Here is a 114,893-nt window from a genome sequence, read left to right as displayed (position 1 = left end):
TTGTCTGGGGAAAGGAGGACCGGATCGTGCGGATCGGCCAGGGGAAGCGGCTCGCGGAAGAGATGCCGGATGCCCGGCTCGCGGTGATCGATGGCTGCGGCCACAACCCCCACGAAGAGCGTCCCCGCGAGACCCTTGCGGCGATTATGGAGTTTCTGGGGAACGGAGAGGAGCGGGAGGAAGGGAGTGGCCGGTTCTGGCGTGAAGCTCGTCGATGAAATGCCGGTAGGCCATTTCGCCGGCGATGAACTTCGTGATCATGACCCCCATGCCGCTCTTCTTCACGAGATGGATCATTTGAGGAGGGACCTTCTTGGTCCAGCGGACCATCCCCTCCAGGAAAACCGGCTCCTCGTCGGGGAGGGTCAGTTCGATCTGGATGCGGGTGCCCGGCGGGCAGAGGTTGGTGGTTTTAATGAAGAGACCGTGGGCCGAAACATCTTCGGTGTAGGCGAGGCGTGTGGGAGTAGTCGTGCCGAACCGCAGCGACAGCCGCTTCTTGTGCCTGGTGATGTCCCGTTTTTCCGCCATGGGCCCCTTACCTTTCGACAACTTTCATTAATGGGCGGATAGTAGCACACCTTACCCCCCGAAATGCAAGGAAAAGTGCCACCGTGACGGCCCATTTCACCTTTCGCAGCCACGCCGTTCCTACTGGAGGACCACATGCCCCCCCTGTTCCACCCGACCCCCGTGAACGGCCCCTTCGATGACCCCGGCGTTTACGTGGATTTCCTCTTCGAGCGCCGGGCCATCCTCTTCGACCTGGGAGACATCACTCCCCTCCCCCCCCGGAAGGTTCTCCGCATCTCGGACATCTTCGTTTCCCACACCCACGTGGACCACTTCATCGGTTTCGACCGGGTGGTGCGCCTCTGCCTGGGGCGGGAGAAGCGGCTCCGCCTCTACGGCCCCCCCGGCTTCACGGACCAGGTGGCCCACCGACTGGCCGGCTACACCTGGAACCTGGTGGAGAGCTATCCCACCGACTTCACGGTGGAGGCCACGGAACTGGCTCCGGGCGGCGGGGTAAGGACGGTGGAATTCCACTGCCGGCGCGAGTTCGTGCCGGAAAACGAGAGCTGGGAGCAAATCTCCAACGGTGTCATCCTCGACGAAGAAACCTTCCGGGTGCGGGCCGCTTTTCTGGATCACGGCACCCCCTGCCTCGCCTTTGCCCTGGAGGAAAAGCTCCACGTGAACGTCCGCAAGAACCGCCTGGAGGAGATGGGACTCCCCACGGGGGAGTGGCTTCGGGAACTGAAGAACGCGATCCTTCGGGGAGAGCGGGACGATCTTCCCTTCAGGGTCTGGTGGCGTGAGGGGGGCCAGGTGCGGGAGAAGATCCATCCCCTGGGAGAACTGCGGGAGCGCTTGGTGGGGATAGTGCCGGGACAACGGGTTGTCTACGTGACCGACGCAGGGCTCACCCCGGAGAACGGTTCGCGGATCGTGGAACTGGCCCGGGAAGCCGACTACCTCTTCATCGAGACGACGTTTCTCCATGCGGAGGAGGAGCGGGCCCGCGAGCGGAGCCACCTGACCGCCCGGCAGGCGGGTGAGCTGGCCCGAGAGGCGGGAGTGGCACGGGTGGTGCCGTTTCACTTTTCACCCAAATATAGGGGGATGGAGGAGATGCTCCGGACGGAGTTGGAGGAGGCGTTTTTTAGCGAAAAAACACCTGGAACACGGAGCAACCGTGTTCTCAGTCAACAAATTAGTGCAGAAGTGGAGTGAATTTCGAGTGATCCCACTTCTGGTTGTTTTTCACCATGGCATTGAGGATGGTGAGTAGTTTTCGCATGCAAGCGGTGATCGCGACTTTGTGAAGTTTTCCGGCGCTTGTAAGGCGTTGATAGAAGGCTTTTATAACCGGGTTAAACCTGGCGGCACACAATGTTGCCATGTACAGGACAGAACGCACGGTTGCTCTGCCACCGGAGATTGCGCGCTTTCCACGGAATTTGCCACTGTCCCGATTATAGGGGCATACTCCGACCAGAGCGCCAAGCTGCTGTCGGGAAATGGTCCCCAACTCCGGAAGTGCTGCCAGTATGGTGGCCGCAGTCACAGGGCCGATGCCCTTGACACTGGTAAGGATTTCTTCTTTTGCCTTCCAGGATTCGCTGGACTGAATAAGAGTTGAGATGTCTTTATCAACGTCATCGATCTGCTGTGTCAGCCAGGCAATATGGGTCATGATGCCTTTGCGGACCGTAGGTGCAGCGGAAATCACGCGATTTTTTTCCGCCACAAGCATCTCGACCAACTGCCGGCGGCGGGCCAGCAGTGCTGCTAGATTTTGGCTTGTCTCGTCCTTGAGCGGCCTGATTTCAGGCTTGATGGCTTGGGCAAATCGGGCAATGATCTTGGCATCAAGAATATCGGTCTTCGCCAGCAGCCCGCATGCTTTGGCAAAGTTTCTGACCTGCCGAGGATTAACCACGACCACTGGCAGACCCGCTGCTGATAAGGTGCTGACAGCTAGCATCTCCAAGCCGCCGGTGGCTTCGAGAACAATCCGACAAGGGGCGTTCGTAATGAGCCACGTCGTCAGCTCAGCACAACCGGCATCATCGTTAGTCACCCTTTTCTGGTCACCAGTTGGCATGAGGTAGACATCAAGATGCTCTTTACTAACGTCGACTCCAACAACTGCATCATTGGGTTCCATATTCTCTCCAGTCCCTTTCTTGCGAAAATTCGGGCTCGTTTCGGCCCAAGCAACCGTTCGGGTTGAGGAAAGATGGACACGACGCATTACGCTCTGTGACGGGCTCAATTGGCCCAAGCAACGACCAAGCTGTCGTGTCCAATTCTGGAGAACATATAACCGGTTACTGAAACATACAAGCAACTGAGCAACGGAGTAAAACAAGAGCGAATCACCTGCCACAAGCAACCAGCTATATTCCTGCCTGATAGCCCTTTTTTCTGCTTTTGATTTCTCCGTGTGCTCCGTTGCTCCGTGTTATTCAAAGGTTTTCAGGGGCACGGTATCCCCTACTTACCGCAGCACTTCTTGTATTTCTGGCCGCTGCCGCAGGTGCACGGATCGTTTCGCCCCACCTTGACGCTGGTGGCCGGGGCGGCCTTCACGCCGACGCCGTCGGTGAAGTACCAGGCTCCGTCCAGCTTCTTGAACTCGGCCAGCTCGTGGTGGGTCCGTCGCACATCCTTGTCGCGGTAGCGGGCGATGAACTCCACCTTCCCTTCCGTATCGTCGGCCCCGCCGGCCAGGGTCGAGACAATCTCAAGCCCCTCCCAGCGGGAACTCTCGGCCCACTCGCGGGTCCCCTTCTCGTCAAAGTCTCCCCGGTGTTCCGGATGGGTGGTATCGTGGATGTAGCCGATCTCCACCTTCGTGTAGGCGGAGTAGCGGGAGCGCATGAGCTCCTCGGCGGTAAGGGGGGCTCGTTTCCCCGTGATGAACGGCTCGCAGCAGTCGGCGAAGGGACGGCCGGTGCCGCAGGGACAGGAATCTGACATGGGATGCTCCTTGAAACGGTGTAATTGGTGGTCCGGTTCGGACCGGGTTATTGATACCGTCCCCTGCCGGCCGTGTCAACCGTTAAGCTTTTTTGCCGGTCCCTGGTCCCCGATCCCCGGTCCCGGATTTTACCGAAACGCCACCAGAAAGAGGGCATCGAGGAAGGGGCGCGCCCGTTCACGCTCTTCCGGGGCAAGGGAAGCCACCGGGACAGGGGAGATGAAACGGCGCAGGAAGCGTTTTTCGGCAAAGCCGAGGGGGGAGTTGGGCCGGCCAAGCCGCGGAGGTATCACGATCGGAGCCAGTCGCAAGGGTCCTACCGCCGTGCGGAGGGCCGGGTTGAGCATGAGGCGGGCATCAGGGGAAAGGCCGCACTCTCCGAGAGGCTGACGTCCCAGGTAGAGGATGAAGTTCGGTGTCTCCTCCCCTTCCCGCTCAAGGCGCCGCAGCCGCGCCATCTCCTCGGACATAGAAGGGAGGGCACTGTCATGGGCGAGCATGAGGGGGGTAAGCCCCGTCTCCGCCACCAGCGCCATGAGCTCGTCGATGCGGTAGGTGCGGGTCCGGGGATGGAGGAAGGCGTCAGCAATGCCGGCATCAAAGGCTGCCTCGCTGGAAGCGTCCACGTATCGCCGGAAGCGGGACCCTGCTGGCGCCCGCCTGATGAGGCGTTTCACCGTTGCCACATCTCCTATCTTCAGGATCCGCAGGGCCGTGCGGATCGATTCAGCCTCCCGCCGGCCCCCCCGGCTGTAGACCATGAGCCGCAGAATCCCCCCCGGCGCCAGACGCCGCTCCAGGGCGCGCAGACCTTCCAGGGGGTCCGGCAGGTGGTGGATAACCCCGAAGGAGTCGATGAAGCCGTATTCCCCCGAAGCTGCTGCAGGGTCAAGGATGTCCCCCCGCTCGAAGTCGACGCCGAACCGGCCGTGGACCAGGCAATGGAGCCGGGCCCGCCGCAGGTTCGCGGCCGACAGGTCAAGGGCGGTGATGGGGACGCCGGGGTTGGCCAGGGAGGTGGGGTACGGTGAAAAGCTCCCGCACCCGGCCAGGAGGATGCGTCGGGCATGGCTGCTGGGGAGCGCGCCGTTGAAGCGGGCATGGAGGGTGTCCAGGTTCAGGGCATAGGTGTCCCAGGGGCGAACCGAGGCAAGGAGGGGATAGCGGGGGTAGACCCACCGCTCGTAGTGGCGGCGAAGCTCGTCGTTCATGCCGATCACACCCTGCGTGCCCGATACTTCTTCACCAGTTCATCCGGATGGTAGGAGAGCTTCGCCGCCCGCAGCCCCGGTTCCCCCAGGTCCTGCTCGCGGTTCGTCCAGGTGCAGTCGGTGAAGAGGAGCCGGTTGAACTCCCGGTCCACCAGTTGGGAAACCCCTTCCATGAACGGATCGTTCTTCTCGAAATGGCAGACCGACGTGTCGCGATTGAGCCGCTCCCCCAGGGCGAAGGCAGCCACCCCTCCCTCCACGAGCACCACCACCCCTTCGAGGCCGAGGCGGTCCGCGAGCATGAGGGCCTCCGCCCCTGCCTTCGTCTCCAGTTCCAGGGAAGGGCTGTCGATACCGTTGCGGACCCGGCGCCACTCGTCGAGGAGCGCCAGGCAGCCATCGCGGTGGGCCTCGCCGTAAAGAACCACGCTGAAGGAATGCCGAGCGGTGAAATAGTTGATCCGGTTTTTCTTTTTGTGGAAGCGGTTGCCGGGGAGTTCCGCCAGTGCCTGCCGGAGGTGGAGGTAGTCAAAGGCATCCCGGTCTTCCTCCACGGCCACCCCCCCGACGGCCAGGTACCGGGACACAAAGGGCTCGTCGGCCCCGTAGAGGGTCATCCCTGCATCAAGGAGCACCCGGAGGGCACCAGCCACATCTCCACCGAGGGGAGGGAGGAAGTACTCCTCGCCGTCGTACCCCTTTCCGAGCACCACGGGGGAGTCACCCACCCGGGTGAGCCGATAGTCATGGGCCTCCCGGAAGAGGTAGAGATTGGCAAAGGTAAGCTCCGAGACCCGGGGCTGGAGTTCGGCAAAAACGGCGGCGAAGAAGGGCTTGTCGGCGAGGAAAAGGGGGCGCGCCGCCGGAAAGCCGGGGATGTCGGTCATGGGGTCCATGGGGAAAGAGTATAGCAGACGCGGAGAGGAGAGCGGCGGACAAATTTCCCCTGAGGCGGTGAGGCAAGAAATCAGCTCGGGCCGACCCCGACCCGGATATTGCCGTTGGAGACGCTGGCACTGAGACGAAAATATATTTTGCGGGGGACGGTGGTAGCCGTCCCCCGCGCTCTTTCAGTCCATACTGGGCTGCATGATCAGCTTGACGATGGCTGCCTTCTGCTCGGCGGTTATGGACGTGGTGCCGTTGGTGGTGGCGGCAATGTTATTCTTGATGGAGGCCAGGTTTTGCTCGAATGCAAGCTTTGCGGCAGCTTCTTCCGCTCCGGTCGGGTTTGCCCCCGCCCCCTGCCAGATGCTCATCCGTTCAAAATCAATGATATTGATGTCTTCCTGCAAGGCGAGCAGATCGCGGAATGCACCCATCTGGGCCGGCATTGACGAGTAGTCGGTGCGAGCGGTGGTCCAGGTCCCTCCAGCGATACCACACGTGTCCTGCATTTGTCCCATCACGACGCATTTGCCACTGGCTGCGTCGTAGTACGATCCGCCCTGGCAGGCACTCGCCCCTAGCGCGTCGGTGCTCACCAGGCAACTGCTTCCCGACCAAAAAAGATTAGAGCGTTGTTCGCAGGTTAGCTGGTCAGGTATGGGCGTCACGCAGTTGTTTCCGCCCCAAGTCATGCCAAAACTCGCACACGCCGTAGCCAGATCAGCGGCCTTGGTGCAACTTCCCATCCACGTTACCCAGTTGGGAATGGGGGTATCGTCCCGGTTGTTCAGGTAGCTGAACGTCCCACCCCCCCCCATCAGGTCTCCCAGCCATGAAACCATGACCGTCTGGGGAATGGGCCAGTTGATGCTCTGACTTTCCGAGTTCATGAATTTCCCGAAATCAGACGGCAACTGGCCCGGTGAAAAACCGAAGCCGGCAACCACCTTCGCCTTCATGGCGGTTATGTCATCATCGGTGGAAGCCATGGCCGTCATGAAATTGTTCCAGACAGTCTGGTATGCGGCGTCTATGTCCGCCTGCGCCGCGGCAATACGCGCATTTGCATCTCCCGCCCCGGGGTAATTGGCATCCGCATAGGCCTGAGGGTCCACATAGAAGCCGGCATATTGTGATTCCACCGCTCCCATGGCCGTTGCCACGTCATTAACGGCGGCAAGGAACCTGTCTCTTTCGGCACCGGAAGCATTCAGGGCGGCGAGGGCCTTGCTATACTCGCCGGACACCTTGACGATGGCAATCCTCTTGTGGAAGGTGGACATGGCCTGCTCAATGGCAATTTGAACCGCCGAACTCAGGCCGGTCATGATGGGAGTGCCGGGAGGATCCTCAATCGCCTCGGCGGCGTCTCCCGCCGCATTGTGGGCCGCATTGATGAGCCCCAGGTCGATATTGGCGCATTTGGCCGCATCCATGAACATCTCGGCCATGAACCCGCCGGCCTTCTGCATCTCTTGGTCGGCAGCGGCATCGCTGGACGCCGCGTTGGCATTGTAAAAGCTTTCGGTGAAGTCACGGAGAGTTTTGGCCCCCTCGGTTTCGTTGTATACCAGGCACTCTTTGAGCTTCGCCAATCCCTCGGTGCTCACGTTCCCCTTGGCCGGGTCCGTGAGGAACGCCTCGAATCCCCCAATGATTGCCCCCTTGCCCAGCTTGCCAATGATGGTGGTGTCATCCGCCGTCGCATTGGGAGAACGGAGCAGCGTCAGGGCATAGGCCATCATGATCGGGTCGTCACTGCCGGCTTCGGCAGCCGCGGCCAGGAGCGCCTTCGTCTGGACTGTGGAGAGGTTGTTGATGCCAAGAAGGTTAGGGTCGTTTTCCGGGGGAGCCGGCGCGATTCCCTGCCGGACGGTACTGTTGGTATCCTTCACCTCGAAGACAATGAAATTGGTATCGGGCCTGGTGGGCATTGTGGTGAAGTTGAAGGTGAGTTTGCCATCGGCATCGGTGGTGGCGTTAGCCGAATCAACCAGCGTCGTAGAGCCGTCGCTGTTCATCTTTTTGACCAAAACGGCATACTGAGTGTTGGCTGCCAACGGGTCGGCTGGCGCGGCCGAGGCTGGCCCGACCAGGGCAGTAGCAAGGGCGGCGGCACCAATGGACGTCATGAGATTTCTTTTCACTGTTTTTTCCCTCCTTGTGCGCGACGTTACTTGGCAGTCCCTGAAATCGTTCCCGTCGTTCCGCCGCCCGAGCCGCCACTACTGCCACCACACCCGGCTATAAGAGCGCAGGCCATGACAACCATGCTGATCATAACCAACCATTTCTTGTTCATCGTTCCGTACCTCCTCTTTCGCTATTGAACTGCAACTGTTGTCTTCGTTCCAAGTTGATGACTGTAGATTTTGATTCGGCATATATTGGCAAAACTTTAGAAAAAAATTGTTACAAACACACACAACAGCTCCAGTTAACGCACTTGTCGCCGTACAAAACCAGAAACGAAATAACCAACCGCAATCAGGAGTTACCAAACGTTATCAAGCCGCACAAAAAACAAAACACCGTTCACTGCTTAATGAATAGCGCCAGACTGCACTGACCCTGTGCATTCAAAACAAAAGGCCCCCCAGCGGATGCCGGATGGGCCGTAAAATAAACGGAGCGGATAGAGATCGCTGCCGTAGAATAACCAACGCCACCCCGCCAACGATGACCGACAGGTTGCATGCGGCGGATCATGGAAAACTCCCGGCGCATGAGGTGATCCTTGGGGCGCTTGTTGGCAAGGGCAAGGGGGCGCGACACCGGGAGGCCGAGAGTGTCGGCCGTGGAGTCCATGAGGTGATAAGGAAAAATCAGATCGGACCGACCCCGACCCTGATTTTGCCGTTGGAGACGCTGACCGTACAGGCGACACGGGAAATGGGGAGGGAAAACTGGCGCGGCGCCGGGAGGAGGCTCCAGTCGATCCGGTCACGGAGGAGGGAGCGGAACTGCTCGTCCTCCGACTCCACCGAAAGGGAGGCGACAGCGCCGTCCTGGAAGGTTACCAGAACGGTACCCCGAACCTCGTCCGGCCGCTGACGCTCTTCGGCGGGAAGGGCCTGCGAGACCATCCCCTTGAGAGCCAGACCCGAAACCCTCCGGTAGTTCCCCAGCTGCGCGACTATGGCCTGGGCATTCATGGTGTTGCGAAACCCTTGGCTGAGAAAGGCGCCGGTCAGGGCAACGGTATTGACAGGGGCGCTCGCCTGCCCGCCGGTTCCAGTTGAGCCGACTGATGGATCGGCCTGGCTGGCGGGAGGGACAGGCGCGGGGGGGGCGTCAGGGGGGAGTTCCGCAGGGGCAGCAGATTCAGGGGGCGGCTGCGACTGCGGTTCATCCTGGGATGGCAGAACTTCCTGGTCCTGAACTGCCGCGCTGTTATCGGGCCCCGCCTGCTCGCTGCGTATGTCCGTAATAACGTCCACAACCCAGTTGGCGGTCTGAACCCTGTGGCGCCTGGCTGTCATGGAATCATACGAGGAAACGGCGGCGAGAATCACCCCGTGGAGCGCCAGAGAAGCTATAATGAAACGCTGAATCGTGTCCATGGTAAAGAAGCGCGGGCGGATCATGCCGCCCGCACCCGCCGGTTGCCTACATGTTCGGTTGCCGCATCAGGGCGATGATCGCCTGCTTCAGCGCCTCGGTGAGAGGGGTTGTGGCGTTGGTCCTGCCGGTTATTTTGCCTGCGAGCGTTGCCAAGCCATCGACAAAGTTCTTTTTGGCCTGCATTTCGTTATATTGTTCTTCTTTCTCGCTCGCTGCTATTGTCTCCCGTTCCGCCTGCCGCTTCATCTCCAGAATCGCGATATCTTCCTGGATCCCCTGGAAGGCATTGAATGCGGCGTTGCCCGATGAGAACGTGTGCCGGGCGCTCCAGGTGCCTACCCCCTCGCACATCCCCTTCTGCGTCATAACTACGCAGGTGCTGGCCTGGGTCCACATGCCGCCATTCATGGTGCAGGCGGCCTGATCCGGCGCGGCTATGGTGCACTCGCCGTCCCAGAACCCCTCGGCGAAAGACTGAAGCGGCGTCGTGTCCCGCGTATAGGCAAAGTCGCCGCCATTGCCAAGAATGCCTGCCAGCCACGTCACCATGACCGTCTGGGGAATGGGCCAGTTGGCGACACAATCCCCTCCCCACGTGCCGCCGGCGGCTTTACACGTCGCCTGGTCCGGGGCGGCAAACATCGTATAGGTCCCGAAGGTATTGGGTAACGTCGACCCTGGCGGCAGCATCGTCAGGACACCCGTTTTCATTGCACTGATATCGGTAGCCTTGGAAGCAATGGCCCCCTGGAAAGTAGTGAATGCTGCCTGGAAGGCATCCTGGAGTTCTGTCTGGACAATGTCCACTGTCGTTCCCTTGGATGCCGCGTAGCTCTCCGGATCCGCGTAGAACCCGGCATACTGGGCGTCAAGGCTCTCGAAGCTTGTCATGAGGCTCCGGCTGGCATTGAGGAAATCGGTTACCTGGCTGCCGGAGGCACCAAGGGCAGTCAGCGCCTTGGAATATTCGCCGGCAAGGTTCGATGCGGAAATCCTCATGTGGAAGGTGGTCATGGCACTTTCCATGGCGCTGGCAAAGCTGGGATTATGGGCCGTTAGGGCTGCCATGCTCTCGTCGTCATAAACGGCCACACCTGCGGCATTGTGGGCGGCAAGAACCAGGTCGGGCTTGATCCCGGCACAGGTGGCGGCATCGATGAATATTTCACCCATCAGCCCCCCGGCCCTCTGCATTTCCTTCTGCTCGTCCGCTGTCATCATGTTGACAGCGTCATAGTACCCTTCCGTGAAGCTCCGGAGGGTTTTTTGGGTCCCATCGCTGTTGTAGATGAGGCAATCCTTGAGAGATTTCAACTGATTGGTGGTTGTGTTTCCACCTGACGGGGATGTCAAAAAACCTTCAAAACCACCGCTACCCAAAATTCCCGCCTTACCCATCTGGGCAATCATGGAGATATCATCATCATTGATATCGGGAGAGCGGAGCATGACCAGAAGGTATGACATCAGGATCGGATCATCGCTCCCTGCCAGGGCTGCCGCTTGCTTCACTACCTGCGCCTGCTTGTCGGACATCTCGTTTATGCCGAGCTTGTTGGTGGCACTCGCCGGCGGTGCCGGAGCGAATCCCTGCCGCACAACCGTTCCGTTGACACCTTTCAACTCGAAGAAGAGAAAATTGGCATCGTTCCTGGTCGGCATGGACGGGAGGGTGAAATCGAGCTTTCCCCCCGTCGCAACGGCAGAATTCGACGACACCGTTGAGAGCGTACCATTGGAATTGAACTTGCTGACCGTGATCGTATAGGTGCCGTCCGCTAATGGCGCTGTTGCCGCAAAGGCCGCCGGGGCAACAGCGGTCGACAGAAGGGCGGCGGCAGATGCAAAAGAGAGCAGTTTCTTTTTCATGTACCTTATCCTTTCCTGTTCCCTACTTGGCCGTCCCGGTAACTGTTCCGGTTGTTACGCCGCCGCCTCCTCCGCCGCCCCCTCCCCCACTGCCGCTACCGCCACCACCACACCCTGCGAGAAGAGCGCAGGTCATGGCAACCATGCCGATCATCACCAACCATTTCCCGTTCATCATTGTGTCCCCTTTTTTCCATGGTTTCTCGATTTCTGGCGGTGTCCGGCAATGGCCATACATAGTGACTTTTTTGGCGCAAGTTCATAACAGCTTAGAAAAACAAAGGTCTCAACAACGCAAATCATTCAACGAAATTATCAATCAAAAACACCACGTAGCGCTATTTTGCAAAATCGGCGCCACAAGAGACACCATTCGTTATCAACGAACAAACAAAAAGCCCCGCCCGGCAGATACCAGGGGGGCTGTGCATAAAAAAGGAATATCCTGAAAATTTGTTACAACAAGATTATAAGCACCACGCCGCCGGCGATGACCGATAGATTACAGACGGCGGAGATGCCGTGGAGTTTGGAGAACTCCCGGCGCATGGGGTGATCCTTGGGGGTGGTTTCGAAGGAAGGAATCTGCTGTTTGATAAGAGCGGCCTTCGGCTCCACATGGAAGGCCTGGAACGCGGTGACTGCCAACATCACGACCAGGAGGACCGCCGCCGGCATCCAGTTCTTTCCCCGCGCGAGCAGAAGCGCCAGGAGGGCCACGGCGCCACAGGCCAGCCCCCAGCGGAAGTAGCCGGGGAAGAGGTAGCCGACGATGCGTCCCGCCACGTCGCGGGTTTCGGTTCTGAAGATGGTGGGGGTGAGCACGAAGGTGAACAGGGCGGCGCCTCCCACCCAGAGGGCGACGGCCAAACGGCAGAGAACTGAAAAAAATGACACGGCAATCCTCCTTAATCTGAATGGTATTATGGGTTTTCCCGGCCCCTGGTCCCCGGTCCCCGGTCCCCGATCGCGAAGCGATCGATGATCCACCGGGCGATGCTCCGCCGGGGGGGGATCGACTCCGGCATGGCGTCAGGGCTGAACCAGCGGGCATCCTCCAACTCGGCATGGTCGACGCATATCTCGCCCCCGGCGTACTCGGCCACGAACCCCGCCATGAGCTGGCTCGGAAAGGGCCAGCACTGGCTCCCCACGTAGCGGATGGCGCCGATCTCCAGCCCGGTTTCCTCCCGCACCTCGCGACGGGCGCACTCCTCCAGGGATTCGCCGAAATCGAGAAATCCCGCCACGAGCCCGTAGCGCCCCGGAGCCCAGTCGGGCTTGCGTGTGAGGAGGAACTCGTCCCCCCGCTTCACGAGGACGATGGCGCAGGGGTGGATGTGGGGAAAATGCTCGACGCCGCATGGAGGGCAGCGCTTGCCCCAGGTGCCCGGCAAGCGCTCCTGGGGAGCGCCGCAGCGGGCGCAGAAGCGGCTGTCGCGTTCCCAATGGAGGATCTGCTGGGCCATGCCGCCGATGGTGAGAGTCGCGTCATCAAGACGCTCACCCGTTGCGTTGAAGGGTTCGGCCACGAACGGGGAGGGAAGCGGGTCCTGCGCCGACATCCGGGCGACCCTGAGGGGACGACCGTGCCAGCGGCCGATAGTGATTGTCTCCCGCCCGGCGGAAAGCCATTGCGGCCGCTCACCCTCGGGAAGCGCGAGGGTTCCCCTCCGCTCTTCCACCACAAGTGAGTTTCCGCGGAGAACGGCCCAGACGCCCGGCCCGGCACCTCCCCCCGAATCGGGAGGTTCGGGAGTGAAACCGTCAGCGATGACCGTCGCGTTAAAGGGGAGATTGGCCGTGTCGGGATAGGGCATGGGAAGACCTCCGGTGAACTCGCTCAAGGATACCTGCCGGCGTGCGGCGACGCAACAACCGATAACCATTTCACCGGCCCGGCGTGAAAAAATCCCTGTTGCGCCCGACAGCGGCATATCTGTATACTCTAGCCGGATTAGCGGTTTCTTTCCGAACAGCGACGCCACCGTTTCAATAAACAACGACGGAATCCATCTTATGACCGAGAAGACAACCGTCCCGTGGCCCAGTGCCGCAATGGCGGCGGCAATCCTCGCCGGACTCTGGATCGCGAGTCGCGGCAACTATCTCCTCTTCCACACGGTGACTGAGATGTTCTCGGTGCTGGTGTCGGGGGGAATTTTCGTCATCGCCTGGAATGCCCGCCGTTTCCCCACCAGCCCCTATCTCCTGTTCATCGGCATAGCCCATATCTGCGTGGGAGGGGTCGACCTCCTCCACGCGATGGCATACAAGGGGATGGGGGTATTCCCCGGCAATGGCCCCAACCTTCCCACCCAGCTCTGGATCGCTGCCCGCTACATCCAAAGCATCTCGCTTTTCATGGCCCCTCTTTTCATCGGACGCACATTTCGTCCCGGGGCCACGCTGGCAGCCTATCTGGCTGTGACGGCGACCTTGATTGCCGCAATTTTCGGAGGAATCTTCCCCCCGTGCTTTGCGGAAGGAACCGGGCTCACCCCCTTCAAGATCGGGAGCGAGTACTTCATTTCGGTAATATTTCTGGCCGCCCTTGCCTTCCTGAGAAGGAAGCGGGAGTTCTTTGACCGGCGCATCGTGAACATTCTCTCCGCCGCCATCGTGCTCATGGCCATGGCCGAACTGGCCTTCACCATTTACGAGGACGTCTATGGCCTCAGCAACCTGGTGGGACATCTCCTCAAGGTTGCGGCGGTTTTCCTGATCTACAAGGGGACGGTGGAGACCAGCCTGACGCGCCCCTATGACCTCCTGTTCCGGGAGTTGAAGGAGAGCGAGGAAAAATTCGCCAAGGCGTTCCATACCGCCCCGACCATCATGGTTATTACCTCTCTTGCCGAGGGGAGGTACCTGGAGGTGAACGAGGCCTTCGAGAATACGCTGGGGTGGCGGCGCGAGGAGGTGCTTGGCCGCGCTTCCCGGGAAATGGGCATCTGGGTCGATCAGGAACAACGGGACGAGATCATGGGGACCTTGGAGAGGGGGGAGAAGGTACTCAATCGGGACGTCACCCTCCGCAAAAAACAAGGAGGAACCATCGAAGGACTCTATTCGGCGGTGGGGATCGAGCTTGACAACAGAAAGTGCCTCCTGGGGATCGTGCGGGACGTTACCGCACGGAGGCGGGCCGAACGCGAGGTGAAACTCCTCAACGCCGAATTGACACAACGGGCCCAAATGCTGGAGGACACCAACGGCGAACTGGAAGTGACGGTGGAACAGCTGGAAGCGGTCAACCAGGAACTGGAAGCTGCCAACAAAGAGTTGGAGGCCTTCAGCTACACGGTGTCCCACGACCTGAGGAGCCCCCTCACCAACATCAACGGCGCCGCCCAGGTCATTCAGGAGCTGTTCGGCCAGGAGTTGGACCCGCAATGCGGGAGACTCGTCGATATCATCCACCGGGAGACGCTCCGCATGAACCGGCTCATCGACACGCTGCTCAGATTCGCCCACATCTCCCGGGGCGAGATCTCCCCCGAGACGGTCGACCTGAGCGCATTGGCGAAGGAGGTGGCCGGGGAGCTTCAGGCACGGCATCCCCAACGGCAGGTGTCATTCGCCATTGCCGGCAACCTGACAACCCACGGCGACCCACGGCTGATGAAAATCATCCTCGACAATCTCTTCGGCAACGCCTGGAAGTACACCGGCACACAGGAAGCGGCCCACATCGAATTCGGTACGATTCTGCAGGACGGCAAACCGGTATTTTTCGTGCGCGACAACGGCGTCGGTTTCAACATGGCCGACGCCCACCGCCTCTTCTTGCCCTTCCAGCGCCTCAACACGGAAGCATCCTTCAAGGGGGAAGGGATCGGCCTTGCCACGGTGGCCCGAATTGTCCAGCGCCACAACGGACGGATCTGGGCGGAAGGAGAGAAGGGAAAAGGGGCCACTTTCTACTTCACTCTCTGATTTACCGCCCTTGTCCAGTCAAAGAAAAGCCCGCGAGATGATTCGCGGGCTTTTCTTGATAGGGCCTTAACACTGTGCCGACGACGGGGCAGCTCCCTCAGGCCGGAACAACGGGTCTTCAGGCAGCCAACGTGAACTGCCCCACCAGAACCTGGAGGTCCTCGGCCAGCCTGGCAAGCTGCTCCGCGGCCTGGGCCGACTCCTCTGCTCCCCGGGCAGTGTGCCCGACAACATCGGTAATCTGCCGGATATTCTCGCTGATTTCGCAAGTGGTGGCGGTCTGCTGTTCGCTGGCCGTGGCAATCTGGCTCACCTGCATGGTAACGCCGCCGATCTGCTCGAGGATCGCCTGGAGTGCCTCACCTGACAAGGAAGCGTCGGTGGTCCCCTTCTCCACCTCCTTCACCCCTTCCTCCATGGATGTTACCGCCCCTTTGGTTTCTCCCTGGATGGCCTTGATCATCTGGGCGATTTCCTTGGTGGCTTTGGTGGTCCGCTCGGCCAGCGCCCGCACCTCGTCGGCGACCACGGCGAAACCGCGGCCCTGCTCGCCGGCCCGAGCCGCTTCAATGGCGGCGTTCAAGGCAAGCAGGTTTGTCTGGTCGGCAATATCCTCGATGGTGCCGACGATTTCTCCGATCTGGTCGCTCCGCGCTCCGAGGCTCCCCACGGCCTGGGACGATGAGCGGACCCGGTCGGCAATCCGGTTCATGACCGTAAGGGTCTCCTGCACCACCGACGAACCTGTTTCCGCCCGCGCGTTGGCGTGGCGGGAGCTCTCGGCGGCCATGGTGCAGTTCTGGGCGATTTCCGCCGATGTGGCGGCCATTTCCTCACTGGCAGTGGCCACAGTTGCGGCTTGCTGGGCAACTTCCTCAGCACCGGTGGACATCTGGATGGCAGTGGCGTGGAGTTGCGTTGCGGCAGCAGTCACCTGGGAAGCATTCTGGGTAACATGTCCGATAATCTCGTTCATTTTCTCCGCCGTTGTGTTCACTTGGCGGGAAAGAATTCCCATTTCATCGCCGGTATCAACTTCGGAGCGGGCGGTAAGGTCTCCGGATGCCACCCGGCTCAAGATGGCGAGCACCGTATTGAGGGGGCGGCTGATGGAGGCGGCAATGGCCCCCCCACCGGCAAGCGCCAGGAGAATGGAGACAATCATGACCACCGACATCTCCACAAGGGCACGCCGATAGGACGCCATATCTTCCGCATACATCGCTTTGCTATCCTTGACATTGGCGTCCACAAGGGAAGCGATGATTTTTGCCGGATTGTCGTAAAGCGGGGCAACACTCCCGGTTGCAAACGCCACGGCTTCGGCGCGGGAAGCGGCGTCTCCGGATGCAGCGGCCGAACGCGCCATCTCTGCGAGTTTGGCCCCACCCGCCACATAGGCATCGTACCCATTCTTGAATTCCGCAATCTGAGCCTTCTCCGCATCGGTTATGCCGGATTTCAGAAACTGGTCAAGGGACTCTTTGATCGAGGCCGCGCTTTTCTTGAACTCGCCTTCCTTCTGCTCAATCTTGTCGGCATCCGTCAGTGCCAGCATATACACCAATGCGAGCCGCATCTGCAGGAAATCACTTTTCATTTCAGAAACTTGGGCAATATGCTCAATACCGGAGCTGATATTCCCCATATGCTTGGACAAGCCTCGCATATTGACAAGACCGAATCCCCCGACCACTATGAGCGAGAGGCACACTCCGCACACCATGATCAGCAGCTTCGCCTTTACTTTGAGATTGTTCCAGAAACTCATACAGGAACCCCTTTCAGCAGTGATATTGTAGAGATGAGAAGAGCTTTAACTCACATTCAATCCTCTCCACTCCGTTCCTTATCGGACAGGATCTCCGCACCTTGAGCGTTAAATGGAAAAAAATTGCAAAACACCGGTTCTACTAATATACAAGATGTCTCAGCGAACAACCCCATGAACCATTGGGCACATGAAATCATCCATTGTATATTCACCCCACTTTTTATAGTATTTCTTGTCTTTACCGGCAACAGCCCCAAAGGAATGAAACATGATCACACGCCTCCCGGCCGAATGGGAAGAGCAGGACGGCGTCCTCCTCGCCTGGCCCCACGCGGAAAGCGACTGGCTCCCCTGGCTTCCCATGGTGGAACTGGTCTTTGCCCAGATAGTCAAAGAAATCGCCCACTTCGAAGCCGTACTCCTTGTCGCTGCCGAAGGGGAACGGACTTCCGCCATTCTCTCCGCAGCAGGAGCATCGATGGAGCGGGTGCGAATAGTGGAAATTCCCACAAATGACACCTGGGCAAGGGATTTCGGCCCGCTCACCGTGGAGCGTGATGGCAATCCCGTGCTCCTTGACTTCGGATTCAACGGCTGGGGGTTGAAGTTCGCCGCAGACCGCGACAACCTCATTACCGGCCGTCTTCACCGGACCGGCGCTTTCGGAAATGCCGCGCTGGAAACCGTAGGCCTCATCCTGGAAGGCGGAAGCATCGAGAGCGACGGTAATGGGACGATCCTAACCACCGCCGAGTGCCTCCTGAACCCCAACCGCAACCCCCACCTGTCGCAGGAGCAGATCGAGATCAGTCTGAAGGAGCAGTTCGGCGCAGATCGTATCCTCTGGCTGGAAAACGGCTGGCTGGCTGGCGACGACACCGACTCCCACATCGATACCCTGGCACGGCTCGCCCCCGACGACACTATCGTCTACGTCCGGTGCGACGACGCCGCCGACGAGCATTATCCGGCCCTCTTCCTCATGGAGAAAGAGTTGAAAGCGATGCGAACGAGTGAGGGAAGCCCCTACCGCCTGATTCCACTCCCCTGGCCACGCCCCTGCCACGACGAGGATGGTGAGCGGCTTCCGGCCACCTACGCCAACTACCTCGTCATAAACGGCGCCGTCCTGGTTCCCACCTACGGCGATCCAGGCGACGATGCCGCCCTGGCGGCCATCGGCCAGGCATTCCCCGGTCGGGAGATCATCGGCATTGATTGCCGCCCCCTCATCCTGCAACATGGCTCGCTCCACTGCGTGACCATGCAGCTGCCGAAGGGGACCCTTGCACCGGAACCACGAAACGTCACCAGAGAGGTATGAAAATGTCAAAGCTTACCGTCGGCCTCGTGCAGCAGAGCTGCACCAGCGATAAAGACCTGAATCTGGCTAAAAGCATCGAGAACATCCGCAAGGCTAGCGCCCTGGGCGCTAAACTCGTGGTGCTGCAGGAGCTCCACTGCGGCCCCTACTTCTGCCAGAACGAGGACACCGGCCACTTCGACCTGGCCGAGGAGATCCCTGGCCCCACCACCGAACTACTGGGGGGCGTTGCCAGGGAGTTCGGCGTGGTGCTTGTCTCTTCCCTCTTCGAGAAACGGGCGTCGGGGATTTACCACAACACCGCCGTGGTCTTCGAGAAAGACGGCTCCATCGCCGGGAAATACCGTAAGATGCACATCCCCGACGATCCCGGCTACTACGAGAAGTTCTACTTCACTCCCGGCGACCTGGGTTTTGAGCCCATACGCACCTCGGTGGGAAAACTCGGCGTCCTCGTCTGCTGGGACCAGTGGTATCCCGAAGCGGCCCGCCTCATGGCCCTTGCCGGAGCCGACCTCCTCATCTACCCCACGGCCATCGGCTGGGACCCGAGGGACGAGGACGAGGAGAAGGTACGCCAGAAAGAGGCCTGGATTACCATCCAGAGGGGGCACGCCGTGGCCAACGGCATACCGGTGGTGAGCGTGAACCGTGTGGGGCTCGAACCCGACCCTTCCGGCGTGCTGCCGGGGAGCCTCTTCTGGGGTTCCAGCTTCGTGGCCGGCCCCCAGGGTGAAATCCTCACCCAGGCCTCCAACGACCGGGAGGAACTCCTCTCTGTCGAGCTTGATCTTGACCGCAGCGAGGCGGTGCGCCGCATCTGGCCGTTCCTGCGGGACCGGCGAATCGACGCCTATCAAGATCTGCTGAAGCGGTACCGGGACTGACCGCCATGGCACTTCAGGACAAGGAACTACTCGAAGCCCTCGCCAGCACCAAGATTCTCACCTCCATGATCACGCCGGCGGTACTCATCTCCGCCGCCGGCACCCTCATCTTCTCCACCTCCAACCGGCTGGGGCGGATCTTCGACCGGGTGAACAGCCTGAAGAGCGAGCTGGAGGCGGTACTGGCAGGGAAACTCTCCCATGCCGAGGAGCGGCTCGCCGTAATCCGCACCCAGGTGGAGATCCAGCACGTCCGGGCCGGTCTCATGCAGAAGGCCCTGTCGGCCCTCTACACGGCCACCGCGTTTTTCATTGCCGCGAGCCTCGCCATCGCCTTCAACGTGGCCTACGGCAGCTTTGCCACCAGTTGGATTCCCACGGCCCTGGCCCTGGCAGGAGGACTCTTCCTCTTCGCCGCCAGCGCGCTGCTCCTCTACGAGAGCCGCTACAACCTCACCTTCATCAACCGGCATATCCGGTTCATCAAATACCTGGAAGACCGCCACGAGGAGGAACGCGGCAAGCACACTTGATCCCACACGAAAACGGGGGAGCGGGCATCGCGCCCACTCCCCCGTCATGTTTTCTATTCCCTACATGTTGAGTGCCACGACATCGTGGACAACTTTTTGTGCCATGACATCGTGGACACTCATCTGAATCACCGCAGTTTGTAATCGAATTCCTCGACCTGATTTTTATCCAGGAAGAGTTTCAGTTTCTGTTCTTTGACATCGATAGTCGCCACCACGTATTCAAGCGCTGTCTCCGGTGGAACCGAGAAGCATTCGCCGAAGATGTTCAGCTTCAGGTCACTGCGGATAAGGCGGACAGCATGATATTTTCCGACTTCTGGCTTCTTCAGGCGATGCCTGGGAGGTTCATCCTCAGTCGGGAACCTCAGTTGCACATGCGAGGTGGCCAGTGCTTTCAGCGGCGTACTCCCCTTTAGCTTGCTGTAGCGATACTTGCTGTTGTGTCGCTGCTCAAAGGTCAGTGAGCCGACTTTCAATTCCTCTTCTGAAGTCATGATGACTTTGCCGAGGAACCGTTGTTGGTACCGGTCGTTGAACTTTTCGATCATGCCGTTTCTCCATGGTTCAGCCATGGGTATGAACCATGGTTCGACATCGTTATGCAGGCAAAGACGAATCAGTGGTCCCATGCCGCGGGGATGTGTCGGGCTGCCGAAGAATGACATGGCATTGTCAACCTGGAGTCGTTCTGGGATGCCTAGTCGTTTCCAGACTTCCCACAAACCGTCAATGACCATCTGACCAGCTTTGGACCGAGATGAGTGCAACCCGCACCTGACGGTTGCTGTATCGACAACATTCAGGCTGTAGAAGCGAATTGGCCCTGTCAGATAGCATGGACCAACGAGATCAGCTTGGTGCGTCTGGTTCGGCAACGCTGACGGCAGAACTGGGTAAAGCGTCCCTTTGGCTTCGTATTTGCCGGTGCGCCGATGTGTCAGTTCATTCCTTGCAAGAATCCGATTGATGGTTCTGGTAGAAGGCAACGGCTTGACACCCAGGTCCTCCAACTCCCACAGGATGGCCTGTGCACCACAGAACAAGCCCTTGTTGTAGAGATTGAGGCGAACCATTTTGACGATTTCTTCAATCTCTGCCGTTGTACGGTTCGGCATGGATTGTGGGCATCGGGATCGCTCGTCACTCCATACAGGGTCATCTCCATTCTGGCGAGCAACCCATTTGTATAGCCAGGAACGAGACTTGCCGAGTGATGTGCAAATTGATTCCGGGGTTTCGCCGTTTCTGAACCGTTGAACGGCCAACACCCGAAGCTGCTTGTTTTTATCTTCCATGAACACCTCCGAGTTTGATGTGGTGTTCACAGAATGCCGTGGCGACTATTCGATTGTCAGAGAACTTTGTCTACGATGTGCTGGCACATTTTTCTGTCCACGATGTCGTGGCACTCAACACCTACAACCTGCTGCAGGATTACCCCTTGCCGTACCGCCGGGCAAATTCCTTCTCGCCCAGGCGCTTGCGGAGGGCCCGACCGTAGAGATCCTCGTACCTGGCTGCCGCATCCTCCCAGGTGAAGCGCTTGGCCATGGCATTGGCGATGAGCCGCTCCATGGCGTCCTTGCGGTGGTACCAGGTGTGGACCGCCCAGCCGACGGTGTCGAAGAGGGCCCCGGCGTCGCGACTCCAGAACTTGAAGCCGGTGCCGACAAGGGTCTTCTCGTCGAAGTTCTCCACGCTGTCATCGAGCCCCCCCGTGGCCCGGACAATGGGAAGGGTGCCGTAGCGGAGCGAATACATCTGGTTGAGGCCGCACGGCTCGAAGGCGCTCGGCATGAGGAAAAAGTCGGCCCCTGCCTCGATCTGGTGGGAGAGGGGGTTGTTGTACCCCACGAAGATATTGAACTTGTCGGGGTAGGCGTTCTTGATATCGCCGAAGTAGAAGTGGGTCCAGGGCTCGCCGGCCCCGAGCATGACAAATTGGACATCGAGAGCGAGGATGCGATGGATCGCCTCGGCCAGGATGTCTACCCCCTTCTGCTTCACGAGCCGCGACACCATGCCGAAGAGGGGAACGTCATCCCGTTCCGGGAGGCCGAAGGTCCGCTGGAGATCCCGCTTGCAGAGCTTCTTCCCCGAGAGGTCGGCGGCCGAATAGCGGGCCGCGATATAGGGGTCCACCTCCGGGTTCCAGTCTTCGTAGTCGACCCCGTTCAGAATGCCGTAGAGGTCGGCCGCCCGCTCCCGCACCACCCCGTCGAGCCCCCAGCCGTATTCGGGGGTCTGCATCTCCCGGGCATACCCCTCGCTCACGGTATTGAGGACCGTGGCGTGGTAAAGCCCCCCCTTGAGGAGGTTCGCCTCGCCGTTGTTTTCCAGCCCCAGGAAGGTGAAGTGCTCCCAGCCGATGCCGAGGACATCCATGAGCCCCTCGTAGAAGTTCCCTTGGTGCTGCATGTTGTGGACGCTGAGGACCGTGGCCTTCCCCCCCACGTAGGGGTCGGCGGCGTAGGTGGTATTGACGAGGACCGGAATGGCCGCCGTGTGCCAGTCGTGGGCGTGGAGGAGGTCCGGCTCGAAACCGATCATCTTCGGCAGCTCCAGGGCCGCCTTGGAGAGGAAGACGAAGCGGTTGTCGTTGTCGAGGAATCCCTCGTTGTTCACCTCGTAGAGACCGTCGCGGTCGTAGTATCCCTCGTGCTCCAGGAAATAGACCGGGACATCACTTCCCGGAATCCGGCCTTCCCAGACGCCACAGTATTGGTTACCGATGACCCCCATGGGGACCACGAGTACGCCGGGAAGCTGCTTCAGACCATAGCGTTCCCGATCCACCCTCTTGTAGCGGGGCATCACCACCCGCACGTCGTGCCCCATGCGGGCCAGGTGCTTCGGCAACACCCCCACCACATCGGCGAGTCCCCCCTCCTTGGCAAAAGGAACGCATTCGGAGGCGGCCATGAGGATCTTCAGTTTTTTCATCGGATGGGAACTCCCTCGTTACACTAGAAATCGATAGCAAACGTGTGAATTGTACCCCGAACCGTTATCCCCAGCCAAGGCAAAACATGGCGCCGATTCATTCTGCCGTTGGTGCGGGAGGCGTTCTGTGGTATCACTCGAAAAAGAACCGAACAAGGAGAACCGATCATGACCGACATCCCCAAATCATCGGGCGAGCGCTTCATCGAACGCATCATGGGGGAGCTGGACCCCACGTCGGAACGCTTCCAGGTCCTGGAGACCGCCAAGCGCTTCAAGTCATCATGGGTGGAACTGGGGGACCGGCTCCTGGCCGTCAGCTCACGGGACCTCTACAAGGAATGGGGCTACGGAAGCTTCGAGGATTACTGCACCAAGGAGATCAGGATCAAGAAGGAGACGGCCCAGAAGCTGACTCTCGCGTACCGCTTCATGGAGAAGAACGAGCCGGAGCTCATGGCGCGCCGCGAAGAGCCCCGCCCCTTCCCCGACTACCGCTCCATCGACCTCCTGCGCCAGGCCCGGGAGGAGAAGGGGTTCTCCGACGAGGAGTACGCGGATCTGCGCAAGAGCGTGGTGGAACAGGAACGGAGCCATCCCACCGTCCTAAAACAGTTCAAGGAAGTGGCCAAGACCCGCGAGGAGCCCGTGAGCGACCCGTCGGTCCCCCTGAAAGCGGCCCTCGGCGCGGCGCGACGCCTCGACACCGCCCTGCGTGGGGTAGAGGAGCTTCCCGGCGACTACCGGGAGATGGTGGAGCGCCTCATTGCATCTCTGGAAGAAGAGCTGGAGGGGCTGCAGGTGGTCGTGGAACACCGCGCATAAGAAAGCCAAGACGGCATAAACGCGAAGAGGCGACGGGAAATCCCGCCGCCTCTTCTGTTTTTCAGGTTTTTCCCGGTCCCGATCCCCGGTCCCGGGTCCCTGCCTTAATGCTTTTGTTCCACCGCACTCTTGGCCGGACCGTTCATCCGGATGGCCGCGGAGAATTCCATCCAGAAGATCAGGTAGATGGAGATCATAAGGGAGAGGCCGATGTTCTGGTTCTCCACGCCAAGGGCCTTGGCCAGAATCGGGGAGGCAAAGCCGGCGCCGAGGTTTCCGGTGAACCGCTCCAGGAAGTAGAAGGCCACGAGGGTCAGGGCCGTGCCGACGAACATGATGGCGAGGCCGCGGCCACGCTTGAACCAGTACTTGGGAGAGAAGCCGAACATCCGCATGAAGATCACCACCCAGATGAGCCAGACCGAGTAGTCGACTGCCGCGTCGGGGAGGGCAAGCTTGCCCTTCACCAGGAAGAGCTCAAGCACGGTCACGGCGCCAAGGAGAATGAACATCCAGGAGAACTTCTCGTTGGCCTGGGTCTGCCACTGGCGGCTGTCGGGAGCGCTCGTTTCCTGGGCGGAATGGGCATGGGTTCCCAGGGCCGAGAAGAGAATCGCGAACCAGATGCCGGCATTATGGAACAGAAGCGATGCGTGGTTGCCTGCCACGTTGGCGATGCGCGACATGGGATCGGTGGCGAAGTCGGCGGTAATACGCATCAGGAAGAGGTTCACGACAATCGAGCAGCAGGTGATGACGGCAAGGGTGAATATCTTACGCGGCAACAGATACGGATCAACCCGGTCAGGGAAGCCAAGGATGAAGGCGAACCAGATCAGGTACATGATGAGGGGGATGCCGTAGCAGATCCCGTAAACCGAGTTGCCGGCAAAATCCCCTGCCTGGGCATAGATCTCGTAGTTGTTGCTCTTGTCGGCGTCGGTGTTTACGGCCTTGACCACATCCTTGGCCATCAGCTTCACATGGGGGAGGAGCCCCATGGCGTACCACCCGTGGTCTCCCTGGGTGGTGTCGACGACCCAGTACTGGTCGCCCATCATCTCGTCGAGTCCCTGGAATATCCTCATGCTGAATGCGGCGCAAAGGGCCACCACAACAAAGAGCAGGATTGCGTTCTTGATTGACATTGGCATGGCTATTCTCCTAGTTCTTATGGGTTGTCCAGAACATGGACACCGCATTCGCCGCGAACAGGCCGTAGAGCCACATGGTGTTCCAGGCCGGTCCGCTCCAGTGGCTCCCGTGTCCGCCCCCCACAACCCCCGAGGCGATGAAGAGACCTATCATGGCAGTGCCGGCCACCATGGCTACCGCACGGAGGATGGCGCTGTTGCGCCAGGTGTGCCGCTCCAGTTGCTCAATTCTAGCCAGCAGTTCAAGCTCTCTTTCGCTCATCTCTCTTCTCCTTTACCAAAGAAATAACCGTTAAGGCCGCCACAATCGTCAGGGCATACAGGATATACGGTCCATCAAGGTGCAGACTCAGGTTGTACAGCATGACTTCCTCCTTTTATTGCTCAACACTTTACCGGTGTAAGTACCTCGTGGGGAAACCGTTCCGACAGCTCCTGGTACTTCATGCACTCGCGGTACCGGCAGCTGCAGAACTTGATGATCATGTTGACGTCGTGGGGTGAGATGTAACCGCACCCCACGTCGCAGATGTCATCGCTTTTGCCGTAGAAGGGGCAGACAATTCCGTCCTTCATGGGAACCTCTATCACTAAACCGTTTCGGTTTTTCTGCCGCGCATGGGAGGAGTGCCGGTTCATCTGGTCGTCACCATCCCCGGCTCCGACCCATGCTTTTCGAAGGAGTAACTGATTTTGGTAAGAGCAACCTGTATACCAAATCGGTGAAAATATTTTTACAAACCAAATATCACAGTAATTACAAACACTTAAAAACAGTATTCAGTTCGCTGTGAACCAAAAGCGAGGAGAGATATCTAACGGTGTTTTTGCAGGCATGCAAGGAGAGAAGTGGCGGCGAGTCGGAGAGAGGCGGCTACGGAGACCGTCAACAGAGCATAACACATTGACATTGCTGTCATTTGCAACATTGCGGCCCTTCCCCTCGCAGGGGTGCGAGGGGGATTCTTCGGGGTTTTGCAAAAATGCAAAGATGAGAGAGGGAGCTGGAGCTATTCTTCGCGGCGCAGGTTGTACTTCTTCATTTTCCGGTAGATGGTGGCCATGTTCATCCCCGCCTCACGGGCGGCTGCCTCCACATTGCCACGGTTTTTCCGCAACAGTCCCCGGATGTAGTCCATCTCGAAGCGGGAAAGGGCCTGGGCGTAGGCACCCTCCTCCCCTTCCGCCTCCACGGCCGGCTCGTCCCGTGGCTCGGGAAGCTCGATGAACTGGGAGAGGACCGACAGCGTAATGTATTCGCCGCTCTCCATGGCTGTGCAGGCCTCGATCACGTTCCTGAGCTGGCGGATGTTGCCGGGCCAGGCATAGCCAACGGCCGCTTCCAGGGAGTCGGGTGACAACCCCTTGATTGCGGTGTCGAATTTCTTGTTCTGCTGGGCAATGAAATGGGCCGCCAGGAGCGGGATATCCCCCTTGCGCTCCCGCAGCGGCGGGAGATGGAGGTTCACCACGTTGAGGCGGTAGTAGAGGTCCTCCCGGAAGGCGCCGCTCTTGACCCCTTCCCGCAGGTCGGCGTTGGTGGCCGAGATGATCCGCACGTCCACCTTGGTGGGGGTGGTGTCGCCAATGCGGAGAAACTCCTGCTCCTGGAGGAAACGGAGAAGCGTCTTCTGCACGTTCATGGGGAGGTTCCCCACCTCGTCCAGAAACAGGGTTCCCCCGTCGGCCGCCTCCAGAAGTCCCTGGCGGTTTTCCTTGGCGCCAGTGAAGGCCCCCTTGCGGTAGCCGAAGAGCTCGCTCTCCAGGAGCGTCTCCGGCAGGGCACCGCAGTTGATGGCAACGAACTTCTTTTCCTTGCGGACCGAGTTGTAGTGGATCGCCTGGGCGATGAGCTCCTTGCCGGTCCCCGACTCGCCGGTGATGAGCACCGACGTGTCCCGGATGGCGATTTTCTCCACCTTCTCCAAAACCCCCTTGAGCCCGTCCGAGGCGCCGATTATGTTGTCGAAGCGGAACTTACCCACCAGCTTCTCGCGCAGCTCCCGGTTCTCTTCCAGAAGCTCGGTGTGCTTGAGGGCGTTTTTCACCCGGTAGAGGAGCTCCTCGGGCTCGAAGGGCTTGGTCAGCATGTCGTAGGCGCCCCGGCGCAGGGCCTGGATCGACATCTCCACCGTGGCGTAGGCGGTGATCATGATGACCGGAATGGCCGGCTCCTTGGCCTTGATCCGCTGGAGCACCTCCAGACCATCCATCCCCGGCATCTTGATGTCCGAGACCACCAGATCCCAGTCGCCGGGCCGAAACTCCTCCACCGCCTCGAAGGAGCGGGTGTACCCCTTCACGCCATAGCCGCTATCCAGAAGCACCGCCTCCATCATCCGGCAGAGCCCCTCCTCGTTGTCGATGAGCATGATGCGCTTGTTTTCGGACACTCTCTACCCCTGTGAAAAAAATTCGTTCCTACCGGCCGTCACAGCTCGTCCCGGTCCACCGGCAGCTTCACAATCACGTCGGACCCCTTCCCCACTTCGCTCAGGATGCTGATCTTGCCATGGTGCATCTCGATGATCTGCTTCGTGATGGCAAGGCCGAGCCCCGTCCCCTTGGCCTTGGTGGTGAAGAAGGGCTCGAAAATTTTTTCGATGTCCTCGGCGGGTATTCCCGCCCCGTTGTCACAGAAGACGATGTTTACGTACCCCTCGCCGTCCAGGAACGATTTCACCGTCAGGGTCCCTTCCCCGGACATGGCGGCTCCGGCGTTCAGGATCAGGTTGATGGCCACCTGCCTGATCTGGTCGCCGTCGACCATGACCCGGGGCAATTCGGGAGAGAAATCCTTCACGACGGTCACGTGGTGCATGTCGGTGTGATTGGCGGCGAAATCGACGATCTGCCCCAGCAGGTCGTTCACGTCGGTCCACTCCAGGGCCGGCTTGGGGGTGCGGGCATAGGAGAGGAGATCCTGGACGATCTTCTTGCACCGCTTGCTCTCCCGCTTGATCTCGTGGATGAACCTGTAGTTGGGATCATCCTCGCTGGTTTTCCCCTCGATGTAGGAGGCGTAGCCAAGGATAACCCCGAGTGGGTTGTTGATCTCGTGGGCCACCCCCGAGGAGAGGACACCGAGGGACGCCATCTTCCCCTGCTGGGCGAGGCTTGCCTCCATCTCCTTGTTCTGGCGGATCATGGCGGTCATCAGGTTAAAGGCCGACGCCATCTCGCCCAGCTCATCCCCCGCATCCACCTCCATCTGCTCGTCGAGCCGCCCTTTCTTCACCCTACGGATCACGTCGATCATGTGCATGATGGGCTGAGTGAAAATCTTGGCCGCCAGGAAGACCAGCCCGGTGGCCACAACACTCGTCACAATGGTCAGCAGCGTCATGGAGGCTGCGATCCGGCCCCGGATCTTGTTGGCCTCCCCGTAGAACTCGTCCTCGTAGGAGCCGACCGCCACAATCCATCCCCACGGTTTGAAGTAGTCGTAGCGGACGATCTTCATCCGCGGGTTCTTTTCCCCGGGGTTGAGCCAGGGATAGCGGATCCAGCCCCGCTTCTTCTCCACCATTTCCTTGATGAACTTGTGGCCGCTGGAATCCACGGCGTTGAGGAAATTCTTCCCCTCCCCGCCGGGGTGAACGGTGAAGTTCCCCTTGTCGTCCATGCAGAAAATGTAGCCGGTATCCCCCACCTTCTTGCTCTTGATCTTATCCTTCAGCTCCTGGAAAGAGCGGCGCTCAAAGGCGAGGTCTTCGTAGGTCTCCTCCAGGTAGCCCCCCGAGGCGATGATCCAGTCCCACTCCCGGAAATAACGGTAGGCAACCACCTTGTTGCGGGGATACTTGTCGCCGAGCACCGGGTTGCGCCAGGGGTAGACGATGTAGAGGACCTCCCCCGGCTTGGACTTCAGGGCGTTCTCGCACATGATCCGGATGAAGGGGCGGCCGTTCTCGTCCTTCTCCTCGTAGACGTTCTCCCCCTCCCGGGCGATGTGCACCTCCAGATCCCCCTTGGTGGACATGGCGTAGATGTAGCCGGTCGTCCCCACGTTGACCCGTTTCAGGGCCTTGCGGGCCTCTTCCTTGGCGGTCCGGAGGTCGACCTTGCCGCTCTTGTACTGGCGATGCTGGGCCTCCACCATGTTGTAGGCAAGGGTGGTGAGGGTGGCCAGCTCCAGGTTGGTGCTCCGCTGCTTGTCCTGCTTGTATACCTGGAACTGCTGGTAGTGGGAATTGAGGAGGTCGATGGTGAAACTGGCCATGTGGGCCAGGTCGTCCTTGCTGGTCTGGGTGATCCCCCGGTACGCCTGTTGGGTTGAAATGTAGCTGATGACCCCACCGACCAGAACGATCGGAACCGTCACGAGGGGGAGCACCAGCACCAGCATCTTCCAGCGCAGCTTCAGGTTGTTCATGAAGGCAAAAAAATAGCGGCGCACGGGATCCCCTGTCCTGAAAGTTAGCGAAGTCAAAGGACATACTATGTATACGTCATAAAAAAATCCAGTATTATTTGCAGAATTGCGAAAGCGTTACGGGGAAATCTGAAACGGGAGACGGCGAACCCCATGGGGGGAACAGCGGGGGGATTTCAGCGGACTTTCAGGTTCTCCTCGACCGCCGCGGGCAGCAGGGGATGGGCGAAGTAAAACCCCTGCACTTCGTCGCACCCCCGCTCCTTGAGCAGCTCAAGTTCATCCTCATGTTCGACCCCCTCGGCCAGGACCCGCAGCCCCAGGCTGTGGGCCATGGCGATAATGGCCTCGACAATGGCCCGGTCGTCCAGGTCCTTGACGATGTCCCGGACAAAGGAGCGGTCGATCTTGAGGCGGTCGAGGGGAAAGTGCTTGAGGTAGCTGAGGGAAGAGTAGCCGGTGCCGAAATCGTCGATGGCCAGGTGGATCCCCCGGACCTTCAGGTCGATGAGGGTCATGATGGATTCCTGGGCTCCGGCCATGAGGGAGCTTTCGGTCAGTTCCAGTTCCAGGAGTTCCGGATCAAGCTCCGTTTCCTCCAGGACCCGGTCGACCATGTCGATGAACCCCGGCTGGTTGAACTGGTGCCCCGACACGTTGACTGCCACCCGTACCGGCGGAAGCCCCGGCTGCTGCCACTGCCGGCACTGGAGACAGGCGGTCCGCAGGACCCACTCGCCGAGCCGCCGGATGAGTCCGGTCTCCTCCGCCACCGGGATGAAACGATTCGGGTAGATAAGCCCGTCTTCGGGATGCTGCCAGCGTACCAGGGCCTCGAAACTGAAGATCCTTCCGCTGCGTAGCTCTATTTGTGGCTGGTACTCCAGGAAGAACTCGTCGTTGGCAAAGGCACGGTGGAGGCTCCCCTCAAGGTGGCGGCGCTCCCGGGCCTCGCGGTTCAATTCCTCGGAGAAGAAGCTGAATGCGTTTCGCCCCTGCTCCTTGGCCGCGTAGAGGGCCATGTCGGCGTGGGTCAGGAGGGTGTCGCCGTCATCGCCATCACCGGGGGAGAGGGCAATACCGATACTCGTCGAGATGAACAACTCCTTGTCGTCGATCTCAAAGGGGGTGTTGAGCAATTCGAGAATGGAATGGGCGAGGCTCCCGACGCTCCTCTTGTCGCGGAGGCCGGTAACCAGAAACACGAACTCGTCGCCGCCGAGCCGCGCAAGAAACTCGGTGGGACGAAGATTGTCGCCAAGCCGGGCGGCAACGGCCAACAGGAGCTGATCGCCGTAGGCATGCCCCAGTGTGTCGTTGATGTCCTTGAACCGGTCCAGGTCGAGGAAGAGAAGGGCGATCATGTCGCCGTCGGTGCGGCTCCGCCGGATGGCCTGGGCGAGTTTGTCCTGAAAGAGGCTGCGGTTGGGGAGCCGGGTAAGGGGGTCGTAGAAAGCCAGCCGGCGGATCTCCTCCTCGGACCGCTTCCGCTCGCTGATGTCATGGGCGATGCAGACAATCCCCACCACCTCGCCGGTGGGGCTTCTCATGACCGCTCCGGAAACGGAAACCGGGATGGCGGCACCATCCCTGGCAAGGTAGATGAGTTCCCGTTCCGGCACCTGCCCCCGCTCGGCCATTTCACGCAGGAGTTCTCTCTCCTCCGCACCGCCGGCGACAATCCGGCCGAAGGGACTCCCCAGGAGTTCGTTCTCGCCATAGCCCAGGATGGTACAGAGGGCCGGATTGACGCTGATGATCGTCCAGTCGGTGGAGAGGATGACGAGGGCGTCGGCCATGGACTGGATCACGTTGTCGAGGAAGTTCCTCGCCGTGACGATCTCGTTCTTGGTGAATTGCAGCTCCCCTGTCATCCGATTGAAGGCGACGGCGAGGGTGCCGATCTCGTTGCGGGCCGTCACCTCGACCCGCGTATCGAGAAGCCCCTGCCCTACCTGTTCGACGCCGTCGCGGAGAAGCGCTATGGGACGGGAAATGGAAGCGGCGACGAGGGACCCGCCGCCGATGGCGAGAACGAGGGCAACCAGCGAGGCCACGGCAATGGTGAACTGTGCTGTTCTGATCGCTTGCCGCACCTCGGCCTTGGCGGCGTCGAGTTCCTCGCTTTTGTGGGCAAAGGCCTGACTGACCGCTGCAAAGAAGGCCCCCTCCTCCCCCCGTGACCGCTCACGAATGCTGCGAAGCTCAGCCTCCGGGGCTTCCGACAGGACCAGCCGCAGATGCACCCTGCTCGTCTCGAGAAGCCTTCGCCCGGCCCGATCCACATCGGCCACCAGAGGGCGCTCTTCGGGGTCGAGGGAGGAACTCAGCGACTGCAGCCGTGCGAGGGCCTCATCAAGGGTCTCGATTCCTGACGAGGCCAATACAATCGAGTCCCCTCGCCGCGCGGCATCGCCCCTCTGTTTCACGATAAGGGTATGCTCGGCGGATGAGGAAACGATCCGAAGACCGGCAAAGCGGAGGTCCTCCAGCGTCCTGAGGAGAGGAAAAACCTCCTCGGCCACCCGGTCGAACTCTCCGCTGATTTTGGTAATGGCACGGCCGCCGAAGTATCCCACCAGCGCGGTGAGCAGGGCGAAAATGAAGCAACCCGCCGTCAACGTGGTCCGTATCCGCATGGTGTCCGACTATCCTTTCCTTGCCCGGTGCGTGTCCATGGGGACAAACAGCTCCTCCCCGAACTTCACCTATACTATTATATCGGCAAAGAATCGAAACTTTTTACTCCCAAAGGGGAAAAGTTTGCCAATGCCCCGATGGTCTGACCATGACGCAAAACGCCCCGGAACCGTCGGAGCATACCGAGGATCCCGGGGCGAGAACCGTGCTGCCTGAATGGGTTCAGCCGTTGATGAGCCGGTCCATCTCCGCGATGAGGTCGTCGGCCTCCTCCAGCCCCACCGAGAGGCGCACGAGCGTGTCGCCGATGCCGCGGGCGGCCCGCTCCTCGGGGGGCATGGCCGCATGGGACATCCTGGCCGGGTAGGAGATGATGCTCTCCACCCCGCCGAGGCTCACGGCGAAGGCGGCCAGCTTCATCCCCTCCAGGAGCCGGCGGGTAACCTCCAGGGAGTCGAGGGCAAAGGAGAGAACCGCGCCGGGACCCGAGCTCTGGCGGGCATGGATTGCATGGCCGGGGTGGCTCGGAAGGCCGGGGTACAGCACCCGGGTCACCCGCTTCTCTCCCGCCAGCCACGAGGCGATGCGGGTCGCGCTCCGCTGGCTCTCCTCCATCCGCACCCGAAGGGTCTTGAGCCCCCGGAGCACGAGCCACGAATCCTGGGGGCCGAGGATGGCGCCGAAGGCATTCTGAATGAAGCGGATCCGCTTCCCCAACTCGGGGTCCTTCACCACGGCAAAGCCGCAGATGACGTCGCTGTGGCCGTTCAGGAACTTGGTCCCGCTGTGGAGGACGATGTCGCACCCCACCTCCAGGGGCCTCTGGAGGTAGGGAGTCATGAAGGTGTTGTCCACCAGCGTTATGGCGCCCCGCTCCCGGGCGATGCGGGCCGCGCCTTCCAGGTCGGTGATCTTGAGAAGCGGGTTCGACGGGCTCTCCAGGAAGAGCCCCTTGGTCTCGGGCCGGAACGCAGCGGCGATGGCGTCCAGATCGGTGGCATCCACGAAGGTGGAGGTGATGCCGAGGCGGCTGAAGAGCTGGGTCAGGACCCGGAACGTCCCCCCGTACACATCCTCGCAGACCACCAGGTGATCCCCCGGCGAGAAGAGAAGCAGCACCGACGAGATGGCCGCCATCCCCGAGGCGTAGGCAAACCCGCGAGTTCCTCCCTCCAGCTGGGCAATGGTCTCCTCCAGGGCCTCCCGAGTGGGATTGTCGGAACGGGCATAGTCATACTTGCCGAAGTGATCCACCGACTCCTGACGAAAGGTAGAGGTCTGGTAGATGGGGATGGAAACCGCCCCGGTGGTGGGGTCGATGTCGTGGCCGGTGTGGATGATGCGGGTGCCGAATTTCATACAATATTCCTTTCGATAAGCGATTTGAAAGCCTTTACCGGTCCCCGGTTCCCGATCCCTGGTCCCCGCCTTCAAACGCCTGGGCCAGGTCGTCGATCAGGTCGTCCGCGTCCTCGATCCCCACGGAGAGGCGCAGGAGCACATCGTTGATCCCAAGCCGCTGCCGCAGTTCGGGCGGAATATCGGCATGGGTCTGGACCTGGGGGAAGGTAATGAGGGTTTCCACCCCGCCGAGGCTCTCGGCGAAGGATATCACTTCCGTCTTCAGAAGCAAACGCTCCACGAGCGCATGCTCGTCCACCTCGAAGGCAATCATGGCACCGAAGCCCCGTGCCTGGCGGGCGAGGAGTTCATGGCCGGGGTGGCCGGGGTGGCCGGAGAGGCCGGGGTAGTAGACCTTCCGCACCCGCGGGTGATTCGAAAGCCACTGGGCGACCCGCCCTGCGTTCTCCTGCTGTCGGTCGAGGCGCACCGAAAGGGTCTTCATCCCCCGGATGGTGAGCCAGGAATCCTGGGGGCCCAGGACCGCACCCACCGAGTTCTGGAGGAAGTAGACCCGCTCGGCCAGCTGCGGGTCCTTCACCGCCACGAGGCCGGAGACCGTGTCGTTGTGGCCGGCCAGGTACTTGGTGGCGCTGTAGACGGTGATGTCGGCCCCATGGTCGAAGGGGCGCAGGAGATAGGGGGTGAGGAAGGTGTTGTCCACGATGTGGAGAAGCCCCCGCTCCCGGCAGAGGGCCGAGAGGGCCGCGATGTCGGCTACCTTGAGGAGCGGGTTGGTGAGGGACTCCACGAAGAGGGCCTTCGTTTCTGGGCGGATGGCGGCACGCACTGCCTTGATGTCGCTCGTGTCCACGTAGGTGAAGGAGAGCTCGTACTGGGTGAAGATCTGGTCGAAGAGACGACAGGTACCGCCGTAGAGATCCTCGGTCACCACCAAGTGGTCCCCCTTCTTGAAGAGGAGGAGGAGATTGGCGATGGCGGCCATGCCCGAGGCGTAGGCGAAGCCCCGGGCGCCTCCCTCCAGGCGGGCGATCCCCTCCTCCAGGGCCTGCCGGGTGGGGTTGCCGGAGCGGGTATAGTCGTAGCCGGTGCTCTGGCCGAGCCCCGGGTGCCGGAAGGTGGCCGTCTGGTAGATGGGGACCGTCACCGCGCCGGTGCGGGTGTCCCACTCAAGTCCGATCTGTGCTGTCTGGGTTGCGATGTTCATGGTGGTTTTGCCTCCTGAATGAAAAAATCCCCTTCCGGGGTGCGGAAGAGGATTTTTCGCCGTTACGGCGGCAACGCTCTTCCTTATCTCCCGGAACGTTGCCGTTCCGCAGGATTTGGCACCGTCCCCTTGCGGGGGGTTGCCGCGACGTCATAGGGCCAGTCCCTCGGTCGCTCGTGATAAGAAATGAATCTATTCAGTTGTCAACCGACTCTATTGTTAAGCTATTTGCTAAAGATACCTGAGAGAAACTCTAGCAAAGGAGTCATATATCGTCAACCTATTTTTTCACATCACTTTACCCGACAATACCGCCAGCATTTCGTCGTGGATAAGGCCGTTGGAAGCCAGAATGCGGTGGTCGTCGATGGCAAAGGGCTCGCCGGCATGGTTCGTCACCCACCCCCCCGCCTCGGTGACCAGGAGCTGGCCGGCGGCCACGTCCCAGGGTTTCAGCTTCACCTCCCAGTAGCCGTCGAGACGGCCCGCAGCCACGTAAGCCAGATCGAGGGCCGCAGCCCCGGCCCGGCGCACGGCCCGGGCGGCAAACTGGAAGCTGAAGAAGTTGGCGAAGTTGTTCTCGTTGTCGCGGGTCCGGTCATAGGGGAAGCCGGTGGCGAGGAGGCACTGCTTGAGTGGCTGGCGGGATGAAACCCGGATGGGCCTGCCGTTCACGAAGGCCCCCTCTCCTTTCACGGCGGTGAAGAGTTCGTCCATGACCGGGTGGTAGATGACGCCAAGCCTTACCTCGCCGTCGATCTCCAGGGCGATGGAGACGCAGAACCAGGGGAAACCGTGGGCGTAGTTGGTGGTGCCGTCGAGGGGGTCCACGATCCAGCGGTGAGGGGACATCCCCGCATCCCGCGTCCCCTCCTCGGCCAGAATGCCGTGGCCCGGATGGGCACCGCGGATGGTGGCGACGATCAGGTCCTCGCACGCCCGGTCCACCTCGGTGACCAGATCGATCTCCCCCTTGAAGCGGATATCGTGCTCCTCCCAGAGCCGCTGCCGCTGGATGGCGCCGGCGCTGCGCGCGGCCCGGATCGCCGTCTCCAGAAATTCCTTCATCATGATTCCCCCGTGCCCTAGAATTTGTCAGTAAGAATAACACGGAGAGAGGGAGAGCACGGAGAAAAACCATATTACGAGAACGGCGGTTCAATACAGACACTGAGACAGAGAAAAAACAAGCCAACGGGAGTAACACCTACCCCTCGACAACACGACAACGTGTGAAGAAAACTCCGTGCTCTCCGTCTCTCCGTGTTATTGGGCTTTTTAAAGGGTTATTCCGCAACGGGAAAGGTCAGGGTGAAGGTGGTCCCCTCTCCCACCACGCTCTTCACGGCGATGGCGCCGCCGATTCCTTCCATGAGCTTGCGGGTGATGAAGAGGCCGAGGCCGGTCCCCTCCCCCGGCTCCTTGGTGGTGAAGAAGGGGGTAAAGATCCGCTCCTGGGCGTCAGGGGGGATGCCGGGACCGGTGTCGGCCACCTGCACCGTAACGGCCGTCTCGCTCTCCTGAACCGTCCGCAGGAAGAGAGTTCCCCCCTCACCCATGGCCTGGAAGGCGTTCATGACCAGGTTGATGATCACCTGTTTCACCCGGTTGGCGTCGGCGGCGATGAAGGGGAGCCGGTGGTCCAGGTCCTCGATGACACCGATGGACCGCTTCCCGGCCTCGAAGCGGAGGAAGGTCATGACCTCGCCGATGACCTGGTTCGCATCCGCCTCGGCCCGCCCCCCACTATCCCGCCGGGCAAAGGAGAGGACCCCCTTGGTCAGCTCGGCCAGGCGGTGGGCCTCCTCGTTGACCCGCTCCACCATCTCGCGGACGAACTCGGGCAGTTCCTCCTCCCGGAGGATCATCTGGGTGGCCGAGACAATGACCGACAGGGGGGTGTTCAGCTCGTGAACCACTCCCGCCGCCATCCTCCCCAGTTCCGCCATCTTCTCGTTGAAGGCAAGCAGTTCCAGAAGTTCCCCTTCCACGTTGCCGTTGTCGGGGAGATATTTCGCCAGTGCATCCGCCATGGGTCCTCTGGTGCAGACCGGTTAAATAGGGTGCCTCATACCTTGTAGGCACGAGGCGTGCCAGAAGCACCATTCGTATTATCAACAAGTTACAAAGCAATCCAAGCAAACAGGGCAAAACATGCACACCATTTAGGCAGCAAAGCGCCCACAATTGAGGCACAAAGAAAGCCGCCCCGATAGAGGCGGCTTCAATGTTGCGAGTGAATCGGCAAAACGCTCAGTTGTAGGCCGACTCGGAATGCTGGGTCTGGTCGAGCCCCATGATCTCGTCTTCCTTTTCCACGCGGAGCCCGATGGTCTTGTGGAGGACAAAGGCAATAACAAGGGTGACGATGAAGGCATAGGCGCCGGCGGCCACGACTGCAATCACCTGGGTTAAGAACTGGGAGACATTGCCGGAGAGGAGCCCCGTGGCGCCGACGGTGGCGAAGATACCGGTGGTGAGGGCGCCGAAGGTCCCCCCCACTCCGTGGACACCGAAGGCGTCGAGGGAGTCGTCGTACTTGAGCTTGGCCTTCAGCAGCACGCCACCATAGCAGACCACGCCCGCCGCAAGTCCCATGAGGATGGCGGCCCCGGGTTGCACGAAACCGGCAGCGGGGGTAATGACGACCAGGCCGGCAACGACACCGGAACCGAAACCGAGGGCGGAAGGTTTGCCCGCGTGAATCCATTCCGCGATCATCCAGGAAAGGCCGCCGGCAGCCGGCGCGATGGTCGTGGTGGCAAAGGCGAGACCGGCCAGCCCCCCCGCCGCGTCGGAGCAGTTGGCCCCGACGATGGCGGAACCGGCGTTGAAGCCGAACCAGCCGAACCAGAGCATGCCGACGCCGAGCATAGTCAGCGGCAGGCTGTGGGGCGCCATCCGCTCGTGGGGAAACCCGTGCCGCTTGCCGAGGAAGATGAGAAACGCCAGGGCCGAGATACCGGAGGAGAGGTGAACAACCGTGCCGCCGGCGAAGTCGAGAGCGCCTTTCTTGAAGAGCCAGCCGTCGCTCATCCAGACCCAGTGGGCCAAGGGGTCGTACACCAGGGTGGTCCAGAGGAGCACGAAGACGCAGTAGGCGGAGAACTTCACCCGCTCGGCCAGGGCGCCGGAGATGAGGGCAACGGTAATCATGGCGAACATGCACTGGAACATGGCGAAGACGTACTCAGGGATGGCCCCCGGTGCGGTCGGCACGTTCTGAAAGAGGGCGTAGACCGGGTTGCCATCCTTGAAGGTGATGAGACCGTTCAGGAGCGCCTTGCTCAGGTTCCCGAGGAGGCCGCCGCCGATGTCAGGGCCGAAGGAGAGGGAGTAGCCAATCACCGCCCATTGCACACCGACGATCCCCATGGCGACAAAGGAGTGCATGATCGTCGAGAGGACGTTCTTGCCCCGGACCATGCCGCCGTAGAAGAAGGCAAGGCCCGGAATCATGAAGAGGACCATGGCGGCGGAGACGAGCATCCAGGCGGTGTCGCCGGTATTGAGAACCGGATCGACGTTTTTCGGTGCGGCAGGGGTGGCCGGAGCAGCGGCGGGCGCCGCGGTGACAGCGGGCGCAAGGGCAGCCGTCTGGGCCGAGGACAGGGCAGCCTGTGCCGGAGCGGCGGTCTTCACCTCCTCTGCCAGGAGGGCGACCGGGAGCGAGAGCGCGACAGTTGCCAGCAATGCGACAAATGATAGTTTAAACTTCATTGGTTACCTCCATGGACTGATCTATTCCTGCCTCTCAGATGGCCTCGGCACCCTTTTCGCCGGTCCTGATCCTGACCGCCTCGTCGAGGGGAAGGATGAATATCTTGCCGTCGCCGATTCTGCCGGTCTTGGCGGTATTTTCTATGGTTTCCACCACCTTGGCCACCACCTCATCGGCAACCGCAATCTCAATCTTAACCTTTGGAATGAAATCGACAACATACTCGGCACCGCGGTAGAGTTCGGTATGCCCCTTCTGGCGACCGAATCCCTTTACTTCGCTCACAGTTATTCCTTCCACGCCGATTTCGGTGAGCGCATCCTTTACCTCGTCCAGCTTGAACGGTTTGATTATCGCTTCGATGAGCTTCATTGCTTACCTCCGAATGTCGTTTAGACCTAAGGGATGTTGATGTCGAGCTGCGTGGTGATGGTATTCTTGCCGCCGGTGTAGGCGTTGTTGTAGATGTCGTAGCCGACGATCAGCGAGACGTTTTTGGAGAAGGCCCAGCAAACACCGAAGTTCAGGGCACCTGCACCGCTGTTGCCGCTCTGGTAATCAACTGCCGCCCACAGCTTGTCGGAAATCTCGCTCATGGTCCGGTCCCAGGAGAGGAGCACGCCGTCATTGGCGGCCTTTCCGTTTTCGTCCACCAGCACCCTGCCGCTGCCGTGGTAGTACCCGGCAGAGATTCTCCCGATGACGGGAAGCGTCTTCGCAGCCAGGGCATACGTGATGTTCTGGGTGGTCACCCCCACTTTCGTACCGAAATTGTAGCCACCGACGGCAAGGGCCGGCGAATAGGGAAACAGGGCATCCTCAGGGGTGCCGATCTTCGCGTTGAAGTAGAAGGGGCTGCTGTCGGTGGCTGAATTGGTACCGGTTTCCATATAGTCGACCCCCACCTCCATCTGCAGCTTCTCGAAGGGGAGAACGCCAACCGTCACGCCGGCATCATAGGTATTGGTAGTGACGCCGTTGTGCTTGGACGTGCGGGTATAGTTATCGAGGCCAAGGTGAACCGTCTTGAATGCCTGGACATCGGTGGACGGAATCCATATCTGGGTGGAGGGGGTTGCCAGAGCGGCGCCGCAGGTGGCGGCCACCAGTGCCAGTGCCAGGGAAAAAGTCTTCAGTGTCTTGTTCATGTCCATACTCCTTTGTAAGTTTTATTGTATTGCATCTGCACTGCACACGATTCATCGGGTCCCGCACACGCCTCCTTTCCACTAAGTAAACAAAAAAGGCGCCTCCGCTTGGTAGCGGAAGGCGCCTTTGCCTTGCTGATCCGTTTGCTTCTCTAGTGCTTTTCCCGGCCAGCGACACAACCTTTGTGCCCCCGGCTTCTGGTAACGAATTAGCATAAGGCATGCCATCACGCCTCATTAAATTCCCGCCAAGTAATTCCGTGAGGTTAGCAAGCATTGGCGTGCCGGACAGAAAAAACAAGGGGGGGCGCATCGCTTACGCCACCTCCATTTGCACATTATATAAGCACTCATTATTTCCAGAGTGCCCCATTCTTCTCATGCCGCCCTGAGGGCGCACCGCCCCGCGGCATGGAGGGCTCGAAGCTCCCCGTCGGAGAGGGGGCGCTTCAGCCGCTGGGCCATGGCCCGCACCCCATCCATCAGAGCACCTGCCTCCTGCCGGGAGAGCTCAATCCCCATCTGCCGGAAACGCTCCACAAGGCCGCTGGTCCCCGAATGCTTCCCCACCACGATGTGTCGGCAAAGCCCCACCTCGGCCGGATCGAACCCCTCGTAGTTGCGGGCATCCTTGATGACCCCGTCGGCGTGAAGCCCCGATTCATGGGAGAATACCCGCTCCCCCACTACCGCCTTCCAGGGGGGGACCGGCCGCTGGGAGGCCCTTCCAACGAAGCGGGAAATCTCGTGGAAGCGGTGGGTGTCGATCCCCGGGTCGATGCCGCAGGCAAGCTTGAGCCCCATCACCACCTCTTCCAGAGCCGCGTTGCCTGCCCGCTCCCCGAGGCCGTTCACCGTGGTGTTCACAAAACGGGCACCAGCCTTGATGCCGGCGAGGGCGTTGGCTGTGGCCATCCCCAGGTCATTGTGGGTGTGGACCTCGATGTCAAGGCCGGGGGCTGCAGCCCGCAGGGCCTTCACCTTCTCGTACATGGTGAACGGGTCGAGAATGCCGAGAGTGTCGCAGAAGCGGAAGCGGTCTCCCCCCATGGAGCAGGTGATCTCCATGAGCTCGGCCAGGAACCCGAGGTCGGCCCGGCTCGCGTCCTCCCCACCGACGGAGACGTAGAGATCATGTTCTTTGGCAAAGCCCAGGGCCCGTTTCAGCTGCTCCATGACCCCATCCCGGCTTGTGCGGAGTTTGTGGGCAATCATCTGGTCAGAGACCGAGAGGGAGATGTCCACCGCCGCAACGCCGCAGGCCAGGGATGCCTCGATGTCGGGGATCACGGCCCGGTTCCAGGTGATGAGTCGGGCGTTGAGCCCCAGGTCCACCAGGGCACGGATCACCTCCCGCTCCTCCTCCCCCATGGCCGGGATGCCGCATTCCAGCTCCTGCACCCCGATGTCGTCCAGCAGCCGGGCGATGGCCAGCTTTTCCCTTTTGCTGAAAACGACGCCAGCGGTCTGCTCGCCGTCGCGCAGAGTGGTGTCGTCGATAATGACTGTGTTCTTTGTCGCGCTTTCCATGGCAGGCTCCTTTCGAAAAAAAAGCCCCGGAACTGATGTTCCGGGGCGCCATTGCCGATTAATCTCGAATTGTACCTGACTTTAAAGCACAAGGCGTGCCACGCCCATGCCCTACCATAGAAACCCCTTACTTCCGGCTTACGAAGCCGATGGGGAAAAAAGCCTGACTGTTTTATAAACAGGTTTATGCCCGGATCATCACCAGCAGCATCTTGAACGGGGTCACCGCCCGCAGGGCGTGGGGCTGATTGGCGGGCATGATGATGAACTGCCCCTCCTTCACCCGGTGGTCGGTGCCGACAATGGTGATGTCGGCCTCGCCGTCCACGATCTCCACGAAGGCATCGTAGGGGGCAGTATGCTCGCTCAGCCCCTGCCCCTTATCGAAGGCGAAGAGGGTGATTGTGCCCACCTTCTTGTCGTTGAGGGTCTTGCTCACAACGGAGCCTTCCTGGTATGCGATAAGTTCCTTCAGATCAATGGCGCGTCCCACCAGGGATTCGGTCGTGCCGCTCATGATTTCCTCCTTGCCGAAGCCGTGCCCCGGCCGATGTGTTTGATGTTCTCCCTCTGGAATAACGATATACCATGGAACCACGGCAGCGTTTGACCCCGGTCAAAAAAACTTTTTCCTGCTAATTTTCAGCTAAGTTTCCCCTGCTACCGTTCTCACCATACGGACCCAACCTATGACGTCGCCGTCGATGCAGCACAAGGGACCGCTCTCGACCGAAATGAGGAAGACTGATCCGCGACAAAAACCGGCAGCCGGGGAGGACAATTTCCCGGCTGGGGAGTAACCATGGAAGCATTGAACCATAGACTGTTTTTTCTGATTAACGCCCCCGCTCATCCTGACGCGCTCATGGTGTCTTTTGCCCGCGGGCTGGCTGATGAGCTCATCTGGCTGGTGCCGCTGCTTCTGATATATGGCTGGCTGTGGGGGAATGAACAACGACGCATCGCGATGCTGGAGGCAACGGTAGCCGGCTTGGCGGGCCTGCTGGCCAACCAGGTCATTGCCCTTGTCTGGCCGCATCCACGCCCGTTCATGGTCAACATGGGGCATACCTTTTTGAGGCATGTGGCGGATTCCTCATTCCCAAGCGACCACCTGACCCTGATCTGGTCCGTTTCATTTTGCCTGATAATGCGGAAGCACTTCCGGCCGGCGGGCATTGCCGTCGCTTTGGCGGGGCTGCCGGTGGCCTGGGCGCGGATCTATCTGGGAGTCCATTTCCCGCTTGATATGGTCGGAGCCGCCCTGGTGGCCGTCATGAGCGCCTGGCTGGTGCTCCGTGGGGAACGGTTGCTGATTGACGTCTGCTACCGGCCGATGTTCGCGGCATACCACCTGCTCGCGAAGCCGTTGATTCGAGGCGGATGGCTCAACGAATAACCCGCTCCATCAACACAACGAGAGGAGATACGTCACATGAATACAACACCCGAACAGACAACCCGGCAACTCCTGATCAAAGTGCCGCAAGTCACCATCATCTTCTGGATCATCAAGATCGCCGCAACAACCCTCGGTGAAACGGGGGGCGACGCCGTATCCATGTCCATGAACCTGGGGTATCTGGTCGGCACGGGCATCTTCGCCGCGATCTTTGCCGTCGCCGTCACCGCGCAGGTACGCGCTGACCGTTTTCACCCCTTCTTATATTGGAGCACCATCATCGCCACGACAACAGTGGGGACCACCCTGGCCGATTTTGCCGACCGGTCCCTGGGTATCGGCTATGCCGGAGGAGCGTCGCTTCTCTTTGCCCTTCTCATGGGATCCCTCCTTGTCTGGTATCGAAGCATGGGCTCCGTCTCCGTCGACACGGTGCGGACAAGGAAGGCAGAGGTGTTTTACTGGGTAACCATCATGTTTTCCCAAACCCTTGGCACCGCCCTGGGAGACTGGACCGCGGATACGGCCGGCCTCGGCTACACAGGGGGAGCGCTCGTTTTCACCATCCTGCTGGCAGGGGTTGTCGCGGCATACTACTGGACCCGCATATCCCGCACGGCTCTTTTCTGGACCGCCTTCATCCTGACGCGCCCCCTCGGGGCGGTGGTCGGCGATCTGCTCGACAAGCCGGTCAGCGCCGGAGGCTTCGGATTGAACCGCTACTCGGCATCGGCGGTCCTTTTCAGCTTTATCCTGCTGGGTCTGTATGCCCTTCCCCAGCGGGCCGCGGAGAGAAACCATTGAGGGATAGCATTTCCCCGTGACAATCTCGGGACGTGGAGTATGGTATATCCGACAACATTGGCGCTGACCGAGCTTGCGTAACGGATGCCAAAGCCGGTTGATGATTCTGTTTGCCCGGCAAGCGTTCCGCACGGAGAGATAATGCGAATTTTGTTGGTTGAAGATGACCGGATGATTGGCGAGGCGGTGGAACAAGCGTTGAAGGATGCCGCCTATGCCGTGGACTGGGTCCGTGACGGCATCAGCGCCTCCGACGCCGTTGAAACCGGCGAATATCAACTGGTGATCCTCGATCTGGGGCTCCCCGGACGGGACGGTCTGGGGGTGCTGGAACGGATGCGCGGCGACGGGAACAACGCCGCCGTTCTCATCGTCACTGCCCGCGATGCCCTCGATGACCGGATTCGTGGCCTCGATCTGGGTGCGGACGACTATCTGGTCAAGCCGTTCGCGGTAGGCGAACTGCTGGCCAGGATCCGGGCCGTAAGCCGCCGCCAGACGGGGAGCGCTGCCCCACTTCTTACGAACGGGGTCGTTACCCTTGACCCGGTTAGCAAGGAAGCCGTCTGCGGCGAACGGCGCTGCCGCCTCACCGCCCGTGAGTTCTCGCTACTGCAGGCTCTGCTCGTGCGCCCCGGCGCAATCCTTTCCCGTGATGAGCTGGAAACCCGCATCTATGGCTGGAATGAGGAAGTGGAGAGCAATGCCGTCGAATTCCTGATCCATTCGGTACGCAAGAAACTGGGGAGCGAGTCAATCAGAAATGTTCGGGGGATGGGATGGATGGTGGATCGCAACCAGTGAACGGCTCCCTGCGACGCCGGCTTTCGCTCTGGATTGCCGGGGTGACCATTGCAAGCGGCCTGGCGGCAGGGTTCTGTTCATACCTCATGGCGTTTCGGGAGGCCCAGGAACTCCAGGATGACCAGCTCCGCCAGATGGCTCTGCTGCTGGGGCGTCACGCGCAAACGTCGGATGCGTGGATGAGCCCCATGGGAAGTATCGACCACAACGATCCCGACGCCAGAATCGTTGTCTCTCCCCTGGGGAACGTTCCCCGCCCCCCGAAGCTGCCCCCTCTTCCCACCACATTGCCCGAAGGATTCCAAACCCTGGACAACCACGGAACCGCCTGGCGCCTCTTCGTCTTCACCCTTCCGTCCGGCATGCGGCTTGCGACGGGACAGATGACGGCGGTGCGCAATGAGATAGCTCGGGACAGTGCCCTTTTCACCCTGATCCCGATACTGCTGCTGGTGCCGACGCTGTCTTTTCTGGCAGCCTGGGTCATCCGGCACACCCTGATGCCAGTCACGCATCTTTCCCATCAACTGGACCGGCGGGATGACACCAACCTGGCGGCGGTCTCGGTGGTCGGCGTACCGTCGGAGATACGCCCCTTTGTTATCGCCATCAACGGCCTGATGCAACGCCTCGCTACAGCCATCGAGCAGCAGCGCCGTTTCATCGCCGACGCAGCCCATGAGCTGCGCTCCCCCCTCACGGCCCTCACCGTTCAGGCGGAAAACCTGGAACACGGCATTTCATCTCCAGAGGGAAAACTGCGGGTTATGCAACTCAAGGCAGGACTGGAGCGGGCCGGGAAATTGCTGGAACAGCTTTTGAGCCTGGCGCGGCACCAATCCTGCGCAGCGCCCCCGGTTGAAGTGCTCTTCAGTCATCTGGTCAGGCAGGTTATCGAGGATTACATGCCGTTCGCCGCCGGCAAACGGATTGATTTCGGCTGTGAGCGGTTCGAGGAGGTTACCCTGATCGCCCCTTCGGAAGACTTGCTGGTGCTGGCGCGTAACGCCGTTGACAATGCGCTGCGCTATACGCCGCCGGGCGGGACGGTTGATGTCAGTCTGTACCGCGACAAGGAAGATGTGGTTTTCCAGGTGGATGATACCGGGCCGGGGATTCCCGAAGGTGAAGAGGAGCGGATGTTTGAACCGTTCTATCGGGTAACGGGAAACAATGAAACCGGCAGCGGTCTCGGACTGGCAATCATACGCAGCATTGCGGACCGGCTTGGAGGCACCGTGACGCTTTGCAACAGGGAAGGCGGGACAGGTGCGCGCTTCCGCTACCGACAACCGCTACCCGCAAGCAACCGGTGACAACATCATCGACACATCAGAACTCACGCCTCGGGAAACTCGTCCAACCCAATGAGAGTCTCCCGCAATTCGTACCGCGCAACGGCGAAGAGCTTCTCCAGGAGCCGCTCCGTGGGGGCCGGGGGATAGAGGGGAAACGAGAGCCGGTAGATGAGGTCCAGGTAGCCGTCGTTCCTGTTCTCCTCAAGGAAAAGGGAGCCGTACGGGTAGATGGGCGCATAGATGAGCGCCTCCTCCATGACGGCGTCGTCATCGCTCCAGAAGGGAAGGATTATCTCCAGGCAGAGACAGAGTCCGAGCCCCGTGGGATCGTCAGCCACGAAGAGGAGCAACTCGTCCTGGGGAGAGCCCCCATGCTCCAGCACCTCGGGGCAGGCCGTCGCGGCAGGGATCACCATGAGCCGCCCGTGCTGGGGGTCGAGGCCGTAGAGCCACCCCCTGCGCTCCAGATGACGCTCGATCCGCTCGTAGGCCTTCACGTGCTGCGGGGCGATACCCTTGAAAAAATCCGCCCGAAGTTCATGGCGCTTCGCGATCAACACCTCGAAAGGGATGCTGGCATCCTCACCGGTGGCGGGACGGCTCCCCCGCAACTCGGGGTTGTTCACCACCAGCCGGAGTTGGGGCCGTTTCCGGTCGTCCTTGTCCTGCGTCATGACGTTATGCTCCCTTTCCTGTGTCGCGTTGCAAATCCCAGCTTGTTTCCGGGGGATTATACCCCGAAACGCCGCCGATGCCTATCCCTGTCAAACCTTTCGGCTCTTGCGAACACAAAAAAGGGAGCCCCCCGAAGGAAGCTCCCTTTTTTCATATCTACCCAGAGATGACCTACTGCGCCGGACGCAGCGCCTCGGCAACCACCTCGGCTATGTCCCGAACCTTGGTCTGGCCGGCCTGCTTATCCTTGAGACCGTCCTCGAACATGGTCATACAGTAGGGGCAGGCAACGCAGATGGTATCGGGACTCTTCGAAAGTGCCTCGGTGACCCGGTTCAGGTTGATCCGGGTGCCGGTCTGCTCTTCCATCCACATCCGGCCGCCGCCGGCGCCGCAGCAGAATGACTCTTCCCGCGCCCGGTCGAACTCGGTCGGTACCGCGCCGGTTACCTTCGCCACCACCTGCCGCGGTGCCTTGTACACGTCGTTGTGACGCCCCAGATAGCAGGAGTCGTGGAGGATGATCTTCCCCAGCTCGCTCACCTGGCGGTTCAGCTTCAGCCGCCCGGCGTCCAGAAGCTGCTGGATCAGCTCGGAATGGTGGATCACTTCCAGCTCGATACCGTACTGGCGGTAGTCGTTCTTGAGGGTGGTGAAACAGTGGGGGCACTGGACGATGACCTTGGTCACCCCCCGCTCCCGGAAGATCTCCACGTTCTCCCGGGCCATCCGGTCAAAGACGTATTCGTTCCCCAGGCGCCGGAGGCTGTCGCCGCAGCACTTCTCGTCCTTGCCGAGAATCCCCCAGGAGATGCCTGCCGCGTCAAGGATCGTTGCCACGTTCACCGTCACCTGCTTGCTCCGGGAGTCGAAGGAGCCGGCGCACCCCACATAGAAGAGGTACTCGGTCTTCCCTGCCTCGAAGGGTTTTACATCCATCTGTGCGGCCCACTTGGCCCGCTCGCTGGGGGCGATCCCCCACGGGTTTGAGCGCTGCTCCATGTTCTCGAAGAGGTTCAGGAGCTCTTCGGGGAATGTTGTCTTCATCTCCACCAGATGCCGACGCATGCTGACCAGCTTCGAGGGGTGCTCGATCATGACGGGACAGGCCTGAAGGCAGGCGCCGCAGGTAGTACAGGCCCAGATGGTCTCCTCGGTGTTGGTCCCCTCCCCTTCCGCTCCGATTAGGGGGACCCGCGGCGGCTCACCCGCCTTCAGGGCCTGCTCGTTGGCCAGCAGGTTTGCCTTCAGACTGTGCACCACCTGCCGGGGGTTGAGGGACTTGCCGGTGGCGTTGGCCGGACAGGCATCCTGACACCGGCCGCACTCGGTACAGGAGAAGGAATCAAACAGGTCCTTCCAGGTGAAGTCGGTGACTTTCTCCACCCCATAGCGGTTGCCGACAGCGAATTCCTCGCGGGGCTGGGTGCTGGTGCTCCCCAGGTTCTGGAAGAAGCAGTTGGGTATGGCGGTGAGGATGTGCATGTGCTTGCTCATGGGGAGGAAACAGATGAAAGCCAGGAGCACCGTGGCGTGCAGCCACCAGAAGAAGCTCCCCAGTGCCGGCAGGCTGGCGCCGCTCCCCGCGAGCATGTTGGCGGCAACGGCGGAAACCGGCATGAAGGAGGCCGGCTCCAGTCCCCCCACAATCTTGACGCCGTTCAGGCCGAAGGAGGCGATCATCAGCAGGGCGATGAACGAGAGGATGAGGAACGCCTCGAAACTTCTGGCGCTTACGTAGGCGCTGTCCAGGTAGGCCGGCTTGAAGATGAGCCGCCGGGCAAAGGAGAGGACGATGGCCGCCAGGGCAAACAGGGAGACGATGTCAAAGGCGAAGACCAGCGGGTGGTAGAGGGCTGTCGGCAAGACGTTCGCCAGGCGGAAGCCGGGGATGAGTCCTTCCAGGATGAAGGCGCCGTTGGCCATGAGGAGCACGACGAAAGCCCAGAAGATGACGAAGTGGTTGAGCCCGAAGGGGCGGGCCACCACCCGCTTCTGGCCGAAGGCGTAGAGCAGCATGTCCCAGAGCCGCAACGACGGATTGTCAAAGCGGTTCTCGGGCCGGCCGAGACGAATGAGGCTCAGTTTCTTGCCGCACTGCCAGATGAAGACGCCGATGGCAATGAGGAACAGTGGAGTGAAAATGGTCATAGCGAACCTTTCGGTGCCAATCTAAGGGCTAGTTTTTGGGCCTGGGGTTAAAGAGAATGGAGCGAACTCCCTTGACCTTTATCCATCAGCCCTTTCTTTTCGATGCTTTCAGTTCCCGCAGTTGGCTGGTGATGGCCGGGACGATTTTGAACAGGTCTCCCACGATGCCATAGGTGGCCACCTGGAAGATGGGGGCCTCCTTGTCGCGGTTTATGGCGATGACCACGTCGGAATCCTGCATTCCGACGAGATGCTGGATGGCGCCGGAGATGCCGCAGGCTATGTAGATCTTTGGGCGCACGGTCTTGCCGGTCTGCCCGACCTGGCGGTCGTGGGGCATCCAGCCGGCGTCCACGGCGCTGCGCGACGCGCCGACCACCCCCCCCAGCTCATCGGCCAACTCCTGGAGCATGGCGAAGTTCTCCGGTCCCATCAGGCCGCGCCCGCCGGAAACGATGAACTCGGCCCCGGCGATGTCGACCCCTACCTTCGTGTCCCTGATGATTTCAATGACCTTGGTGAGGATGTCGGCCTCGTTGAGGGTAATCTGCTCCCGGACGATCGCGCCGGTGGCGCCTTCCATCCGTTCGGGCATCGGCATCACGTGGGGGCGGACCGTGGCCATCTGCGGACGGAACTTGTCGCACATGATGGTGGCCATGATGTTGCCACCGAAGGCGGGGCGGGTCTGGCGGAGGTTCCGCTTGTCGTCCACGTCGAGGCCGGTGCAGTCGGCGGTGAGGCCGGTCTTGACCCGCGTGGCAACGGCCCCGGCAAGGTCGCGCCCCATGCCGGTGGCCCCCATGAGGATAATCTCGGGCTTGTATTTGTCGATCAGGTGGCAGCAGGCGTCGAGGTAGGGCTCGGTGCGGTAGAAGCGGAAGACGTCCTGGTCCATGAGGTACGCCTTGGTGGCGCCGTAGCTGAAGGCCTCGCGGCAAAGGTGCTCCACGCCGTGGCCGATGACGATGGCGCAGAGTTCGGTGCCGATGTCCCGGGCCAGTTGGGCACCGACCCCCATCAGCTCCCAGGAGACCTTGGCGGGCTCCCCTTCGGTCTGCTCCACAAAGACCCAGACCCCCCGGTAAGCGGCGAGCATCTGCGCCAGGGCGGCCTCCTCGGCGTCCTCTTCCTCGACAGCGGGGGCCGCTCCGGCGGCCTGCTGCCTGGCCAGTTCCTCCAGAATCTTCAGTTCCTCGGGGGTGAAGAACATCTCCAGGGCATCGGCGGGGCAGACCTTCACGCATTTAAGGCAGCCGATGCACTTCTCGGAGAGGATGATCGGTTCCCCCGCATCGCTCATCTCTATGGCATCCACGGGGCAGGCGCTCTGGCACCGGGCGCCGCAGGCGATGCACTTTCCCGGGATGGGCCGGGCTGTGCCCCGGGGCTTCTTTATCTTCTTTGGTTCAGTCATGGGTGAATACTCCGTATTCTTGTTCGGGCGCTTCGCGCGTTTGATCACTTCGCTCGTTCGTTTACTTCGTCTCGAACGTTTCGAACGCGGCGCTCGCCGCACGAACGTGCGAAGCACATCAACGAGCGTCAGCGATCGAACATCATCACACCGCCAGCAGATCCTTCGCCAGCAGCTGGTCGATGAGCAGGCGGGCCGTTCCCGTCGGATCGGCCATGCCGTCGCCGATGATCTCCCCCTTGTCCCGCTCGGGGGAGAAGATTCGGCTCACCCAGGTGGGTGACCCCTTGAGGCCAACGCTGTTCACGTCCATCCGCAGCACCTCGTTGGTCCAGACCGTTACCTGGGCATCGGCGGCAGCAAGGCGCATGGGAACGGAGGGGTAGCGGGGGCGGTTCAGCTCCCGCACGGCGGTTATCATGACCGGCAGGGAGGCTTCAACGACCTCGTAGCGTCCTTCCAGCTTGCGCCGGACCTTGATCCGTCGGTTGACCGGGTCCAGTGCCTCGATGCGGTCCACGAGGGTCAGCGGGGTAAAGCCGAGGCGCACGGCAATGCCGGGGCCCACCTGGGCGGTGTCGCCGTCGATAGTCTGTTTGCCGCAGAAGACGATCCCCACCTCTTCCCCGGTCTCCTGGGCGATCCGCTTGATGGCAGCGGCGAGTACATTGCTCGTGGAGAGGGTATCGGCGCCGCCGAAGCAGCGGTCGGAGCAGAGAATGGCATCATCGGCCCCCATGGAGAGGGCCTTGCGAAGAGCGGCCTCGGCGTTGGGTGGACCCATGGAGAGGGCCACGGCCCGGAAGCCGAAGCGGTCCTTGATCCGGAGGCTCTCCTCCAGGGCATGGGTGTCGTACGGGTTGACGATGAACGGGATCCCCTCGCGGACGAGGGTGTTGGTGACTGGATCAATCTTTACCTGGGTAGTGTCCGGCACCTGTTTGATACAGGCAATGGCGAGCATGAAAATCCTCCCGCCCGGTGAAGGGCTCAAAAGTTAGAGACGGAGTCAACGGGTCATTGCCTCCATCTTCAGCAGCAGATAATAATATCAAAAAATCAAATTCGATTTCAAGAATAGTTTGCTCAAATTTTAGGCATATTTTTTATTGTGAATAAAATTTATATTCACCCCACGCTCCCCAATGTGGCAAGGGCGAAAATCTTTTCCGGCTTATAGGCCGGCTCGTCACCCACGCACATGAGGACCGTCCGCCCGCAGGCGGCAAAGCCGGCATGAGCGAGAACAGAGGCGGCGGCACCATTGCGGACCGGCACGTCGAGGAGAACCTGCGCCCCCCCCTGCAGGCGGGAGAGCGCCCGCCCCAGGAGCTCCCCGGCAACGCCCCGCCCCTCTGCCGCCCAAGGGCCCAGCTGGAAGCCGCTTCCGCACGGCTGGGTCACCAGGAAGCCTCCGTTCTCCCGCAGCACTATTCCTCGAGCAGCCACGGCACTCAGGACACACCTGCGGTCATCACCCCATCCGGCACGATCGAGGGGAACCAATTCGTCCGGAGCAACGGGGTCATCGTGCCATTGCGTCCCCCCCGTGGCCGTTCCGCACCAGCGAACCACGCCGTCCATTTCCCGGAACCCCATTTTCTCGTAAAGGGGACGTCCCTGCGCCGACGCGGTGAGCCAGACGGTCCTGGCTCCGGAGTCCAGAAGCTGGTCCATGGCTCGGCCCATGAGGAGGGTTCCGTATCCCCGTCCGCGATACTCCTCCGCCACGATCAGATTGCCGATCCACCCGCTCGCGCCGTAGCGGACCGCGGTGGCGAACGCCACGGGCCGCCCGTTTTCCTCCACGGCGAGGCAACCACAGGGAAAGCTTTCGAGGATGAATGCAAACTCCCACGGGTCGCTGATCCACCCCTCGGCGGCGGCAAGGGCTAGAAACAGGGAAACGTCATCGGGATAAAAGGGCCTGATCCTCATGCCAGCCTCAAACGGCAACGGTAAGCGGAGTGCCAGACTCCGTCACGGTGGCATCCCGGCCGATGAGCCCCACGGCGTCGGCCCGGCACTGGCGGCAGTGCTTGAACTGGCCGATGATCGACTCGTTTCGCTGCCGCACCCGGTCCAGCTCTTCGGGCGGCGGCGGGCTGATATGGGCGAAATCAGCCTGGGGTATGAGCGGCATTATATTCATGACAAAGGCGCCGAGCTCCTTGATTTTTCTTCCGATAAGGGGCACCTGCTCCTCGTTGACCCCGGGGATGTAGACGGTGTTCACCTTCACCGTCATCCCGTATCCCACGGCCCGCCGGATCCCCTCCAGCTGGTTGGCCACCAGGATCTCCGCCGCCTCGACGCCCCGAAAAACCTGGCCTTGATAGCTGATGTGTCCGTAAATCCGCGCCCCCACCGCCGGATCGAGGGCGTTGAGGGTAACGGTGAGGCTGTGGAGGTCCAGTTGGTGGAGCCGCTCGATGGCGTCAGGGAGGAGGAGCCCGTTGGTGCTCATGCACTTCATGAGATGCGGGAACTCTTCCCCCACGAGGCGGAACGTCTCGAAAGTCTCTTCGTTGGCCAAGGGGTCGCCGGGGCCGGCAATGCCGATCACCTTGATGATGGGCCCCATCACCGAGCTCGCCATCACCTCGCGAACCTTGGCGATGGCCTCGGCGGGAGTGATAAGCCGGCTCGTGACGCCGGGGCGGGACTCGTTGGCGCAGTCGTGCCTGCGGGTGCAGTAGCCGCACTTGATGTTGCAGCGGGGCGCCACGGCCAGGTGCATCCGGCCGTTCTTGTGGTGGTTGCCGCCGAAGCAGGGGTGCCCCTGGATCTTCTTCAACTGGTCGCATGATGTGGCCATCTCTGCCTCCGTGCCCGAATGGGCTGCCTGAACGAAAAAAAGCCCGGCGGATTTCTCGCGCCGGGCTCCTGTGCCTGTCTTCCTCTCCACACTTCGTCGTGTGGCCTTTGCTTATCCATTAACATGAAGCGTGCCAGATCGTCCCTAACCGAGGAAGTGACTGTAACGCCTTACATCTAGCGGTTTTTTAGTCATGCTAAAAATTATTTTTCTGCCCGTTTTTTCCACGGTGGATTAAAAAACAGGCAACAACGCGAGCAAGGAGTTACCCCCGCTGCTTCGCCAACCCGCCACCTTGCGCCCACAACACCTCGTTCCACCAAGGCTTGTTTATTGCAGCACCTTCCACCATGCCCCACCTCCTCGATCATCACGATATCCGCTCCCGGGCCCGGGCCGCCTTCATCGGGCTGGCGGTGGGAGACGCCCTCGGCGCGCCGGTGGAATTCATGACGGCCGGGGAGATACGGTCCAAGTACGGCGTCCTGCGGGAGATCGTCGGTGGCGGATGGCTGCGGCTCAAACCGGGCCAGGTGACCGACGACACCGAGATGTCTCTCTGCGTGGCCCGGGCCATCGTTGCCGCTGGCGGATGGTCCCTGCGCGGCATCGCCGAAGAGTTCGCCGGATGGCTCAGGACAAAACCGGTGGATGTGGGGGACACCTGTCGCCGGGGCATCCGGAACTTCATGCTCAAGGGAAGCCTCGAAACCCCCTTCAACCAGTGGGACGCCGGCAATGGCGCCGCCATGCGGATGCTCCCGGCGGCCCTCTACACCCTCGGCGACGATGACCTCCTGCAGCGCTGCGCCCTGGAGCAGGCCCGCATCACCCACAACCACCCCCTTTCCGACGCCGCCTGCATCACCCTCGGGCGCATCGTCCACCTGGCGCTCCGAGGCGCATCCAAGAACCGTCTCCACCGGGAGGCAGACCTCCTCGTCGCCGACCTTCCCGCCTTCACCTTCACCCCTTACCGGGGACTCGCCACCGGCTACGTGGCCGACACCGTACAGACCGTTTTCCACCATTTCTTCCGGGGACGCAGCTTCGAGGAATGCCTCGTGGGAACCGTGAACCAGGGGGGGGATGCCGACACCACCGGTGCCATCTGCGGCATGGTGGCCGGGGCATTCTACGGGATGGAGGGAATTCCCCAAAGGTGGCTAAAGAAAATGGATCGAAAAACCATGGCCGAAATCGCAGAGCTTTCTACTCGCCTAATCGCCCTGTCAACGCCCCTTCGCGAATAAACCGGTATTTTGTAGCCTCCTCCTTGACGATAGGTGCTTTTGCTGTTACACCTTAAGCGTCGATTAATCAACGCAGCATAATCACTACCGGTTTTGGTCAAGGAGGAACCAATCATGAAGCGAACGTCGCGCCTCGCCGCCACTCTCTTCGTCTGTTTCGCCATCATCTGTGCCGCCGTTGCGGCCCAGGCCACCTCGCCCGTCTTCCCCGTGGACCGGGAGTTCTACCCCTACTATCCGTCCCTCATCAAGTGGAACAAGTCGTCCGTCCCCTTCAATGCCCCCGAGGTCTGCGGAGGCTGCCACGAGAAGCAATACAAGGAGTGGAACGGCTCGGTTCACAGCCTCGCCTTCAAGGATCCGGTCTACCAGGGTGAACTCAACAAGGCAGTCAAGGCCGTGGGCCATGACATCGCACGGCAGTGCGAGGGATGCCACACCCCCATCGGCGTGGTCACCGGCGAGGTCAAGGCACCGGGTCTTGCGGGGCTTTCCGCCATCGCCCTTGCCGGCGTTTCCTGCGATGTCTGCCACTCCATCAGCGGTGTGACCCACCAGCAGACACCGGCGCGGGTCGCCGAGAACGGTTCCTTCATCATGACCCCCGGCGTGGAGACAACCAGCGGCCAGGCCCTCATCAAGCGCGGCCCCATCCCCAACCACAAGGAGTGCGGCGGAGGGTTCCACCAGTGCGAAGAATCCCCTCTCCACCTCCAGGCGAACCTCTGCGCCTCCTGCCACCAGGTCTACCACTACGATGACCACTTCCCCATCGAGGCCACGTACAACGAGTGGATTGCCGGCCCCTACGCCCAGAAGGGGATCATGTGCCAGGACTGCCACATGGTCGACGTCCAGACCTTCAAGCGGACCGCCGACCAGTTCGTGAAGCCCGAGCGCAAAGAGTACAAGCACTACTTCAGCGGTGCCAACTACCTCCTCACCTATCTGGCCTCCGGCGCCGCCAAAAAGGCAGGGGACGAGGAACTGGCCAAGAGCATGATGAACCAGTACGAGATGGCCGTGGAGCGGCTGAAATCCGCGGCGGACCTGGAACTATTCCCCATCTATCACAACGGGAAGCTCGACGAACTGAAGGTGCGGGTAAAGAACATCCGGGCCGGACACAACCTCCCCACGTCTCTCACCAACGTGCGTCAGATGTGGCTGGAGATCACCGCCAAGGACGAGAACGGCAAGGTGGTCATGACGAGCGGCACCCTCAACCCCGATGGATCACTTTCCGAAGTCGCCCGCAACTTCGCCTCCGACGGCATGACCAAAGACTTCCACTTCACCGTCGACCCATGGAGTCTTGTCAGTTTCTCCAAACACGACACCATTCCGCCCAAGGGGTACCGGGAGACATACTACGGGTTGCACTTCCCGGCAGGCCTGAAGAAGGTCACCATCGAAGCCAAGCTCCGGTTCCGCCAGGCCGACCAGAAGGTGGCCGAAGCACTCCTGGCCGCCGTGCCCAAGGACATCAACCTGGAGCAGACGTACGGCCTCAAGGCAGTCCCCCCCCTCCCCGTGGTTGATATGGCGGTGAAGCAGGTGACGGTGGATACGAGCTCCGCCTCTTGATGATACAAAGGCCCCGACGCTGCCGAGTCGGGGCCTTTTTTATGCACCCGCCGTCAACGCCGTTGCCCAGCCGGACCACCTGTGGTACCTTTTACGGACCGGAGGCCGCCCATGAAAATCAACGAAGACATTCGTCCCGTCACCTACCTGAAGTCCCGGGCCGCAGACCTGCTGGCCCAGGTCAACGAAACCCATCGTCCAGTCATCATCACCCAGAATGGCGAGGCCCGGGCCGTGCTCCAGGACCCCGAATCCTACGAGCAGATGCGGGCCGCAATCGGCCTGCTTAAACTGGTGGCTCAAGGGGAGGAAGACGTGCGCGCTGGCCGCGTCAGCGAGCAGGATGAAATCTTTGCCCGGCTGGAAAGAAAGCTGAGAAACGGCGCGAAGGGCGATTCCGATGCCCCGTAGATACGCCGTTCACTGGGCAAGGACCGCCGAACAGGACCTTGAGGCGATTATCGACTACATTGCCCAGGACAGCATTGACGCGGCGCTTCGCATCCTAGCGAAGCTGCGCGACGGGGCCGCCACCCTGTCGTCAACGCCGCACCGGGGGAGGGTGGTGCCGGAGCTGCTGGCCCACGGCATCCCGACCTACCGTGAACTGATTATTCCCCCGTGGCGGCTCATGTACCGGATCGGCGAGGGGGAGGTACTCGTGCTGGCCCTCTTCGATTCCCGCCGTAACCTTGAGGATATTCTGCTGGAGAGATTGACGCGGTAACGTTCCGCCTCGGCCACCGACGCCGTTTTTTGTACACAAATCAACAAGGATACCACCCATGCCCTTTCTTGACTGGGTCAACAAGACCCAGGCGGTGAGCAGCACCGCCGACGTTCCCTATCACCTGCTGCAATTCCGGACGGCCCACGGAGACGCGGGGGCCGACAACCTTCTCATTCAGGGAGACAACCTCAAGGCCCTCAAGGCCCTGCTCCCCTTTTACCGGGGACGGGTGAAGTGCATCTATATCGACCCCCCCTACAACACCCAGTCGGCCTTTGCCCACTACGACGACAAGCTGGAGCATTCCCAGTGGCTGTCGATGATGTATCCCCGGTTGGTGCTGCTGCGGGAACTGCTGAAGGAAGATGGTAGTTTATGGATTTCGTGTGATGACAACGAAGCACATTACATCAAGGTCATTGTCGATGAGATTTTTGGAAGACTAAATTTTATAATTGACGTCTCGTGGCAAAAACGAGATGGCCCACCAAACGATCGAAAAATCGGAGCAATCCATGAGCATATTCTTGTTTGGGGCAAGGGGAAAAGCGGTAACAGCAAAAAGACGTTAGCTGAAGAGGCGTTCAACCTTATGCCACGTACGGAAAAAGCAAACTCGCAATATGATGTATTCAAAGAACCCGATGGACCGGATGAGCGAGGACCTTTCCGCAAGATAGACACAACAGCTAACGGCAAGGGTGGACGGTTTGTAACTAGCCTATTTTACCCTATTAAAAACCCTTACACCGCTGAAGAAGTTTGGCCTCGTCAAGGTACATGCTGGCGGCATAGCAAAGAAGAGATGGAACGCCTTCAAGCTGAAAAACGCCTATATTGGGGAGTAAACGGGACCGCCAAGACTCCTATGCGCAAGCTCTTTTTGGATGAAGCAAAGCAGGGGATGACTACCCCCTCTATATGGAGCGATACAGGGTTAAATCAGCATGCTAGCTCTGAAATAGAGAAACTATTTGGTGAAAAGGCAGCTTTTGAAACACCAAAGCCTGAAGCATTGCTTCAACGCATCATACACATCGCCACTAACCCCGGCGACCTCGTCCTCGACTCCTTCCTCGGCTCCGGCACCACCGCCGCCGTGGCCCACAAGATGGGCCGCCGCTGGATCGGTATCGAAATGGGGGAGCACGCCGTGACCCACTGCCTGCCGCGCCTGGAAAAGGTCATCGGCGGAGAGCCAGGGGGAATTTCCAAGGCGGTGGACTGGCAGGGGGGGGGCGGCTTCCGCTTCCACTCCCTCGGGGAGCCGGTGTTCGACGCCGACGGCGGCATCCACCCAGCGGTCCGTTTCCCGGCCCTGGCCGCCTATCTCTGGCATTTCGAGACGGGGGAACCGGCGCGGCAGACCTTCACCACCCCGCTGCTCGGCACCCATGGGGGCACGGCTTGGTATCTCCTCTACAACGGTATCCTCGGCGACCGGCGGCCCCAGGGGGGCAACGTGCTCACCTCGGCCGTGCTGGCCCATCTGGACGAGGCCTATCCCCACCACGGCCCCCGGGTGATCTACGGTGAAACCACCCGGCTGGGGGAAGCCCGGCTGCGCGAGGCAGGCATCACGTTCAAACAAATCCCTTACGATATCAAGGCGCGCTAACCATGTTCAAACTTAAGGATTATCAGGAAAATGCCCTTACGGCCCTTGACGGGTTTTTCCGTCAACTGCGCATGTCGGGCCTGGCCGAGGCGTGGCGGCACTGCGCACCGGTGCAGGAGAAGCAGGGACAAGCACGGCAGGCAGCCTACAACGCCGAAACCCTGGGTGAAACCCCGGCCGTCTGCGTGCGCATCCCTACCGGCGGGGGCAAGACGTTTCTGGCGGCCCACGCGGTGGCGCGAATCGGCAAGACCCTGGCGGATACCGATGCGCCAGTGGCGTTGTGGCTGGTCCCCTCCGACGCCATCCGCAGCCAGACCCTTGCGGCCCTCTCCACGCCGCGCAACCCCTGCCGCGAAGCCCTGACGAGCTATTTCGGCGAACGGGTGCGTGTATGCGCCCTGGACGACCTGGCCACGGTGGGCCCCCAGGAGGTGGGGCAGTCGGCCATTATTGTGGTGGCGACGATCCAGTCCTTCAACGTAAAGGAAAAAACCCAGCGCACCGTTTATTCCTTCGACGAGAATTTCTCCCGCCATTTTCAGGGGCTCACCCCCCGGCAAGAGGCGCGGCTCGACCGGGTGACCGAAGCGGACATTGCCGCCCAGCCCTACCTGACGGCAACGGACCTGGGTCGGGTGAAGGCGTCGCTGGCCAACTGGCTGACCCTCAACCGCCCCATCGTGGTGGTGGACGAGGCCCATAACAACCGGACCGACCAGGCATTCCGCACGCTGAAAAACCTGCACCCGGCCTGCGTCATCGAGCTGACCGCCACCCCCGCCGCAAGCAGCAACGTGCTCTATCACGTGGGGGCGAGCGCCCTGCAGCGGGAAGACATGATAAAGCTCCCCATCGTGCTGATGGAGCACCCGACCGGCTGGAAGGATGCCGTGCGCGACGCCATCCTGACCCGCGACCGGCTGGAGAAGCTGGCAGCCGGGGAGCCGGACTATATCCGCCCGGTGCTGCTGTTCCAGGCCGAGCCGAAGAACGGCGAGGTTACAGTGGAGAGGCTGCTGGAGCACCTGACGAGCCCCGACGGCGAAAAGCTGGACCGCCGGCAGATTGCCGTGGCGACCGGCGACCAGAAGGAGCTGGACGGAATCGTGCTGGCGGACCCCCTCTGCCCGATCCGCTACGTGATTACCGTTGAGGCGCTGAAGGAGGGGTGGGATTGCCCCTTTGCCTATGTGCTGTGCAGCCTACAGGACGCCAGAAGCGCCAAGGATGTGGAGCAGCTTCTGGGCCGCGTGCTGCGGATGCCCCATGCCCGGCCCCGCCACCAGACAGAGCTGGCCAAGGCCTACGCGCACATCGTGGCGCAGGGCTTCGCACGGGTTGCGGATCAACTGGCCGACCGGCTGGTGAACAACATGGGGTTCGAGTCTTACGAAGCTGCCCAAGCCATCGCGCCGGCGCAAGACGTTCTCCCTCTGCCGGAGTCGGGCGAATATACCCGCCCGCGACCGGCGGAAGCGGTTATTTCACTCCCCGCCGCGCCGACGCTGCCGGTGCCCGAGGAGTTGAAGGAGTCCGTTGAAATACGGCCGACAACTTCCGGCGCAACGGCGATTGTGCGGGGTGAACTGTCGGAAGAGGTTGAGGAATTTCTGCTGACGGCCTGCAACGCCCGGCACCGCCAGGGGGTGAAGGACGCCATCGACACCGAGCGGGTGCGGCGGGCGGCCCTGACAGCGCCATCGGCACGTGGGGAGAGGTTCGCCCCGCTGCCGCAGCTCTGCCTTGACTGGGACGGTGAGCTTCAGCCAGTTGAAAAACGGCTCCTCTCCGAATTGGGCGAGTTCGATCTCTTTGCCGAGCCGGTGTGCCTGGCGAGATTTTCCCTCGTGGAGCGGGGCGCGGCCTTTGAGATTGACGTTGATGGCGGGCGGGTGGTGTACGGGGAAACGGACAGCGAACAACTCCACCTGAACGAGGTTGCCCCCCATGCCACCGAAAACGATCTGGTGCGTTGGCTCGACCGCGAATGCCGCCAGATCGACGTGGGACAGCCGACCCTCATCAAATGGCTACTGGCGCTGACTCGTCACCTTCAGGCGGATCGCGGCTTCTCCCTGACCGCGCTGCTCCGGGCCAAGTACCCCCTGGCGGAGGCAATCCGCCGGGAAATCGAGTGGCGCCGGGGAAAGGCCGTCGCCACGGGTTTTCAGCGATCCCTCCCCGGCTTCATGTCTGCTCCGAGACTGGAAGACAGCTTCAAATACGCCTTCACCTTTCACCCGACCCACTATCCGGCCCGCCCCCCCTACTATTCGGGACGCTACCGGTTCAGGAAGCATTACTATCCCGTGATTCACGACCTCCGCGAGAAGCGGGCGGATGGGACGCCATCGGAGGAATTTCTCTGCGCCCGGGCCATTGACCGGCATCCGGCGGTGAAACAGTGGGTGCGCAACGTGGAGAGGGAGGAGCGGTTCTCCTTCTGGCTGCCAACCGCAACTGATTATTTTTACCCGGATTTTGTGTGTGAGCTAACTGATGGCCGCGTGCTGACGGTTGAGTACAAGGGCGAGCCTTACAAGACCAACGATGATTCGCGAGAGAAGGTTCAGATAGGGTACCAGTGGCAGGAATCCAGCAGCGGACGCTGTCTGTTCCTCTTGGCGGTTATGGAGGACGGACAGGGGCGCGGCGTGGAACAGCAGATTGAGGATGTAATCAGCAGGAATTCATAGGGGAGAGCCTTCACTCTCCCCTCCTCACACCGTACACATGACCCTCCGCACCCGGTACTCGCCGCCGATGACCAGGTACTCCCCCTCCCCCTTGAGGATGCTGCCAGGGAGGAGATCGTCGAAGAAAAAGACCTTGGACAAGGGCGCCCGGATCTCCCAGACCGTGGAACCGAACTCCCAGGCCCGCTCCTCATGGGAAGTGAAGGAGACGAGATTGTTGAAGCGGATGATTTTCTCCCGCCTGCCGAGCTCTTCCACCACGTCGTAGTCGTCAGCCGCAAAGGTCCCCCGATAGAGAGTCACCCACAGTTCGCCGGGAAAGCGGCGGGCCAGTTCGTACTGACAGAACTCGTAGAGGATGTCCAGCTGGGAGTTGATGGCGCTGGTCCGCTTGCTGCCGGCGGTGCGGTCCACCACGTAGCCGTAGTAGGATTCGGTGTGGATACCGGTGATGCGGGCTTTGTGGAACGAGGGGACGATCCCCATGCGGCTCTCGACCCACCCCTTGAGGACGGCCCCCTCCACGGAATTTGAATCCATCATCCAGCCCCGGAGATAGCGGAGGTAGCTGTTTTTGAGGCTCTTGCGGGCCGATGGCGTTGCCTGCTCCTGCCAGAGGTGGAGCTGGAATTTCACCGACATGTAGTCGTTGAAGACGGTGCCCCGCTCATCGGGCGAAGCAATGGCGTCAAGCCGCTCGAAGAGGAAGCGGTTGGCGAGGCGGACTCCCTGGACCTCCAGGGGGTGAGGGTTGTCGTTGAAGTGGCGGGAGGCGATGACCCACGGCGGCAGGTTGCAGAGATTGAATCCCGAGTTGTGCATGGGTCATCACCTCGTTGTGAATTCCGCCCCTACAGGACCCTGGCTATCTCCACCAGGGTCGGTTTGATAAGGCCATCGGCCACATAGGCGTCAATACCAAGCCGCTCCATCGCCATCTGGGGAGCCTGGCCGATCTGGGCGCAGACCACGGCCCGGCAGCCGGCAAGGGCGCAGGCAATGGCCTCAAGGATGTGGCTCCGCAGGGGGTGGTCCACATCGTAGGAGCAGTAGCGCTCCACCTTCTTCTCGTCCACCAGCTTCGCGTCGTCTCCCTCCACCTCATAGATGAGGAACCGCTCCGCATGGCCGAAGTGCTGATTGATCTCCCTTCCATCCTTGGATGCTACGGCAATGAGCATGGGAAACCTCCATTTTCCGATCAGATAACTACCGGCTCGAAGCTGAAGCACTTCTTCGAACAGGTCCGCCCGCAGGCCTGGCAGCCGATACAGTTGCCGGGATTCGTGACCTTCATGAACATCTTGGCCGAATCGTCCTCGTCCACCTCCTCGAAGGTGAGCACGTCGTGGGCGCAGACCTTGAAACAGCGGGCGCAGCCGATGCAGGTCTCCTCGTCGACGGAAACGACGAACTGGGGGGTGTACTCGCTCTTGTTTCTTCTCAATCCGGTGATGTAGGCCATGGTGCTTCCTCCATTATGGTTGTGTAGGGGCGCTGCTTGCCGCGCCCATTGATATGACAGGGCGCGGCAAGCAGCGCCCCTACGGTTATTCCTCGAACGAAGTTTCCTCCCCTTTGTTCATGGCCTTGCGCAGCCACGGTGGAGGGTTCCCCTTCAACACCTCCTGAAGCCGGTTGACCGTTTCGGGGAGGCTCACGGGGGAGTTGGTCTTCATGGGATGGATCTTCAGGGCCACGAGCTTGGCAGCCGCCGGCCCGCCGATGGCCATGGTGTAGACGATGGCGCACTCCCTGAGGGCGGCGGCCCGGGCCGCGATCTTGTCCTCCTCGTCATCGCCGTGGGCGCCGATGGTGACCGTCTCCAGAAATGATGAGGCCTCCGGCCCGATCTCCCAGATATGGAAATTCTTGGCCATGCCGAAGTGCTCGTCGATCATCTCGCCGGTGGTACTTGTGAATGCGACTTTCATGGATAACCCCTTTCTTGAAACACAGAGCAACCGTGTTCTCAGTCAACAAATTAGTGCAGAAGTGGAGTGAATTTCGAGTGATCCCACTTCTGGTTGTTTTTCACCATGGCATTGAGGATGGTGAGTAGTTTTCGCATGCAAGCGGTGATCGCGACTTTGTGAAGTTTTCCGGCGCTTGTAAGGCGTTGATAGAAGGCTTTTATAACCGGGTTAAACCTGGCGGCACACAATGTTGCCATGTACAGGACAGAACGCACGGTTGCTCTGCCACCGGAGATTGCGCGCTTTCCACGGAATTTGCCACTGTCCCGATTATAGGGGCATACTCCGACCAGAGCGCCAAGCTGCTGTCGGGAAATGGTCCCCAACTCCGGAAGTGCTGCCAGTATGGTGGCCGCAGTCACAGGGCCGATGCCCTTGACACTGGTAAGGATTTCTTCTTTTGCCTTCCAGGATTCGCTGGACTGAATAAGAGTTGAGATGTCTTTATCAACGTCATCGATCTGCTGTGTCAGCCAGGCAATATGGGTCATGATGCCTTTGCGGACCGTAGGTGCAGCGGAAATCACGCGATTTTTTTCCGCCACAAGCATCTCGACCAACTGCCGGCGGCGGGCCAGCAGTGCTGCTAGATTTTGGCTTGTCTCGTCCTTGAGCGGCCTGATTTCAGGCTTGATGGCTTGGGCAAATCGGGCAATGATCTTGGCATCAAGAATATCGGTCTTCGCCAGCAGCCCGCATGCTTTGGCAAAGTTTCTGACCTGCCGAGGATTAACCACGACCACTGGCAGACCCGCTGCTGATAAGGTGCTGACAGCTAGCATCTCCAAGCCGCCGGTGGCTTCGAGAACAATCCGACAAGGGGCGTTCGTAATGAGCCACGTCGTCAGCTCAGCACAACCGGCATCATCGTTAGTCACCCTTTTCTGGTCACCAGTTGGCATGAGGTAGACATCAAGATGCTCTTTACTAACGTCGACTCCAACAACTGCATCATTGGGTTCCATATTCTCTCCAGTCCCTTTCTTGCGAAAATTCGGGCTCGTTTCGGCCCAAGCAACCGTTCGGGTTGAGGAAAGATGGACACGACGCATTACGCTCTGTGACGGGCTCAATTGGCCCAAGCAACGACCAAGCTGTCGTGTCCAATTCTGGAGAACATATAACCGGTTACTGAAACATACAAGCAACTGAGCAACAGAGAAAAACGCAATTTCCTCCTGAAGACGTCTAAATTCAGTTATTGAGGTTTTCTCCGTTGCTCTGTCGCTCTGTGTTATTACAGCTTTTCAGTTATGCGCCAGCTTCTGCCCCTCTCCCGCGTTGGCCTGGAACAGGTTCGCCGTCTCGAACAGAAGGTTCATGGTCCCCCGGTACCCCACCCACATCTTCTGGTGGGCGCCAAGGCGATCGAAGACCGGAAGCCCCGCCCGCAGGTGGGCCTTGATCCCCAGCTTTGCCGCGGCCTGACGGCCATTGGAGTTGGCCACGATCAGGTCGCTTCCCCTAGCCGCCGTTTCCAGGTCCTCCAGATCCCCCACGAAGATATCCCTAGCCGGCAGCCCGTCGAGCCCCCGGACCCGTGTCGCCGCGATGGCCGCCTGTATCTCGCACCCCATCCCCGCCAGGAAGTTCACCAGCGTTTTCAGGTTGTCTCCCTCCAGGGCCACCGTGACTTTCTTGAGGCCGAACTGGTAGTGGCTGTCCACCATGGCGTCCATGAGGCGGCTCCGCCAGCGGCGGAACTTCTCGGGGATCGGCCGCCCCGCGATGGCCGCGAGGGTCTCCATGAAGCGGTCCACCTGGGCAAGCCCCGTGAGGGAGGTGAAGCCATAGCTGGGCATGCCGCACCGCTCCGTCATGGCCTCGGCAGCCTTGGCCAGGGAATCGCCGATGAAGAGGGTCGCCGCGCTTTGCCCCGCCTGCCTGATCCGGGCCATGGAAACCCCGCCGGTTGAAAGCGGCGACACTGTCTCGTCGATGTGGCCATCCAGGGCGTTGGCGATGTCGGGGACGATGATGGGGTCGAGCCCGAAGGCCTCGCAGAGCTCCCGCACCTCCTCCACGTCGGCCGGGGTCAGGTGGGCACCGGGCAGGACCGTCACCTGGCCCGGGATCGTCTCCCCCGGCTCGGGGACGCTCCTCACGATGGCCTCCACCGTTGCCGCGTACCCCTCCTGCAGCGAGCCGCAGTAGTCAGGGGTCGAAGCCCAAACGACGGGGACCCCGTCGTGCTCGGGGTACTCCTGCCGAAAGTGGACGATGGCGCTCCGGACATCATCCCCCATGGTCTCGGTGAGCCCCGAGGTCATGACCCCCACCACCTCCGGGCTGAACTTCTCGATCACCTTTTTCAGCCCCTTTTTCAGGTTCTCCCACCCGCCGAAGATGGCGGTGTCCTCGCTCATGGCGGTGGAGTTCAGGGCGACGGGCTCCTTGAAATGGCGCGAGAGCTGCAGCCGGATGAAGGTGGAGCATCCCTGGGCGCCATGGAGAAGGGCCAGCATCTGGTCGATGCCGAGATAGGCCAGGGTCGCGCCAAGGGCCGGGGAGTTCTTCTGGGGGTTCACCGTGGCGTTCTTGGCCGGCACCTTCACCGTGGAATCCTTCAGATCCTCATCCAGGCAGGCTCGGGCGTGACCGGCGGCAAGCGCCACCGCGGCCGTCAACTCTTCCTCCGTCTTCTCCCAGGGCGCCTTGGCGTTCAGCACCGGCCAGATGGGGTTGTTGACCGTGAGGTCCAGCTGCTTCGCAAAGGTCACCATCCCCTCGTACCCGGCGTAGGGGTGGGAGCGGCCGTGGTTGATATCCAGGAAGGGGGTCTTGGTCTTAAGGGCCAGGAACTTGGTCTTCCCCCCGGCTACAATGAGATCCGGCATCTTGTCGTACATGACCTGGAGGAGCCCGGCGCTGGAGGTGTCCTCGATGATCCGGGCATCCTGGTGCATGAGGGCCTTCATCCGGTAGAAGTCCTCCAGGGTGGAGTTCTGGGTGCCGGCGGCCAGGATCTCCACCCCCAGCTCCCGCAGGGCGTTCACCATGGACCAGGTCTTGACCCCGCCGGTGAAGAGGACCGACCGCTTCCCCTCCAGCCGCGCCCGATAGGGGGCAAGGCGCTCGCGGCACGTCGCCTCTTCCTCCTCCAGTAGCTTCTCCACCCGGTCCTGCATGATCCGCTTCTCCAGCCCCCCCACGGCGTCGTCCAGCTCCCGGGCGATGTCCCGCAGGGCTTTGGCCGTGTCGGTCATGCCGTAGAAGGACTCCTCCAGATAGGGCATGCCGTAGTTCTTCTGCATCTTCCTGGCGAGGTTGGTGAGGCTCTTGGAGCAGATGATAATATTGAGCTTTGCCCGGTGGGCGTAGCGGAGTTCCTCGAAGGTGGCGTCGCCGCTGAAGCAGGAGAGGACCTGGATGCCGAGGCGCTCAAAGAGCGGCAGCATCCCCCAGAGGTCGCCGGCAATGTTGTACTCGCCAATGAGATTTATCGGATACTCCCCCAGAACCGGCGGCTCGGCGGTGCCGATGACATGCTTGAAGAGCACCTCGCCGGCCAAGCGGTTGCCGATGTTCTTGTCGCCGATGAAACCGGGGGTGTTGACGGGGATGAGGGGGATGGCGACCTTCTTGCCGGCCGCGGCGCAGACCGCCTCCACGTCGTCGCCGGTCATGGCGGTGACGCAGGTGGCGTAGACGAACATGGCCTTCGCCTGGCCTTCGTAGCGCTCGGCCAGCTCCAGGATGGCCCGGTAGAGCTTCTTCTCGCCACCGAAAACCACGTCGTTCTCCAGCATCTCGGTTGTGAAACCCCGGCGGTAGAGCTGGGAGTCCGAGGAGCGGGCCCCCCGGTTGTCCCAGGAATTGCCGGCGCAGGCGATGGGGCCGTGCACCAGATGGATCACATCGGTGATCGGCATGAGCACCACCCGGGCGCCGTCGTAGGCACAGGAGCGCTCGGCCCCCTCCCCCGGCTCCGATTTCTTGCAGAACTTGGGGGCACCTTTTTCGTGGGTTTCGCATTCGGATACGTCGTAGTAGTCTGGTTTGGCCATGGCAACCTCGAATGCACAAAGAAAAAAGGCGCCGCCATTCCGGGGGGGGGAATGGTCGGCGCCTTTGCCTGAAAACCGTCGGGATACATCTTCCGTGTTGAATCACTGTTAGCAGGTGACGTGCCAAGGACGCCATCCTCAGCCAACACCCTGATTTATCTAAAAAATCAGATCCCACCATTCTTTCTTCCGGCCAATTATGCACACATTTTATGCAGCAGTGGCCAGCTCGTAATCGTCCGGGCAGGAGCGCAGAGGGGGTCCACTCTATGCTTTTGACACGGAAAGGAAATGCTGATATTAAAATGTTTCACAGAACGCTACATTATTGCAGACAGGGAGGTATTACATGTCCACAAAGGAAAACCTCGCAAATGCCTTTGCCGGCGAAAGCCAGGCCAACCGCAAGTATCTGGCGTTCGCCAAACAGGCCGAGGTGGACGGCTTCCCCCAGGTGGCGAAACTGTTCCGGGCCGCCGCCCATGCCGAAACCGTCCATGCCCATGCCCACCTGCGCGCCATGGGAGGGATAAGGGAAACCGTGGAAAATCTGAAGGAAGCCATAGAGGGAGAAGGGTTCGAGTTCCAGACCATGTATCCCCCCTACCTGGAAGAGGCCAAGACAGAAGGGAACCGTGTGGCGGAAATCTCCTTCCGCAACGCCCTGGCGGTCGAGGAGGTTCACCACGATCTGTACCAGAAGGCTTTAGCAGCAGTCATGAACGACGGCGACCTGCCGGCCCGCAAGGTTTACGTCTGTGAGATCTGCGGCAACACCGTCTATGACTTTGCACCGGACAAGTGCCCGGTCTGCCAGGTGCCGAAGGACCGCTTCACCCTGATTGACTGATGGAGCATCCGGCCACAGTGCCCGCTCAACAAAACACCATGAAGGAGATCACCAGATGAGCAGCGTCAAGGGAACCAAAACCGAGCAGAACCTCCTGAAATCCTTTGCCGGCGAGAGCCAGGCCCGCAACCGCTACACCTACTTTGCCGCCGCGGCAAAAAAAGAAGGGTATGTGCAGATCGCCGACATCTTCGAGGAGACCGCCAACCAGGAGAAGGAGCACGCCAAGCGCTTCTTCAAGTTCCTGGAAGGGGGCGACCTGGAGATAACCGCCTGCTTCCCGGCCGGCAGAATCGGCACCACGGCCGAGAACCTCCTGGCCGCAGCCACGGGTGAGCACGAGGAGCACACCGTTCTCTATCCGGGCTTCGCCCAGGTGGCCCAGGAGGAAGGGTTCCCCGCCATCGCGGCGGCCTGGCGGGCCATCTCCGTGGCGGAAAAGCAGCACGAGAAGCGCTACCGGGACCTCCTGGCCAACGTCGAGGCCAAGCGGGTCTTCACCCGTGAGGCCGAAGTTGTCTGGCGCTGCCGCAACTGCGGCTACCTCCACACCGCCACCGGCGCCCCGGAGCAGTGCCCTGCCTGCGTCCACCCCAAGGACCACTTCGAGCTCCTGGGGGAGAACTGGTAGCGTGATGAACGTTTCCGTGTAACACGGCAAAAGAGGACATTTCCCCGCAAGGGAGATGTCCTCTTTTGTTGTGACAAACACGACCTTTCCGGCACAGCCGTTGCTTACCCTTTACCAGGTATCTATACTGATTTTGTTACTCCCCCCCTTCAAGGTTTCAACGATAGGACCACTATGCCGTACGACATCTTTCATCCCGACCGCGAAGCGCTCATGGCGATTGTTGAGGCGCTGCCGGTGGCCGCGTTGTACACCGAAGGCGACCACATCTGCTTCAACCGGGCTGCCGAGCGTCTCATCGGTTACGGGATGGACGAGATTAGATCAATCGACGACTGGTTCCAAAAGCTCCACGGCCCGTGCAATAAAAAAATCCGAGAGATTTACGATTCCGACAGGACTGCGGGGTTCCCTGCCCCGCGACGCGTCGCCATCACCACGAAAGACGGATGCCGCCGCCACGTTGAGTTTAGCGCCTCAGGAACAGACCGGATCATCTACATCATGCACGACATCACCGACCTGGTGTCTGCCCAGGAGCAGGTGAAGGAGAATGCCGCGCGGTACCAGATCCTCAACAGCACCTCCATGGACGGTTTCTGGGTGGTTGACCAGAACGGCAAGATCATCGAAATGAACGATGCCTGCTGTGCGATGCTGGGGTATAGCCGCGAAGAACTCCTGGCCATCAACCTCAGGGATATCGAAACCGCCGAAAGCTCGGAAGAGACCGCCAAACACATGCGCGCCCTCATCAACAGCGGCTATGACCGTTTCGAAACCCGTCATCGCCGTAAAGACGGATCTATCATCGACGTGGAAATCAGCACGACGTACGAGCGCACCACGAACTGCTTCTTGGCCTTTCTCCGGGACATCACCGATCACAAACACGCGGATAAGGCCTTGCGGCAAAGCGAGGAGCGCTACCGCCGCTTTTCATCGCTCACCTCTGACTATGTCAATTTCTGCAGCCGTCAAGGAGATTCCCCCTACCGGGTCCGGTGGATGGGTGGCGCGGTGGAGGCGATAACCGGCTATTCAGCGGAGCAGATTCATGAATGGGGCTGTTGGATGAGGTTGGTACACCCCGACGATCGGGACCGGGTGAGCAGCAATGTCATGAAATTGGCGCCGGGTGAAACCTATTCTGACGAATTCCGGATCATTGCAAAGAATGGCACTATCCATTGGATACTCGAGGCATGCCGCTGCGAGGCGGGGGAGGCTCCCGGCGAACTATTCCTTTTCGGCACCTCTCAGGATATAACCGAGCGCAAGCTGGCCGAGGAAGAAATTCGCACGCTGAACGAAACGCTGGAAAGGCGGGTCGAAGAACGGACTGCCCAACTGGAGGCTGCCATCCGGGAGCAGGAGTCTTTCAGCTACTCGGTTTCCCATGACCTGCGGGCTCCGCTGCGCCACATCAACAGTTACAGCGCCATGGTGATAGAGGATTTCGAGAAACAGCTTCCGACAGAGGCCCGTCGCTACCTGGAACGCATCGGCATGGCAAGCGCCCGCATGGGCCAGCTCATCGACGACCTGCTGGAACTGTCGCGGGTCAACCGGGTAGAACTGCACAGGAGCACGATCAATCTCAGCAAAACGGCAGCAATGATTGTCGCCATGTTCAGGGAAACGGAGCCGGACCGGACCGTTGAGTGGGTCATTGCCGACGGCCTCACGGCCCGGGCCGACAAGATTCTCATTCGCCAGGTCCTGCTGAACCTGCTGGGAAATGCATTGAAGTACTCCGCCAAAACGCCTCAAGCCCTCATCGAGTTCGGCACCGCGTACGTGGAAGGAGAACGCGCCTTCTTTGTCAAAGACAATGGGTCAGGTTTCAACATGGCCTACGTGAGCAAGCTCTTCCGCCCCTTCCAGCGGCTCCACGGCAGCGAATTCCAGGGGACCGGCATCGGCCTTGCCACGGTGAAGCGAATCATCGAACGCCACGGGGGCCGGGTCTGGGCCGAGGGGAGCGTCGATGCGGGAGCGACATTCTACTTCACCCTGCCGGAGAGATGACCGTTTAACAGGCCACAAGCATAAAGCAGAATCCGGTGACAGGAGGTGAGCGCAGCAACGGGCACCAGGTAACACGAACGGCCCGCCGAGTTATCCTGGCGGGCCGTTCGTGTTTGGGACGCATCGTCTACTCCGCCCGAGATACTACAACACTACCGGTAATACGAGGGGAATTTTCCGTTATACAGCAATCGCCACCATTCGAACGCTTCAGCGACATTATATTTCAATCGCGCTTCCAGTGCCCTAGCGGCTCGCATGAATGCGGCAGTAAGTTCCGTTTTCACTGTCATGTAATCGGAATGCGCTGAACAAGGGTTCACGCATCCCGACACCCCCATCGGATCCTCGATCGGAGCCATTTCATTGTTGAATAGATATTGAAAGACGCCGTGTACATCCACATCATAAACGACAGACGATGCATGTTCCAAATATTTGGCTACTGCTAACTCCAGATAAAACGAGGAGATCGGCACGCCGCCACAATATTTCCACGCCTTCATGAGCCGCATGAGATTTCTACCCCCCACACCCAGCCGCTGCTCAATTGTTTTTATGTACGCACCATGGGCGTCCGGACTCGTCCTCATCCACCCGCCGGTGTCATCCGGCATGTCATATATTTTTTGTCCGTTCGCCTCCGTGACAAAATCGACCGGGATAACCTTGGTTGTCCCCTGAGCACCAACGGCCACCTCTATTCCTGGATACTGAATTCTCACTTCGGCATCCTGCAGATGAAAATCCAGATAATTTTTTATCTCCGAAACCGTCGCCACGGAATCCGCTTTCAACTTCCCCGTTGGCATCACGGCAAAATAATCGTAGCCGCTCCAGCCATTAATACACGTCCCGTTGCGCAAGGAACCGGTTATGATGAAATCATTCAGTCCATAGCCGATTCTCAAGAAGTCCGCGACGGAACTATGGAGTGTTTTCAGAGATTCCGCCTCTGTGCGCGGGGGAGCGATCCGGTGAAGGAACTCATGGAACCCCTTGTTGACGGTTCTGGTCATTAGATACACCTCGGTGCCCGGATTCCATAATCTGCAGCGCGTACAGCTGTCGATATTTTTCTTGTCATCACATTAACGCCCAACCACCGTCAGCAAACAGAAAAGCCGTCCGGTTCAGCTACACGCTGACCCGAACGGCTTGATCCACCAATTGCGGCCTCGTTTCCGACAAGCATCCATGCCACGAAAAAATCCATCATCAGGGCAAAGGGGAGATCAATCCGATCTACCAAGGTGTTCCCAATCAATGATATACAAGCTACTCCAACAACTGCCGGCCGTCAAGACATCGCGACATCGCACGATAATCGTTGGATACACCCGGAAGTACACCGCCAGGTACACCGAACCATAAATAAAAGGCCAGTGACTCTGTATTCTATAAATTTTCGTCTAGAATATAGCCACTGGCCTTCGTACCGATATTTAATAATTACAGCCGGTTAGCGCATCATCTCAAACTGTCTATCCTCACAAGTCTCGTCGGTGATGTCGATAAATTTGTTGCAGATGGTCGTCACCATGTTGATTACCCCCTGGTAGCCGATGATCGGGTAGCGGTGCAGGTTCACCCGGTCAAGGACAGGGAAGCCGAAGCGGAACAGCGGTATCTTCGCGTCGCGGGCCATGAACTTGCCGTGGGTGTCCCCGATGATGGCGTCCACGGGGTCGGTCATGATGAGACTCCTCATGTGCCAGAGGTCCTTGCCCATGTAAATCTTCCCCTGCTTCCCGTACGGGGACAAATCGAGGAGCGCCTGGATCTCCTTTTCCACCTTCTTGCTCCCCTTGCTGCAGAGAATGTGGTACGGCACCGCCCCCATCTCCAAGAGGAAGCTGACGTAGCCGATGAGCTGGTCCGGGTCGCCGTAGAGGGCGAACTTCTTGCCGTGCATGTACTGGTGGGCGTCGGTCATGGCATCCACCGCCCTCCCCCGTTCGGCCTTGAAGCTCTCGGGTACCGGCTTGCCGGCGACCTCGGCGATCTTCATGAGGAAGGCATCGGTCTTGGCAATCCCCAGCGGCATGGGGAGCGCCGTGTGCTTGCCGGCATAGTTGTCCTTGGCCCAGGCATAGGTCTTGGTGGCCGAATAGGGGCCGAGGCTGATGGTGGCCTTGCCGTTGATGGAGTCGGCAGCATCGTCCAGCCTGGTGCCGCCGGGATAGATGCGGTAGGTGCCGTCCAGAGGCGAATCGAAGACGTCGGAGATGTCGCCGAGGATGGTGTACGGCACGCCGAAAGCCTCGAAGATTCGCTTGTACTCCCTAAAGTTGCCGGTGTTGGCGTCAAAGCCGGGAAGCAGGTTGATCTTGCCGGTGCAGCGCCCCTCCACCTTCTTCCCCTCGGTCAGGGCCTGGAGGATGGAGAGGAGCATGGCGTCGTAGCCGTGGACGTGGGAGCCGCTGAAGCTCGGGGTGTTGGCATAGGGGACCGGCATGTCCGCAGGGACGATCCCCTTGTTGCGGGCATTCTTGATGAACGCGGACAGGTCGTCGCCAATGATCTCCGGCATGCACGAGGTAAAGATGGAGACCATCTTCGGCTTGTAGAGGGCAATGGCGTTCTCCAGACCCTCGTGGAGGTTGTTCTGGCCGCCGAACACGGCGCCGTCCTCGGTCATGGAATCGGAGACGGCCGGGGCAGGTTCGCGGAAATGGCGGTTCAGGGTGGAGCGGTAGTAGGATGCGCACCCCTGGGAGCCGTGGACGAAGGGGAGGCTTCCTTCGAAGGCGTGGGCCGCCAGTTCGGCCCCCAGGGGCTGGCAGGCATGGGGCGGCGCGACCACCAACGCCTCCCGCTTGAAGTTGAGGTCCCTGTACTCCTCGGTGTTGATCCAGGCGGCGACTCTCTCGATCTCCTCGACGGGGGTCTCGGTCACCGGCTTGACAGCTAGCCCTAGATTGTTTGCCATGATATATCTCCTTTCGACCGGAACTCATCCGTTCACAGTCGCAAATTTTCAACACAGAGCAACTGAGCAACAGAGAAAAGCAAAAATTTATTGTGTTTTAAACTTACTCAGTTGCTCAGTTGCTTGTGTTTCAATACTAATAAGGGCTTCTGACCAAATTCCACGTCGGCGAGTTAATTGCCATATCGATGTCTCTGGCAAAGATCGGGAACCCCTTGTAGCCGTGGTACGGGCCGGAATAGTCCCAGCTGTGCATCTGGCGGAACGGCAGCCCCATCTTCTGGAAGACGTATTTCTCCTTGATGCCGGAGGCGACCAAGTCGGGCTTCAGCACGTGGGCGAACTGTTCCATCTCCAACTCGGACGCGTCGTCGTAGACCACGGTGGCATCGGGCATCTCCGGGGCGGTCCGGTCGTAGTCGTCGGTATGGGCGAACTCGTAGCCGGAGCCGACACAGAGCATCCCGAGATCCTCATAGGCGCCAATTGTGTGGCGCGGGCGGAGGCCGCCGACATAGAGCATCACCTTCTTCCCTTCGAGCCGGGGACGGACCTCCTCGATCACCGCCTGCATCTGCGGATCGTACTTGGCGATGACCGCCTCCACCTTCTCCTTGATGGTGTCGTCAAAGAGCTCGGCCAGCTTGCGGAGCGATTCCCGGATCTTGGTGGGTCCGAAAAAGTTCAGCTCGATCCAGGGAATGCCATACTTTTCTTCCATCACCTTGCACATGTAGTTCATGGAACGGTAGCAGTGGATGACGTTGAGCCGCACCTGATGGGTGGCGGCGATCTTCTCCATCTCGCCGTCGCCGGTCCAGACCGCCTTGACGTTGAAGCCGCACTCCTCCAGCAGGGGCTTTGTGGACCAGGCGTCCCCGCCGATGTTGTACTCGCCGATGAGGGCGATGTCGTAGGGGCCCACGGGCTCGGCGAACTCGCGGGTCTCGATGATGTAGTCGCGGATGGTGTCGTTGGAGATATGGTGCCCCAGGGACTGGGAGACCCCCCGGAACCCCTCGCAGTTGCAGGGGATGATCGGGATGTCCAGCTCCTTGGCACTCGTCTTGGCCACGGCGTTGATATCGTCGCCGATGAGCCCCACCGGGCACTCGGAGAGGACCGAGATCCCCTTGGCCAGGGGGAAGAGCTCCTTCGCCTCCTTGAGCAGCACCTTCAGTTTCTTGTCGCCGCCGTAGACGATGTCCTTCTCCTGAAAGTCGGAGGTGAACTGCATGCCGAACTGGTCGACTCCCAGCTTGCCGGACATGAGGTTGCGCCGGGTTCCCCAGGAGTACCAGCCGCACCCCACCGGGCCGTGGGAGACGTGGACCATGTCGCGGATCGGCCCCCAGACAACTCCCTTGGCGCCGGCATAGGCGCAGCCCCGGGCACTCATGACGCCGGGCACTGTCTTTTTGTTGGATTTGACGCAAGCGCTGCAACTCGCCTGGTCGTTGGGAGCCAGGTGGGGCGCCCGCTTCTTCCGCCCCTTTTCCGGATAGACCTCCAAGACCTTGTCGATCATCTCCTGGGTCGACGCCTTGGTTATCCCGTCAATATTTCTGATTGCCTTTGACATAAAAGCTCCTTGAAGGGCACAGGAAGCAGCACCCTTACATATAATGGGTTAAACCTACTGGCGAACGATTTCGAGGTCAGGTCGGCGGCTTCCAAGGAAGAGCGCGGAGGCGTGGCCGCGCCACGTCGCACAAGCGATGACGCAGGAAACGCCGAGATGGCCCAAAAGCGTTCGTCATCTCGCCACTGCCTCGGCAACCCCTACGATCGACTCGTCCTCCGCCTCCATGATGCCGAACTCCATGAGCAGGTCTTCCAGCTCTTCCATTTCCAGCGGGGTCGGAACCACCAGCATCTTGTTGTCGAGAATCTTCTTGGCTAATGTCCGATACTCATTCGCCTGCGGATGCTCGGGAGAATACTCGATGACGGTCATACGACGCAGCTCAGCGCGTTGCACCTGATTGTCGCGGGGAACGAAGTGGATCATCTGGGTGCCCAGTTTCTTTGCCAACGCATCGATCAGTTCGTACTCCTTGTCGGTCTTGCGGGCGTTGCAGATGAGGCCTGCCAGCCGAACCTTGCCGGAGGAGGCGTACTTGAGGATACCCTTGGCGATGTTGTTGGCTGCATACATGGCCATCATCTCGCCGGAGCAGACGATGTAAATCTCTTCGGCCTTGTTCTCCCGGATCGGCATGGCGAATCCGCCGCAGACGACATCGCCGAGAACGTCGTAGAAAACGAAGTCCAGGTCATCGGTATAGGCACCGTTTTCTTCCAGAAAGTTGATAGCGGTTATGACGCCTCGACCGGCGCAGCCTACCCCCGGCTCCGGGCCACCGGACTCGACACATTTCACATCGCCGTAACCGACCTTCAAAATATCGTCCAACTCCAGGTCCTCTACCGTACCCAGTTCCCGCACCTTGTCCATAACCGTGGCCTGGGCCTTGGCATGGAGGATGAGGCGGGTGGAGTCCGCCTTGGGGTCGCAGCCGACGATCATCACCTTCTTGCCCAGCGAAGCGAGCCCCGCCACCGTGTTCTGGGTTGTCGTGGACTTGCCGATGCCACCCTTACCGTAAATCGCGATCTGTCTCATGATGTTTCTCCTTTCGCCCTGGGTCTGAGCCTCTAATGGTTTGCGGGGCAACAAAAAAGGCGCCCCAATGGTGATATTGGTGGCGCCCTTGCCTGCGTTCAGCAGCGAATACTCCGGCGTATTCTCGTTATTGATTTGAAACAGATAAAGCACTGACCGTGCCAAAAATCAACCCATTGTAATTACTTGACTTTGCTCCTTCCCCCTCCTAATGCACGCCTCTTTCCTGTTCACATGCTCAAGGAATAGCCATCGCACAAGCAAGGAATCCCCTCCGATGACAAGCCCTCGACTCCATGGCAATGGAGGCCGAGGGCCCGGTATCATCCTGGCGCTGAGGAGTAAAGTATTCACCTCTTGCAGCTGCCTCCTTTTTTTGCGATAGTTGCCCAATTATTTTTCACTCATGCACATTTTCCAGGCAAGGAGGAAACATGCCCAGGCGCGACGACGTCAAAAAGGTTCTCATCATCGGTTCCGGCCCCATCATCATCGGCCAGGCTTGCGAGTTCGACTACTCCGGCACCCAGGCCTGCAAGGCCCTGCGCAAGCTCGGCTACCGGATCGTGCTGGTGAACTCCAACCCCGCCACCATCATGACCGACCCCGGCATGGCCGACGCCACCTATATCGAACCCCTCAATGTGGACACCCTGACCGAGATCATCCGCAAGGAGCGCCCCGACGCCCTCCTCCCCAACCTGGGTGGCCAGACCGGTCTCAACCTCTCGTCGGCCCTGGCCCAGGCGGGGGTGCTGGACCGGTACGGGGTCAGGGTCATCGGCGTCAACCTCGACGCCATCAAGCGGGGGGAAGACCGTGAAACTTTCAAGGAGACCATGACGCGGTTGGGCATCGAGACCGCACGGAGCGAGATTGCCACAACCATGGAAGGGGCCCTGGACGTGGTGTCCCGCATCGGGCTGCCGGTGGTGATCCGCCCCGCCTACACCATGGGGGGGACCGGCGGCGGCTTCGCCTACAACATGGAGGAGTTCCGGACCATCGTTGCTCGGGGACTCGCCGCCAGCCCGGTGAGCCAGATCCTCGTGGAGGAATCGGTGCTGGGGTGGGAGGAGCTGGAGCTGGAGGTGGTGCGGGACGCCAAAAACCAGAAGATCACCGTCTGTTTCATCGAGAACGTGGACGCCATGGGGGTTCACACTGGCGACTCCTACTGCACGGCCCCAATGCTCACCATCTCTTCTGAACTCCAGGCCCGGCTCCAGGACTACGCCTACCGGATCGTCGACGCCATCGAGGTGATCGGCGGCACCAACGTCCAGTTCGCCCACGACCCCAAAACCGGGCGGGTGGTGGTCATCGAGATCAACCCCCGCACCTCCCGCTCCTCGGCCCTGGCCTCCAAGGCCACCGGGTTCCCCATTGCCATGGTGTCATCGCTCCTGGCCGCGGGGCTTACCCTGGACGAAATCCCCTACTGGCGGGACGGCTCCCTGGAAAAGTACACCCCGAGCGGCGACTACGTGGTGGTGAAGTTCGCCCGCTGGGCCTTCGAGAAGTTCAAGGGGGTCGAGGACAAGCTCGGCACCCAGATGCGGGCCGTGGGCGAAGTCATGAGCATCGGCAAGAACTACAAGGAGGCGCTCCAGAAGGCGATCCGCTCACTGGAGATCGGCCGCCACGGCCTCGGCTTTGCCCGGGACTTCAACGCCACATCGCTCCCCAAGCTCCTGGAGATGCTGGCCGAGCCATCCAGTGAGCGTCAGTTCATCCTCTACGAGGCCATCCGCAAGGGGGCCGACCTGGACCAGCTCCACCAGCTGACCCATATCAAGCTCTGGTTCCTGCAGCAGATGAAGGAGCTGGTGGAACTGGAGGAGGAGATCCTCCGGCACCGGGGGAGCCTCCCCCCGGACGAACTGCTCCTCCAGGCCAAGCGGGACGGCTTTGCGGACCGCTACCTAGCGAAGCTTTTGGAGATCCCGGAAACCCAAGTCCGCGAAAAGCGCCTCGCCCTGGGGCTTACCGAGGCGTGGGAAGCGGTGCCGGTCAGCGGCGTGGAAAACGCCGCCTACTACTTCTCCACCTACAACGCGCCGGACACGGTGCCGGTCAGCGACCGGAAGAAGATCATGGTGCTGGGGGGCGGCCCCAACCGGATCGGCCAGGGGATCGAGTTCGACTACTGCTGCGTCCACACCGCCTTAGCCCTGCGGGAGGCCGGTTACGAGACCATCATGGTCAACTGCAACCCGGAGACGGTCTCCACCGACTACGACACCTCGGACAAGCTCTACTTCGAGCCCCTCACCGTGGAGGATGTCCTCTCCATCCATGCCAAGGAGAAGCCCGAAGGGGTGGTGGTCCAGTTCGGGGGGCAGACCCCCCTCAACATCGCCGTCGAACTGGAGGCGGCCGGAGTGCGAATCATCGGCACCACGCCGGAGACCATCGACCTGGCCGAGGACCGGCAGCGCTTCGCCAGGGTGATGACGGAGCTGGGGATACCCCAGCCCGAATCGGGGATGGCAAGCACCCTGGATGAGGCCCTGGCCGTTGCGGGCCGGATCGACTACCCCCTCATGGTGCGCCCCTCCTACGTACTGGGGGGCAGAGCCATGGAGGTGGTCCACGACGAGGAGATGCTCCGGGAGTACGTCACCAAAGCCGTGGATGTCTCCCCGGAGCGACCGATCCTCATCGACCGGTTCCTGGAGAACGCCATCGAGGCCGAGGCAGACGCCATCAGCGACGGGACCGACGCCTTCGTGCCGGCGGTCATGGAGCATATCGAACTGGCTGGAGTCCACTCGGGGGACTCGGCCTGCGTCATCCCCCCGGTCAGCATTCCCCAAAAACACATCGATACGATTGATGAGTACACCCGCAAGATCGCTGTGGCCATGGGGGTGGTGGGGCTCATGAACATCCAGTACGCCATCGCTGACAACACCGTCTACATCCTGGAGGCGAACCCCCGGGCAAGCCGCACCGTCCCCCTGGTCTCCAAGGTCTGCAACATCCCCATGCCCCGCATCGCCGTGCAGGTCATGCTCGGGGCGAAGCTGAAGGATATGGGGCTCGCCCGCCGCACCTTCCCCCACTTCGGGGTCAAGGAGGCGGTCTTCCCCTTCCCCATGTTCCCGGAGGTGGACCCGGTGCTCGGCCCGGAGATGCGCTCCACCGGCGAGGTGCTGGGGCTGGCGGGCAATTACGGCCTCGCCTTCTACAAGGCACAGGAAGGGGCCAACGCCCAACTCCCCCTCTCCGGTTCGGTCCTCTTCACCATCGCCGACCGGGACAAGGAGGGTGCCCTGGCGGCGGCCCGCCGCTTCGCGGAACTGGGCTTCACCATCCGGGCCACGGAAGGAACCTGCCGGTTCCTGGCCGGCCACGGCATCGCCGCGACGCCGGTCACCAAGCTTCACGAGGGGCGCCCCAACCTGGTGGACGCCATCAAGAACCGGGAGATCCATCTGGTAGTCAACACTCCTGCCGGCAAGCAGAGCGCCCATGACGACTCCTACATACGCAAGGCCGCCATCGCCAACAAGATCCCCCACATCACCACCGTGGCCGCCGCCGTAGCCGCCGCCGAGGGGATCGCGGCCCGCCGCAACGGCAAGGAACCGGTCATGAGCCTGCAGGAGTACCACGCAGGCATCCGCTGAGGGGAACCGTTACCCTTCAGTTCCGCCACACAATAGTCGTACGAAAGGGGCGCCCCCTCGCGGGAGGCGCCCCTTTTTATTCCGTAAGCAAAATCGCCTCGGCGATCTGCCGCATGCTCTTGCGCTTATCCATGGCCAGCTTCTGCATCCTGCGGAACGCCTCGGGCTCCGAAAGCCCCTGGTTCCGCATCAGGACCCCCTTGGCCTTCTCGATAACCTTGCGGCTCTCCAGGATTTCCTTCAGGTCCTCCACCTCTTCCTTGAGAGTTTCCACCTCGTCGGCATGGGCACAGGCAAGTTCAATGGCGGGCCAGAGGTCCTGCTCCCGTAACGGCTTGGCCAGAAAGCCGCCAATGCCGCTCTCCTTGGCCCGCCTGACCGTATCAGGGTCACAACAGGCCGTCAGGAGGATAATCGGGATCTTCAGCCGCTGCCGGATTTCCCGGGCCGCCGTGATCCCGTCCTTCTTGGGCATCGAGACATCGAGGATAATGATGTCGGGCATGGTGGCCAGCGCCGTCGCAACAGCCTGCTCCCCGTCCCCGCACTCCCGGATTTCATCGAAGCCCAACTCCTTGAGCTTATTTTTTAGGCTCATCCTGATAATCGGCTCATCATCGCACACGAGAACACTTCTCAATGAAATCACCGCCTTATTGATGTTTTTACCTGCAATCTCCTCCATACTCCTTGGCTTTCAGCATAAACCGTTCCAAGGGAGGGGCTGGCGTTCCCCTCCGCCATCCTTTACAATGCCCACCACGGTGCCACAATAGATGCTGACGCGCCCGCGGGCGCCACACCGCTCCGGAGGATCATCCATGAAGAAAAAGGTAGCCCTGATCGCCATCCTGCTTCTGGCCGTCGCGGCCATTGCCTGGTTCGTCACCCGCCGCACGGGGAACGACAGCAGCACCGTTGCCGTTTCAGGAACCATCGAGTTGACCGAGGTGGAGGTGAGCTTCAAGATTCCTGGGCGGGTACGGGAGCGGCTCGTTGACGAGGGTGAGCTGGTGAAGGCGGGGCAGGTGGTGGCACGGCTTGACGATGATGACCTTCGCCTGGAAGTGGCCCAGCGGGAGCGTGACACGGAAGCCATGGCAGCGAATCTGCGGGAACTGGAGACCGGTTTCCGGAAGGAGGACATCGTCCGGGCCGACGCCGCCGTGAACAGGGTCAAGGCCGAGACCGATCGTCTCAAGGCCGATTTCGCCCGGCAGGAGGCCCTGTTCCGGCGCGATGTCATCTCCCGCCGCGACTACGATGCCGCCAAGGCCGCCCATGAGTCGTCCCAGGCAGCCCTCCGGGAGGCCGTGGCCCAGCAGGAGCTCATGCACCGGGGCCCCCGTAAGGAACAGATCGACGCAGCCCGGGCGCGCTTCGGCCAGGCTCGGGAGACACTGGAACTTGCCCGCACCCGCCTCGGCTACACCACCCTCGCCGCCCCCATGGCGGGGCTCGTCCTGGCCAAGCACGTGGAACCGGGGGAACAGGTGGCCGCCGGCACCCCCATCATCAGCGTGGGCGACATGCCTAACACCTGGATGCGGGCCTACATCGCCGAGACCGACCTGGGGCGGGTAAAGGTGGGGCAGAAGGCCCGGGTGAAGAGCGACACCTGGCCCGATCGCCGCTACGAGGGGACCGTCACCTTCATCTCACCGGAGGCGGAATTCACCCCCAAGAGCGTGCAGACGGAAAAGGAGCGGGTGAAGCTCGTCTACCGGATCAAAATCACCATCCCGAACCCCGCCATGGAACTGAAGCCGGGGATGCCGGTGGATGCTGAAATCGGTACCGGCGACCAGGGACCGGGGACCGGGAAATAACCTCTTGCCATGGACGCCATCATCACCGACAACCTCACCAAACGCTTCGGCACCCTGACCGCCGTGGGCGGACTCACCCTCTCCGTGGCCCAAGGGGAGCTCTTCGGCCTCGTGGGCTCCGACGGCGCCGGCAAGACCACCACCATGCGAATGCTGACCGGCATCATGGACCCCACGGAGGGGGCGGCCCGGGTCATGGGACGCCACACGGTGCGGGAAGCGGAGCCCCTCAAGGAGGAGATCGGCTACATGAGCCAACGGTTCGGCCTCTACCCGGACCTGACCGTGCTGGAAAACCTCCACTTCTACGCCGACATCTACGGGCTCCCTTGGCGGGGGCGCGACGAGAAGATCAGCCGCCTCCTCTCCTTCAGCAACCTGACCCCCTTCGGAAAGCGGCTGGCCGGCAACCTCTCCGGCGGCATGAAGCAGAAGCTGGGGCTTGCCTGCGCCCTCATCCATACCCCCAAGGTCCTCTTCCTGGACGAGCCCACCAACGGGGTCGACCCGGTCTCCCGCCGGGACTTCTGGCGCATCCTCTACCAGCTCCTGCGGGAAGGGGTGACGGTTTTCGTGGCCACCGCCTACCTGGACGAGGCGGACCGCTGCAATCGCGTGGGGCTCATCCACCGGGGGAGGCTCCTGGCCTGCGACACCCCCGACAACCTCCGGGGGCTCATGGACGGCACCATCCTCGAAGTGCTGACCCCTGCTCCGAGACGAGCCGCCCTGCTCCTGAGGGAACGCCTTGAGGGAGAATCCGTGGGAATCTTCGGCGACCGGCTCCACGTGGTCACGCGGGATGCGGCGGAGGCAGGCCCTGCCATCAAGGCGATCATGGAGGGGGCGGGGGTGACGGTCCAGAGCATCCGCCCCATCGAGCCGAGCCTTGAGGATGTTCTGGTATCGGTGCTTTCCGGGGAGGCAACCCAATGAGCGACTTGGCGGTCACCCTCCGCAACCTGGAAAAGCGTTTCGGCGATTTCGTGGCTGTGAACCGGGTGAGCCTCGACGTGAAACGGGGCGAGATCTTCGGCTTCCTGGGCCCCAACGGCGCGGGAAAATCCACCACCATCCGGATGCTCTGCGGCATTCTCCAGCCCACTGCGGGGAGCGGCACCGTGGCCGGCTTCGACATCGTCCGGCAACCCGAGGAGATCAAGAAGAACATCGGCTACATGAGCCAGAAGTTCTCCCTCTACGAAGACCTGACCGTGGAGGAGAACATCGATTTCTACAGCGGCATCTACCGGATTCCCGACGCCAAAAAGAAGGAGCGCAAGGAGTGGGTCATCCGGATGGCGGGGCTGACGGAGCACCGGACCTCCAAGACCGCAATCCTCTCCGGCGGCTGGAAGCAGCGGCTGGCCTTGGGATGCGCCGTTCTCCACGAGCCCCCCATCATCTTCCTGGACGAACCCACCTCGGGCGTGGACCCCGTCAGCCGCCGCAACTTCTGGGACCTGATCTACCACCTGGCCGGCGGCGGGGTCACCGTCTTCGTCACCACCCACTACATGGATGAGGCCGAATACTGCGACCGCCTGGCCCTCATCTACCGGGGGGAACTCATCGCCCTGGGAACCCCGGCGGAGCTGAAGACCCGCTTCATGGAGGAGGAGATCGTGGAGGTGCGCTGCAGTCAGCCCCAGGATGCCATGGAGACCATCGAGGCCATCCCCGGCATGGGACACACCGCCCTCTTCGGACGGACGCTCCATGTTGTTGCCCAGCGGGCCGACGAGGCGATCCCGGCCATCCAGGAGTCGCTTGCCGCCGGAGGCTTCACCGTGGACGGCATCGAGCGGATCGTCCCCTCCCTGGAGGATGTCTTCGTCTCCCTCATCGAGGCCAGGGACCGGGAGACCGCGCCCCAACGGGAGTTCAGACGATGAAGCTCCAGCGCGTGGCGGCCGTGGCCCGCAAGGAATTCATTCACGTCTTTCGGGATCCCCGGAGCCTCGGCATGGGGATCGCGATTCCGATGCTGCTGCTCTTTCTCTTCGGCTACGCCCTCACCCTGGACGTGGACCGGGTGCCGCTCATGGTCTGGGACCAGAGCGCCACCCCCGAGAGCCGGGACTTCATCAGCCACTTCGCCGGCTCCCGTTACTTCACCCTGGCTGGGCGCGTCGGCACCTACCGGGAAATCGAGATTGCCATCGACCGGCGCGACGTCCTCATGGCCCTGGTGATCCCCACCGATTTCGCCCGCAAGGTTCGGACGGGGATGCCGGCGCCGGTGCAACTGATCCTGGACGGGAGCGACTCCAACACTGCCACCATCGCCTTGGGGTATGCCGAGGCCGTGACCTCTGTCTGGGCCCGGGAGGTGGTCCTTGAGCAGACCCGACGCTTCGGGCCTGTTCCCGCCGCCGGCAGCGTGGATGTGCGCCCCCGGGTCTGGTTCAACACCGACATGGTCTCCCGCAACTACATCTTCCCGGGGCTCATCGCGGTCATCATGATGGTCATCGCCGCGCTCCTCACCTCCCTCACCGTGGCTAGGGAGTGGGAAACCGGCACCATGGAGCAACTCATCACCACCCCGCTCCGGGGGGCGGAGCTCATCGTCGGCAAACTCATCCCCTATTTCGCCATCGGCATCCTCGACCTGGTCCTCTCGGTCCTGGTGGGGGAGTTCGTCTTTGACATCCCGCTGCGGGGGAGCCTCTGGCTCCTGTTCGCCATGTCGCTCATCTTTCTCACCTGCGCCCTCGCCTTCGGGCTCCTCATCAGCATCGTCACCAAGAACCAGCGACTCGCCTCCCAGACCGCCATGGTGACCACCATGCTCCCGGCATTCCTCCTCTCCGGCTTCATCTTCCCCATCGAGAACATGCCTCCCCCCATCCAGGCAGTAACCCACATCATTACGGCCCGCTACTTTGTCACCATCCTGCGGGATATCTATCTGAAGGGAGTGGGGCTCGGCGTGCTGGCACCGGAGGCGGCGTTTCTGGCGGTCTTCGGAGTGGTGGTCCTGGCCCTGGCGGTAAAAAAATTCCGGAAGAAGGTGGAGTGAGGCGATGCTGGAGCGGCTCAGATGCATGCTAGTAAAAGAAATCATCCAGGCCCTTCGGGATCCCCGAATGCGCTTCATTCTCTTCATAATCCCCGCCGTTCAGACGGTGATCTTCGGCTATGCGGTGAACACCGACGTACGGAACGTGACGACCGCTGTCTACGACCTGGACAACTCCCCCGAAAGCCGGGACTTGGTCGCCCGGTTCCAGCGATCGGGGTACTTCCTCATCACCCAGCGGATCAACCATGAAAGCCGCGTACGGGAGCTCATGGACCGGGGGGAGGTGAAGGCAATCCTCCGGATAAACCGGGGCTTCGGCGCCGGGCTGGGGGGAGGACGCACGGCTCCGCTCCAGATCATCCTGGACGGCACCGACTCCAATACCGCCGGCATCGTCCTGAACTATGCATCGCGGATCACCGCCCGCCTTAACGACGAACTGCGGGGAGCCCAACTCCCCCGAAGCGCAGGGGCACGTGTCTTCGCGGGTGGCGTCCAACTCCAGAGCCGCGCCTGGTTCAACGAGAACCTGGAGAGCAGCAACTACTACGTGCCAGCAGTCATCGCCAATATCGTCCTCATCATCACCATGCTCCTCTCCGGCATGGCCGTGGTGCGCGAGAAGGAGATCGGCACCATGGAGCAGATAATCGTCACCCCCATCTCCAGGAGTGAATTCATTCTCGGCAAGACCATCCCCTTCGTCCTCATCGGCTTCATCGATGTGGCAGTCATCACTGCTGTGTCGAAATTCTGGTTCCAGGTTCCCATCCGGGGAAGCCTGCCCCTCCTTTTCGGCTCAACCGCCCTCTTTCTCATGAGCACTCTCGGCTTCGGGCTCTTCATCTCCACCATCAGCACCACCCAGCAGCAGGCCATGATGAGCTCATTCTTTTTCATCTTCCCCGCCATGCTCCTCTCGGGGTTCGCCTTCCCCATCGAGAACATGCCACGGGTGATCCAGTACTTCACCTATCTGAACCCGCTCCGCTACTATCTGGTCATCATTCGGGGGATTTTTTTGAAAGGGGTGGGGGTCGATATTCTCTGGCCCCAGATGACGGGTCTGCTGGTGCTGGGAAGTGTCATTCTGGGGTTTGCAGTGAAACGGTTCCGGAAGACCCTGGCGTAGGAAGGTGGCAAGAAGGTTATAGGGGAGAGGGGAAATTATAGACGTCTTGGCTTGGGCCGGAAGACAGCATGATCACGAAAGCTCACGTTTGAAATCCACAACTGAACTGTCCCAAAAGCAAAAGAGGCAAGGTTACCCTTGCCTCTTTTGCTTACACTATGAACATCCGACAACTTAGTCTGCTTTGCCTTCACACTCATCGACCGCATCCTTAACAGCGGACTGAGGAGCGTTTTCCTCGGCAACTACTGGTTCGTCAGCAGGGGAGGTGAGAACGGCAGCTTGCTCGACAGCAGGTGCTGTTGCAACGATAGCTGCCTTGGCCGGTTTGGCCTTCTTTTCTTTTTTGTTCACCTGCTCCTCAACGAGCTCTATGACAGACAGTGGAGCATTGTCGCCCGGACGGATGCCGAGCTTGATGATACGCGTATATCCGCCATCACGCTCTTTGTAGCGGGGGGCTATGGTCGAGAAAAGCTTGGTAACGACTTTCTTGTCCCGGATATAGGAGGCAGCCTGACGCTGTGCATGCAGATCACCTCTTTTGCCCAATGTAATCATTTTTTCAGCGATGGAACGGAGCTCTTTTGCCTTCGCATCAGTGGTAGTGATCCGCTCATGCTCCAGAAACGAGGTCACCATGTTACGAAACATCGCTATCCGGTGGCTCGTGGTTCTTCCAAGTCTTCTCCCTGCCTTATTGTGACGCATAACCTATAATCCTTTCTTCAGGAAACCTAGCAATTATTCTTCGTCCTTCCGCTCCCCACGGATCCTACGCATAACCTCAGGGTCAGGGAAGCCATCCAGCTTCATCCCGAGAGTAAGTCCCATATCTGCGAGAATATCCTTGATCTCGTTCAGGGATTTGCGCCCGAAGTTTTGTGTCTTGAGCATCTCAGCCTCGGAACGCGAAACAAGTTCGCCAATCATCTTGATACCGGCATTTTTGAGGCAGTTTGCCGAGCGTACGGACAGTTCGAGCTCGTCTACGGAGCGATAAAGGTTCTCGTTAACCCGTTCACGCTCCTCCTCGGTTTCCGCTTCCTCAGCAGGTTCGGCTTCTTCATCGAAGTTGATAAAAATGCTCAGTTGCTCCTTAAGAATCTTTGCAGCAAACGCAACAGCATCTTCCGGAACAACACTGCCGTTCGTCCAGACTTCAAGAGTCAGCTTGTCATAGTCGGTCATTTGACCTACACGAGCATTTGAGACAGTGAAATTCACTTTCTTGATGGGAGAGAATATGGCATCGATCGGCATCGTTCCAACCGGAGCCTTCTCATCACGGTTACGATCCGAAGGCACATACCCCTTGCCCAGCTTTACCACCATCTCCATCTCCAGATTGGCATCCTTCGAACAGGTGGCAATATGGTGGTCTGGGTTCAGAATTTCAACATTTGCATCGGTGACAATATCGCCTGCCTTAACAATCCCGTCACCTTTGTGAATAATACGTACTGTGCGGGCCTCATTTCCGTGCATCTTGAGGCTGACACCTTTGAGATTGAGTATGATATTCGTAACATCCTCAGTCACACCGGGGATGGATGAAAACTCGTGGAGCACTCCCTTAATTTTCACGGAAGAAATCGCGGCACCCTGAAGTGATGAAAGAAGCACTCTTCGCAGCGAGTTTCCGAGTGTCGTTCCAAATCCACGTTCGAAGGGCTCAGCAAAAAATTTTCCGTATGTATTGGTAAGCGATTCACTCTCAACCTGAAGCTTCTTGGGGCTGATCAGGTCACGCCAGTTTCTGTACATGCATATCCTCCCTGTTACGGGTCTGTTCGCTTGTTACTTGGAGTAAAGCTCGACGATCAGTTGCTCCTGAATCGGCATTGCAATGTCCTCGCGAGCGGGGAGCAGTTTTACAACGCCTTTGTAGCCTTCTTTGTCAAGCTCAAGCCACTGAGGGGTCCCACGGCGAACGACCGCATCAAGGGATTCATTGATGCAGGCAATCTTGCGGCTCTTTTCTTTCAGCACAACCACATCACCAGCCTTGAGTTGGATAGAGGGAATATTCGCTTTTCTTCCATTAAGGGTGAAGTGATTGTGGCGGACCAGAATCCTTGCCTCTGTACGAGAGGAAGCAAAGCCGAGGCGATATACTACGTTATCAAGGCGCCGTTCAAGGAGTGAAAGCAGATTCTCACCCGTAACGCCCCGCATCCGGTCAGCCTCTTCAAAGTAACTGCGGAACTGTTTCTCAAGTACGCCGTAAATCCGACGAACCTTCTGCTTCTCCCGAAGCTGAATCCCGTAGTTGGAAACCTTCGGCCTTCCCTGACCATGCTGGCCGGGAGGATAATTCCTACGCTTTATGGCACACTTGTCAGTGTAACAACGCTCACCCTTGAGAAACAACTCCATGTTTTCCCGCCTGCAAAGCCTGCAGGAAGGACCTGTATATCTAGCCAACGTTGACCTCCTTTACTTGAAACGTACTCGACGTGCTGTTTTATTAGACCCTTCTGCGCTTCGGCGGACGACAGCCGTTATGGGGAATCGGCGTGACGTCACGGATGAAGTTGACATGAAAACCAGCAGCCTGAAGAGCACGCAAAGCAGACTCACGACCAGATCCAGGACCTTTCACATACACTTCGACACTACGCATGCCATGATCCTGAGCCTTTTTCGCGCAGTCCTCTGCTGCAACCTGAGCAGCGAACGGCGTACTCTTACGAGAGCCCTTAAAGCCTTTGCCGCCAGCAGAAGACCAAGCAACCACATTACCAGCAGGATCAGTTATGGTGATGATAGTATTATTGAACGTAGCCTGAATGTGGGCCACTCCATTAGGAATATTCTTTTTTTCCTTCTTCTTCTTGACAACTTTTTTAGCCGGGCTTGCCATTATTCCTCCAGACTCTTATGGTCTATTTCTTCTTACCTGCAACCGTTCTGGCAGGACCTTTGCGCGTACGTGCATTGGTCTTCGTTCTCTGTCCGCGAACGGGAAGCCCCTTCCGATGACGGAGTCCACGGTAACACCCGAGGTCCATGAGCCGTTTGATGTTCATAGACACATCGCGGCGAAGGTCACCCTCTACCTTGATATTCTTATCGATAAATTCCCTAATCTTGGCTACTTCAGCCTCGGTCAGGCTGTCAGTTCTCGTATCTACGCTGACACCTGACTCAGCCAGGATCTTTTGTGCTGTTGTACGCCCGATCCCGTAGATATAAGTGAGCGCGATTTCTATCCGCTTGTTTCTTGGTAGGTCAATGCCTGCGATGCGTGCCAATGCGCGGTCCTCCTCTGTAGTCTCTTAGCCTTGTCTCTGGGTATGCTTGGGCGTTTCGCAAATTACACGAACAATTCCCTTGCGCTTGATTATCTTGCATTTGTCACAAATTTTTTTTACTGATGCCCTTACTTTCATCGTTTATCCTTTCGATGCCTCGAATGCGACTAGAGTTTACTGAGTATTTCCGGACCATGCTCCGTTATAGCAACAGTATGTTCAAAATGAGCTGACAGGCCACCATCACATGTGACGGCCGTCCAGCCATCAGCCAACACCTTCACCTGATAGCTCCGCTCATTGATCATAGGCTCAATGGCGAGAACCATTCCTGGTTTCAACCTGACTCCCCGGCCAGGCTCGCCAAAATTCGGAACCTGCGGACTTTCGTGAAGCTTCTTTCCGATCCCGTGCCCCACGAAATCCCTAACGACTGAAAATCCGTGGCGTTCCACATAGCCCTGAACTGCATGCGAAATATCTGACAGCCTATTGCCGGGAACTGCCGCCTCAATTGCACAATAGAGAGACTCTTCAGTCACCTTGACAAGACGCTCCGCTTGGGCAGTAACCTTCGAAACAGGCACTGTTATAGCGGCATCAGCGTAATATCCGCTGTAAACAACACCGAAATCGAGGCTGACTATGTCCCCCTCGACTAATTCACGCTTACTTGGCATGCCATGAACAACCTGCTCATTAAGAGAGCAGCAAAGAGCATAAGGGAACCCCCCATACCCCTTGAATGCAGCCACCGCCTTACGCTTCCGCGCTTCTGACTCTGCAAGTCCGTCAAGAAACAAAGTGGTAACGCCGGCCCGTACCTCAGACCTCAAAATATCGAGAATCTCCGCCACGATCTGTCCAGCGGAGCGCATTTTTTCAATTTCCTGGGGTGACTTTAGAACAATCACCCTACCTACTCGCCACTATGTTCTGAATTGATTGAGAAACGGATTCTATTGAGCCAAGAGCATCAACCTTCCTCAGCAGTGATGCACGCTCATAATACAACTTAAGGGGAACAGTCTGCTCGTCATAAACATCAAGACGACGACGGATTGTCTCCACTTTATCATCATCTCTCTGATAAAGCTCCCCGCCACAACTATCACAGCGCCCTTCCACGGATGGCCGATCATACAGAACATGGAAACCACGACCACATGCCCTACACATGCGCCGTCCCGTCAGACGATCAACCAACACCGCATAGTCCACTTCGAACGATATAACATGGGCAATCGACCGCCCAGCCCCCTGCAACATGCCACCCAGCGCATCAGCCTGGGCCACAGTCCGCGGGAATCCGTCAAGAATAAAACCAGCGGCACAATCGTCAGCCGCAAGTCGCTCATTAACAATACCCACGACAACTTCATCAGGAACAAGCGAACCGGCATCCATATAGGACTTAGCCGTGATCCCCAGCGAAGTCTGATTCGCAACGGCTGACCGCAGGATATCACCGGTAGAAATCTGCGGAATGCCATACGTACCGACAAGAAGGTTAGCTTGCGTCCCCTTGCCTGCGCCAGGAGGACCAAGGAAAATCAAATTCATCGCATTTTCATTTCCAGACACTACTTCCTCCCCCTAACCCTTACCCCCTTCATAAACCCTTCATAACTCCGGGTTATCAAATGGGACTCAATCTGAGCAGCGGTATCCATCCCCACACCCACCGCAATAAGGAGCGCCGTTCCTCCAAAGTAAAACGGCAAATTGAATTTACCTATAAGAATAGAAGGAAGAACGCAAACAGCTGAAATATAAATCGCACCTGCAAACGTCAACTTCGTGAGCACTCGATCCAAATACTCGGAGGTTTCCTTACCGGGGCGAATGCCTGGTATATAACCGCCGTGCTTTTTAACGTTATCTGCCACATCGACGGGGTTAAAAGAAACAGCCGTGTAGAAATAACAGAAGAATACGATAAAAGCAACATAAAATATGTCATATACCCAGTTGCCGGGCGTCAGGCTCTTTGCTGCGGATTGGACCCAGGGAATATTAATGAAGTTTGCCACTGTTGCAGGAAACATAATTATCGAAGAAGCAAAGATCGGCGGTATTACCCCCGCCATATTTACCTTGAGAGGAAGGTGGGACGTCTGACCACCGTACGTCTTCAGCCCTACGACACGTTTAGCATAGTGTATTGGCAATCGGCGCTGGCCGCGCTCAACAAAAACGATCGCAGCGATAACCAAGAACATGAGAACAAGTATAAACAAGATTACAAAGAGAGAAATTTGACCTGTCTTGAGCAGCCGCACCGAGTTGCCCAGCGCCACCGGAATCCTTGCAACAATACCGGCAAAAATGATCAAGGAGATACCGTTACCAATGCCCTTCTCCGACATCTGCTCGCCAAGCCACATAATGAAGGCTGTGCCAGCGGTCAGAGTAATAACGGTCATAAATCTAAATCCCCAGCCAGGACTCGGCACCACAAGCTCACCGGCTGGTCCACGCATGCTTTCGAGTCCGATACTAATGCCCAGAGCCTGAACAACGCTCAAAACGATAGTTCCATACCGCGTGTACTGAATAATCTTCTTGCGGCCAGATTCGCCTTCTTTTGAAAGTTTTTCGATGGCAGGGACAACTACCGTCAACAACTGAAAGATAATAGAGGACGAAATGTACGGCATGATGCCCAGAGCAAATACCGTAAGCTTCTCCAGAGCACCCCCCGAAAACATGTCGAAAAGCCCGAGGAGTGTACCACGGGCTTGTGCAAAGAAGTGTGCAAGTGCGGTGCTGTCGATCCCTGGAGTCGGAATATGGCACCCTACCCGGTAAACGGCGAGCATCCCTAATGAAAAAAGAACTCGCTTTTTAAGTTCCGGTATTCTGAAGATGTTTTGAAACGCCTCTATCAAAGCGTGATCTCCTCAATTTTACCGCCAACTGCTTCAATCTTCTCTTTTGCCTTTGCACTGTATTTGTGAACCTTGACAACGAGAGACTTGGTCACATCACCATCAGCAAGGACCTTGATCCCGTCCTTGACGCCACTTATCAACCCTGCGTTCAGAAGAGCCTCTGCATCCACAGTAGAGCCGCTTTCGAATACGTCCAATTGACCAATGTTGACGATGGCATAATCCTTACGCATAAGCGGAGTGAAGCCGCGCTTGGGAAGACGACGCTGCATCGGCATCTGCCCCCCCTCGAAACCGGCTTTTATGCTCCCACCGCTACGTGCCTTTTGACCTTTATGGCCTTTTGTCGCAGTTTTACCATGACCGGAACCAGTTCCACGGCCAATTCTTTTCCTATCTTTAGTCGCACCGATCGCCGGCTTGAGATTATTCAGTTCCATCACAGACACCTCTGAGTAGATTACTCTTCAACCTTGACCATATGGGAAACCTTGGCAATCATGCCAACGATTTCTGGAGTATTCTTCAAGACAACAGTCTTATTGAGCTTATTGAGCCCCATACCGTTCAGAACAGCTTTCTGTGCCGTGGGGGCTCCAATCTGACTCTTGATCAGTGTAATTTTCAGTCCGGCAGACATGCTTACCCTCCGTAAATGTGTCCTATTCAGCCATTCCGCGCCGCGCCATAATCTCGTCAGGGCTCCGAAGTTGTTTCAGCCCGTCAAAAGCAGCCTTCACAACGTTGTGCGGATTGTTTGAGCCAAGGCACTTGGAGAGAACATTGTGAAGTCCCGCTGATTCGAAAACAGCACGGGCTGCGCCACCGGCGATAACACCAGTACCTGCGGATGCCGGTTTGATAAGCACGCGACCGGCACCAAAGTGTCCTAAAACTTCATAGGGGATTGTCTGGCCTTCGACAATCGGAACCTTGATAAGATTTTTCTTTGCCTGTTCCACGCCCTTGCGGATGGCTTCAGGGACTTCATTAGCCTTGCCCAAACCATAGCCAACAAAACCGCTTCCGTCGCCGACAACAACAAGCGCCGAAAAGCTGAACCGCCTACCACCTTTAACAACTTTCGCGACCCGACTGATATGGACAACTTTGTCAGTAAGGTTCAATTCATTTGGATTGATCTTCTGCAAGTTCACGCCTCCTTGTTGTTCCTTCTAGAAGGACAAACCGTTCTCACGAGCCGAATCAGCAAGGGCTTTGACCCTTCCATGATACAAAAACCCGTTACGGTCGAATACAACGGAAGTAATATTCTTTTCCAGAGCCTTCTTTGCGACCATGGCGCCGACACATTTCGCTGCCTCGACGTTACCAGTGTACTTGAGGGCATCGCTTTCATCTTGTACAGTTGATGCAGATACGAGTGTTACACCCGTTACATCGTCAATTATCTGTGCATAGATGTGACGGGCACTCTTATATACATTCAACCTTGGCCGGTCAGTCGTACCACGAATTTTCTTCCTCACCCGCGTCTTCCGCTTGAGGTGAGCCACTTTCTTCTGAGCGAGAGGACTCACGTTACTTCTCCTTAAGGCTATTTTTTGCCGGTCTTGCCGGCCTTCCTCAGAATTCTCTCGTCGGCATACTTTATACCCTTGCCCTTATAGGGTTCGGGACCGCGGAAAGAACGAATCTTGGCTGCAGTCTGGCCAACGAGCTCTTTATCAATCCCTCTGACAAAGACCTTGGTCATTTTATCCACCTCAACCGTTATGCCTTTAGGGAGAGGAAAATTAATCGGATGAGAGTAACCAAGGCTAAGGCTAAGAACATCGCCCTTTGCCTCTGCCCTATAACCAACGCCGTTTATCTCAAGTATTTTTTCGAACCCTTTAGTTACACCAACGACCATGTTATTGATCAGCGTTCTTGTCAAGCCATGGGCCGAACGTGACTTTATAGCATCATCGGCTCTATTAACACTAACACTCTTCTCCTCTATCTCAAGGGCGATGTCGCTCATAATCTCGCGTAAAAGCGAACCCTTCGGCCCCTCGACCTTCAGAATAGGAGTTACGTACGAAACCTTTACCCCGCTCGGTATCTCAATAGGACGTTTGCCGATCCTGGACATGACTTGTATGCTCCTTACCTTCTCTATTATTACCAGACAGTACAGATAACTTCACCGCCGACGCCCGCCTCGCGAGCAACCTTGTCGGTGAGGATACCCTTGGACGTTGACAGAATAGCGACCCCCATCCCACTCTTCACGCTAGGAATCTCATCACTACCAACGTACACCCTACTACCAGGTTTACTCACACGCTTTATCTCTCTGATGACAGGTTCTTTCTCATCAATAAATCTGAGATAAACACGCAAAACGCCTTGCTTGTTATCAGCGATCACCTTAAAATTCTTGATAAAACCTTCTGCCTTAAGGACATTCGCCAAGCTCACTTTCAAGTTAGAAGACGGAATATCCACCTTCTGGAGCTTTGCCATGCTGGCATTTCGTATCCTTGTGAGCATATCGGCAATAGGGTCAGTCATCGACATTGAGCGTACTCCTCTTTCTTAACGAGTTTACTGCGTTACCAGCTTGACTTGATTACTCCCGGAATCTGACCGGTACTAGCCAGCTTTCTGAGACAAATCCTGCACATATCGAATTTACGATAATAGGCACGGGGCCGTCCGCAGAGGGGGCAACGGTTATACTCACGGACCTTGAATTTGCTTCCCCGTTGTGCCTTTATGATCATCGATGTTTTAGCCACTGACGTCCTCCAAATATATTAGTTCCTGAAAGGCATCCCAAGTTGCTTGAGCAGTGCCTTGCCTTCTTCATCGCTTCGTGCTGACGTTACTATGGTTATGTTGAGCCCTTTGATCTTGTCGATCTTATCGTATTCAATCTCAGGGAAAATAAGCTGTTCTTTGATGCCAAGGGAATAATTGCCACGTCCATCAAAACCCTTACCCGACACACCCTTAAAGTCTCGAACACGTGGAAGCGCTACATTTATGAGCCGATCAAGGAATTCAAACATCTTTTCACGGCGAAGCGTAACCATACAGCCAATGGGCATCCCTTGACGCAGTTTAAAACTTGCGATAGATTTCTTTGCTTTTGTAATAACTGATTTCTGCCCAGTTATCATGGCGAGCTCTTCGACAGCCGAGTCCAGGATCTTGACATTCTGGATTGCCTCTCCAAGGCCCATGTTAACAACTATCTTTTCAATCTTGGGAACCTGCATTATGTTCGAGTATCCAAAGTCCTTCGTCAACTGAGGGACGATCTCGTTCTTGTAAAGCTCATTCAGCCTGGCCATCTCTTCCTCCGTTCCTATTTATCAAACGAGTCGCCGCATTTGATACAAACACGAACTTTCTTGCCGTCCTCAAGCACGTTCATCTTCGAGCGAACCGGTTTCTTGCACTTGTCACAATAGAGCATAACGTTTGAAACATGCAGTGGGTTCTCTTTCTCTACAATGCCACCTGGTTCATTCCCGCGAGCACGCATGTGTCGCTTAACCATGTTAAGCCCTTCCACAAGCACACCATCCTTCTTGGGAAGAATACGGATTACTTTACCAGTCTTGCTTTTATCTTTGCCGGCGATAACAGAAACGGTGTCGCCTTTTTTAACGTGAAATTTCTTGTCGAGCATGGAATATCTCCTCGAAATGTATTACAGAACCTCAGGTGCAAGAGACACAATTTTCATGAATTTCCGCGCCCTCAGTTCTCTTGCGACCGGACCGAAGATCCGAGTGCCGACAGGTTCACGCTGATTGTTAATAACCACAGCCGAATTATCGTCAAAACGGATGTACGAACCGTCAAGGCGTCCAACCTCTTTGGCGGTTCTAACAATTACCGCCTTGACGACATCACCCTTTTTCACTTTGGAATTCGGAATCGCTTCTCTTACAGAAGCAACAATAATATCACCAATTCCAGCATATTTTCTTTTGGATCCGCCAAGAACCTTTATACAAAATAGCTTTCTGGCTCCGGAATTATCCGCAACATCCAAAATGGTCTGCATCTGAATCATGGCTTACTCCCGATCACTCGAACCTATCGATTATCTGACGAACTCTCCAGCGCTTGTCCTTACTCAATGGACGAGTCTCAACGATTTGTACCCTATCGCCAGACTTGCAGCTGTTTTCTTCGTCATGAGCTTTGTATTTGACACTTCGCTTTATGTACTTGTTATAGACAGGATGTTTCACAAGATGTGAAACCTGCACTACAACAGTCTTATCCATTTTATCACTCACAACAATGCCGACTTGGGTCTTTCTGTTCCCGCGCTGACTCATAGCTTCTCTAGCCCCTTCTTTCGCTGAGGAAAGTATTTACCCTAGCGATATCTTTCTTAACAGCCGAGATTTTAGCTGTATTCTCGAGTCTTCCGGTATGAAGTTGGAACCTCAAATTAAATAACTCTTTAGTCAGTTCCACATTCTTCGCCGTCAGTTCTTCGACCGACATATTTTTAAGGTCACTAGCTTTCATAACCTTCCTTCCTGGAAATGAATTTCGTCCCGACAGGAAGCTTGTTCGCAGCAAGGCGGAACGCCTCACGTGCAATTTCCTCGCTGACGCCCTCCATTTCGTAGAGCACTTTACCGGGCTTCACTACACAGACCCATGAATCGGGCGATCCTTTACCCTTTCCCATCCGTGTTTCAGCCGGCTTTGATGTGAGTGGCTTATCTGGAAACATACGAATCCAGATTTTTCCGCCCCTCTTGATATAACGCGTCATTGCAATACGAGCAGCCTCTATCTGACGGGAATCAACCCATCCACACTCCGTTGCCTGGAGACCGAAATCACCGTACGACAGTGTGGCCCCGCGCATTGCAGCGCCCGTCATGCGCCCCTTCATTTGCTTTCTATACTTAACTCTTTTGGGCATCAACATTGGGAAAAACTCCTGTTTCTATTTTTGACCGGGGAGAACTTCACCTTTAAAGATTAGAACTTTTACGCCAATAATCCCATAGGTAGTTTTGGCTTCAGCAAAGCCGTAATCTATATCTGCCCGGAGCGTATGCAAGGGTACGCGCCCCTCTCTGTACCACTCAGTTCGGGACATTTCAGCTCCGCCAAGGCGACCAGAGCATGTAATCCTAATCCCCTTCGCACCGAACTTAAGCGCAGAAGTTACACTTTTTTTCATTGCTCTGCGGAAAGCCACGCGCCGCTCTAGTTGGAGAGCTACGTTCTCCGACACCAGTTGAGCATCCAGCTCGGGCTTCCTGACTTCTTGTATATTGAGGTAGATCTCTTTGTCAGTAAGCTTGGCAAGCTCCTTCTTGAGAGTTTCCACCTCGGCACCCTTCTTACCGATTATAAGCCCAGGCCGAGCAGTAAAGATATTGATCTTCGCCTTACTGGCAGCACGCTCAATCTCGATCTTGGAAACACCCGAGTTAAAAAGGCGCTTTTTCAGGAAATTCCTCAACTTGATATCTTCATGAAGCAGCTTCGCATAATCTGCTTCAGCATACCAACGCGAATCCCATGTTCTGATTACACCAAGCCTGAATCCAATTGGATTTACTTTCTGACCCAAGACATCACCTCCATTCCGATTACTTATCTGCCAGCACTACAGTTACATGGCTGGTAGGCTTTCTGATTTTGCTGGCACGCCCCATAGCACGAGGAGTAAACCTCTTAAGAACTGGCCCCGCGTCAACAAAAATCGTTTTCACGAATAGTCTATCAACGTCTGATGCACCCTTTTGCTCAGCGTTAGCTACTGCTGACTGGAGAAGCTTCGATACCAGTTTTGCAGACGGCTGCGGAGAAAAACGAAGTATAGTGAGAGCATCCTGTATGCCCCTACCCCTCACCATATCCACAACCAGACGAGTTTTCCGCGGGGAAAGGCGGGCAAATGACAATTTAGCTCGTGCTTCCATTCTCTAGGCTCCTTTTACCGGTTACTTCTTCTTCAACTTGCTCTTCTTGTCTGCTGCGTGGCCGTAAAATGTTCTCGTCGGAGCAAACTCACCAAGTTTGTGTCCAACCATATTTTCGGTCACAAAAACAGGAATAAATTTTTTCCCGTTGTGAACGGCAAAAGTCAGACCGATAAAATCCGGAGTGATCGTTGAACGACGCGACCAAGTCTTGAGAACTTTTTTGGAGCCGGTCCCTTCTGCAGCAACCTTTTTTGCCAAATGATCATCAACAAAAGGGCCTTTTTTGATCGAACGTGCCATGGTCTCTATCCTTTAACCAAGTGGTTATTATTTAGTACGCGGCTTCACGATAAACCGTGAAGATGTCTTATTTTTCCTGGTCTTATACCCTTTAGTCGGAATACCCCACGGTGTCACGGGGTGACGACCACCCGAGGTCCGACCTTCACCACCGCCGTGAGGGTGATCGACAGGGTTCATGGCAACACCGCGAACCTTCGGTCTGCGGCCAAGCCAACGCGAGCGACCTGCCTTGCCAATCGTCACGTTTTCATGATCGATATTACCGACCTGACCAACAGTAGCCATACAATCAAGCAAAACCATCCGTACTTCGCCAGACGGAAGCTTCACCTGAGCATATTTCCCTTCCTTAGCCATGAGTTGCGCAAAGGTCCCGGCGCTCCGTGCCAGTTGACCACCTTTACCGATTTTAAGTTCGATATTATGGATAATGGTACCCAGCGGTATGGCGCGAAGAGGAAGAGAGTTACCTGGCTTGATATCAGCACTGGTGCTGGCCAGCACCACATCGCCCACCTTAAGGTTCAATGGGGCCAGAATATAGCGCTTTTCTCCGTCAGAGTAATGCAGTAGAGCAATACGAGCGCTACGGTTGGGATCGTACTCGATGCTCGCAACCTTTGCCGGAATATCAATCTTGTTCCGACGAAAATCCACAAGCCTGTACTTTTTCTTATGACCACCACCTATATGCCGTGATGTTATCCGACCAAAGCTATTACGCCCCCCTGTCTTCTTCAATGTAAGAAGAAGGGATTTCTCCGGACTAGAGGTCGTGATCTCGTCAAACGCTGAACACGTCTGGTGCCGACGGCCTGCTGATGTTGGTTTGTAAGTCTTTATTGCCATGATGTGCTCACTCCACTGCCAAAGTGTTTATATCTCAAAGAAATCAACATTGTTTCCCTCTTTGAGGGTAACATAGGCTTTTTTCCAGTTCGAACGCTTGCCATAGTGACGACCAACACGCTTCAGCTTGCCAGCCACGTTGACAGTATTTACTTCAGAAACTTCAACCTTGAAAAGTTTCTCGACAGCATTCTTGATTTCTATCTTATTTGCGCTACGGTCAACCTCGAAAGAGATCACATTTTTTGCGTCTTTTTCAAGAGTGGTCTTTTCCGTTACAAGAGGCTTTTTTAATATGTCATAAATATTCATGACTGCAGTGCTCCTTCGATCTTCCGAACAGCTGACTGAGTGAGTATGATATTGTTAAACTTAACAATATCGAAAACATTAAGATGCTCAGCTTTAAGAACCTTAACGTCCTTCACGTTGCGCGCAGACAACTCAAGATTCGTATTTGCCTCATCAATAATAACAAGGGTCTTCGTCACGTCGAACGTTTTAAGAACGCCAACAAAACCCTTTGTCGAGATTGATGGCAGCGACAAGCAATCTAGGACTGAAAGCTTATTCTCTTTGAAAAGCATGGACAGAGCTGATCGAACCGCAGCCTTCCTGGCCTTTTTGTTCATCGAAAGTGCATAGGTCTTAGCTTGAGGGCCAAAGGCAACACCGCCACCGACATAGTGCGGTGCACGTATGCAACCCTGGCGAGCCTGCCCGGTACCTTTCTGCTTGAAGGGCTTTTTGCCTCCACCAGAAACAGCCGCACGATTCTTTACGCCAACGGTCCCTGCGCGACGGTTTGCAAGCTGAACCTTAACCGCTTCATGGATGAGATATTCCCTGACGTCGCCGTTAAAGACAGCGTCACTGAGGTCCATCTCACCTACCTTGTTCTTATTGATATCGAAAACGTCGATTGTAGCCATAACTATCTCCGGTCCTGCAAGTCTAACGTGCTTTAACACTGTCTTTGAGAAGCAGAATACCATTCTTCGCGCCTGGTATTGCCCCTCTGATCAGCAGCAGATTGTCCGCTGTGTCAACACGGACAACTTGAAGACGTTGCACCGTAACACGCTCATTTCCGAGTTGGCCTGGCATTTTCTTATTTTTGAACACGCGCGACGGCCATGCAGAACTACCGATCGAACCGGGAGCCCGGTGGAAGCAGGAACCATGGGATGAACGGCCTCCACGGAAGCCCCACCGTTTAATGACACCCTGGAAACCTTTACCAATGCTTGTTCCGGTCACATCGACATAATCACCCGGCGCAAAGATCTCAGCGGTAATAGAGTCGCCAATAGTATACCTGTCGACATCCTCCACCCTGAACTCACGGATATAAGTAAAGACACCTTGGCCAGCGGACTTGCAGTGACCTACAAGCGCGCGCCCCGACTTGTCGGCATCCTTCGCGAGAAAACCTACCTGAATAGCGTTGTACCCGTCTGTCTCAACAGTCTTCTTTTGCAAGACGATACACGGCCCAGCCTCTACTACAGTTACTGGAATGCGCCTGCCATCATCAGCAAAGATCTGGGTCATACCCAGCTTTTTCGCAATCAATCCCTTCTTCATGGCAAAATTCCTATCCTTACATTCGCATTAGAGCTTGATTTCAACATCTACGCCTGCAGAGAGATCAAGCTTCATGAGAGCGTCGACAGTCTGCTGTGTTGGATCAAGAATATCGATGAGACGTTTATGTGTCCGGATTTCGAACTGCTCTCGAGACTTCTTGTCCACGTGCGGTCCCCGGAGGACGCAATACTTATTGATTATCGTCGGGAGAGGGATTGGCCCAGCAACCCGCGCACCTGTTCTTTTTGCAGTATCGACTATCTCACCTACTGATTGATCAAGAAGCTTATGATCAAAAGCTTTAAGGCGGATTCTTATTTTTTGACTTGGCATTTCTTCCTCGTTCCTGCTTTATTCGATAATAGAGCTGACAACACCGGCGCCGACAGTACGGCCACCCTCACGGATAGCGAACCGCAGGCCTTCGTCCATGGCGATTGGGGTGATCAGGTTAACCGTTACGGCTACGTTGTCGCCGGGCATGACCATTTCGGTCCCTGCGGGAAGGTCTACTATGCCGGTCACGTCGGTGGTCCGAAAGTAGAACTGCGGACGATAGCCGTTGAAGAACGGGGTGTGGCGCCCGCCTTCTTCCTTGGTCAGAATGTAGGCCTCGGCCTTGAACTTGGTGTGCGGGGTGATGCTCCCCGGCCTCGCCAGCACCTGGCCACGCTCGATGTCTTCACGCTTTACACCACGGAGCAGGGCGCCGATGTTGTCGCCGGCACGCCCTTCATCGAGGAGCTTGCGGAACATTTCTACACCGGTAACAGTGGTCTTGGTGGTCGTCTTGATTCCAACGATCTCGACTTCCTCGCCCACCTTGACAACGCCACGCTCAACCCGACCAGTGGCAACGGTACCGCGACCGGAGATGGAAAAGACGTCTTCGACGGGCATCAGGAACGGCTTGTCGATGGCGCGCTCAGGCTCGGGAATATAGGCGTCGACGGCGTCCATGAGCTTGACGATGGCTTCAGAGCCGAGCTCGTCCTTGTCGCCATTGAGGGCCTTGAGGGCGGAACCCTTAATGATGGGAATGTCGTCGCCCGGGAAATCATAGGAGGAGAGCAGTTCGCGAATCTCCAGCTCGACGAGCTCAAGAAGCTCTTCGTCATCGACCATGTCAGCCTTGTTAAGGAACACAACGATGTAGGGAACCCCTACCTGACGAGCAAGCAGAATGTGCTCGCGGGTCTGGGGCATGGGGCCGTCGGCGGCGGAGACAACGAGAATCGCGCCGTCCATCTGAGCCGCACCGGTGATCATGTTCTTGACGTAGTCAGCGTGGCCGGGACAGTCAACGTGAGCATAGTGACGCTTTTCGGTTTCATACTCAACGTGCGAGGTGGCGATGGTGATACCACGCTCACGCTCCTCAGGGGCGTTGTCGATCTGATCAAAGCCCTTGAATTCGGCCTGGCCGCGCTCGGCCAGAACCCGCGTGATGGCGGCGGTCAGCGTGGTCTTGCCATGGTCAACGTGACCAATCGTCCCTATGTTGACGTGCGGTTTTGTTCTCTCGAATTTTGCCTTTGCCATGTAGGATTCCTCCCCCTATGGAAATAAATTACCCTTTTACCTTAGCGATTATTTCTTCAGATACCGATTTCGGAACCTGCTCGTAGTGATCGAACGTCATGGTGTAGGTAGCACGACCCTGCGTGGCAGAACGAAGATCAGTTGCATATCCAAACATCTGCGCCAGCGGAACCATGGCACTTACCACTTGGGCACCGGCACGACCTTCCATGCCCATAATCCTTCCGCGGCGAGAGTTGAGATCACCAATGACATCACCCATATATTCTTCAGGAACAACAACCTCGACCGACATGATCGGCTCAAGGAGTACCGGTGAAGCCTTTGCAGCAGCCTCCTTGAACGCCATCGAGCCAGCAATCTTGAAGGCCATTTCGGAAGAGTCTACCTCGTGGTACGAACCGTCAACCAAGGAAACCTTAAAGTCCACACAAGGGAACCCAGCGAGCACACCCGTGTCCATAGCCTCCTGTATCCCCTTATCAACAGCAGGAATATACTCGCGCGGCACAACGCCACCCTTAATGGCATCAACAAACTCGTATCCCTTGCCGGGCTCCTGCGGCTCCATCTCGATCCAGACATGGCCATACTGACCACGACCCCCGGACTGACGCACAAATTTACCCTCGACCTTGACCTTTTTGGTCACAGTTTCACGATAGGCAACTTGCGGCTTACCAACATTAGCCTCTACCTTGAACTCTCGCATGAGACGGTCAACAATAATTTCAAGATGAAGCTCACCCATGCCAGAGATAATAGTCTGACCAGTTTCCTCATCAGTCCGAACACGGAACGAAGGGTCTTCACTGGCAAGCTTTTGAAGACTGATGCCAAGCTTCTCCTGATCGGCCTTGGTCTTCGGCTCAATAGCAATCGCAATAACCGGCTCAGGGAACTCGATGGACTCAAGAATTACCGGCGCGTCCTCAGGACAGAGGGTATCACCAGTCGTAGTGTACTTAAGACCTACAGCGGCAGCTATGTCACCAGCAAGAACTTCCTTTATTTCTTCACGCTTGTTTGCGTGCATCTTCAGAAGTCTACCGATACGCTCTTTTTTACCCTTTGTGGAGTTATATACGTACGATCCAGAATTAAGGACCCCAGAATAAACCCTAATAAAGCAGAGCTGACCGACAAAGGGGTCAGTCATAATCTTGAAGGCCAACGCCGCGAACGGTTCACTGTCAGCAGCCTTACGCTCAATCTCGGCACCGGAATCGGCATCTACACCCTTTATGGCCGGAATATCCACGGGAGACGGAAGATATTCAACAACCGAGTCAAGGAGATTCTGAACCCCTTTATTCTTGAATGAAGACCCACAAATCACAGGGCATATCTGAATTGCAATCGTCGCATTGCGAATGGCAGCCCTAACCTCATCCACAGTAAGCTCTTCGCCGCCGAGATACTTCTCCATCAAGGCATCGTCATGGGAAGAAATTTCCTCAACCATCTTCTCATGATACTCTTGCGCAAGCTCCTGAAGATCAGCCGGAATCTCCTCCACATGAAACTTTGCACCAAGAGATTCCTCATCCCAGACAATCGCCTTCATCTCCACAAGGTCAACCACGCCCTTAAAGGTATCTTCTGCACCAATCGGCAACTGAATTGGCACCGGGTTGGCCTTGAGGCGATCGCGAATCATGGAAACCCCACGAAAGAAGTCCGCCCCAACACGGTCCATCTTATTAACAAAAGCAATACGCGGAACACCATACTTATCAGCTTGCCGCCACACGGTCTCAGACTGGGGCTCAACACCACCAACCGAACAAAAGACAGCAACCGCACCGTCAAGCACGCGCAGCGAACGCTCAACCTCAATAGTAAAGTCAACGTGGCCAGGCGTATCAATAATATTTATGCGATGATCGCCCCAGTTACAGGTCGTCGCAGCGGAAGTAATAGTAATTCCGCGCTCCTGCTCCTGCTCCATCCAGTCCATCGTGGCAGCGCCTTCATGCACCTCACCAATCTTGTGAGTTACGCCAGTATAATAAAGAATACGCTCAGTCGTCGTCGTCTTACCGGCGTCTATGTGCGCCATTATCCCGATATTTCGGGTTTTTTCCAATGGTACAAGTCGTGCCACAAAATCCTCCAGTTACCTATACTCACCCTATCTAAAACTACCAACGGTAGTGCGCAAAAGCCCTGTTCGCCTCAGCCATCCGGTGAGTATCCTCACGCTTCTTAACTGCAGCGCCACGATTGTTATAGACATCAAGAATCTCACCAGCAAGCTTATCAGTAACCGTCTTCTCAGAACGGTCGTTGGCGTACTTAACAAGCCAACGCATCGCAAGCGAAACCCGACGATCAGCACGAACCTCAACAGGGACCTGATACGTGGAACCACCAACCCGTCGCGATTTAACCTCAAGAGTCGGCTTAATATTATCAAGACACTTCTTAAGAACCTTAACCGCCTCTTCACCTGTCTTCTGAGAGACCACCTCAAGCGCACCATAAAGCGCGCGCTCAGCTGTACTCTTTTTCCCGCCCACCATAATAACGTTTACAAGCTTCGCAACAACCCTGTCGTTAAACTTGGGGTCAGGAAGAATAACCCGTTTAGCTACTTCTCTTCTTCTCGGCATATCACCCTCTCACCAAAGTCGATTACTTGGGCCGCTTGGCGCCATACTTGGAACGAGCCTGCTTCCGATCCTTCACACCAACAGAATCCAGCGTACCACGAACAATGTGATACCGAACACCAGGAAGGTCCTTAACCCGACCACCCCGAATAAGCACTACAGAGTGCTCTTGAAGATTATGCCCAACCCCCGGAATATAAGAACTAACCTCAATTCCATTTGTCAGACGAACCCTTGCAACTTTCCTCAACGCAGAGTTCGGCTTCTTAGGGGTCGTAGTATAAACCCGAGTACAGACGCCACGCTTCTGGGGACAGCTCTTCAGCGCGGGGGAATTCGACTTTTCCTTCTTACTCTTCCTGCCGATGCGGATCAGCTGGTTAATCGTTGGCATACTCTGTTTCTCCCAATAACGGCTTCTCCAGGGGGTACTCGCCCTGCGGAAGCGACAAAGTTAGCAGCTACACAACACCTTGTCAAGATTTTTTTCATTACTTTCAATCTGACCGTGAGAGCTATTCCTCAATATCGTCAAGCATGTCATCTTCAGGGTAATCCTCCTCAACAGCGGGAGGCGCAACGGCAACGGGTTCCAACAGTTCTGCCTGCTCGGCGACGAGCTTGAGGTTCCGATAACGAGACAGACCTGTTCCAGCAGGAATAAGCCGTCCCATAATGACGTTTTCCTTGAGCCCGCGAAGCTGATCCACCTTTCCCTCGATGGCCGCCTGGGTCAGCACCTTTGTCGTCTCTTGGAAAGATGCAGCAGAGATGAATGATTCCGTCGAGAGCGATGCCTTGGTGATACCAAGAAGAAGCGGTTCGGCAATGGCGGGACGCCCCCCCTTTGCAATAACCCGCTCGTTCTCTTCCTCGAAGACCCAGCGCTCGAGTTGGTCATCAATGAGCAAGTTAGTATCCCCCACTTCCTTGATCCGAACCCTGCGGAGCATCTGACGAACAATGGTCTCAATGTGCTTATCATTGATCTTGACGCCCTGGAGTCGGTAAACCTCCTGAACCTCGTCGACCAAGTACTTTGCGAGTTCCTTGATACCCAACACCCGAAGAATGTCGTGGGGGTTGGAGGACCCGTCCATGAGGGGTTCGCCTGCCCGTACGTAATCGTTCTCATGTACACTGATATGCTTGCCCTTGGGGATCAGATACTCTTTGGGTTCACCCAACTCCGGAGTAACAATGACCTTGCGCTTCCCCTTGGCATCCTTGCCGAAGGTGACGACACCGTCAATCTCGGTTATCACGGCGAAGTCCTTAGGCTTGCGAGCTTCGAAGAGCTCGGCAACCCGCGGGAGACCACCGGTGATATCTTTGGTCTTCGTCGTTTCACGCGGAATCTTCGCAATTACATCACCGGCATTGACGAACGAGTCTTCGGCCACGGAAATGTTGGCACCGACCGGCAGATAGTAACGACCGATGGTGCTCCCGCCGGACGCGGATTCGGGATCCGATGCCTTTATGGCGATACGCGGCCGCTTGTCAGCATCCCTCGACTCAATGATAACCTTACGGGAAAGGCCGGTCACCTCGTCGAGTTGTTCCTCCATGGTTACCCCTTCAACAATGTCCCCGAACTTAACGCGTCCAGCGACCTCGGTGAGGATCGGCATGGTGTAAGGGTCCCACTCGGCGAGCGTTTCGCCTGGTTTCACAACCTGATCAGGGCCGAACTTGATCTTGGCGCCGTAGACAATGCCGTACTTTTCGCGCTCACGACCCGTTTCGTCGATGATGGCAACTTCGCCGTTGCGGTTCATGACGATATGGTGTCCCTCAATATTGACGACGCTGTTTATATTGATGAACTTAACCCGGCCTTCTGTCCGGGCTTCAAGCGAGGTCTGCTCTGCATGCCGCGATGCCGTACCACCGATATGGAAGGTACGCATGGTCAGCTGAGTACCCGGCTCGCCGATGGACTGGGCAGCGATGACGCCAACCGCTTCCCCCATATTGACGATATGTCCGCGGGCAAGGTCACGTCCGTAGCACTTGGCGCAAATGCCGCGTCTGCTCTGGCAGGTGAGCACGGAGCGGATCTTGACCCGCTCGATGCCAGCATCCTCGATGCGCTTCACGAGCGTTTCATCGATTTCCTGGTTGGCAGGAACAAGCACATCGCCAGTTACCGGATCAAGGATATCGTCAAGGGCAACGCGGCCGAGAATGCGATCTCCAATCTGCTCAATGACTTCGCCACCCTCGGTCAGGGATGTGACGGTAAGGCCGTCGAGCGTGCCGCAGTCCGTCTCGGTGATAATGGCGTCCTGTGCCACGTCAACCAGACGACGGGTAAGGTAACCGGAGTTCGCGGTCTTGAGAGCCGTGTCGGCAAGACCCTTCCGGGCACCGTGGGTCGAGATGAAGTACTGAAGAACGTTCAGTCCCTCCCGGAAGTTGGCGGTGATAGGAGTCTCGATGATTTCGCCGGACGGCTTCGCCATGAGCCCCCGCATACCCGCCAGCTGACGAATCTGCTGAGCAGAGCCCCGCGCGCCCGAGTCGGCCATCATGTGAATTGCGTTGAAGGAAGGAATCTTCACTTCCTGGCCGTCAGGGGAGAGGATCGTGTCCTTGGAAAGGTTGTCGAGCATCTGCTTGGCGATGTCTTCCGTAGCCTTGGCCCAGATGTCGATAACTTTGTTGTAGCGCTCCCCGTCGGTGATGAGACCCTCGGTATACTGGTTCTGGATCTCCTTCACCTCGTCGTTGGCGCTGTCGATGATTGCGGACTTCCCTTCGGGGATCACCATATCATTCATGCAGATGGAAATACCCGCCAGGGTCGAGTAGCGGAATCCGGTCTCCTTGAGCCGGTCGGCCAGGATGACGGTCTCTTTGTTGCCGGCAAGGCGGTAGCAGACATCGATCAGGTTCACAAGCTCCTTCTTGCTCATAACCTTGTTGATGGAAGAGAAGGGGACCATTTCGGGGAGTATCTCACGAAGCAAGATACGACCAACTGTCGTCTCGATGATGGCCGGCTGTTCAGACGCAGCGGAGAGAATGTTTTTCATCCGGACGCTGATACGTGCCTGGAGGTCAACCTCGCCGGCATCATACGCTATCCGCACTTCTTCCGGAGACGCGAAGATTTTCCCGTCCCCCTTGGCGAAATGACGCTCCCGGGTCATGTAGTAGATACCGAGAACCATATCCTGCGACGGTACGATGATCGGCTTGCCATGCGCCGGAGACAGGATGTTATTGGTACTCATCATGAGCACCCGCGCCTCCACCTGGCTCTCGATAGAAAGAGGAAGGTGGACCGCCATCTGGTCGCCGTCGAAGTCCGCGTTAAAGGCGGTACACACGAGGGGGTGGAGCTGGATGGCCTTTCCTTCGATCAGCACCGGCTCAAAGGCCTGGATGCCGAGGCGGTGCAGAGTAGGGGCACGGTTGAGCATAACGGGATGTTCTTTGATAACCTCTTCAAGAACGTCCCAGACCTCCGGACGCTCCTTCTCCACCATCTTCTTGGCGCTCTTGATGGTGGTGACGAAGCCCCGCTCCTCAAGCTTGTTGTAGATGAACGGCTTGAAGAGCTCCAGGGCCATCTTCTTGGGGAGACCGCACTGGTGGAGGCGAAGCTCCGGTCCCACAACAATAACGGAACGGCCAGAGTAGTCGACCCGCTTGCCGAGGAGGTTCTGGCGGAAACGGCCTGATTTTCCCTTGAGCATGTCGGAGAGGGACTTGAGGGGGCGCTTGTTAGGGCCTGCAATGGCACGGCCGCGGCGACCGTTGTCAAAGAGGGCGTCAACGGCTTCCTGCAGCATCCGCTTCTCGTTGCGTATGATAACCTCGGGGGCCTGTAGTTCCATGAGGCGCTTGAGGCGGTTGTTCCGGTTGATTACGCGACGATAGAGGTCGTTGAGATCGCTCGTCGCAAAGCGTCCGCCGTCGAGGGGGACCAGGGGACGCAACTCGGGCGGAAGGACCGGGATGCACTCAAGGATCATCCACTCGGGACGGTTGCCGGACTCCTTGAAGGCCTCCACAACCTTGAGCCGCTTGGCGGTCTTCTTACGCTTCGCCTCGCTCGTTGCTTCGATCATCTCTTGGCGGAGTTGTTCGGCAAGCTGATCCAGATCGATGGCCTTGAGGCAGTCACGGATGGCTGCTGCCCCCATACCTGCCTCGAACTGGTAATTGTGCTCCTCAAGGGCCTTCAGGTAACGGTCTTCGGAGAGAACCTCGGCCATGGCCATTCCGGTGTTCTTCGGATCGGTAACTGCATAGGCCTCGAAGTAAAGAACCTTCTCAAGGTCTTTCAACGATATGTCAAGCAGGTTCCCGATTCGCGAGGGAAGCGACTTGAGGAACCAGATGTGGGCAACGGGAGTGGCGAGGTCGATATGCCCCAGGCGCTCACGACGAACCTTTGAGGGGATGACCTCGACGCCACACTTTTCGCAGACGATGCCGCGGTGCTTCATGCGCTTGTACTTGCCGCAGTTGCATTCGTAGTCCTTGGTGGGGCCAAAGATTTTCGCGCAGAACAGACCATCACGCTCCGGCTTGAAGGTCCGGTAGTTGATGGTTTCGGGTTTCTTTACCTCGCCGAACGAACGCTCCCGAATCTTCTCCGGTGAAGAAACGGAGATGCGGATCGCCGAGAAGTGGAGGGGGTCCTTCGGTTTATCGAAAAAGCTGAAAAAATCTTCCAATGTCTAATCCTCCTCTGTTTAGGAGTGGCTGCTGCTCATGTGATCGTTCAGGCGGTCAATGTCTTGGATGACCAACTCTAATCCTCGTCGCCTTCCAGGAGTTCCACATCGAGACACAGCGACTGGAGTTCCTTTATCAGGACGTTGAACGACTCCGGGAGTCCCGGCTCGAGGGTATGCTTTCCTTTGACAATGGCCTCGTACATGCGCGTACGGCCTGCAACGTCATCGGATTTCACCGTCAGGAATTCCTGGAGAGCATAGGCGGCGCCGTATGCTTCCATGGCCCAGACCTCCATTTCACCGAGACGCTGGCCACCAAACTGAGCCTTGCCGCCCAGAGGCTGTTGGGTCACGAGGCTGTAGGGGCCGATGGACCGGGCGTGGATCTTGTCGTCAACCAGGTGATGGAGCTTGAGGACGTACATGACCCCGACCGTGACCTTGTGCTTGAAGGGTTCTCCGGTCTTGCCGTCGAAAAGTCTGACCTGGGCGGTCTCGTCGAAACCGGCCTTGTCGAGCATGCTTCGAATCTGCTCCTCCGAAGCCCCCTCAAAGACGGGCGACGCCATCGGAACTCCGCGTTGGAGACGCTTGGCGACGTTTATCAGTTCCTCCTCGTTGAGAGAGTCAAGGAACGCATTCATTTCCTTGGAGCCGTAAACCTTCTGGAGATACTCCTTGATCGTGGCAGACGGAGAATGCTTCTCAAGCATTTCCTCGATCTTCCAGCCGATTCCCTTGGCAGCCCATCCCAGATGGGTTTCGAGGATCTGCCCCACGTTCATACGGGAAGGAACACCCAGGGGGTTCAGCACGATCTCGACGGGACGGCCATCCTCCATGTACGGCATGTCTTCCTCGGGGAGGATACGGGACACAACACCCTTGTTACCGTGGCGGCCTGCCATCTTGTCGCCGACCTGAAGCTTGCGCTTGATGGCAATGTAAACCTTGACCATCTTGATAACGCCCGGGGGAAGGTCATCGCCTCGTTTCAGCTTCTGGACCTTATCGTCAAAGACATATTTTATGATATCAATCTGCTGTTGGAGCGTGGCAAGGATCGCAGCAACCTTCTCCTCGACCCCCTCCCCGCCACTGACCGAAATCTCATCCCAACGATCGAGGGGGATTGCCGTGAGGGCCTCTTCCGTGATGGCGGCATCCTTGGCGATAACCGTCTTGCCGTTTTTGTCCTCCACCTTCACGGCAGCGGTCTTGCCGACCAGAAGCCTTTTCAGCTTGCCGACAGCAGAATCACGGATAATCCGGATCTCGTCCTGCTCGTCCTTGCGAAGCTTTTCCTCCTCCATCCGTTCGATCATCTCGGTACGGGAGTCTTTGTCATTCCCTTTACGGGAAAAGACTTTGGCGCCGATGACTGTCCCCTCGACCCCCGGCGGAACACGCAGGGAGGTGTCGCGAACGTCTCCAGCTTTTTCGCCGAAGATGGCCCGGAGAAGCTTTTCCTCCGGCGAGAGCTGGGTTTCGCCCTTCGGCGTGATCTTCCCGACCATGATGTCACCCGGTTTGACTTCAGCGCCAATCCGGATGATGCCGGACTCGTCCAGGTCCTTGAGGGTTTCCTCGCCCAGATTCGGGATATCCGAGGTTATCTCTTCCTTGCCGAGCTTGGTGTCACGGGCAACGCACTCGAACTCCTCGATATGGATCGAGGTATAGCGGTCGTCCTTGGTGAGTTTCTCGGAAATAAGGATCGAGTCTTCGAAGTTGTAGCCACCCCAGGGCATGAAGGCGACGACAACGTTCTGCCCCAGAGCCAGTTCCCCCATGTCGGTGGACGGGCCATCAGCAATGACATCGCCCCGTTTCACATGATCGCCAACCTTGACCACCGGCCGCTGGTTAATGCACGTGTTCTGGTTGGAGCGGGCAAACTTGATGAGGTTATAGATATCGACACCGGTGCCGGTCTCGTCATACTCGTCTTCGTCGATCTTGACGACGATGCGTGACGCATCTACCGATTCGACGACGCCGGTGTGGCGCGCCACAACCGAAACACCCGAATCCTTGGCGACAACCCGCTCCATGCCGGTGCCGACCAACGGAGAATCGGCTTTCAGGAGCGGTACTGCCTGACGTTGCATGTTGGAGCCCATGAGGGCGCGGTTGGCGTCGTCGTTCTCAAGAAACGGAATAAGCGATGCTGCAACGGAAACAAGCTGCATCGGTGCCACGTCCATAAGCTCCAGCTCGTCCCGATGCACGAGGAGGAACTCGCCCGACTTACGGGCAGAGACGTAATCGTTCACAAAGCGGCCATCGGCATCCATCTCGGCATTGGCCTGGGCAATGGCATGCCCCTCCTCCTCAAGGGCGGAGAAGAACTTCACCTCGGCGGTGACTTTCCCCTCGCTCACGATCCGGTACGGCGTTTCCACAAAGCCGTGCTCGTTGATCCGGGCGTAGGTGGAAAGCGATGCAATAAGACCGATGTTCGGACCTTCAGGAGTCTCGATCGGGCAGACCCGGCCGTAGTGGGTGGGGTGAACGTCACGGACTTCGAAGCCGGCCCGTTCGCGGGTGAGGCCGCCTGGTCCGAGGGCAGAGAGACGCCGCTTGTGGGTAACTTCGGAAAGCGGGTTTGTCTGGTCCATGAACTGCGAGAGCTGCGATGAGCCGAAAAACTCCTTGACCACGGCCGAAACCGGCTTGGAGTTGATCAGGTCGTGGGGCATCAGGTTCTCGACTTCCTGTAGGCTCATCCGCTCCTTGATGGCCCGCTCCATGCGGACGAGACCGATGCGGTACTGGTTTTCCAGCAGCTCGCCCACAGCCCGCACCCGCCGGTTGCCCAGATGGTCGATATCATCGATGGTCCCCCGGCCGTTTTTCAGATCAATGAGATACCGGACCACCTCAAGGATATCTTCCTTGGTGAGCACCTGGCAGTCAAGGGGGACGCCGAGTCCCAGCTTGTAGTTAAGCTTGAGCCGTCCCACGGCTGAGAGATCGTAGCGTTCTGCATTGAAAAAGAGGTTGTCGAAAAGTGCCTGGGCACTCTTGAGGGTCGGGGGATCACCAGGACGCAGGCGACGATAGATCTCAATGAGCGCGTCGTCAGTAGTGTTTATCTTATCGACGAGCAGTGTGTCCCGCAGCGAGGATGTCACATGGAGGTTGTCGATGAAAAGAACCTTGAACTCCGAAATGCCCCGTGCCTTGATCTCGTCAAGCTTAGCCTGGGAGATCTCCTCGTTGCACTCTACCAGCACTTCGCCAGTGGCAGGGTCAACAATATCGGTAGAAGCGTACTTTCCACAGACCTCTTCGGCTTTAATGGGAATCTCGGTGATTCCGTGCTCGGTCATCTTGCGGATTGCCGCCTTGGTGAACTTTCTGTTCGCCTTGATGATGACTTCACCGGTCTTGGAATCAACGATGTCGGAAGAGGTTTTCTGAGTTGTCAGAAGCTCGGCGTCGGCCTTCTTCCACATCCGCTCCCCATCGAGCCCGATCTCCTCACTCCGGTAATAAAAATTGAGAAGCTCCTCCGCACTGTTGCCAAGGGCCTTAAGGAGGACCGTTGCCGGCATCTTGCGGCGACGGTCGATCCGGACATAGAGTATGTCCTTGTGGTCGAACTCGAAATCGAGCCAAGAGCCACGGTAAGGGATCACTCGGGCGGAATAGAGGACCTTGCCGCTGGAATGGGTCTTGCCCTTGTCATGGTCGTAGAAAACACCGGGAGAGCGGTGAAGCTGGCTCACGATAACACGTTCGGTACCGTTTATGATGAACGTGCCGTTCTCGGTCATGAGCGGGATCTCGCCGAAGTAGACCTCCTGCTCCTTGATATCCCGAATAGAACGGACGCCAGTATCCTTGTTCACGTCCCAAACGACGAGGCGCACCTTCACCTTCATGGGGGCGGCGAAGGTCATCCCGCGTTGGTGGCATTCTTCAACATCGTACTTCGGTGTGCCGAGGCTATAGGAAACATACTCAAGCGAAGCAGTATCGCTAAAGTCCTTAATTGGGAAAACACTCTTGAATACAGCTTCGAGCCCGCTGTTCTTGCGTGCTTCGGGGGGGGTGTCAATTTGCAGGAAACGCTTATAGGAATTTTTTTGAATATCAATAAGGTTGGGGATGTCAATGATTTTCTTGATCTTGGCGAAATTCTGGCGTAGAAGCTGGTTATTCGCAATTGAATAAGCCATGTTTTCTCCTTTGGCGAGGCTCATGGAGCCTCTAACCCCCTGGATTTAGTGCCTTCTCCGATATTGCCCGGAGCCAGCGGATACGAATTCGGAACTAAAATAGAAGAGCCAAGGCCGCATGAAGCGGCCTTGGCTGATGTGCTGACGCAGTAGACTCGAGCCTTACTTGATCTCGACTTCAGCGCCGGACTCAACGAGTTGCTTCTTGGCGTCCTCTGCCTCTTCCTTGGAAACGCCAGTCTTGACGGACTTCGGAGCGCCGTCGACCAGGTCCTTGGCTTCCTTGAGGCCAAGACCGGTGAGGGCACGGACAACCTTGATAACGCCGATTTTGTTGGCACCGGCACTCTTGAGGATGATATCAAACTCGGTCTTTTCTTCAGCAGCCTCGGCGGCAGCGGCCGGAGCAGCGGCAGCGGCAACGGCGACCGGCGCAGCGGCGGAGACACCGAACTTCTCTTCGAGTTCTTTCACGAGCTCAGAGAGCTCAAGAACGGTCATATTCTCAATGAAGCTAACGACATCGGCTTTGGTGATTTCTGCCATTTCTGTATTCCTCCGTTAATAACGTTCGTTGTTGAATGTAAAGGAAGGACTAATTGCCTTCCTTTTGGATTTTGATTGCGTTGAGCGCACGAACAAAACTTCCCGGAACTGCTGCCAGGACGCCCACAAAGTTGGCAACCGGAGCATTGATGGTTCCAAGCAATTTCGCAAGAAGTACTTCACGGCTCGGCAGATCGGCCAATGCCTGGATATCGCTGACCGAGATCTGCTTGCCGGACAGCACGGCAGCCTTAAGCTTGAAGGTGTTGGCCTGGGTTTTGGCAAACTTTGACAGAACCTTAGCAGCTGCGACCGGATCATCATAGCTGAACGCAATGGCGGTCGGACCGGCGTAGTGGGGAGAGAGCGATTCCTTGTCGGTCTCCTTGGACGCAAGCTCCAGCAACGTGTTCTTGGCAACCTTGTACTCAACGGCAGCTGCACGAAGTTCATTTCTCAGGGTCGTTGCCTGCTCTACGCTCATACCACGGAAATCGGCGAGAAACACTGCTTTAGCCCGTTTAAGCTTTTCGTGCAGTTCCGCTACCTGTTGTTGCTTGTTTTCTCTATTCAAGCGCCTTCCTCCTTTCTGTTCGGGTTGAGGGCCGAAGCCCCAGCCAAAGTCAGAAAGTGCGGGGTTTAGTACTTTCCTGTGACTACCACAAGTCTCGGCAGGCTGCCTGCGCCATTAAGCCCGGATGCTGCCCGGGCACCTGCTGTCTTTGACTTTGGCTTTATATACCTAATGCTCAGACAAGCTTCGACTGGACGTCTGCGATATCCAGATTCAGCCCCGGTCCCATGGTGGAAGAGAGGCTGATCTTTTTGATGTAGGTACCCTTGGCTGCGGACGGCTTCGCCTTAACGAGCGCCTCCACAAGCGCAAGAAGGTTTTCCTTGAGCTTGTCCGCATCAAACGATGCCTTACCGACCGGCGCATGGACAATACCGGCCTTCTCGACCCGGAATTCAACCTTCCCGGCCTTGGACTCCTTAACCGCACGGCCCACATCAAACGTGACCGTGCCGACCTTCGGGTTCGGCATGAGCCCGCGGGGACCAAGAAGCTTACCGATCTTGCCGACAACACCCATCATGTCGGGAGTCGCGATGGCGGTGTCGAAGTCGAACCACCCCTCCTGGATCTTGGCAACGAGGTCTTCGGCGCCTACATGGTCAGCGCCGGCGTCACGGGCCTCCTTCTCCTTTTCGCCCTTGGCGAAAACGAGTACCCGGACGTCCTTGCCGAGGCCATTCGGCAGAACTACGGCGCCACGAACCATCTGATCGGCATGGCGGGGGTCAACGCCCAACCGAACAGCGACCTCCACGGTCTCGTCAAATTTGGCGTAGGCTACCGACTTGACACTTTCTATACCTTCAACGAGGGGGTAGGTCCGGCTTCGGTCTATCTTCGCCAAGGCTTCCCTATGCTTCTTCGCTGTCTTCGGCATCTCTCAATCCACCCTTTCTCTATTAAACAATTTCAACGCCCATGCTGCGGGCGGTCCCTTCGACCGTTCTCATGGCAGCTTCAAGCGACGCAGCGTTCATGTCGGGCATTTTCTTGACCGCGATCTCTTTCACCTGCTCCGCAGTCAACGTTCCGACCTTGTTCTTGTTCGGCACGCTGGAACCGCTCTCAATTCCGACCGCCTTCTTGATGAGAACCGACATGGGCGGCACTTTGGTGATAAAGCTGAACGAACGATCTGCGTAGACGGTTATGACAACGGGAGTAATGGTCCCCTCGTCGCCCTGGGTCTTGGCATTGAACGCCTTGCAGAACTCCATGATATTGACACCATGCTGGCCCAGAGCCGGACCGATCGGGGGCGAAGGGTTTGCTTTGCCCGCCGGAATCTGCAGCTTGATGTATCCCGTAATCTTCTTTGCCATTGCCGTGCTCCTTGTTCTTCTCCTCAGAGAAGGATATACCGTTTATCTGACAGAGGGTTATCCCCTACTGTTTTTCCACCTGCATGAACTCAAGCTCTACAGGAGTTGCGCGCCCGAAAATGCTGACCATAACCCTGAGTTTACCCTTGTCAGGCTTCACATCTTCTACGACTCCAGTAAAGTTAAGGAACGGACCATCAACCACCCGAACAGTCTCTCCAACCTCGAATTGAACCTTGGGTCGGGGCTTCTCAGCACCCTCTTCCATCC

General features: G+C 58.4%; 115 protein-coding genes and 1 riboswitch (2 of these 116 cut by a window edge). Of the genes, 27 read left to right on the top strand and 88 right to left on the bottom strand.

What is annotated here, in order from left to right; all coding sequences use genetic code 11:
* Positions 1-218: the 3' end of an alpha/beta fold hydrolase gene (locus GMET_RS03640; protein WP_004514443.1), read on the top strand. The gene continues 676 nt to the left of window position 1, outside the view; 218 of the gene's 894 nt are visible here — the last part of the coding sequence; its start codon lies beyond the left edge, outside the window; its stop codon occupies positions 216-218.
* Here GMET_RS03640 and GMET_RS03635 read toward each other — a convergent pair.
* Entirely contained in the window at positions 145-531 is a 387-nt protein-coding gene (locus GMET_RS03635) for a PilZ domain-containing protein (RefSeq protein WP_004514442.1), read from the bottom strand. The two genes, GMET_RS03640 and GMET_RS03635, sit on opposite strands and share 74 nt — an antisense overlap.
* 135 nt (positions 532-666) lie before the next feature.
* On the opposite strand from GMET_RS03635, the gene GMET_RS03630 reads away from it, so the two are divergent.
* The gene (locus GMET_RS03630; RefSeq protein WP_011365716.1) at positions 667-1,737 is read left to right on the top strand and encodes a ribonuclease Z; all 1,071 of its coding nucleotides are present in this window, start codon (positions 667-669) and stop codon (positions 1,735-1,737) included.
* Here GMET_RS03630 and GMET_RS03625 read toward each other — a convergent pair.
* The 8 genes from GMET_RS03625 to GMET_RS19145 form a co-directional block, all read right to left on the bottom strand.
* On the bottom strand, positions 1,718-2,674 hold the full coding sequence (locus GMET_RS03625) for an IS110-like element ISGme8 family transposase (protein WP_004513407.1): 957 nt from the start codon (positions 2,672-2,674) through the stop codon (positions 1,718-1,720). The genes GMET_RS03630 and GMET_RS03625 overlap by 20 nt on opposite strands.
* A 329-nt stretch (positions 2,675-3,003) precedes the next feature.
* Entirely contained in the window at positions 3,004-3,489 is a 486-nt protein-coding gene (locus tag GMET_RS03620) for a YchJ family protein (protein WP_004514627.1), read from the bottom strand.
* Positions 3,490-3,618: 129 nt separating this feature from the next.
* A complete protein-coding gene (locus GMET_RS03615; protein WP_004514626.1) occupies positions 3,619-4,701 on the bottom strand; it encodes a class I SAM-dependent methyltransferase in 1,083 nt (360 codons plus the stop codon).
* Positions 4,702-4,706: 5 nt separating this feature from the next.
* Positions 4,707-5,588: a DUF2156 domain-containing protein gene (locus GMET_RS03610; RefSeq protein WP_004514625.1), complete on the bottom strand. Its 882-nt coding sequence runs from the start codon at positions 5,586-5,588 to the stop codon at positions 4,707-4,709.
* A gap of 183 nt (positions 5,589-5,771) precedes the next feature.
* Positions 5,772-7,736 (bottom strand): hypothetical protein, encoded by a 1,965-nt coding sequence (locus GMET_RS03605; RefSeq protein ID WP_004514624.1) that lies wholly within the window; start codon positions 7,734-7,736, stop codon positions 5,772-5,774.
* Between the two features lie 678 nt (positions 7,737-8,414).
* Complete coding sequence (locus GMET_RS03600; protein WP_004514622.1) at positions 8,415-9,176, bottom strand: hypothetical protein; 762 nt, start codon at positions 9,174-9,176, stop codon at positions 8,415-8,417.
* A 22-nt stretch (positions 9,177-9,198) separates the two neighbouring features.
* Complete coding sequence (locus GMET_RS03595; RefSeq protein ID WP_004514621.1) at positions 9,199-11,022, bottom strand: hypothetical protein; 1,824 nt, start codon at positions 11,020-11,022, stop codon at positions 9,199-9,201.
* Between the two features lie 22 nt (positions 11,023-11,044).
* A complete protein-coding gene (locus GMET_RS19145; RefSeq protein WP_261974687.1) occupies positions 11,045-11,176 on the bottom strand; it encodes a hypothetical protein in 132 nt (43 codons plus the stop codon).
* On the opposite strand from GMET_RS19145, the gene GMET_RS18725 reads away from it, so the two are divergent.
* The gene (locus tag GMET_RS18725) at positions 11,166-11,471 is read left to right on the top strand and encodes a hypothetical protein (RefSeq protein WP_187148489.1); all 306 of its coding nucleotides are present in this window, start codon (positions 11,166-11,168) and stop codon (positions 11,469-11,471) included. The genes GMET_RS19145 and GMET_RS18725 overlap by 11 nt on opposite strands.
* A gap of 7 nt (positions 11,472-11,478) precedes the next feature.
* Here GMET_RS18725 and GMET_RS03590 read toward each other — a convergent pair whose 3' ends face one another.
* Positions 11,479-11,919, bottom strand: a complete 441-nt coding sequence (locus tag GMET_RS03590) for a DUF4149 domain-containing protein (protein WP_004514620.1) — start codon at positions 11,917-11,919, stop codon at positions 11,479-11,481.
* Between the two features lie 26 nt (positions 11,920-11,945).
* Positions 11,946-12,842, bottom strand: a complete 897-nt coding sequence (gene nudC / locus GMET_RS03585) for an NAD(+) diphosphatase (RefSeq protein WP_004514619.1) — start codon at positions 12,840-12,842, stop codon at positions 11,946-11,948.
* A gap of 199 nt (positions 12,843-13,041) precedes the next feature.
* Between nudC and GMET_RS03580 the strand changes: the two genes are divergently transcribed.
* Positions 13,042-14,961, top strand: a complete 1,920-nt coding sequence (locus GMET_RS03580; protein WP_004514618.1) for an MASE3 domain-containing protein — start codon at positions 13,042-13,044, stop codon at positions 14,959-14,961.
* Between the two features lie 118 nt (positions 14,962-15,079).
* On the opposite strand, the gene GMET_RS03575 is transcribed toward GMET_RS03580, so the two are convergent.
* Positions 15,080-16,732 (bottom strand): methyl-accepting chemotaxis protein, encoded by a 1,653-nt coding sequence (locus GMET_RS03575; protein WP_004514617.1) that lies wholly within the window; start codon positions 16,730-16,732, stop codon positions 15,080-15,082.
* 271 nt (positions 16,733-17,003) lie between these two features.
* Here GMET_RS03575 and GMET_RS03570 point away from each other — a divergent pair, with 271 nt between their 5' ends.
* Genes GMET_RS03570 through GMET_RS03560 form a run of 3 tightly spaced genes read left to right on the top strand, consistent with a single transcriptional unit; the run spans position 17,004 to position 19,479 of the window.
* The gene (locus GMET_RS03570) at positions 17,004-18,059 is read left to right on the top strand and encodes an agmatine deiminase family protein (protein WP_004514616.1); all 1,056 of its coding nucleotides are present in this window, start codon (positions 17,004-17,006) and stop codon (positions 18,057-18,059) included.
* 2 nt (positions 18,060-18,061) lie between these two features.
* Complete coding sequence (locus GMET_RS03565; protein ID WP_004514615.1) at positions 18,062-18,946, top strand: carbon-nitrogen hydrolase; 885 nt, start codon at positions 18,062-18,064, stop codon at positions 18,944-18,946.
* A 5-nt stretch (positions 18,947-18,951) separates the two neighbouring features.
* Positions 18,952-19,479, top strand: a complete 528-nt coding sequence (locus tag GMET_RS03560) for a DUF2721 domain-containing protein (RefSeq protein WP_004514614.1) — start codon at positions 18,952-18,954, stop codon at positions 19,477-19,479.
* 128 nt (positions 19,480-19,607) lie between these two features.
* On the opposite strand, the gene GMET_RS03555 is transcribed toward GMET_RS03560, so the two are convergent.
* Positions 19,608-20,777, bottom strand: coding sequence for an IS481-like element ISGme9 family transposase (locus GMET_RS03555; protein WP_011365616.1), 1,170 nt, complete (start codon positions 20,775-20,777; stop codon positions 19,608-19,610).
* 139 nt (positions 20,778-20,916) lie between these two features.
* Complete coding sequence (locus tag GMET_RS03550) at positions 20,917-22,425, bottom strand: glycogen synthase (protein ID WP_004514099.1); 1,509 nt, start codon at positions 22,423-22,425, stop codon at positions 20,917-20,919.
* A gap of 168 nt (positions 22,426-22,593) precedes the next feature.
* On the opposite strand from GMET_RS03550, the gene GMET_RS03545 reads away from it, so the two are divergent.
* A complete protein-coding gene (locus GMET_RS03545; RefSeq protein ID WP_004514098.1) occupies positions 22,594-23,250 on the top strand; it encodes a hypothetical protein in 657 nt (218 codons plus the stop codon).
* Positions 23,251-23,354: 104 nt separating this feature from the next.
* On the opposite strand, the gene GMET_RS03540 is transcribed toward GMET_RS03545, so the two are convergent.
* From GMET_RS03540 to GMET_RS03470, 16 genes are all read right to left on the bottom strand, one after another.
* Positions 23,355-24,404 carry a hypothetical protein gene (locus GMET_RS03540; RefSeq protein WP_004514097.1) on the bottom strand — a complete coding sequence of 350 codons (1,050 nt, stop codon included), beginning with the start codon at positions 24,402-24,404 and terminating at the stop codon, positions 23,355-23,357.
* Between the two features lie 10 nt (positions 24,405-24,414).
* Positions 24,415-24,666, bottom strand: a complete 252-nt coding sequence (locus tag GMET_RS03535) for a hypothetical protein (RefSeq protein ID WP_004514096.1) — start codon at positions 24,664-24,666, stop codon at positions 24,415-24,417.
* The gene (locus GMET_RS19140) at positions 24,647-24,769 is read right to left on the bottom strand and encodes a hypothetical protein (RefSeq protein ID WP_004514095.1); all 123 of its coding nucleotides are present in this window, start codon (positions 24,767-24,769) and stop codon (positions 24,647-24,649) included. Before GMET_RS19140 ends, GMET_RS03535 begins: the two co-directional genes overlap by 20 nt.
* A gap of 19 nt (positions 24,770-24,788) precedes the next feature.
* Positions 24,789-24,980, bottom strand: coding sequence for a hypothetical protein (locus GMET_RS03530; protein ID WP_004514094.1), 192 nt, complete (start codon positions 24,978-24,980; stop codon positions 24,789-24,791).
* 434 nt (positions 24,981-25,414) lie between these two features.
* Positions 25,415-26,797 carry a sigma-54-dependent transcriptional regulator gene (locus GMET_RS03525; protein WP_004514093.1) on the bottom strand — a complete coding sequence of 461 codons (1,383 nt, stop codon included), beginning with the start codon at positions 26,795-26,797 and terminating at the stop codon, positions 25,415-25,417.
* A gap of 38 nt (positions 26,798-26,835) precedes the next feature.
* Positions 26,836-28,803, bottom strand: coding sequence for a cache domain-containing protein (locus tag GMET_RS03520; protein ID WP_004514092.1), 1,968 nt, complete (start codon positions 28,801-28,803; stop codon positions 26,836-26,838).
* Positions 28,804-28,955: 152 nt separating this feature from the next.
* Complete coding sequence (locus tag GMET_RS03515) at positions 28,956-31,418, bottom strand: putative bifunctional diguanylate cyclase/phosphodiesterase (protein ID WP_011365712.1); 2,463 nt, start codon at positions 31,416-31,418, stop codon at positions 28,956-28,958.
* 223 nt (positions 31,419-31,641) lie between these two features.
* Positions 31,642-32,778, bottom strand: a complete 1,137-nt coding sequence (locus tag GMET_RS03510) for a trans-sulfuration enzyme family protein (protein WP_004514090.1) — start codon at positions 32,776-32,778, stop codon at positions 31,642-31,644.
* A 34-nt stretch (positions 32,779-32,812) separates the two neighbouring features.
* Positions 32,813-33,988: a trans-sulfuration enzyme family protein gene (locus GMET_RS03505; RefSeq protein ID WP_004514089.1), complete on the bottom strand. Its 1,176-nt coding sequence runs from the start codon at positions 33,986-33,988 to the stop codon at positions 32,813-32,815.
* Positions 33,989-34,068: 80 nt separating this feature from the next.
* Positions 34,069-34,174, bottom strand: a riboswitch (SAM riboswitch).
* Between the two features lie 102 nt (positions 34,175-34,276).
* Positions 34,277-35,056, bottom strand: a complete 780-nt coding sequence (locus GMET_RS03500) for an inositol monophosphatase family protein (RefSeq protein WP_004514088.1) — start codon at positions 35,054-35,056, stop codon at positions 34,277-34,279.
* Between the two features lie 218 nt (positions 35,057-35,274).
* Positions 35,275-36,021: a sensor histidine kinase gene (locus tag GMET_RS03495; RefSeq protein ID WP_004514087.1), complete on the bottom strand. Its 747-nt coding sequence runs from the start codon at positions 36,019-36,021 to the stop codon at positions 35,275-35,277.
* Positions 36,022-36,241: 220 nt separating this feature from the next.
* Complete coding sequence (locus tag GMET_RS03490) at positions 36,242-37,708, bottom strand: ammonium transporter (RefSeq protein ID WP_011365710.1); 1,467 nt, start codon at positions 37,706-37,708, stop codon at positions 36,242-36,244.
* Between the two features lie 34 nt (positions 37,709-37,742).
* Positions 37,743-38,081: a P-II family nitrogen regulator gene (locus tag GMET_RS03485; protein ID WP_004514085.1), complete on the bottom strand. Its 339-nt coding sequence runs from the start codon at positions 38,079-38,081 to the stop codon at positions 37,743-37,745.
* A 26-nt stretch (positions 38,082-38,107) separates the two neighbouring features.
* Positions 38,108-38,857 (bottom strand): hypothetical protein, encoded by a 750-nt coding sequence (locus GMET_RS03480; RefSeq protein ID WP_004514084.1) that lies wholly within the window; start codon positions 38,855-38,857, stop codon positions 38,108-38,110.
* Positions 38,858-39,235: 378 nt separating this feature from the next.
* The gene (nifV, locus tag GMET_RS03475; protein ID WP_011365709.1) at positions 39,236-40,387 is read right to left on the bottom strand and encodes a homocitrate synthase; all 1,152 of its coding nucleotides are present in this window, start codon (positions 40,385-40,387) and stop codon (positions 39,236-39,238) included.
* A gap of 184 nt (positions 40,388-40,571) precedes the next feature.
* Complete coding sequence (locus tag GMET_RS03470; protein ID WP_004514082.1) at positions 40,572-40,904, bottom strand: cupin domain-containing protein; 333 nt, start codon at positions 40,902-40,904, stop codon at positions 40,572-40,574.
* Between the two features lie 285 nt (positions 40,905-41,189).
* Here GMET_RS03470 and GMET_RS03465 point away from each other — a divergent pair, with 285 nt between their 5' ends.
* The 4 genes from GMET_RS03465 (at position 41,190) to GMET_RS03450 (ending at position 44,713) form a co-directional block, all read left to right on the top strand.
* Positions 41,190-41,786 (top strand): undecaprenyl-diphosphatase, encoded by a 597-nt coding sequence (locus GMET_RS03465; protein ID WP_004514081.1) that lies wholly within the window; start codon positions 41,190-41,192, stop codon positions 41,784-41,786.
* Between the two features lie 36 nt (positions 41,787-41,822).
* On the top strand, positions 41,823-42,593 hold the full coding sequence (locus GMET_RS03460; RefSeq protein ID WP_004514080.1) for a COG4705 family protein: 771 nt from the start codon (positions 41,823-41,825) through the stop codon (positions 42,591-42,593).
* Between the two features lie 141 nt (positions 42,594-42,734).
* Positions 42,735-43,397 carry a response regulator gene (locus GMET_RS03455; RefSeq protein WP_004514079.1) on the top strand — a complete coding sequence of 221 codons (663 nt, stop codon included), beginning with the start codon at positions 42,735-42,737 and terminating at the stop codon, positions 43,395-43,397.
* Entirely contained in the window at positions 43,373-44,713 is a 1,341-nt protein-coding gene (locus GMET_RS03450) for an ATP-binding protein (protein ID WP_004514078.1), read from the top strand. The genes GMET_RS03455 and GMET_RS03450 overlap by 25 nt, the downstream gene beginning before the upstream one ends.
* A gap of 23 nt (positions 44,714-44,736) precedes the next feature.
* On the opposite strand, the gene GMET_RS03445 is transcribed toward GMET_RS03450, so the two are convergent.
* The 6 genes from GMET_RS03445 to GMET_RS03420 form a co-directional block, all read right to left on the bottom strand.
* Positions 44,737-45,369, bottom strand: coding sequence for a hypothetical protein (locus GMET_RS03445; protein WP_004514077.1), 633 nt, complete (start codon positions 45,367-45,369; stop codon positions 44,737-44,739).
* A 172-nt stretch (positions 45,370-45,541) separates the two neighbouring features.
* Complete coding sequence (locus GMET_RS03440) at positions 45,542-47,521, bottom strand: heterodisulfide reductase-related iron-sulfur binding cluster (RefSeq protein ID WP_004514076.1); 1,980 nt, start codon at positions 47,519-47,521, stop codon at positions 45,542-45,544.
* A gap of 85 nt (positions 47,522-47,606) precedes the next feature.
* Entirely contained in the window at positions 47,607-48,938 is a 1,332-nt protein-coding gene (locus tag GMET_RS03435) for an electron transfer flavoprotein subunit alpha (RefSeq protein ID WP_004514075.1), read from the bottom strand.
* 145 nt (positions 48,939-49,083) lie between these two features.
* The gene (locus GMET_RS03430; RefSeq protein ID WP_004514074.1) at positions 49,084-49,902 is read right to left on the bottom strand and encodes an electron transfer flavoprotein subunit beta/FixA family protein; all 819 of its coding nucleotides are present in this window, start codon (positions 49,900-49,902) and stop codon (positions 49,084-49,086) included.
* Between the two features lie 164 nt (positions 49,903-50,066).
* A complete protein-coding gene (locus GMET_RS03425) occupies positions 50,067-50,876 on the bottom strand; it encodes a GNAT family N-acetyltransferase (protein ID WP_004514073.1) in 810 nt (269 codons plus the stop codon).
* Between the two features lie 7 nt (positions 50,877-50,883).
* A complete protein-coding gene (locus tag GMET_RS03420; RefSeq protein ID WP_004514072.1) occupies positions 50,884-51,756 on the bottom strand; it encodes a radical SAM protein in 873 nt (290 codons plus the stop codon).
* Positions 51,757-52,106: 350 nt separating this feature from the next.
* Here GMET_RS03420 and draG point away from each other — a divergent pair, with 350 nt between their 5' ends.
* The 6 genes from draG to GMET_RS03390 all read left to right on the top strand — a co-directional run bounded on the left by draG (position 52,107) and on the right by GMET_RS03390 (position 59,643).
* On the top strand, positions 52,107-53,009 hold the full coding sequence (draG, locus tag GMET_RS03415) for an ADP-ribosyl-[dinitrogen reductase] hydrolase (protein ID WP_004514071.1): 903 nt from the start codon (positions 52,107-52,109) through the stop codon (positions 53,007-53,009).
* A gap of 114 nt (positions 53,010-53,123) precedes the next feature.
* Positions 53,124-54,596 carry a cytochrome c family protein gene (locus GMET_RS03410; protein ID WP_004514070.1) on the top strand — a complete coding sequence of 491 codons (1,473 nt, stop codon included), beginning with the start codon at positions 53,124-53,126 and terminating at the stop codon, positions 54,594-54,596.
* Between the two features lie 111 nt (positions 54,597-54,707).
* Positions 54,708-55,007: a type II toxin-antitoxin system Phd/YefM family antitoxin gene (locus GMET_RS03405; RefSeq protein WP_004514069.1), complete on the top strand. Its 300-nt coding sequence runs from the start codon at positions 54,708-54,710 to the stop codon at positions 55,005-55,007.
* On the top strand, positions 54,997-55,323 hold the full coding sequence (locus tag GMET_RS03400; RefSeq protein WP_004514068.1) for a type II toxin-antitoxin system RelE/ParE family toxin: 327 nt from the start codon (positions 54,997-54,999) through the stop codon (positions 55,321-55,323). Before GMET_RS03405 ends, GMET_RS03400 begins: the two co-directional genes overlap by 11 nt.
* 58 nt (positions 55,324-55,381) lie before the next feature.
* Complete coding sequence (locus GMET_RS03395; protein WP_004514067.1) at positions 55,382-56,944, top strand: site-specific DNA-methyltransferase; 1,563 nt, start codon at positions 55,382-55,384, stop codon at positions 56,942-56,944.
* A gap of 2 nt (positions 56,945-56,946) precedes the next feature.
* Positions 56,947-59,643 (top strand): DEAD/DEAH box helicase, encoded by a 2,697-nt coding sequence (locus GMET_RS03390; protein WP_004514066.1) that lies wholly within the window; start codon positions 56,947-56,949, stop codon positions 59,641-59,643.
* Positions 59,644-59,667: 24 nt separating this feature from the next.
* Here the strand turns inward: GMET_RS03390 and GMET_RS03385 are convergent, their stop codons facing one another.
* From GMET_RS03385 to GMET_RS03360, 6 genes are all read right to left on the bottom strand, one after another.
* Positions 59,668-60,465 (bottom strand): NAD(+)--dinitrogen-reductase ADP-D-ribosyltransferase, encoded by a 798-nt coding sequence (locus GMET_RS03385; RefSeq protein WP_004514065.1) that lies wholly within the window; start codon positions 60,463-60,465, stop codon positions 59,668-59,670.
* Between the two features lie 29 nt (positions 60,466-60,494).
* A complete protein-coding gene (locus GMET_RS03380; protein ID WP_004514064.1) occupies positions 60,495-60,824 on the bottom strand; it encodes a NifB/NifX family molybdenum-iron cluster-binding protein in 330 nt (109 codons plus the stop codon).
* A 20-nt stretch (positions 60,825-60,844) separates the two neighbouring features.
* Positions 60,845-61,108, bottom strand: coding sequence for a ferredoxin III, nif-specific (gene fdxB / locus GMET_RS03375; RefSeq protein ID WP_004514063.1), 264 nt, complete (start codon positions 61,106-61,108; stop codon positions 60,845-60,847).
* 85 nt (positions 61,109-61,193) lie between these two features.
* Entirely contained in the window at positions 61,194-61,577 is a 384-nt protein-coding gene (gene nifX / locus GMET_RS03370) for a nitrogen fixation protein NifX (protein WP_004514062.1), read from the bottom strand.
* A gap of 50 nt (positions 61,578-61,627) precedes the next feature.
* Positions 61,628-62,584 (bottom strand): IS110-like element ISGme8 family transposase, encoded by a 957-nt coding sequence (locus GMET_RS03365; RefSeq protein ID WP_004513407.1) that lies wholly within the window; start codon positions 62,582-62,584, stop codon positions 61,628-61,630.
* Positions 62,585-62,866: 282 nt separating this feature from the next.
* Positions 62,867-65,626 carry a bifunctional nitrogenase iron-molybdenum cofactor biosynthesis protein NifEN gene (locus GMET_RS03360; RefSeq protein WP_004514277.1) on the bottom strand — a complete coding sequence of 920 codons (2,760 nt, stop codon included), beginning with the start codon at positions 65,624-65,626 and terminating at the stop codon, positions 62,867-62,869.
* Positions 65,627-65,975: 349 nt separating this feature from the next.
* On the opposite strand from GMET_RS03360, the gene GMET_RS03355 reads away from it, so the two are divergent.
* The 3 genes from GMET_RS03355 to GMET_RS03345 all read left to right on the top strand — a co-directional run bounded on the left by GMET_RS03355 (position 65,976) and on the right by GMET_RS03345 (position 69,138).
* Complete coding sequence (locus tag GMET_RS03355) at positions 65,976-66,476, top strand: rubrerythrin family protein (RefSeq protein WP_004514276.1); 501 nt, start codon at positions 65,976-65,978, stop codon at positions 66,474-66,476.
* A 55-nt stretch (positions 66,477-66,531) separates the two neighbouring features.
* A complete protein-coding gene (gene rbr, locus GMET_RS03350; RefSeq protein ID WP_004514275.1) occupies positions 66,532-67,107 on the top strand; it encodes a rubrerythrin in 576 nt (191 codons plus the stop codon).
* Positions 67,108-67,281: 174 nt separating this feature from the next.
* On the top strand, positions 67,282-69,138 hold the full coding sequence (locus tag GMET_RS03345) for a PAS domain-containing sensor histidine kinase (RefSeq protein ID WP_004514274.1): 1,857 nt from the start codon (positions 67,282-67,284) through the stop codon (positions 69,136-69,138).
* A gap of 152 nt (positions 69,139-69,290) precedes the next feature.
* On the opposite strand, the gene GMET_RS03340 is transcribed toward GMET_RS03345, so the two are convergent.
* From GMET_RS03340 to nifH, 4 genes are all read right to left on the bottom strand, one after another.
* Complete coding sequence (locus GMET_RS03340; protein WP_004514273.1) at positions 69,291-70,157, bottom strand: hypothetical protein; 867 nt, start codon at positions 70,155-70,157, stop codon at positions 69,291-69,293.
* 443 nt (positions 70,158-70,600) lie between these two features.
* Entirely contained in the window at positions 70,601-72,070 is a 1,470-nt protein-coding gene (nifK, locus tag GMET_RS03335; protein ID WP_004514272.1) for a nitrogenase molybdenum-iron protein subunit beta, read from the bottom strand.
* A 136-nt stretch (positions 72,071-72,206) separates the two neighbouring features.
* Positions 72,207-73,652, bottom strand: a complete 1,446-nt coding sequence (gene nifD, locus GMET_RS03330; RefSeq protein WP_004514271.1) for a nitrogenase molybdenum-iron protein alpha chain — start codon at positions 73,650-73,652, stop codon at positions 72,207-72,209.
* A gap of 174 nt (positions 73,653-73,826) precedes the next feature.
* A complete protein-coding gene (gene nifH, locus GMET_RS03325) occupies positions 73,827-74,696 on the bottom strand; it encodes a nitrogenase iron protein (RefSeq protein ID WP_004514270.1) in 870 nt (289 codons plus the stop codon).
* 434 nt (positions 74,697-75,130) lie between these two features.
* On the opposite strand from nifH, the gene carB reads away from it, so the two are divergent.
* Positions 75,131-78,331: a carbamoyl-phosphate synthase large subunit gene (carB, locus tag GMET_RS03320; RefSeq protein WP_004514269.1), complete on the top strand. Its 3,201-nt coding sequence runs from the start codon at positions 75,131-75,133 to the stop codon at positions 78,329-78,331.
* A gap of 76 nt (positions 78,332-78,407) precedes the next feature.
* On the opposite strand, the gene GMET_RS03315 is transcribed toward carB, so the two are convergent.
* Complete coding sequence (locus GMET_RS03315; protein WP_011365707.1) at positions 78,408-78,971, bottom strand: ANTAR domain-containing response regulator; 564 nt, start codon at positions 78,969-78,971, stop codon at positions 78,408-78,410.
* Positions 78,972-79,152: 181 nt separating this feature from the next.
* Between GMET_RS03315 and GMET_RS03310 the strand changes: the two genes are divergently transcribed.
* Genes GMET_RS03310 through GMET_RS03290 form a run of 5 tightly spaced genes read left to right on the top strand, consistent with a single transcriptional unit; the run spans position 79,153 to position 84,320 of the window.
* Entirely contained in the window at positions 79,153-80,160 is a 1,008-nt protein-coding gene (locus GMET_RS03310; RefSeq protein ID WP_004514267.1) for an HlyD family secretion protein, read from the top strand.
* 9 nt (positions 80,161-80,169) lie between these two features.
* Positions 80,170-81,096: an ABC transporter ATP-binding protein gene (locus GMET_RS03305; RefSeq protein ID WP_004514266.1), complete on the top strand. Its 927-nt coding sequence runs from the start codon at positions 80,170-80,172 to the stop codon at positions 81,094-81,096.
* Positions 81,093-82,055 (top strand): ABC transporter ATP-binding protein, encoded by a 963-nt coding sequence (locus GMET_RS03300; protein ID WP_004514265.1) that lies wholly within the window; start codon positions 81,093-81,095, stop codon positions 82,053-82,055. Before GMET_RS03305 ends, GMET_RS03300 begins: the two co-directional genes overlap by 4 nt.
* Positions 82,052-83,185: an ABC transporter permease gene (locus GMET_RS03295; protein WP_004514264.1), complete on the top strand. Its 1,134-nt coding sequence runs from the start codon at positions 82,052-82,054 to the stop codon at positions 83,183-83,185. Before GMET_RS03300 ends, GMET_RS03295 begins: the two co-directional genes overlap by 4 nt.
* 4 nt (positions 83,186-83,189) lie before the next feature.
* Complete coding sequence (locus GMET_RS03290; RefSeq protein ID WP_004514263.1) at positions 83,190-84,320, top strand: ABC transporter permease; 1,131 nt, start codon at positions 83,190-83,192, stop codon at positions 84,318-84,320.
* A gap of 174 nt (positions 84,321-84,494) precedes the next feature.
* On the opposite strand, the gene rplQ is transcribed toward GMET_RS03290, so the two are convergent.
* The 41 genes from rplQ to nusG all read right to left on the bottom strand — a co-directional run.
* Entirely contained in the window at positions 84,495-85,031 is a 537-nt protein-coding gene (rplQ, locus tag GMET_RS03285; RefSeq protein WP_004514262.1) for a 50S ribosomal protein L17, read from the bottom strand.
* Positions 85,032-85,064: 33 nt separating this feature from the next.
* A complete protein-coding gene (locus GMET_RS03280) occupies positions 85,065-86,087 on the bottom strand; it encodes a DNA-directed RNA polymerase subunit alpha (protein ID WP_004514261.1) in 1,023 nt (340 codons plus the stop codon).
* Between the two features lie 33 nt (positions 86,088-86,120).
* A complete protein-coding gene (gene rpsD, locus GMET_RS03275; protein WP_011365706.1) occupies positions 86,121-86,747 on the bottom strand; it encodes a 30S ribosomal protein S4 in 627 nt (208 codons plus the stop codon).
* A gap of 43 nt (positions 86,748-86,790) precedes the next feature.
* A complete protein-coding gene (rpsK, locus tag GMET_RS03270; protein WP_011365705.1) occupies positions 86,791-87,186 on the bottom strand; it encodes a 30S ribosomal protein S11 in 396 nt (131 codons plus the stop codon).
* Between the two features lie 22 nt (positions 87,187-87,208).
* Positions 87,209-87,577 (bottom strand): 30S ribosomal protein S13, encoded by a 369-nt coding sequence (gene rpsM, locus GMET_RS03265; RefSeq protein ID WP_004514259.1) that lies wholly within the window; start codon positions 87,575-87,577, stop codon positions 87,209-87,211.
* 24 nt (positions 87,578-87,601) lie between these two features.
* Positions 87,602-87,715 (bottom strand): 50S ribosomal protein L36, encoded by a 114-nt coding sequence (gene rpmJ / locus GMET_RS18240; protein ID WP_011365704.1) that lies wholly within the window; start codon positions 87,713-87,715, stop codon positions 87,602-87,604.
* A gap of 29 nt (positions 87,716-87,744) precedes the next feature.
* Positions 87,745-88,491, bottom strand: a complete 747-nt coding sequence (gene map / locus GMET_RS03260; RefSeq protein ID WP_011365703.1) for a type I methionyl aminopeptidase — start codon at positions 88,489-88,491, stop codon at positions 87,745-87,747.
* 1 nt (position 88,492) lies between these two features.
* Positions 88,493-89,140: an adenylate kinase gene (locus GMET_RS03255; RefSeq protein WP_011365702.1), complete on the bottom strand. Its 648-nt coding sequence runs from the start codon at positions 89,138-89,140 to the stop codon at positions 88,493-88,495.
* Between the two features lie 20 nt (positions 89,141-89,160).
* The gene (secY, locus tag GMET_RS03250) at positions 89,161-90,468 is read right to left on the bottom strand and encodes a preprotein translocase subunit SecY (protein WP_004514256.1); all 1,308 of its coding nucleotides are present in this window, start codon (positions 90,466-90,468) and stop codon (positions 89,161-89,163) included.
* Complete coding sequence (rplO, locus tag GMET_RS03245) at positions 90,465-90,911, bottom strand: 50S ribosomal protein L15 (RefSeq protein ID WP_011365701.1); 447 nt, start codon at positions 90,909-90,911, stop codon at positions 90,465-90,467. The genes secY and rplO overlap by 4 nt, the downstream gene beginning before the upstream one ends.
* Positions 90,912-90,931: 20 nt before the next feature.
* Positions 90,932-91,111 carry a 50S ribosomal protein L30 gene (gene rpmD / locus GMET_RS03240; RefSeq protein ID WP_004514254.1) on the bottom strand — a complete coding sequence of 60 codons (180 nt, stop codon included), beginning with the start codon at positions 91,109-91,111 and terminating at the stop codon, positions 90,932-90,934.
* Between the two features lie 22 nt (positions 91,112-91,133).
* Positions 91,134-91,622 carry a 30S ribosomal protein S5 gene (gene rpsE / locus GMET_RS03235; protein WP_004514253.1) on the bottom strand — a complete coding sequence of 163 codons (489 nt, stop codon included), beginning with the start codon at positions 91,620-91,622 and terminating at the stop codon, positions 91,134-91,136.
* 24 nt (positions 91,623-91,646) lie between these two features.
* The gene (rplR, locus tag GMET_RS03230; protein ID WP_004514252.1) at positions 91,647-92,012 is read right to left on the bottom strand and encodes a 50S ribosomal protein L18; all 366 of its coding nucleotides are present in this window, start codon (positions 92,010-92,012) and stop codon (positions 91,647-91,649) included.
* 17 nt (positions 92,013-92,029) lie between these two features.
* Positions 92,030-92,569 (bottom strand): 50S ribosomal protein L6, encoded by a 540-nt coding sequence (rplF, locus tag GMET_RS03225; RefSeq protein WP_004514251.1) that lies wholly within the window; start codon positions 92,567-92,569, stop codon positions 92,030-92,032.
* Positions 92,570-92,598: 29 nt separating this feature from the next.
* Positions 92,599-92,997 (bottom strand): 30S ribosomal protein S8, encoded by a 399-nt coding sequence (gene rpsH, locus GMET_RS03220; RefSeq protein WP_004514250.1) that lies wholly within the window; start codon positions 92,995-92,997, stop codon positions 92,599-92,601.
* Positions 92,998-93,032: 35 nt separating this feature from the next.
* Complete coding sequence (locus GMET_RS18235; protein WP_004514249.1) at positions 93,033-93,218, bottom strand: type Z 30S ribosomal protein S14; 186 nt, start codon at positions 93,216-93,218, stop codon at positions 93,033-93,035.
* A gap of 18 nt (positions 93,219-93,236) precedes the next feature.
* Positions 93,237-93,776, bottom strand: a complete 540-nt coding sequence (gene rplE, locus GMET_RS03215) for a 50S ribosomal protein L5 (protein WP_004514248.1) — start codon at positions 93,774-93,776, stop codon at positions 93,237-93,239.
* A gap of 14 nt (positions 93,777-93,790) precedes the next feature.
* Positions 93,791-94,117 carry a 50S ribosomal protein L24 gene (gene rplX / locus GMET_RS03210; protein ID WP_004514247.1) on the bottom strand — a complete coding sequence of 109 codons (327 nt, stop codon included), beginning with the start codon at positions 94,115-94,117 and terminating at the stop codon, positions 93,791-93,793.
* Between the two features lie 21 nt (positions 94,118-94,138).
* Positions 94,139-94,507: a 50S ribosomal protein L14 gene (gene rplN / locus GMET_RS03205; protein WP_004514246.1), complete on the bottom strand. Its 369-nt coding sequence runs from the start codon at positions 94,505-94,507 to the stop codon at positions 94,139-94,141.
* A 13-nt stretch (positions 94,508-94,520) separates the two neighbouring features.
* A complete protein-coding gene (gene rpsQ / locus GMET_RS03200) occupies positions 94,521-94,778 on the bottom strand; it encodes a 30S ribosomal protein S17 (protein ID WP_004514245.1) in 258 nt (85 codons plus the stop codon).
* A gap of 7 nt (positions 94,779-94,785) precedes the next feature.
* Positions 94,786-94,974, bottom strand: coding sequence for a 50S ribosomal protein L29 (gene rpmC / locus GMET_RS03195; protein WP_004514244.1), 189 nt, complete (start codon positions 94,972-94,974; stop codon positions 94,786-94,788).
* Positions 94,964-95,386 (bottom strand): 50S ribosomal protein L16, encoded by a 423-nt coding sequence (rplP, locus tag GMET_RS03190; RefSeq protein WP_004514243.1) that lies wholly within the window; start codon positions 95,384-95,386, stop codon positions 94,964-94,966. The genes rpmC and rplP overlap by 11 nt, the downstream gene beginning before the upstream one ends.
* A gap of 18 nt (positions 95,387-95,404) precedes the next feature.
* Entirely contained in the window at positions 95,405-96,040 is a 636-nt protein-coding gene (rpsC, locus tag GMET_RS03185; protein ID WP_004514242.1) for a 30S ribosomal protein S3, read from the bottom strand.
* 19 nt (positions 96,041-96,059) lie between these two features.
* Positions 96,060-96,392 (bottom strand): 50S ribosomal protein L22, encoded by a 333-nt coding sequence (gene rplV, locus GMET_RS03180; RefSeq protein ID WP_011365700.1) that lies wholly within the window; start codon positions 96,390-96,392, stop codon positions 96,060-96,062.
* Positions 96,393-96,413: 21 nt separating this feature from the next.
* The gene (gene rpsS / locus GMET_RS03175; RefSeq protein WP_004514241.1) at positions 96,414-96,695 is read right to left on the bottom strand and encodes a 30S ribosomal protein S19; all 282 of its coding nucleotides are present in this window, start codon (positions 96,693-96,695) and stop codon (positions 96,414-96,416) included.
* Between the two features lie 27 nt (positions 96,696-96,722).
* The gene (gene rplB / locus GMET_RS18230) at positions 96,723-97,547 is read right to left on the bottom strand and encodes a 50S ribosomal protein L2 (RefSeq protein WP_004514240.1); all 825 of its coding nucleotides are present in this window, start codon (positions 97,545-97,547) and stop codon (positions 96,723-96,725) included.
* 27 nt (positions 97,548-97,574) lie between these two features.
* A complete protein-coding gene (locus GMET_RS03165; RefSeq protein ID WP_004514239.1) occupies positions 97,575-97,859 on the bottom strand; it encodes a 50S ribosomal protein L23 in 285 nt (94 codons plus the stop codon).
* Complete coding sequence (gene rplD / locus GMET_RS03160) at positions 97,856-98,479, bottom strand: 50S ribosomal protein L4 (protein WP_004514238.1); 624 nt, start codon at positions 98,477-98,479, stop codon at positions 97,856-97,858. The genes GMET_RS03165 and rplD overlap by 4 nt, the downstream gene beginning before the upstream one ends.
* Positions 98,480-98,501: 22 nt before the next feature.
* On the bottom strand, positions 98,502-99,134 hold the full coding sequence (gene rplC / locus GMET_RS03155; protein WP_011365699.1) for a 50S ribosomal protein L3: 633 nt from the start codon (positions 99,132-99,134) through the stop codon (positions 98,502-98,504).
* A gap of 27 nt (positions 99,135-99,161) precedes the next feature.
* Positions 99,162-99,470 carry a 30S ribosomal protein S10 gene (gene rpsJ, locus GMET_RS03150; RefSeq protein WP_004514236.1) on the bottom strand — a complete coding sequence of 103 codons (309 nt, stop codon included), beginning with the start codon at positions 99,468-99,470 and terminating at the stop codon, positions 99,162-99,164.
* Between the two features lie 18 nt (positions 99,471-99,488).
* Complete coding sequence (gene tuf, locus GMET_RS03145; RefSeq protein ID WP_011365695.1) at positions 99,489-100,679, bottom strand: elongation factor Tu; 1,191 nt, start codon at positions 100,677-100,679, stop codon at positions 99,489-99,491.
* 28 nt (positions 100,680-100,707) lie between these two features.
* A complete protein-coding gene (gene fusA / locus GMET_RS03140; protein ID WP_011365698.1) occupies positions 100,708-102,786 on the bottom strand; it encodes an elongation factor G in 2,079 nt (692 codons plus the stop codon).
* Positions 102,787-102,823: 37 nt separating this feature from the next.
* Positions 102,824-103,294, bottom strand: a complete 471-nt coding sequence (rpsG, locus tag GMET_RS03135) for a 30S ribosomal protein S7 (RefSeq protein ID WP_011365697.1) — start codon at positions 103,292-103,294, stop codon at positions 102,824-102,826.
* A 22-nt stretch (positions 103,295-103,316) separates the two neighbouring features.
* Entirely contained in the window at positions 103,317-103,688 is a 372-nt protein-coding gene (rpsL, locus tag GMET_RS03130) for a 30S ribosomal protein S12 (protein WP_011365696.1), read from the bottom strand.
* 121 nt (positions 103,689-103,809) lie between these two features.
* Positions 103,810-107,988, bottom strand: coding sequence for a DNA-directed RNA polymerase subunit beta' (gene rpoC, locus GMET_RS03125; RefSeq protein ID WP_004514636.1), 4,179 nt, complete (start codon positions 107,986-107,988; stop codon positions 103,810-103,812).
* Between the two features lie 77 nt (positions 107,989-108,065).
* Positions 108,066-112,178, bottom strand: a complete 4,113-nt coding sequence (gene rpoB / locus GMET_RS03120) for a DNA-directed RNA polymerase subunit beta (RefSeq protein ID WP_004514635.1) — start codon at positions 112,176-112,178, stop codon at positions 108,066-108,068.
* A gap of 162 nt (positions 112,179-112,340) precedes the next feature.
* Entirely contained in the window at positions 112,341-112,724 is a 384-nt protein-coding gene (gene rplL, locus GMET_RS03115; RefSeq protein WP_004514634.1) for a 50S ribosomal protein L7/L12, read from the bottom strand.
* A 49-nt stretch (positions 112,725-112,773) separates the two neighbouring features.
* Positions 112,774-113,298 carry a 50S ribosomal protein L10 gene (gene rplJ, locus GMET_RS03110; protein WP_004514633.1) on the bottom strand — a complete coding sequence of 175 codons (525 nt, stop codon included), beginning with the start codon at positions 113,296-113,298 and terminating at the stop codon, positions 112,774-112,776.
* A gap of 175 nt (positions 113,299-113,473) precedes the next feature.
* A complete protein-coding gene (gene rplA / locus GMET_RS03105; RefSeq protein ID WP_004514632.1) occupies positions 113,474-114,178 on the bottom strand; it encodes a 50S ribosomal protein L1 in 705 nt (234 codons plus the stop codon).
* A 22-nt stretch (positions 114,179-114,200) separates the two neighbouring features.
* Positions 114,201-114,623, bottom strand: a complete 423-nt coding sequence (rplK, locus tag GMET_RS03100) for a 50S ribosomal protein L11 (protein ID WP_004514631.1) — start codon at positions 114,621-114,623, stop codon at positions 114,201-114,203.
* A gap of 64 nt (positions 114,624-114,687) precedes the next feature.
* Positions 114,688-114,893, bottom strand: partial view of a transcription termination/antitermination protein NusG gene (nusG, locus tag GMET_RS03095; RefSeq protein WP_004514630.1) — the 3' end only. 322 nt of this gene lie beyond the right edge of the window; the window shows 206 of its 528 coding nt (coding positions 323-528); its start codon lies beyond the right edge, outside the window; its stop codon occupies positions 114,688-114,690.

The sequence above is a fragment of the Geobacter metallireducens GS-15 genome, assembly GCF_000012925.1.
Classification (GTDB): domain Bacteria; phylum Desulfobacterota; class Desulfuromonadia; order Geobacterales; family Geobacteraceae; genus Geobacter; species Geobacter metallireducens.
The sequence above is the reverse complement of the archived record's forward strand: the minus strand, read 5'-3'. Positions and strand labels throughout refer to the sequence as shown.

Coding starts and splice junctions, on each gene's coding strand:
- GMET_RS03550 (WP_004514099.1), bottom strand. CDS start 22,425: ATGAAAAAACTGAAGATCCTCATGGCCGCCTCCGAATGCGTTCCTTTT.
- rpsL (WP_011365696.1), bottom strand. CDS start 103,688: ATGCCAACGATTAACCAGCTGATCCGCATCGGCAGGAAGAGTAAGAAG.
- rpmC (WP_004514244.1), bottom strand. CDS start 94,974: ATGAAAGCTAGTGACCTTAAAAATATGTCGGTCGAAGAACTGACGGCG.
- GMET_RS03555 (WP_011365616.1), bottom strand. CDS start 20,777: ATGGAAGATAAAAACAAGCAGCTTCGGGTGTTGGCCGTTCAACGGTTC.
- GMET_RS03410 (WP_004514070.1), top strand. CDS start 53,124: ATGAAGCGAACGTCGCGCCTCGCCGCCACTCTCTTCGTCTGTTTCGCC.
- GMET_RS03380 (WP_004514064.1), bottom strand. CDS start 60,824: ATGCTCATTGCCGTAGCATCCAAGGATGGAAGGGAGATCAATCAGCAC.
- rplE (WP_004514248.1), bottom strand. CDS start 93,776: ATGGCCAGGCTGAATGAGCTTTACAAGAACGAGATCGTCCCTCAGTTG.
- GMET_RS03355 (WP_004514276.1), top strand. CDS start 65,976: ATGTCCACAAAGGAAAACCTCGCAAATGCCTTTGCCGGCGAAAGCCAG.
- GMET_RS03430 (WP_004514074.1), bottom strand. CDS start 49,902: ATGCTCGCCATTGCCTGTATCAAACAGGTGCCGGACACTACCCAGGTA.
- GMET_RS03425 (WP_004514073.1), bottom strand. CDS start 50,876: ATGAGGATCAGGCCCTTTTATCCCGATGACGTTTCCCTGTTTCTAGCC.
- GMET_RS03445 (WP_004514077.1), bottom strand. CDS start 45,369: ATGACGCAGGACAAGGACGACCGGAAACGGCCCCAACTCCGGCTGGTG.
- GMET_RS03545 (WP_004514098.1), top strand. CDS start 22,594: ATGACCGACATCCCCAAATCATCGGGCGAGCGCTTCATCGAACGCATC.
- GMET_RS03515 (WP_011365712.1), bottom strand. CDS start 31,418: ATGCGGATACGGACCACGTTGACGGCGGGTTGCTTCATTTTCGCCCTG.
- GMET_RS03485 (WP_004514085.1), bottom strand. CDS start 38,081: ATGAAGCTCATCGAAGCGATAATCAAACCGTTCAAGCTGGACGAGGTA.
- GMET_RS03440 (WP_004514076.1), bottom strand. CDS start 47,521: ATGACCATTTTCACTCCACTGTTCCTCATTGCCATCGGCGTCTTCATC.
- GMET_RS03570 (WP_004514616.1), top strand. CDS start 17,004: ATGATCACACGCCTCCCGGCCGAATGGGAAGAGCAGGACGGCGTCCTC.
- rplF (WP_004514251.1), bottom strand. CDS start 92,569: ATGTCCAGGATCGGCAAACGTCCTATTGAGATACCGAGCGGGGTAAAG.
- rplC (WP_011365699.1), bottom strand. CDS start 99,134: ATGAAGAAGGGATTGATTGCGAAAAAGCTGGGTATGACCCAGATCTTT.
- GMET_RS03510 (WP_004514090.1), bottom strand. CDS start 32,778: ATGAAATTCGGCACCCGCATCATCCACACCGGCCACGACATCGACCCC.
- nifX (WP_004514062.1), bottom strand. CDS start 61,577: ATGAAAGTCGCATTCACAAGTACCACCGGCGAGATGATCGACGAGCAC.
- GMET_RS03490 (WP_011365710.1), bottom strand. CDS start 37,708: ATGAAGTTTAAACTATCATTTGTCGCATTGCTGGCAACTGTCGCGCTC.
- tuf (WP_011365695.1), bottom strand. CDS start 100,679: ATGGCAAAGGCAAAATTCGAGAGAACAAAACCGCACGTCAACATAGGG.
- GMET_RS03280 (WP_004514261.1), bottom strand. CDS start 86,087: ATGTACAGAAACTGGCGTGACCTGATCAGCCCCAAGAAGCTTCAGGTT.
- nifH (WP_004514270.1), bottom strand. CDS start 74,696: ATGAGACAGATCGCGATTTACGGTAAGGGTGGCATCGGCAAGTCCACG.
- GMET_RS03580 (WP_004514618.1), top strand. CDS start 13,042: ATGACCGAGAAGACAACCGTCCCGTGGCCCAGTGCCGCAATGGCGGCG.
- rplN (WP_004514246.1), bottom strand. CDS start 94,507: ATGATTCAGATGCAGACCATTTTGGATGTTGCGGATAATTCCGGAGCC.
- GMET_RS03365 (WP_004513407.1), bottom strand. CDS start 62,584: ATGGAACCCAATGATGCAGTTGTTGGAGTCGACGTTAGTAAAGAGCAT.
- GMET_RS03405 (WP_004514069.1), top strand. CDS start 54,708: ATGAAAATCAACGAAGACATTCGTCCCGTCACCTACCTGAAGTCCCGG.
- rplP (WP_004514243.1), bottom strand. CDS start 95,386: ATGTTGATGCCCAAAAGAGTTAAGTATAGAAAGCAAATGAAGGGGCGC.
- GMET_RS03505 (WP_004514089.1), bottom strand. CDS start 33,988: ATGAACATCGCAACCCAGACAGCACAGATCGGACTTGAGTGGGACACC.
- rplL (WP_004514634.1), bottom strand. CDS start 112,724: ATGGCAGAAATCACCAAAGCCGATGTCGTTAGCTTCATTGAGAATATG.
- nifK (WP_004514272.1), bottom strand. CDS start 72,070: ATGGCAAACAATCTAGGGCTAGCTGTCAAGCCGGTGACCGAGACCCCC.
- rplO (WP_011365701.1), bottom strand. CDS start 90,911: ATGGAACTGAATAATCTCAAGCCGGCGATCGGTGCGACTAAAGATAGG.
- GMET_RS03300 (WP_004514265.1), top strand. CDS start 81,093: ATGAGCGACTTGGCGGTCACCCTCCGCAACCTGGAAAAGCGTTTCGGC.
- GMET_RS03420 (WP_004514072.1), bottom strand. CDS start 51,756: ATGGCCACATCATGCGACCAGTTGAAGAAGATCCAGGGGCACCCCTGC.
- GMET_RS03530 (WP_004514094.1), bottom strand. CDS start 24,980: ATGAAGGACGGAATTGTCTGCCCCTTCTACGGCAAAAGCGATGACATC.
- rplX (WP_004514247.1), bottom strand. CDS start 94,117: ATGCTCGACAAGAAATTTCACGTTAAAAAAGGCGACACCGTTTCTGTT.
- GMET_RS03385 (WP_004514065.1), bottom strand. CDS start 60,465: ATGCACAACTCGGGATTCAATCTCTGCAACCTGCCGCCGTGGGTCATC.
- rpsQ (WP_004514245.1), bottom strand. CDS start 94,778: ATGAGTCAGCGCGGGAACAGAAAGACCCAAGTCGGCATTGTTGTGAGT.
- nudC (WP_004514619.1), bottom strand. CDS start 12,842: ATGCCCTATCCCGACACGGCCAATCTCCCCTTTAACGCGACGGTCATC.
- GMET_RS18725 (WP_187148489.1), top strand. CDS start 11,166: ATGCCGATCATCACCAACCATTTCCCGTTCATCATTGTGTCCCCTTTT.
- GMET_RS03290 (WP_004514263.1), top strand. CDS start 83,190: ATGCTGGAGCGGCTCAGATGCATGCTAGTAAAAGAAATCATCCAGGCC.
- GMET_RS03435 (WP_004514075.1), bottom strand. CDS start 48,938: ATGACTGAACCAAAGAAGATAAAGAAGCCCCGGGGCACAGCCCGGCCC.
- rplQ (WP_004514262.1), bottom strand. CDS start 85,031: ATGCGTCACAATAAGGCAGGGAGAAGACTTGGAAGAACCACGAGCCAC.
- rplA (WP_004514632.1), bottom strand. CDS start 114,178: ATGCCGAAGACAGCGAAGAAGCATAGGGAAGCCTTGGCGAAGATAGAC.
- GMET_RS03575 (WP_004514617.1), bottom strand. CDS start 16,732: ATGAGTTTCTGGAACAATCTCAAAGTAAAGGCGAAGCTGCTGATCATG.
- GMET_RS03340 (WP_004514273.1), bottom strand. CDS start 70,157: ATGACCAGAACCGTCAACAAGGGGTTCCATGAGTTCCTTCACCGGATC.
- GMET_RS03565 (WP_004514615.1), top strand. CDS start 18,062: ATGTCAAAGCTTACCGTCGGCCTCGTGCAGCAGAGCTGCACCAGCGAT.
- GMET_RS03450 (WP_004514078.1), top strand. CDS start 43,373: ATGGATGGTGGATCGCAACCAGTGAACGGCTCCCTGCGACGCCGGCTT.
- carB (WP_004514269.1), top strand. CDS start 75,131: ATGCCCAGGCGCGACGACGTCAAAAAGGTTCTCATCATCGGTTCCGGC.
- GMET_RS03455 (WP_004514079.1), top strand. CDS start 42,735: ATGCGAATTTTGTTGGTTGAAGATGACCGGATGATTGGCGAGGCGGTG.
- GMET_RS03535 (WP_004514096.1), bottom strand. CDS start 24,666: ATGAGCGAAAGAGAGCTTGAACTGCTGGCTAGAATTGAGCAACTGGAG.
- GMET_RS19140 (WP_004514095.1), bottom strand. CDS start 24,769: ATGCTGTACAACCTGAGTCTGCACCTTGATGGACCGTATATCCTGTAT.
- rpmJ (WP_011365704.1), bottom strand. CDS start 87,715: ATGAAAGTAAGGGCATCAGTAAAAAAAATTTGTGACAAATGCAAGATA.
- rbr (WP_004514275.1), top strand. CDS start 66,532: ATGAGCAGCGTCAAGGGAACCAAAACCGAGCAGAACCTCCTGAAATCC.
- GMET_RS03465 (WP_004514081.1), top strand. CDS start 41,190: ATGGAAGCATTGAACCATAGACTGTTTTTTCTGATTAACGCCCCCGCT.
- GMET_RS03560 (WP_004514614.1), top strand. CDS start 18,952: ATGGCACTTCAGGACAAGGAACTACTCGAAGCCCTCGCCAGCACCAAG.
- nifV (WP_011365709.1), bottom strand. CDS start 40,387: ATGGAAAGCGCGACAAAGAACACAGTCATTATCGACGACACCACTCTG.
- GMET_RS03630 (WP_011365716.1), top strand. CDS start 667: ATGCCCCCCCTGTTCCACCCGACCCCCGTGAACGGCCCCTTCGATGAC.
- GMET_RS03635 (WP_004514442.1), bottom strand. CDS start 531: ATGGCGGAAAAACGGGACATCACCAGGCACAAGAAGCGGCTGTCGCTG.
- rpsS (WP_004514241.1), bottom strand. CDS start 96,695: ATGGCACGTTCGATCAAAAAAGGCCCTTTTGTTGATGATCATTTGGCA.
- GMET_RS03460 (WP_004514080.1), top strand. CDS start 41,823: ATGAATACAACACCCGAACAGACAACCCGGCAACTCCTGATCAAAGTG.
- GMET_RS03540 (WP_004514097.1), bottom strand. CDS start 24,404: ATGCCAATGTCAATCAAGAACGCAATCCTGCTCTTTGTTGTGGTGGCC.
- rplD (WP_004514238.1), bottom strand. CDS start 98,479: ATGGCTACAATCGACGTTTTCGATATCAATAAGAACAAGGTAGGTGAG.
- GMET_RS03395 (WP_004514067.1), top strand. CDS start 55,382: ATGCCCTTTCTTGACTGGGTCAACAAGACCCAGGCGGTGAGCAGCACC.
- rpsG (WP_011365697.1), bottom strand. CDS start 103,294: ATGCCGAGAAGAAGAGAAGTAGCTAAACGGGTTATTCTTCCTGACCCC.
- GMET_RS03165 (WP_004514239.1), bottom strand. CDS start 97,859: ATGAATATTTATGACATATTAAAAAAGCCTCTTGTAACGGAAAAGACC.
- rpsH (WP_004514250.1), bottom strand. CDS start 92,997: ATGTCGATGACTGACCCTATTGCCGATATGCTCACAAGGATACGAAAT.
- GMET_RS03295 (WP_004514264.1), top strand. CDS start 82,052: ATGAAGCTCCAGCGCGTGGCGGCCGTGGCCCGCAAGGAATTCATTCAC.
- GMET_RS03500 (WP_004514088.1), bottom strand. CDS start 35,056: ATGAAGGAATTTCTGGAGACGGCGATCCGGGCCGCGCGCAGCGCCGGC.
- fdxB (WP_004514063.1), bottom strand. CDS start 61,108: ATGGCCTACATCACCGGATTGAGAAGAAACAAGAGCGAGTACACCCCC.
- GMET_RS03625 (WP_004513407.1), bottom strand. CDS start 2,674: ATGGAACCCAATGATGCAGTTGTTGGAGTCGACGTTAGTAAAGAGCAT.
- GMET_RS03620 (WP_004514627.1), bottom strand. CDS start 3,489: ATGTCAGATTCCTGTCCCTGCGGCACCGGCCGTCCCTTCGCCGACTGC.
- GMET_RS03390 (WP_004514066.1), top strand. CDS start 56,947: ATGTTCAAACTTAAGGATTATCAGGAAAATGCCCTTACGGCCCTTGAC.
- GMET_RS03495 (WP_004514087.1), bottom strand. CDS start 36,021: ATGGCGGATGCACTGGCGAAATATCTCCCCGACAACGGCAACGTGGAA.
- rplK (WP_004514631.1), bottom strand. CDS start 114,623: ATGGCAAAGAAGATTACGGGATACATCAAGCTGCAGATTCCGGCGGGC.
- rplV (WP_011365700.1), bottom strand. CDS start 96,392: ATGGAAGCACGAGCTAAATTGTCATTTGCCCGCCTTTCCCCGCGGAAA.
- nifD (WP_004514271.1), bottom strand. CDS start 73,652: ATGTCAAAGGCAATCAGAAATATTGACGGGATAACCAAGGCGTCGACC.
- rplB (WP_004514240.1), bottom strand. CDS start 97,547: ATGGCAATAAAGACTTACAAACCAACATCAGCAGGCCGTCGGCACCAG.
- rpsJ (WP_004514236.1), bottom strand. CDS start 99,470: ATGCCAAGTCAAAAAATAAGAATCCGCCTTAAAGCTTTTGATCATAAG.
- GMET_RS03610 (WP_004514625.1), bottom strand. CDS start 5,588: ATGACCGACATCCCCGGCTTTCCGGCGGCGCGCCCCCTTTTCCTCGCC.
- GMET_RS03600 (WP_004514622.1), bottom strand. CDS start 9,176: ATGATCCGCCCGCGCTTCTTTACCATGGACACGATTCAGCGTTTCATT.
- rpsK (WP_011365705.1), bottom strand. CDS start 87,186: ATGGCAAGCCCGGCTAAAAAAGTTGTCAAGAAGAAGAAGGAAAAAAAG.
- rpoB (WP_004514635.1), bottom strand. CDS start 112,178: ATGGCTTATTCAATTGCGAATAACCAGCTTCTACGCCAGAATTTCGCC.
- GMET_RS03345 (WP_004514274.1), top strand. CDS start 67,282: ATGCCGTACGACATCTTTCATCCCGACCGCGAAGCGCTCATGGCGATT.
- GMET_RS03360 (WP_004514277.1), bottom strand. CDS start 65,626: ATGGCCAAACCAGACTACTACGACGTATCCGAATGCGAAACCCACGAA.
- GMET_RS03615 (WP_004514626.1), bottom strand. CDS start 4,701: ATGAACGACGAGCTTCGCCGCCACTACGAGCGGTGGGTCTACCCCCGC.
- GMET_RS03595 (WP_004514621.1), bottom strand. CDS start 11,022: ATGAAAAAGAAACTGCTCTCTTTTGCATCTGCCGCCGCCCTTCTGTCG.
- draG (WP_004514071.1), top strand. CDS start 52,107: ATGCCCCACCTCCTCGATCATCACGATATCCGCTCCCGGGCCCGGGCC.
- GMET_RS19145 (WP_261974687.1), bottom strand. CDS start 11,176: ATGATCGGCATGGTTGCCATGACCTGCGCTCTTCTCGCAGGGTGTGGT.
- GMET_RS03255 (WP_011365702.1), bottom strand. CDS start 89,140: ATGAATTTGATTTTCCTTGGTCCTCCTGGCGCAGGCAAGGGGACGCAA.
- GMET_RS03310 (WP_004514267.1), top strand. CDS start 79,153: ATGAAGAAAAAGGTAGCCCTGATCGCCATCCTGCTTCTGGCCGTCGCG.
- GMET_RS03305 (WP_004514266.1), top strand. CDS start 80,170: ATGGACGCCATCATCACCGACAACCTCACCAAACGCTTCGGCACCCTG.
- GMET_RS03480 (WP_004514084.1), bottom strand. CDS start 38,857: ATGAACAAGACACTGAAGACTTTTTCCCTGGCACTGGCACTGGTGGCC.
- GMET_RS03470 (WP_004514082.1), bottom strand. CDS start 40,904: ATGAGCGGCACGACCGAATCCCTGGTGGGACGCGCCATTGATCTGAAG.
- rpmD (WP_004514254.1), bottom strand. CDS start 91,111: ATGTCTGCCGGACTGAAAATTACACTGATCAAGAGTCAGATTGGAGCC.
- GMET_RS03400 (WP_004514068.1), top strand. CDS start 54,997: ATGCCCCGTAGATACGCCGTTCACTGGGCAAGGACCGCCGAACAGGAC.